Raw genomic sequence first — 113017 nt, 5'->3', positions numbered from 1 at the left:
CGTCACTGACCGGCGGCACGTCGGGGCTGGCTTGCGCGGTGGATGCGCAGCCCACCGGGGCGAGCCACACAGCCATGGTCAATCGCAGCACCCACGCGAGACGCATGCGGTCATTATCCCGTTCCGTCGGTCCGAATCGGGTTAGGTGCCAGCGGCAAGGTGGGTTCCAGAGAGCCAAAAACCAGTGGGCTGGTCCGAAGAACCGAACCAGCCCACCGTGACGTATGTCGATTTCCTAGACGGTACTGACTCCTACTGCCTGGGGTCCCTTGGCGCCTTGCTCAACATCGAACTGGACACGCTGATTTTCATCCAGCGAGCGATAGCCGTTTCCCTGGATCTCGGAGTAGTGGACGAAGAGGTCCTTCGTGCCGTCGTCAGGGGTGATGAAGCCGAAGCCCTTTTCACCGTTGAACCATTTCACAGTTCCCTGTGCCATTTACTTACTTCTCTCATTCAATGCGGATGTACCAAACACATCCATGCCGGCTCAGGGTAGCACGAGGCCGAACATATTTTGAAAACAGTTGCCCGGCTTGCTAATTCACTTGGCAGCGAATCTGCACACGTGGCCACGGCTGCAACCGGCGGAACCGGTGCGCCCAGCCTGTGCCGGGGCGGCCGTCTCGGATGCAAAAAGCGCGCTAAGGCAGCATCTCACCTGAGTACGGCAGGCACGGCGTTGGCTGCATGTAGGGTGGAGAGCAGCCGCGCTCTAGCGGTCCCCGCGAATCGCGAACGAAACACCAATGAGCCAGCCGTGCGACTCTCGTCCGCAGCCAACAACGCACATCGGCCGACTCTTCATTTCGGAAGGACTACCCGATGGACCAATCGAACCTGTTTTCCCATCCCGAGGCACCGAAGTATCTCGCTTCGGGCGAAACCTCTGCGAAGCCGGTTGAGCACCCGGCGTTCTCCGATCGGCCCGACACCGGGGCCGTCGGTTCTACCAATCAACGTCGCCGATAGGCATTGACGTGGACGTCAAGAAGCTTTGGCGTACCTGCGGACCAATTCGCCTTCTCCGAACGTACTGGTTCGCTGCTGACCGTTATCGTCTCGACTGAAAAATGTCCACTGCCCCGGACCGCTCTGCGGACCACTGATCATCTTGACCGTCAGACGCAGTTCTGTGGGATGCCGCGTGCCGATGATGTCACCGACCCGGATCTGCGATGGGTGGGTCTCGATCGCGTCGCACCAGTTCATTATTGCCATGTAATCCGTCCTCGCGGTTGCCCACCACCCTACCCGTCATCTTGCTCTCTGGCGCAGATGGCAACCGTCGTCTCTCATCCCTTGCACTACAAGGGATTTGTTGCGCTTGGCAATGACAATGCTCATCTGTTGGGCGAATTCTCCAGGACGCGATCGAGCAAGCCGCACCGAGCTTGCGCGCTTCGCTGGCAACCTGCCCGCACGGGTGGGCCGGTGGTGGCGTAGCGTCGAAGGTGAGCCGTTCGTTGTCAGCGGTGGTCGACCGCGCGACCGGCGCGGACGACACCCACGGGCAATGTGATTCCTCCGTTGGTCCCGCGTCCGCGGGCCCCACGACGCCGAGCGCGAAGGAAGCGCCCATGGGTTATGCAACCCCGGCCACTACACGACACCAAAAGATTTCGATGGCGTTTGCGAACGGCTGCGCCGCCGCGATCAGGCGCGCGGACCACGGGCTGGGGGATCTGCGATGAGCTTCGCGGTCAGGACCCGACGCCAATCCACTCCCATCCGCGTATCGGTGGCTCGCGAACTCGGCCGGGATATCGACGGCGCCTGGTGGCCGCGCGCAGATCGCATCACCAATGAATTGCCCGAGCTTGTTGCGGTCCTGACTCCTCTGCTCGGAGACGTCACATCCATCAACGTCAATTGGTCGTCGCTGCAACGACCACCCGATCTCAACTGGCCGGGATGGGAAGGCAAACGCCAGCACCTGATGACGGTCAGCGGCGCACAGGCTCGCGCTAACCTGCTCGTCGTCTCGTACGCGACCCACAGCGCGTTGGCCCTCATGGTGCTGCGCTGCGCTGCAAACCTGCCCATCGAGAGCGCCGACCGCGCCAAACCCGCATTCATACTCGCGGAGTCGATCCTGCGCGCCGCACAACAACAATGTGAACGTGCCTCCCGCTGCTAGCTGACGAAGATCGGCGCGCCTCATGAGGGGCCCAAGCCGCCGGTGGATCCCTCACGGCCAGTTGGGGCCTTGATATCGAGGCGTCCGGTGACCCGACATTGGCGACGCGACACGTGAATCGCCGGACGGCGCCGTTCCAACATCGTCTCTTCCTGCGGTGCACTCGCGCACGTGAGACGCTAGTGGTGCGGTACGGACTGGCGATGTGCTGCCTCGGCGTCGGAAATGCCGCTGAGCGAGCCGCTGGCCGCGATCGAGGCCTGATTACCTGGCGATCGGGAGGGGCAGATGAGACGAGAGGTCGCCGCTGAACTCGAGGTCGACATCACCGCGGCGACGACCTTGGAGTTCCAGATCGCGGTCGCACCGCATCCCAATGCCGAGGTATCCGAGTCGTTGTCATTCGTGTTAGACGGAATGCCACTGCAGCCGTTGGAGATCAGTGGTGTGCACGGTAACCGGATCCACAAGTTGGACGTTCCGGTAGGCAACCTCAGGGTCGACTACGCCGCGACGATCGTGGGCCAAACCGATCCCGCACCGGTGACCGAGTATGACCTGTCGATGTACCTTCGTCCGAGCCGCTACGCCGAGTCTGACAAGTTCTTCGGCTTCGCCGCAACCGAATTCGGGAACTACCTCGATTCGACGGCTCTGCTGGAGAGGGTTTCGCTTTGGGTCGGCAGCCGGCTGAACTATGTACCAGGCTCCAGTGATCCCATCGATGGAGCGGTGGATACATTGCTCGCCGGTGCCGGCGTCTGTCGAGACTTCGCGCATCTTGTGGTGGCGCTGTTACGGGCCGTCAATGTGCCCGCCCGTGTTGTTTCGGTGTATGCACCCGGCTTGTACCCAATGGACTTTCATGCGGTAGCCGAGGCGTTCGTCGAGGGGAACTGGCGAGTGGTCGACGGCACGCTGCTGGCGCCGAGACAAACCCTGGTGCGCATCGCCACCGGACGCGACGCCGCAGACACCGCTTTCCTCGACAACCACAACGGCGCGATCACACTGGACAAATTGGTGGTGACGGCGGTGGTCGACGGCGACCTGCCCAGGGACTCGATCGACCAGCTGGCATCGATCAGGTGAAGCCGGCCAGGCCCAACGGGTTTGACCTGACGGCCAAATCCGACCCATAGCCATAGGCAAAAAAGACCCAAAATCATTGGAATCATGGCGCCCTTGACAATTCGCGACCTACGACACGGCTGCGCAGCCGGGCCGAGGCTTCCGGCGCTGACCCCCGCTACGTTCCCAAAGCCACGCACTCCACGCCGGCTACGCCGCGAATCTTACAGCGATCTTTACTCCGGTGGGCTCGACTACGTCGCAACCGACCTTGACCGGCTCAACAGTGCTGTCACCGCGGCCGTGCGGATCCTTGGTGGCCAGGGGCGGGATCGAACCGCCGACCTTCCGCTTTTCAGGCGGAAAAAATGGCCGCTGACCTGTGGTTTAACAGCGCTCATGCGTCAAATGCGGCGAGCTGAGCGCGTCTGACGCAGGGTGCTCGTCCGACGATCGGACACAAACCGGACACGGTGACAGCACTCCCGACAGGGAACCCTTCATCGCCCGTCACTGAGTGATGCGCGCCTGGGCTCCCGGGGGAGCAGGTACCCGATGCCCAGCATCACAGGGTCGACTGCGCGTCCAACGACGACGGCCGCGGAGCGACCCACTTTTCAGCCAGATACAACTCGAACGGCCAGCCGGAACGCGGGCGGAGCCGCGGACGCCGGTAGACCGCGAGTGCCCGAGGCCGTCAAGGCCGCAGGGCGCGAGAGCGACAGCGATCGGTCGGACGGCGGGAGCGGCGGAGGCCGGGTTCCGGCTGGGACCAACGGGCTTGTTATATGTGCCAAAAGTGTCCGCGACACTGCCGAGAGCCGCAATGGTCCCGAACTGTCGGCCGCGGATATTCTGGGGTTGCGGTTCCCGAGCCCCGAGCTGGTCTCCTCGGCAGCAGCATTGTTCGAGCGGGCGGAGCCCTGGGCCGACGGGCGGGGCCGGCTCGGGATGGAACCGGAGTCGGGCCGATTCCGGATCACCGTTGGCCCTGGCGTGGTCCGCCTCGGTTGGACCAGTCCCGTTCGGGCGGAGAAGGCATCGGAGCGGGCGGTCAATCGCCATCGACTCGACGTTGCGACTGAGGCAGACCGCATCAAGTCCGGCCGCGATATGCCTAATCCGCATCGGCGCGCCATCACCGAATGGTCTCGCAAGTCTCGTGCCGCAATGTGCCGCACCTTCGCCGAGCTCGACTACACACCATTGGTGGAGTGCGGCCGCGTGCCTGCGATGGTGACCCTCACCTACCCCGGCTACTGGGAATGCGTCGCCCCCGACGGCGCCAGCGTGAAGCGGCACATGGTGCTGTGGCGCAAGCGCTTTCAGCGCGAGTGGGGCGAACCAGCCCGCTACATCTGGAAGCTGGAATTTCAACGCCGCGGCGCACCGCACATTCACGTGTGGATGGCTCCTCCGCACGGCATCGGGCGATCAGGACGCAAATTTCGGGACTGGCTGTCGGCGGAATGGGCTGATATCGTCGCCCATCCCGATCCTGAACAACGCGCACGCCACGTCCTCGCCGGCACGGCCGTGGACATCCTCAACGGATTGCGGGCATGCGACCCCAAACGCTTGGCGATCTACTTCACCAAACACTCGTCTCCGAATCAGTTGGGCGACAAGGAATACCAGCACATCGTCCCGGAATCCTGGCGTATCCCGGGCCGCGGACCGGGCCGCTTTTGGGGAGTCCACGGGTTAGAGCGTGCCACCGCAATCGTCGAGGTCGCCCGAGATGCGTACCTGACGGTCCGCAGGATCATCCGTCGCTGGTCTCGCTCACAAGCCATCTACGGCGATTGCACACATCGCTTCCCTACCGCGGTTGTTCCGCGAAAGGCGCATGTGACCGTTCGTCGAGTCGAACGTCAGACCGGCAAGGTACGAACTCGCCGAGTCCATCGACGAAGGCTGCTTTGCAACCAAGGCGGGCTTGCCGGTGGCTATGCACTTGTAAATGACGGACCGGCGTTCGCATCCCAACTTGCGACGGCGTTATCGGTAGAGAAAGGCTCATCGGGACCCAACCGCGACCTGCCGCTTCATGTCGTGCCTGAGGACCCTGGCTCGTGGTCGTCGGCTTTGAGCTGAGCATGAACGAGTCTATTGCGTGCAATGCCCATGCCCTTCAGCGCTTCGAGCAGCGCAGCAATGATGTCCGAGACGACGAGTTTGTCGTAGCCGTCTGGCAGCCCGTAGCCATAGAGTTGCCAACGGTATTTATGATCTTCCAAGCGTGGCCATAGGTCCGCCACAACAGGCACGAATTCATCTACTAACTCAGCCAATTCTGCGCGGAGATCTATGAAGTCGCCGGGTTTGCCGGCGTTACCCGGGATATCGGATGATTCGTTCACTCGGTGGACCTCTGCGTCGGTCGGCGATGGTGCCAACACATTTTGTGCGCAGACTATAGGACGGGTGCACTACCGCTGCACGATGGCGCGAACTCCTTACCTGCTAGCACACGTCTTACCTGCTAGCACACGTCTGCGGGGGCAGTTAGCGTGGCCGTAAGCCGATAAACACGACGTCGTGGATTGTTCGCGCGATTAGCTCTTCGTTGAGCGCATCGTCGGTGATGAGGTAGGTCAGCGCGCTGGTGGTGACCGCGCCGAATACGGCGATGGCGGCAGCTCTGGGCTTGTCGAGTGCCACGAGTGAGCCGTCGGCGGCGCCCGCGCGAAGCAAGGTTTCGACGGGTTCGAAGTAGGCAGTGCTGATCATGTCGGCGACGACGGGCATGCGGGCGGCGCGGCCCAGCTCTCCGATGAGGGCGCGACAGACCGCGGGCCGCTGGGCCATCACGCGCAGTTGGGCACTGATGACGGCGTGCAGGCGTTGGGCGGCGGCGCCGCCAGCCTCGACGATCGCGGTGACCTCGTGCGCGACGTGTTGTAGGACGTCTTCGAGCAGGAAGGCGAGTATTTCTTCTTTGCCGGCAAAGTAGTAGTAAAGCGTGGCCTTGGCGATGCCCGTGGTCGCGGCTACGTCTTCGATCTTGGTGTCGTTGAGCCCGCGCTCGGCAAAGAGTTCGGCCGCAGCCGGCAACCGCTCGGAAATCTGAGCGGGAATCTTGCGCATAAAGTCCTCCCCTCGGTTTAAACTCTGAGTCTAAACCGGTGTTCTGCAATGTGGCAGGAGACGATATGTCGACGGTACAACTTCGCTACGACCCCTTTGACCCGGAAATTCAGGACGACCCCTACCCCGTCTACCGGCAGCTACGAGACGAGGCACCCGTCTACCACGCCACTGACACCGACACGTGGGTACTGAGTCGCCACGCAGATGTCATCAGCGCGCTGCTGGACCATCACAGCTACTCGTCGGTCGACGGAGTATTTCCGACTCCGCCGGGCTCGACTTTTCGCGAATCGCTGCTGCCGATGATGATTTTGATGGATCCCCCGCGACACGATCAGCTGCGGGCATTGGTGAGCAAAGCCTTCACGCCGCGCCGAATCGCGGCGCTGACGTGCGCGATCGAGGACCTCGCTGATCACTTGACGGCCGGCCTGATCCAGGAAGCAGGTTCGGCCGATTTCGTCGCCGACTTCGCAGCTGTACTACCGGCGATGGTGATCGCTGATTTGCTCGGGGTGCCGCGCGAGGACCGCACACAATTTCGGCAATGGTCGAACGCGCTGGTGCAGTCCGATCCCACCCACGGCGAGACCGGCGAGGCTTTGGCGGCCGCGGCCGCGATCTATGGCTATTTCACCGATTTCCTCGCTGACCGCCGTAGCCAACCGCGCGACGATTTGATGTCAGCGTTGGTATGTGCCGAGATCAACGGAAAGCACCTTAGTGACGACGAATTGCTTGGCTTTTGCCTGCTGCTGCTGATCGCGGGTCATGAGACGACGTCGAATCTGCTGGCCAACGCCGCGGTGGTACTGGCCGACTATCGCGACACTCGCCGCCGGCTGGCTGGTGACGAGACCTCGCTCGGGCCAGCCGTTGAGGAGCTGCTCAGGTATGACTCACCGGCGCAAGGACTTTCACGAACGTTGACCGGCGACGTCACAGTGCACGGCATCACGATGTCCGCCGGTGATTCGGTGCTGTTGTTGTTCGGCTCGGCTAATCGTGACGAACGCGTGTTCGCTGATCCCGACGTGTTTGACATCGAGCGCAAACCCGAGAACCAAGTGGCATTCGGCCGAGGCATTCACTTCTGCCTCGGCGCGTCGTTAGCGCGGATGGAGGCCCGGATTGCGTTGCGTGCCTTGCTGGCCCACGTGCCCAACTGGGAGGTCGACCTAGGGCGCGCGCAACGCCTGCGGTCAGGCCCCATCCGCGGTTATCTGTCGTTGCCGATCTCGTGGTCGCCAAATTAGGCGTGCTGCAGGCTAGTCGGAGCCCCTGCGGCGCGTAACTGGTTTACGGTTGGCGGCCCGCTGTGCAGGTTTGTCTGCCTGTCGGCGGTGCGCGGCGAGGAAGTCATCGACGATGCGCTCACAGTCTTGACGATCGATAGCACGCAGCCCGGTGAGGCGGGCGAACGCCACAGGCCCGACGAGTTGACACAGGATCAGCTCCGGGTCGAAGCGGTCGAGGTCGGCGCGTGCTTCGGGGCTTTGCAAAAGAAGATCGAAGGGCTGGCGATATTGGTCGATGATCCGTGCGCGCAGCGCGTGTCGGTCCTGGGTTTCCTGGGTGCCGTCGGGTGTTGGACCAAGCGCGACCCAAGCCAGGGTGGTGACATGCAGCGGCGCATCCTGGAACAGCGTGGCCTGTCGGCTCAACAGTTCGATGAGTTGGTCGCGCAACGATCCCGTCTCCGGTGGAGGGTGGACCTGCGGCAGTAACCGCTCAAATGTGGCGGCCAGCAGTTGGGTGGAGCTGCTGAAGTGGCGGTACAGAGTCGTGCGCGCGACTTTGGAGGCCTTGGTGACGGCATCGATGGTGACGGCTTCGATGCCGCCGGCGCTGAGGAGTTTGGTGGCCGCATCCAATAGCCGGGTTCGTGAGCGCAGCCGGCGCGGGTCAACGTCGGCATCGTCGTCGACCGGGAATTCCAGGGTGTCACGCTCCACGTAGTCACCGTAAACCTCACGCGTACCCGGCCCGCACCAAATCGCACCTGCATCGGTCGATTGAGCCGGGCCCTAGGCAACTAACGATACCTATAGTATCGTAGCGATACTACTAGTACACTTTCTTACAGGGGTTGGCGCGGCGAGGGAGGAAGCATGATCGGGCAGTGGGTCGGACGATCCCTGGTTGAGCAGCTCCAGGGCGCGGCAACCACAGGCCGGTTCGTGTGGCGGACGGACGAACTCTGCCGGCGCGCGCGAGGGGGAATCGTGCAGTCGGGCGGGGCTGGTCGGCGATGAATGTGGCGCTTGCACTAACCAATACATATGTGTGGGCGCAGGGGGTTCGCGATTTCAGGCTGGCCCGCCGCGCGATCACCCGGCGCTTACGCCCAAGGCCGCCGGTCGACGACCAAGGCCGCGTTCGTCCCCGTCACTACCCCCCTCGCTCGTGCTCCTACTTGGACGACGAGTTGATGGACCGGGAAATGTATGACCACGTGCACGAGGAGCCGATCAGGTTGAGATCCAGGCTGGGATTTCGGCTGCGCCGCTCATGAAACTATCAGTATGTTGGGTGCATCGTTATTGCCAAATCGACTGTGCGCAAAGGGATCACGTGTCGTATTCCCGGACATGCTGGACGGTTGACGGCGCGTTGGTCACCTCCCGAAGCGGATGGTTGCGCGGCGGCGATCGGAGTGATTCGGTCACCGGTGGCAGTTTCGCCGGGCAGGCAGAAGGGTACTAGCAGTACTGTTGCGATACCGTTGGTTTCTTTCGAGGTAGCGGGGCGGGGAATGGCAGACAACGGGTGGGTTTCTTCGGGTGTGGCGACCTTGAGTCGCCCCGTTCGGGAGCGACTTCAAAAAGTGGCGGCCGGTGAGGGCGCATACAGCGATCGGCTGGCCCGCCTGGCGGGTTTCAGCATCCGGCATAAGGTGCTGGTCATCGGCGTGTGGGTGCTGATCGCCGCCGCCCTGGCGGTGCTGTTCCCGCAGCTGGAAACCGTTGTTAGACAACAGTCAGTGAATCTCATACCGCGCAATGCGCCATCGCTTCAGACGGTGGATCGCATGGGCGCGGCCTTCGGCGAGCAGGGATTCAAGACGACGATATTTGTCGCGATGGAGGATCCGGCGGGCCTGACTGCGCCGGTGCGCCAGCGCTACAACACCATGATTTCGCGGTTGCGTACCGATTCGGAGCACGTACGCCTGGTTCATGACTTGTTGGCCGACCCAGTCACCGCAGGCCAGGCAGTCAGCCAAGACCGTAAAGCCTGGTATGTGCCGGTGGGAGTGACCGGAACGCTGGGCGATCTCAAAGCTGCCGAATCGGTCCAGGCGGTCCGCGCGATCGCCGCCCAGGCATTCGCCGGCTCGCCGACCGATGTTCGCGTCACCGGACCCCCCGCCACCTTCCGCGATCAAATCGCCTCGGCCGAAGAGGATTTGGTTGTCATCTCAGTCGCGACAGCAGGCCTGATCGCGATGATCTTGCTGGTCGTGTATCGGTCGGTGTTTACCGCTGTGCTGCCGCTGCTGGTCATCGGCGTGAGCCTGGCGGTGGGGCGCGGAGTGCTATCGGCGTTGGGCGAATCGGGCATGCCTGTATCGCAGTTCACCATCGCCTTCATGACGGTGATCCTGCTGGGTGCCGGCACCGATTATTCGGTGTTCTTGATAAGTCGATATCACGAGCAGCGGCGCCAAAACGTTCCGCCGGATCTGTCGGTGATCAACGCGACCGCCACCATCGGACGCGTGATTTTGGCTTCGGCTGCCACCGTGGCGTTTGCGTTTCTGGCCATGGTATTCGCGAAGTTAAGCGTGTTCGCCGCGTTGGGTCCGGCGTGCGCAATCGCCGTCTTTGTCGGATTCGCGGCCACGGTGACTTTATTTCCCCCGGTGTTGGCGCTGGCGGCCAAACACGGCATCGGTGAACCCAAGGCAGATCGCACTCGCCGCTACTGGAACTGGATCGCCGTGGCGGTGGTCCGTCGACCCGTGCCGCTAATGGTCGCCAGTCTGGCGCTGGTGCTGGGCCTGGCGGCCGTCGCGCTGACTATGCATATCAGCTACGACGATCGCCAAGGACAGCCAGCGACCACGGCCAGCAATGAGGGGTATCACCTGCTGGACCGCCACTTTCGCAAGGACGTCATCATCACCGAATTCATGCTGGTCGAATCGCCTACCGATATGCGCACCAGCAAGGCCCTGGCCGACCTGGATGAAATGGCGTCTCGGGTCTCGCAACTGCCCGGCGTCACCAAGGTCTCCGGTGTCACCCGGCCGACGGGCGCGCGTCTGGAGCAGGCTCAACTGTCGTGGCAAAACGGCCAGATCGGCGACAAGATGGCCGGCGCGGTCGCCAAGGGAGACGCACATAAGGATGACCTGGCTAAACTCACCGGCGGCGCCGACCAACTCGCTGGCGGTCTCGCGCAACTGGACACCACCTTGCGCACTGCGTTGACCCCGTTGACCGGAATCCTGACTCAGGCCCAGTCCAGTGGATCCCAAGTCCAGCGGTTCCGTCCGCTGCTGCAGGAGCTCTCGGGTACCGCCCCGGCCGTCGACCAAGCCATCCGAACCGGTCCGGGGCTGCGTCAGCAAGCCGACCGGGCCCAAAACGCGATCGCCGCCATCGACCCGCTCGTCGGTGCGCTCAACAGCTCCCCGTGGTGTGCGACCACACCCGAATGCGCCCAACTCCGCGACCAGGTGCAGATCCTGGTGACCCTGCGCCATACCGGATTCTTCAACCAGCTCGCCAACCTCGGCGACCTGTACCAGCCCGGCAGCGATACCGCGGCCGGCACCGTGGCCGACGTCCAAAACGCAATCACGTCGCTGGACAAGGCTTTCGGAGCGCTCGGCGACCCTGCCGATCTGGGCGGCAACATCCGCCGGCTCCAAAGCGGCATCAGCCAACTCGCCTCCGGCGCACAGGCCCTCGCGACCGGCGTGCATACCCTCGCCGACAGCAACATCGAAATGCTGTCGGGCATGAGCCAAATCGCCACCCAACTGCAGAATTCCGCACGAACCACCGCCGGCTCCGACAATGCCAGCGGTTTCTACCTTCCCAACAAGGCCTTCGAGAACCGCCAATTCACCGATGTTGCAAAGCATTTCCTGTCACCCGACGGAAAAACGGCGCGTTTCGCCATCGAATCCAGTTACGACCCTTACAGCAGCGACGCGATGAACCTCGCCCACAAAATCACCGAGGTCGCCGATGCCGCACGGCCCAACACCTCGCTGGCCAACGCCACGGTGTCGATGGCCGGGTTCCCCGCCGTCAACTCCGACATCCAACGCCTGCTTTCCGCCGACTTTCATCAGCTGGCGTTAGCGACCCTCGTCATCGTCGGCATCATTTTGGTCGTATTGCTGCGCGCCCTGGTCGCCCCGCTCTACCTGTTGGGCACCGTCGTGCTCAACTACGGCGCCGCACTCGGACTGGGAACCCTCGTCTTTCAATATGGCCTTGGCAAGGAAATCGCCTGGCCCGTACCGCTTCTGGCGTTCATCATCCTGGTCGCCGTCGGCGCCGACTACAACATGCTGCTCATCTCGCGACTACGCGAAGAATCGGCCCACAATATTCGCGTCGGCGTGCTGCGAACCGTCGCAAACACCGGCTCAGTAATCACTTCGGCCGGGCTCATCTTTGCCGCCAGCATGTTCGGCCTGATCGTCGGCTCCATCGCGATCATGATCCAAGCCGGATTCATCATCGGCTGCGGCCTACTACTGGATACCTTCGTCGTTCGCACCCTCACCGTTCCCTCGATCGCCACACTGCTGCGCGAAGCGAGCTGGTGGCCGCAACGCAAACCCCTTCCTCGCAACGGCTGGCCACATCGGACCACATGACGATTAGCCAGGAGCGCATCCGCACCAGCGACGGGATCACCCTCGTGGCCGATTGCTACCGCCACGCCGCGACTCGCCCCGTCGTGTTGCTGCTCCATGGCGGCGGTCAGAATCGTCATGCATGGGCCACCTCCGCTCATCGACTCCATTCCCACGGCTACACGGTCGTCGCCTACGACACACGAGGTCACGGCGACAGCGACTGGGACCCCAGCGGACAATATGAGGTCGAACGGTTCGTATCCGATCTGATCTCGGTACGAGACCACGTCAGCCCCGATGGTCGCCCCGCCGTCGTCGGAGCGTCGCTGGGCGGGCTGATCATCCTCGCTACCCACCAGCTGGCCTCACCCGACCTCTGGGCAGCCGTTGTCCTGGTCGACATCACCCCGCGAATGGAATTCGATGGGGCCCATCGCATCGTGTCATTTATGGCCGCACACCCCGACGGATTCGGCACGCTCGGTGATGCCGCCGATGTCATCGCCGAATACAACCCACGCCGCGCGCGACCCGAAAATCTCGACGGCCTGCACAAGGTTCTGCGCCAACGGAGCGACGGCCGATGGATCTGGCGCTGGGACCCGGCCTTCATCAGCTCCAACTTCGATGTCCTGCAAGGCAATCTCATGACCGGCAGCGAGGAGTTCGACACCATCAGTGGATTTCTCGCCGAAGGGGCACGTCGAATCACGGCCCCAACGCTGCTAGTACGCGGCGCACTTTCAGACGTAGTTTCCCAGGACACCGTCAACGAATTCCTCCAGCTGGTCCCGCACGCCGAAACGACGGACGTCACCGGGACCGGTCACATGGTTGCCGGCGACAACAACGACGCGTTCACCGGCGCTGTCACCGACTTCCTCGACCGCACAATGGGGATGACATGAGGATCCAATCAATGGACACGGCCCGCCCTGCTAATGATCTCGTTGAATTCGACGAAGGCGATGTCATGCCCGCCGCAAACACTGGCTCGTTAAGGGACCGACGCCGCGCCGAGTTACTCTCGCAGATCCAGGGAACCGCATATCAACTTTTTGCCGAACGTGGATTTGCTGCGGTGACCACCGAGGACATCGCTGCCGCTTCCGGGATATCCATCAGTACTTACTTCCGCTACGCGCCTACGAAGGAAGATCTGCTGATCGCGCCCTTGCGGCAAACGGTCGCTGAAATCGTTGCCGCCTATGGCGCTCAGCCATCGGACCAATCAGCAGCCGACGCGCTGATCGCGTTATTCGCCGAAACCGCGTGGGACAAAACCAATCCGAAGCCGCACTACTGGCAACAAGCCATACTGACAGCCCCCCACCTACTGAGCAAATCGGCACTGATCAGCGATAACGATGGCCGCAAGTTCATCGAACTCGTCGCTGCACGGATGGGCGTCGATGCAGGGTCGGACATTCGTCCCTCGCTGCTAGTCCACACAGGCTTGGCCACCGCACAATTCATACTTCGACGCTGGCTGAGTGAAGACACTAAAACGAACCCACCGCTCCACGTTGAGTTGGAACGGGCCTTGAGGGTTACGTTGGCTGGATTTGACTGAGTGCAGACCGCTTTGGAAGTCCGGGCCATACGGTTGGCAAGCTGCCCGCAATCTGGTCCGTCAAAACCTTTAACCTGCAACGACATTTACTCCATCATGGGCGCGGGAGTGCGGATCTTCATCGAATGCATCTAGAACCCGCACTGCGAAGGCAGGGCTCATCTCACCCTCAACTTGTTCTTTCGTCATCCAACGTACTTCCCGCGCTTCGGCAGTAGGGTGCGTGTCGCCGGCGGCAGGACCGCACCGGTAAACCAGCGCGACAATCCCCTGAGTAAGGTTCTTGTAGACGCCGGTGAGACGTTGCACTGTGACCTTCAATCCAGTTTCTTCGAGCACTTCGCGTCGAACGCCGTCCTCGAACGATTCGTGCAGTTCGAGTACTCCGCCGGGAGCCTCCCAGCGCCCGTTGTCCTCTCGCCGGATGACGAGAACCCGACCGTCATCCCGTACAACGATCCCGGCAACACTGACCGAGTGCTTTGGCGTAGTTCCCATCGTTGGTCTCCATTGTTCGACGCCGGCAGACGTGACACCGGTTGACTGGCTCCCTAGACTAGTCGTCTAGACATGTAATGGAAGGCTGCCGGGTGCTGCAACTTGGACAAATCGATCGAGGCGATGACAAACCGCCATATAGGCAGATCGCCGGCATACTGCGAGAGGCGATCAGTTCCAGTCGGCTCCCGCCTGGGGAACGACTGCCATCCGAGGCGGAACTGATCGAGCATTTCGGTGTGGCCCGCATGACCGTAAGACAGGCCGTGCAGGAGCTTCGTTCCGACGGACTCGTCATCTCGCAACACGGCCGCGGAGTGTTCGTCCGGCCGACTCCACCAATCCGCAGGCTGGCATCGGATAGATTCGCACGACAGCATCGCGCCGAAGGAAAGGCGGCTTTTTCCGTCGAGGCAGAGAAATCCGGCTACTCGCCGCAAGTCGACAATATCGCCGTCAGCCGCGAGAAGCCGAATTCGTTTATAGCGGAACAACTTCGAATATCGGCCGACGATGACATCGTCGTGCGATCGAGGCGTTACCTGGCGAATGGGCGACCCGTTGAGACGGCCGTCTCGTACATTCCGGCGGCATTTGCCGAAGGCACGAGGATCGAGCAGGTGGATACCGGACCCGGTGGTATCTACGCGCGCTTAGAAGAGCACGGTCATGTGCTTGCTCGCTTCACTGAAGAAGTCGCCGCTCGGATGCCCACTCCTGATGAACGGCGGCAGCTGGAGCTTGACTCGGGAGTTCCGGTGCTGACGGTGCGGCGAACCGCTTACGACACCGATGACGTGGCGGTGGAGGTCTGCGACACCGTGAAGGTGGCCTCCGCCTACCTGCTCGAATACGAGTTCCCGGCCCGCTGAGCGCAAAGTCTCACACGAATCACGTGTCCGGCGTTGCACTCCTCTAGACGACTATGTAACCTCAACTTGTCTAGAGCAGTTCTACGAAAGGTCGACAAAATGTCTGTGCCGAAGTGGCTCAAGCTGTCTCACCAGCAGGTTTTCCCACACAAAGCGTTCGTGGTGTCCGACGTGACGCCGGTGATCGATTACGAGCGGTCAACGAAAGACAACAAGGTTCAGGCGACTGATCGAGAAACAGGCCTGCCGTTGTGGCAGGTGGAAGTCCTCGACGGCGATCCGGCCGCGAGTAAGCGGGCACGCACCCTGACCGTCAAGTTCGCAACGCCCAAGCAGCCTGTGTGCCCACCGAACACTGCCGGAGTGCCTTTCACACCAGTGATTTTCGAAGGGCTGTGCGTGTTGCCGTACGTAGACCGTTCGAGTGAATCCGGCCGCATTGCGTGGTCGTTTCGGGCCTCGGGCATGACCGCGGACACCGGCAAGGCGGGGTCCTCAGCGGCAGACCGGGCGTCAGCATGAGTCCGAACGACCTCGTAGTACCTGGCGATCCGTATTCGATTCCAGATACCGACGCCGGGATGGACCTCTTTGACCTCACGCACCTACTGACGGTCGGCGCCACGTGCCTCATCGCGGTGATCGGCGTGGTCACCCTTTCGTTCGTCGTTTGGAGACTGCGTTCACCCGCCACATTTGGGCGCTATGTTGCAACCCCTGCGCGACGGACCCGATGGCTGCTATGGGCGTTGATCTCCTGGCCGCGAGTTGCCAAGGCCTGCGGGTTGTCGACTTCCGAGCGCGTCGCAGGTACGGACTCGCAGGGCAAGACCACGACGAAGACAGTTTGGACCCACCCTCGCCTTCTCGGGGTGAGCATCTCCGATCACTGTCTGCACATGACCGTCCGCACACGAACGGGCCAGACGGTCGATGATCTCGAAAACGCGGTCCCCGCGATCCGCGACGCTGCCGGGGCACATTCCGCCCGTTTCACGGTGGTTGCACCCGGGACGGTTCGCATGGAATTGGTTATGCGACAACAGCTGTCGGCCATCGAGACAGCTACGCGGCCAAGCAGCACCGAGACGACGGCCGTTAAGATTGGTCGACGCGAGAACGGCTCGCCTTGGATTCTGCGTCTCGCTGGCCTCCACACCCTCACTGTTGGGTGCTCAGGGGCGGGCAAAGGCTCCGTTTTCTGGGGCATCGCAGGCGGATTGGGCCCAGCCGTCAAGTCAGGAACCGTCCGGCTGTTCGCCGTCGACCTCAAGTACGGGATCGAAGTGTCAGTCGGCTCCGCCCTATTCAGCAAGATTGCGACAACCGAGGTCGAGGCCGCGAGCCTGCTTAACAAGTTGGAGGAGCTGCTGGATAGCCGTGGCCGCAGGATGGCTGGCCGAGCACGTTCGCACACACCGAGCGCCGCCGAACCGCTCGTCGTGCTGCTTATAGATGAATTGGCGGGCTTGACCGCGTACATGACGGACGCCGCCCTGAGGAAGCAAGTTGCGGGCTCACTCTCACGCATCCTGACAAAGGGCAGGGCCGTAGGCATCGTGGTCGCCGCCTTCATGCAGGACCCTCGCAAGGAGATTCTGCCTATGCGCGGGTTGTTCACCCAGACCGTTGCATTGCGGCTGCGTTCACGCGACGAAGTCGCGATGGTTCTGGGTGATGGCCTCGCTGATGCCGCACCCGCGCACCGCATCAACCAGAGTGAACCTGGGACCGGATACGTCATCGCCGAAGACGGATCAACGATGCGAGTACGTGCCGACTACTGGCCAGATTCGTTAATCCGTTCTGTTGCACAAGAATACGGTCTCACTAGCCAAAGACCCACTGGTCCCGCACAGAACTGAGGACAGCGGCATGGCAACTCTTGGCATCAACGCCACCACCGCACTAGCGACCTTTCCAGAGCTTCTGACAGCGGAGCAGGTGGCGGAGCTGCTTGGCGTGTCCACTGCCACCGTGAGCCGATGGGGCGCGCTACGCGAACACGGCGCAGATGTGGGGCCGCCGTGCTACACGCTATCTGATCGCGTAAGACGTTGGGACGCAGCGGAAGTCCGCGCGTGGCTCAAGCAGGCGCGCCGCTAAGTGGCCGGATCAGTACCGCGCGGCATCCGAAAGCGGACGAATTCAGCCGGCCAGGCGCGCTACCAAGTGCGCTACCTGGTGCGCGATCCAAACTCCCCGTCAGGATGGGTCGAGACGTCATCGACGTTTGCCACCATGCGGGAAGCGCGCGCGTTCAAGGCCGATCGCGACGGCGAGGCGGCGATCGGCGCCCGACGATTCGACCCCAGACTTGGCCGCGCCAGCCTCTCCGCTATCTGGACGCAATACAGCGCATCGAAGCAGCCGGCCGTTTCCCCCAAGACGTGGAGCGGCTACGCGCAGCATTGGGAGCTGCGTATCAGCCCGCGCTTCGGCCATGTCCCGGTTGACGAGATCAGCCGGAAGGACGTGCAGCAGTTCATCGGCGGCCTCACCGTGGGCCCGTGGGCCAAACTCGCCACACTCCGGCTGCTGCGCTCGATTCTCGACATGGCTCGCGAGGACGGCCGAATTCACATCAACCCGGCCCAGGGTGTGTCATCCGGTCGGATTCCGGCGCGGGAACGTCACCGCTACCTCTCCGCTACGGAAGTCGCCGTCCTGGCAAACGCCTGCGGCGACCAAGGCGACATCGTCACAATCCTGGCCTTTACCGGTCTGCGCTGGTCCGAACTCGTCGGCCTGCGCGTCGGCGACATCGACCTCAAAGCACGCCGCCTCTACGTCCGCCAAGCCGCCCCGGACGTAGAGGGCCGAATCATCGTCGGGCCGCCGAAAACTCGCGCAGCCGTCCGAACCGTCCCACTCCCCCGAATCGTCATCGACGCGCTCAAGCCACGAATCGAAAACCGCTCGACTAAAGAGCAAGCGATCACATCACCAAATGGCGGCTTCCTGAGATCAAACAACTGGCGCAGACACACCCACTGGAACAAAGCGCTCAAGAAAACCGGCCTGGCGCCGCTGACGATCCACGACCTCCGCCACACGTACGCCAGCCTCGCCCGCAAATCCGGGGCCGACCTCCGCTACGTCCAGAAGACCATGGGGCACTCGACGCCGACCGTCACCGCCAACATCTACAGCGACCTCTACTCAGACGAACTCGACCACGTCGCTACGAATCTCGACCGGCTCAATGACGTCGCCAAAGACCAGGCGAACGGACAGGAACCGGACACACCGAAACATCCATAGAGTGCTGTCACCGCGTCCGTGCAGCTCAAGGTTGGTGGCCAGGGGCGGGATCGAACCGCCGACCTTCCGCTTTTCAGGCGGACGCTCGTACCGACTGAGCTACCTGGCCGGAGGGCAGCGAGTGCCTCGCCGCGCTTGGCGACCCTGACGGGACTCGAACCCGCGACCTCCGCCGTGACAGGGCGGCGCGCTAACCAACTGCGCCACAGGGCCTTGCTGCTGCTCCGCGTCACCGCGTCGCGTACCCCCAACGGGATTCGAACCCGTGCTACCGCCGTGAAAGGGCGGCGTCCTAGGCCACTAGACGATGGGGGCCAGAACCGAATCACTCCGGGGTACTCGCAACGTGGTTTCGTTGGGAGCCACGTCAGCTTAGGTCACCGTGTGCCCAATCCTCAAACGAGCCTCGTTTTGGGTCCAAGTATCCTGAATCTTCGCAGCCCCTATAGCTCAGTTGGTAGAGCTACGGACTTTTAATCCGCAGGTCCCAGGTTCGAGCCCTGGTGGGGGCACCGCAACGCGCCAGCCCCGCTCGGCGCACGGCTCATCGCCCGAGCACCGCCCTGCTGTAAGTGATGTCGGCGAAGGCCGCGGCGACGTCGTCGTCGGCGTAAACGAATCCATTGGCCGCGTGCAACTCCGCAAGGTGGTGGACGTAGTCTGCCAGCCACGCTGGCCCAGGTGGTCGACGATGTGGCTGCGCTGCCCGTGATAGACGAGGTCGTTGAAGTCGATCTCGAACCCTAGTTCGCTCATCCGGTCGTGATGCGCGCGCCAGCGCGGGTCGGCGAAAACGGCGGTGTCAGGGACGAATTCGAAGGCGAGACGGCTGCCGGGCGCACTCAGGGCCGAGATGTTGTCGAACAGCGCGTCCTGCGCTTCGTCCGGCAAGTAGACCAGCAGGCCTTCGGCGCTCCATGCCGAGGGGGCCTGTGGATCGAATCCGGCCGCCTGCAGGGCCGAGGCCCAATCGTCGCGCAGGTCGATGGCGACGGTGCGACGCTCGGCGGTCGGCTCGGCTCCCAGATCGCCCAGCGTCAGGGTCTTGAATTCGATCACCTCGGGCATGTCGACCTCGTAGACGACCGTCCCCGCCGGCCAGGGCAACCGGTAGGCGCGGGAATCGAGACCCGACGCGAGGATCACCACCTGGCCGATGCCGCTGCGGGTCGCCTCCATAAAGAACTGGTCGTAAAAGCGGGTTCGGCAGGCCATCCCCCGCGCCATTCGCTGCGGATCGAACTCCGTGTTCCCGCCGGCAGCGATTTCGCCGTTCACCAGTCTGACGTAGACGTCGATCCCGACCGCGCGCACCAGCGGAGCGGCATACGGGTCGTCGATCAGCTTCGCGTCGGAAGACAGTGCCCGCTGGGCGGCCACCATGGTCGCCGTCGCGCCGACACTCGTCGCGAGATCCCACCGATCACGTTCGGTGCGCGCCATGGTGCCCCCTCAAACCGGGTCCGGAAAACATAGACAGTCTAGTTAATATCACAAGGTCGCGTCCCGGCTCGCGGGACTACTCTCCGAGTTATCCGCCCCCCGCTCTACGCCTGAGGACCCGATGACCGATTTCGCGCAGCGGACGATCGACCTGGCTCGCCGCAACGTGACCGAGGGCGGTCGCCCGTTCGCGACGGTGATCGTCCAGGACGGCGCCGTGCTCGCCGAGAGCGCCAACAAGGTCGCCCAGACGAACGATCCCACCGCGCACGCGGAGATCCTGGCCATCCGCGAGGCCTGCATGAAGCTGGGCACCGAGCACCTCGTCGACGCCACCATCTATGTGCTGGCCCACCCGTGCCCGATGTGCCTGGGCTCGCTGTACTACTGCTCACCCAGGGAAGTCGTCTTCCTGACAACGCGGGACAGTTACGAGCGGTACTACCTGGATGACCGCAAGTACTTCGAGTTGTCCACCTTCTACGACGAATTCGCGAAGGAATGGGACCAGCGACGCCTGCCCATGCGCTACGAGCCCAGAGCCGACGCCGTGGAGGTCTACCGGCTCTGGAACGAGCGCAACGGCGGCCGCCGCTCGACGGTCGTCCCACCCTGCTGAATCGCGTCCTTGGCAGCGGGACCGGCTTTCGCTAGTATTTGCGTATGCATGCAGATAACAGCGAAGGCCGGCTGCCCGACGACCAGGCCAGTCTGGTGGTCGAGGTGTTCCGGATGCTGGCCGATGCCACGCGCGTGCAGGTGCTCTGGTCGTTGACGGACCGCGAGATGGCGGTCAACGAACTCGCCGAGCACGTGGGCAAACCGGCCCCGTCGGTTTCCCAGCACCTCGCGAAGTTGCGGATGGCGCGGCTGGTTCGCACCCGCCGGGAGGGCACGACGATCTTCTACAGCCTGGAGAACGATCACGTCCGCCAACTCGTCATCGACGCGGTCTTCAACGCCGAGCACGCCGGGCCCGGTGTGCCCGGTCACCATCGCGGGGACAGCGGGCTCAAGGCCGTCGGCCAGTCATCCGGCCCGCCGAAGCGGCAGCGCGACGCGCTGAGCGAGCAATAGCCACAAGGCATTTCAAAGGAGAACACAGCAATGAGCGAAGAGCACACCCACGACGCGCCACACGCGCACGAACACCAGCACGGCGACGTGACGCATGCCCACGCGCACACGACCCACGAGCACGACCATGTTGAGCACGAGCACTCCCATGCCCACGAGGACGGAACCGAACACAACCATCAGCACGTGCACCAGGCGGGCCTGGAAGAAGTTCACGGTCACCCGCACGCATAGCGCGAGCGGACCCTCGAGGGCTTAGGAGACCATCGGGCAGTAGTGCTTGGGGTTGCCGCGCTCCTCTTCGGGCGGAAGGTTGCGCGCCGGGGTTTGCACCAGTGGCGTATCGAGTGGGATCCGCCCGCTGGCGCGGTCCAAGCCGGCCCGGGCCCGAGGGTGCTTACGGAATCTGGGGGGCAGCAGGGCAAAGACACCACGGACGAGGTCGCCGAAGCGCCGGTGCAGCCACTCGTCGCGGCGTGACCAGCGGTAGCCCATCAGCTCCCGCACCGGTGGGTCGTACAGGCCTACCGTCACCCAGACAAAGAACGGTGCCAACAGTTTGCGTTGCGCGGCCCACAACCATTCCGGAATCCACTGCGCGAATGGAGGTTTCGGCAGCTCGGTCAGATCGAGCACGGCGCGGGCCGCCCAGTTGTTCTCCAGCACGTTGCGGCACATGTGGTCCCAGTAGGCCTGGAATTCCTCCCAGGATCCCGGCACCGGGCGCATGCTCATGCCGTACATCCGGTACCACTCGACGTGTTCGTCGAACAACTGCCGCTTCTGCTCCTCGGTGATCCCGCCGCAGAATCGTTCGGCCACGTGAATGGTGCCCATGAAGAAGGTGGAATGCGCCCAGTAGAAGACGTCGGGGTTCAAGGCGTGGTAGCGCCGGCCCTGTTCGTCGACCCCCTTGATGTCGGTGTGGTAATCGCGGACCTCGGCACCGGTGCTCGGGGCGCGATCCCCGTCGAACACGACCCCCCCGATGGGGTACAACGAGCGCAGCAGACGCGGCCAGCGCTCGCGGAAGAACGTGGAGTGATCGATGACCGCCGCGCCCAGCTGAGGGTGCATGTTCTGCATCGAACCCGCCCAGGGACCCTGCAGCATGCCCCGCCAATCCCCGAAGTACCGCCAGGTCAGCGAATCGGGCCCCAACGGTGCGGGCGGTGCGTCGTATCCCGTCGCCGAGACCGGACAGCCACCGGCGAGACCGTCGGATGCGTCGGCCGACGCGGCCGAAACCGACTGCTCAGCGGCGCAGGCGACATCGCTACCTGCGACGTCGCTGGTCACGGAGGGCGATGCGGACGTATCTTGAGTCACTATCAGGTCCCTACAGGTATCGTGGAATTTTGACTACAACCGTTGTCAATCTAGAGCTTAGGAGCGATGTGCAGACGGGTCAACGACGGGGGCGCTGGACCGGCGTCCCCTTGGAGAGTCGACTCGCGCTCCGCCGGGACAACCTCATCAGCGCCGGCGTGCAGTTGCTCGGCAGTGCCGGGGGGCCCGCGCTGACCGTGCGCGCGGTCTGCCGTGAGGCCGCGCTGACCGAACGCTACTTCTACGAAAGCTTCGCCGACCGTGACGAATTCGTGCGCGCGGTCTACGACGATGTCTGCACGCGCGCCATGAACGCGCTGACGTCGGCGACGACGCCGCGCGAGGCGGTCGAGCGATTCGTCGAGCTGATGGTCGACGACCCGGTCCGCGGAAGGGTGCTGTTGCTGGCGCCGGCGGTGGAGCCCGTTCTGATCCGCTCGGGCGTGGAGTGGATGCCCAATTTCATCGATCTGCTGCAACACAAGCTGTCCCGGATCGGCGATGCGGTACTGCAGAAGATGATCGCCACCAGCCTGATCGGCGGGTTGTCGAGCCTATTCACCGCCTACCTGCACGGGCAGCTCGGCGCGACTCGCAAACAATTCATCGATTACTGCATCAACATGCTGCACATCACGGCCGCGCCGTACGTGCCGGCCGGCGAGCTCGGCAAGTCGCAGTAACGCGCGTTTTCAATCGCGCTTCATCCGCAAGCCGTGCAGGTGGACAACCGGTGCAAAAACGTCACCTGGCGCGCCGACGAGGAACTTGATGCTACCCGGGTACACAGATATATTGACTGCTACCCATCGACACAGATAACTGGAGGACCGATGTCAGCTGAGCTGACTAACCTACAGCTGCTGCACGAGCTCGAGCCGTCAGTCGAGAAGTACCTGAATCGGCACGAGAGCATGCACAAGAACTGGAACCCGCACGACTACATCCCCTGGTCGGACGGCAAGAACTTCTACGCGCTCGGTGGGCAGGATTGGGAGCCCGGTCAGTCCCAGCTCTCGGACGTCGCCCAGGTGGCGATGGTGCAGAACCTGATGACCGAGGACAACCTGCCGTCCTATCACCGCGAGATCGCGATGAACTTCGGCCTGGATGACGCGTGGGGGCAGTGGGTCAACCGCTGGACCGCTGAGGAGAACCGGCACGGTATCGCGCTGCGCGATTACCTGGTGGTGACCCGCGCGGTCGACCCTGTCGAATTGGAGAAACTGCGCATCGAGGTGGTGAACCGCGGCTTCAGCCCGGGCCAGAACCGTCAGGTTCGAGCCGATCTGTTCGCCGAGAGCCTGTTCGACTCGGTCATCTATGTGACGTTCCAGGAACTGGCGACCCGGATTTCGCACCGCAACACCGGCAAGGCCTGCAACGAGACGATCGCCGACCAGTTACTGGCCAAGATCTCGGCCGACGAGAACCTGCACATGATTTTCTACCGGGATGTCAGCGATGCCGGGTTCGCGATCGCGCCCAACCAGGCGATGAAGTCGCTGCACAAGGTCCTGCGCAACTTCCAGATGCCGGGCTACCAGGTGCCCGAGTTCCGCCGGAAGGCCGTCGTCATCGCCGTGGGCGGCGTGTACGACCCGCGCATCCACCTCGACGATGTGGTCATGCCGGTGCTGAAGAAATGGCGCATCTTCGAGCGTGAGGACTTCACCGGTGAGGCGGCTGCCATGCGCGACGACCTCGCGCTGCTGATCAAGGAACTCGAGCAAACTTGCGAGAAGTTCGAGATTTCCAAGCAGCGTCAGCTCGAGCGGGAAGCCCGCACGGGCAAAAGGACCACCGCGCTCGAGCTACACCAGACCGCGGGCACGCTGACCATGAGCCGGCGGTAGCCAAGCGGTGCGCATCGGTTCCATCGCGCTCGCCAGCCCGGTGGTCCTGGCACCGATGGCGGGTGTGACAAACGTCGCATTCCGGACGCTGTGCCGCGAGCTTGAGCAAGCCAGGGTAGGCACCGTCAGCGGGCTCTATGTCTGCGAAATGGTCACGGCGCGTGCGCTTGTCGAGCGTCATCCGGCCACTCTGCACATGACGACGTTCGCCTCCGACGAGTCACCCCGCTCGCTGCAGCTCTACACCGTCGACCCCGCGACCACCTATGCGGCCGTGAAGATGATCGCCGACGAAGGCCTGGCCGATCACATCGACATGAATTTCGGCTGCCCAGTGCCCAAGGTGACCAAGCGCGGCGGCGGTTCGGCGCTGCCGTACAAACGGCGACTGTTCGGTCAGATCGTCGCCGCGGCGGTGCGGGGCACCGAGGGCACTCAGATCCCGGTGACCGTTAAGTTCCGGGTCGGGATCGACGACGAGCACCACACTCACCTCGACGCCGGCCGCATCGCCGAAGCCGAAGGGGCCGCTGCCGTCGCGCTGCATGCCCGGACGGCCGCGCAGCGCTACTCCGGCACCGCCGACTGGGACCAGATCGCTCGGCTCAAACAGCAGGTGCAGACGATCCCGGTGCTGGGCAACGGCGACATCTATGACGCCAGCGACGCGCTGACGATGATGGCCAGCACCGGATGCGACGGCGTCGTCATCGGCCGCGGCTGCCTGGGCCGGCCCTGGTTGTTCGCCGAGCTGTCGGCCGCCTTCACCGGCACCCCGCCGCCCACGCCCCCGACGCTCGGCGAGGTCGCCGACGTCGTCCGGCGCCACGGGCAGCTGCTGGCCGCGCACTTCGGCGAGGACAAGGGCATGCGCGACATCCGCAAACACATCGGCTGGTACCTGCACGGCTTTCCGGCCGGCTCCGAGCTGCGCCGCGCGCTGGCGATGGTCAAGACGCTCGATGAGCTGGACTTTCTGCTCGACCGGTTGGACGGCTCCGTGCCGTTCCCCGACGAGGCGACGGGCCCGCGCGGCAGGCAGGGTTCACCGGCCCGGGTGATCCTGCCGGAAGGCTGGCTGATCGACCCGGACGATTGCACCGTGCCTGCAGGCGCCGACGTCATGCACTCCGGGGGATGAGCCGACCGCGAGGAATCGCGTCCGGGCCGATAACTCAGTACGATGTGGGCTTTGTTGCATGCGCCTGGGTGGCGGATCGGTTCCGTGGCCCCCAGGCCAGGGTGACGAAACTGGTTGGCACCAGCCGTAGCGGCCGCAACGCGGCACTGCGCTGACATTACGCACGGACACGCTGACGTCTGCATCAGAGCTTCGGAGGCCGGTACGACATGAGTGACGCCGAGAACGACGCCACTCGCAACGGTCGGCATGGACCGGGCTGGGCGCATACGTATCCACTTACCGCGCACCAGGCGCCGTCGGGCGCGGCTCCCTGGGAGCGATTCTTCCGACCCCCGGCCGACGACAACCTGCACCGCTGGCAGCCGGAGGCCACGATCGAACCCGTCGAGGCGCGCGAGGACGACGTCGAACGGGGCGGATCCCACGCCGGCGGCGGCGTCAGCGTCGCCGATCTGATCGCCAAGATCGGTGTCCCCAGCCGGCCGGTCCATCATCGTGCCGTTCCGGAGGACCCGGAGATCGAGCCGACCCGCGCCGAGCCGGCCCTGCCGATCGAGCTGCAGAAAACGCAGGTGATCGACGACCTCGCCTACTCATCGGACGCCGCCGCCGAGCTTCGGGCCCTCGAGGCCGCCGATTACCCGAACGACGACGACCTGGAAGACCCAGCTCCGCAGGTCAGCGACGAGGAACCCAAACGCCGGCGCCGACCATTGCTGGTGGCCGCGCGTTCGACAGCGGCCCTGGCCGCCGTACTGGCCCTGGCCATGACCGGCGGGGCCTGGCAATGGAGCACGTCGAAAAACGCCCGGCTGAATACGATCAGCGCGCTCGATCAGAATTCCAGCGACATCCGCGACCCGGGTGGACAGTACGGCGACGAGGACTTCCTGATCGTCGGCCTCGATTCGCGCCTGGGCGACAACGCCAACATGGGTGCCGGAACCACCGACGACGCCGACGGAGAGCGCTCGGACACGGTCATGCTGGTCAACATTCCGGCCAACCGTAAGCGCGTAGTGGCGGTGTCGTTCCCCCGCGACCTGGCGATCACCCCGATGCAATGCGAAGCGTGGAACCCGGAAACGGGTAAGTACGGGCCCCTCTACGACCCGAAGACCAAGACCTATGGCCCGAAGATGATCTACACCGAGACCAAACTGAACTCGGCGTTCGCCTTCGGCGGTCCGAAGTGTCTGGTGAAGGAAATCCAGAAGCTGTCCGGCTTGAGCATCAACCGCTTCATCGCCGTCGACTTCTCCGGCTTCGCGAAAATGGTCGACGCCCTCGGCGGCGTTGAGGTCTGCTCGAGCACGCCGCTGCACGACTACGAGTTAGGCACCGTCCTCGAACACGGTGGGCGACAGGTCCTCGACGGCTCCACCGCCCTGAACTACGTGCGGGCACGCCAGGTCACCACCGAGGTCAACGGCGATTACGGCAGGATCAAGCGCCAGCAACTGTTCTTGTCGTCGCTGCTGCGCTCGTTGATCTCCGCAGACACACTCCTGGACCTCAACAAGCTCAACAACGTCGTCAACATGTTCATCAGCGACACGGTCGTCGACAACGTGCGGTCCAAAGACCTGGTCCAACTCGGTCAGTCGTTGCAGGGCATGGTGGCCGGACACGTCACATTCGTCACCGTGCCGACCGGCGTGACCGATCAGAACGGCGACGAGCCGCCACGGATGGACGACATGCGGGCGCTGTTCGACGCCGTGATCAACGACGATCCGCTGCCCGAGGAAAACGACCACAACGCGCAGAATTTGAGTACTTCTGGAACGAAGGGCCCGTCCAAGGCGCCCACCACCAAGAAATCACCGGCACCGGCGCCGGAGGCGCAACCCGAGCAGATCACCACGACCTCGCCAAGCGGTGTGACGGTGCGGGTTTCCAACGCGACCACGCAAAGCGGTCTGGCGGCCACCGCGAGCACCCAGCTCAAGCACGACGGCTTCAACGTGATGTCACCCGACGATTATCCGAGCTCGGTCAACGCGACGACGGTGCTGTTCTCGCCGGGCAACGAAGAGGCCGCCGCCACCGTCGCATCCTCGTTCGCCAACGCGAAAGTCCAGCGGGTTTCCGGCTACGGACAGGTCGTTCAGGTTGTTTTGGGTCCCGACTTCAAGTCGGTATCCGCACCCTCGCCGAGCGGCTCTTCGATGAGCCTGCAAATCGAACGCGGCTCGAGCAACGCGCCGGCCAAGCTCCCCGAAGACCTATCCGTCACCAACGCGGCCGACACCACCTGCGAGTGAGCGCTTTTGACGGCGCTCCGCCGCCCGTTTCGGGCGGCGAGACCGTACCCTGGTGATATGCGGACCGCCTACCACGAGCAACTCTCGGAGTTGTCCGAGCGCCTCGGCGAGATGTGCGGCTTGGCAGGAATCGCTATGGAGCGGGCCACCCAGGCTCTGTTGCAAGCCGACTTGGTGCTAGCCGAACAAGTCATCTCCGATCACGAAGCCATCGCCGTGCTGAGCGCGCGCGCCGAGGAAAGCGCCTTCGTACTACTGGCTTTACAGGCCCCGGTGGCCGGCGATCTGAGGGCGATTGTGAGCGCGATCCAGATGGTGGCGGACATCGACCGGATGGGTGCGTTGGCACTGCACGTCGCCAAGATCGCCCGTCGACGGCATCCCCAGCACGCCTTACCCGAAGAGGTCAATGGCTATTTCGCCGAAATGGGCAGCATCGCGGTCGAATTGGGCAACAGCGCCCAGGAGGTGGTGCTGTCGCGAGACCCGGAGAAGGCCGCCCGGATTCGCGAAGAAGATGACGCGATGGACGATCTGCACCGGCATTTGTTCTCGGTGCTGATGGACCGTGAATGGAAGCACGGCGTCGCGGCGGCCGTCGACGTGACGTTGCTGGGCCGGTTCTACGAGCGTTTTGCCGACCACGCCGTCGAAGTGGCCCGGCGAGTCATCTTCCAGGCGACCGGCAGACTTCCCGAGGAAGAGGCGAAACCCCCGTCGCGGTAAGCGAAACGGCGTCGGACTAGTTCAATTGCCCGACTCCTCACACCTCGGTACACGAGCTGCTTCGTCGTCGGGCTAGCCGAATCGGCCGGAGATGTAGTCTTCGGTCGCCTTCTGGTTCGGGTTGGAAAAGATCTTCTCGGTGTCGTCGACTTCGATCAGCCGCCCCGGTTTTCCGACGGCTTCCAGGTTGAAGAACGCCGTGTAGTCGCTGACCCGCGCCGCCTGCTGCATGTTGTGGGTGACGATGACGATGGTGTAGTCCTGCTTCAATTCGCTGATCAGCTCCTCGATCGCCATCGTCGAGATCGGGTCGAGCGCCGAACACGGTTCGTCCATCAGCAGCACATCGGGTTGCACCGCGATGGCGCGCGCGATGCACAGGCGCTGCTGCTGGCCGCCGGACAATCCGCCGCCGGGCCGGTCCAACCGGTTCTTGACCTCATCCCACAGGTTCGCCCCGCGCAGCGAATACTCGGCCGTCTCATCGAGCACTTTGCGGTTGCGCACCCCCTGCAGTCTCAGGCCGGCCACCACGTTGTCGCGAATCGACATGGCGGGGAACGGGTTCGGCCGCTGGAACACCATCCCGATGGCCCGGCGGACGCCGACCGGGTCGACTCCGGGGCCATAGATGTCTTCGTCGTCGAGGAGCACGCTGCCCTCGACTCGTCCGCCCGGCACCACCTCGTGCATCCGGTTGAGCGTGCGCAGCACCGTCGTTTTGCCGCAGCCCGACGGCCCGATGAACGCTGTCACGCTGCGGGGCAGAACCGACAGCGTCACATCCGAGACCGCGTGAAACGATCCGTAGTAGATGTTGACGCTCTTGAGGTCCAACCGTTTGGCCACTTAGTGCTCCTGCCTATGACTTCCTGGTGCCCAGAAACCTTGCCATCGCTCGGGCCGCGATGTTGATGATGGCGATCACCAGGATGAGGGTCAACGCGGCACCCCACAGCCGATCCGTGGGGATGGGGTTGAGGCTCGCGCCGGCTGTCGTCTGGTTGAACATCATGCCGGGCAACGTCCCCATGAACCCGCTGAAGATATCGAAGTTTATCGATTGTTCGTAACCGACCAGGATCAGCAGCGGCGCCGTCTCGCCCATCACTCTGGCCATCGCCAGCAGTATCCCGGTGACGATGCCGGACAGTCCGGTTGGAATGACCACCCGGGCAATGGTTTTCCACTTGGTGATGCCCAGCGCGTAACTGGCCTCGCGAAGGTCCACCGGGACGATTCGCAGCATCTCCTCGGTGGCGCGCACGATCACCGGAAGCATCAGCAAGACCAGCGCCAGCGACACCGCGAACTGCGAGCGGGGAAGTCCCAGCATGGCAACGCACAACGCGTAGATGAACAGTGCCGCAACGATCGACGGCACACCGGTCAGGATGTCCACCATGAACGACGCCAATCTCCCCAGCGCGGTGCCGCCGCCGTACTCGACCAGATAGATCGCGACCATCAGCCCCAGTGGGACGGAGATGAGGGCACACACCAATCCCTGCAGCACGGTGCCGATCAACGCGTGGTAGGCGCCGCCCCCGGTCACGAACGCCGTCATTCCCGCTTGCGAGTGCGTCCACCACACTGTTGACGCGACCGCCTTGAAACCCTTGACGGCCACCGACCACAAAACCATCACCAGTGGGGTCACCGCGACCAGTAGCGACAGTGAAACCAGCAGGGCCGCAATGAAGTTCGAGGTACGACGGCGCCAACTAACCGGCGAGAACGTCCGCGGCTTGAGCGGCCGGTCCAACATCGAGGTCATCGGGCCCCCTTTCGCGCCGCCCCGGCGACGGTGCCCCGTGCCAGAGCGTCGACCAGGAACGTGAGCACGAAGAGCGTCAGGCCCGCGGCGATGTACGCGCCGGCCTTGTATCGGTCATCGAATTCGGCCGCGGCGCCGGCGATCTTGGTCGCAAAGGTGGAGCCGCCATCGAACAGTGACCACCCGAACGCTGCCTGGGTGCCCCGCAGAATGATCAACAGCGCCACCGTCTCGCCCAGGGCGCGGCCCAGCCCCAACATCGATCCGCTGATATAACCGGACCGCCCGAACGGCAGCGTGACCGTCTTGACCACTTCCCACCGCGTGGCACCGAGCGCCAGCAAGGCCTCGATCTGGTCTTGCGGTGTCTGGACGAACACTTCGCGCGTTACTGCGGTGATGATCGGCAGGATCATCACCGCCAAGACGACCCCACCGGTGAAGATGGTTCCCCCGCCCGCCGGTGAGGCATTGCCGTTGGCGAACAGAAAACACCAGCCCAGTGAGCGATTGAGCCATGTGGCGACCGGGCGCAGTTGCGGCGCCAACACGTACAGACCCCACGCTCCATAGATGATCGAGGGCACCGCGGCCAGCAGGTCGACCGAGTACGCCAGCGGCGTGGCGACCCGTCGCGGCGCGTATTGAGTGATGAAGATGGCCACCCCCAGCGCGACCGGCATGGCCAAGACGAGCGCGAACAGCGATACGAACAGGGTGACCGGCACCAGGCTGGCGATACCGAAGTGCATCGCCGAGGTGTCCGTGGTGACCCAAACACCGCCGTAGCTGAAAAAGTTCTCCCGATTCCGGTGCAGCGCCGGTATCGCGCGTCCGAGCAGGAACGCCGCGATCGCGGCGATGACCACGATGATGAGCACGCCCGAGGACTGTGCGAGCCAGCGGAAAATTCGGTCCGCCACGTGGGGACGCCCCTGTCCCCAAGGGCTGATGGGTGCGGCCTGCCTCTCCGGAAACGGCGCGGCGACAACCGCGCCCGAACCCGCGTCGATGGGATTCGGCGTTGTCACTGTGATCCCGTCACAGGTCTGCTGTCACTCCTTGACACCCGGCGCACTTGATTACTGCAGCGCATTGATGGCCGTAATCAGTCGTTCCCTGACCTTATCGGGCAGCGGTACGTACCCGGCCTTTCCAAGTTCGCCCTGCGCGCTGCTGGCGGAGACGGCGAGGAACGATTTGACGGCCGCGGAGGTCTGGGGGTCGTACCCCTTTGAGCACACGATCTCATAGGTGACCAGCAACAACGGGTAAACGTGCGCTTCCTCGGAGCCGTACATGGCGTTGAGGTCGAGCACCAGGTCATTGCCTTCGCCCAAAAATTTGGCCGCGTTGACGGCGTTCCCGGCCGTTTCGCTGGTCAGCGGGATGACGCCACCGCGGGTCGCGATCTTCGCGTACGGCATGCGGGCCTGGTCGGCGAAGCCCTTCTCGACGTATCCGATGGAGCCCGGGGTGGCGCGCACCGCCTGGATGACGCCGGCCGACTTCGCGGCTCCCTCACCGACACCGCCCTGGAACTCGGTGCCGACTCCTTTGGACCAGCTCTGGGGCGCGGCCGCGGTGAGGTATTTCTGGACGTTATCGGTGGTTCCCGACGAGTCGGTCCGGTAGATCGGCGCGATCTTGGAGTCGGGCAGCGGCGTACCCGGGTTCAGCGCCGCCAGGATCGGGTCGTTCCAGGTGGTGATCCTGCCGGTGAAAATCTTGGCCAGCGCGTCACTGTTGATCACCAGGGACGGGTTTCCGGGCAGGTTGTAGACGATCCCGATGGGGCCGAAGACCAGGGGCAGGTCCCACGCCGGGTTCCCGTCACAGCGTTTGGCGGCGGGCCCGATCTGGTCGGCGACCAGAGGAGAGTCCGCACCCGCGAAATCGACGTGCCCGGCGATGAACTGCTCACGGCCGGCGCCGGATCCGGTCGGGTTGTAAGCCAGGCCCTTTCCCGGGCAGTACTGGCCCCACACCTGGTTGAACACCGTGATCGCGTTCTCTTGCGCGGTCGAGCCCTCCGCCGTCAGCTTGTCCTTGCCCCCGCACCCGGCAGTTCCGGCGACGCCGGAGCTGGGCCCTGCGGTCCCGCGGCCGTTCTCATCGCTTCCGCAGGCGGTCAGTGCTCCGGCAACGAGCGCCGTAACCAGCGCCGCGGCGGCCAGCGCCCTGCCCTGCCTATCGAGCCTCACCGATCTCGCTTTCCTGACACGTTCCGGACGCATGTGGTAGCCGCTGCCATCCCTCGTGAGGTTGCCAAGTGCCGGCGAAAATATGCGCCGCGGCAACGTCTCGGTGGCCAGGACCAGATTAACGATCTGGATAGGTGCCCCTCGTACCCGCGGTCAGTTGGCCCCGGGAACGACCGCGTATGCGGTGTCGACGCTGTAAGTGGTGAACCCGAGGCGCTGGTAGGTGCGCACCGCGGCGACGTTGTCCGATTCCACGTAGAGCATCACGGTGGGTTCGGGGGCGTCGGCCAGGCGACGCCCCAACCAGTCGATGCCGACGGAGGTCAGCGCCTGCCCGAGGCCGCGGCCCTGCGCCGAAGGATCGACACCCAGCACGTACACCTCGCCCAGGCCTGGCCGATCCAGATGCACCTTGGTCCAGTGGAACCCCAGCAGGGTGCCGGCCTGGTCGCTGCCCGAGTCGCCGAAAGCCAGGAACAGCCCCGCCGGGTCGAACCACGGTTCGTTGCGGCGCTCCCCCAGCTCGACGTCCGTCCAGCCGCCCTGTTCGGGGTGGTAGGCGAACGCGGCATTGTTGACCCGCAGCAGCTCGGCGTCGTCGTCGGCACCCGAGTAGGTGCGGATCTGCACCCCGGGCACCTCCGGCACGGTGTCGGGCAGATCGCGCAGCGAGCGTCGCATCTGCATCAGTTCCCGCACTGGGGTCAGGCCCAGCGCGGACGCGGTCGCACGGGCCGGTTCAAGCGTGCCATGCGCCCAAAACCGATTGCCCGCACCGGTTTTCATCAACGCGGCCCGTGCCAGTGTCGACCCGATGCCGCGCCGCCGCGCCTGCGGATGCACCACGAGCTCGGCCATCGAAGTCTCGCCGTCGCGCGGCGGACTCAGATTGAGGTAACCGACGATCGCGCCACCGGCCGTCGTGGCCCCCGACGCGGCACTCGTGATCAGCAGATGCTCGGTGCGGTCGTGCCCGAGCTCCCGCAGCACCTGCTCTCCAACTGGGGCGACCCCGTCGGATTCGGTTGCCGCACTGACAAGTTCGCGTACGCCCCGCTGCTCCTCGACGGTCAGGCTGCGGCGCCAGTCAGGCGACGTCACTGCGTGTGCAACGGATCGACCAACGGATCTTGGACGTCCTGCGATTCGGATCCGGCGCCGTCGGCGTCATCGGTCTCGGCGGTCGGCGTACGGCCGCGCGCGGGACGGACGGCCTTATAACCCACGTTGCGTACGGTACCGATCAGCGCCTCGTACTCGGGACCGAGTTTGGCCCGCAGCCGACGCACGTGCACGTCGACGGTGCGGGTGCCGCCGAAGAAGTCATAACCCCATACCTCGTGCAGCAGCTGCGCGCGCGTGAATACCCGCCCGGCGTGCTGGGCCAGATATTTGAGCAACTCGAATTCCTTGTAGGTGAGGTCCAGGGGGCGGCCCCGCAGCCGGGCGGTGTAGGTGCCTTCATCGATCACCAACTCGCCCAGGCTGACCTTGCCGGCGCTCTCCTGGTCCGCGAGTCCGCCGCGGCGGCCGATCACCAACCGCAGCCGCGCGTCGACCTCGGCGGGCCCCGTCGTGGGCAACAAAATCTCGTCCAGACCCCAGTCCGAGCTGACGGCCACCAGCCCACCCTCGCTCACCACGGCGAGCACGGGGCCCGACCGGCCCGCGGTGCTCAACAGGCGGCATAGTCCGCGGGCCGACGACAAATCGGTCCGCGCGTCAACGATCACCGCATCCGCGGTCCCGGCCTCGAGCAACGAAGCGGGTTCTGGCGGCGCCGTCCGGACCGTATGCGGAAGCAGGGACAACGACGGCAAGACCGGGTCGGGATGAAGCTCCGAGGTCAGCAGCAGTAGTTCCAACTAGCCCCTCCAGCTCGGGGGAACGGCTTCTCCCAAATTGACAACGCCGTTAAGCGTTAGTTACCAGGTCATCTAACGATAACGTGTCACCTGGTTTTTTCGCGTGGCAGGACGAGGCACTGTGATCCCCACCACCAGTGATCCGGCGGCGAGGGATTCTGAGGCGTTGCGCCACAATATGCGGGTGCGCAAGGTGCTGATTGCTGTGACCGCGACCGCGATCCTGGTTGCGGTGGTAGCCCTGGGCGCCATCAGCTTCGATTACGGGACCAGCATTTATGCCGAATACCGACTGTCGTCCAGCGTTCGTAAAGCGACCAAGCTGGGCACCGACCCCTTCGTGGCCATCGTGGCGTTTCCCTTCCTCCCGCAAGCGATGCGCGGTAACTACAGCCAGGTGGAGATCAAGGCCAACGCCGTCGACCACGCGATGACCGGCAAGGCCACCCTGGAAGCCACGATGTACTCGGTGGACCTGGCCCAGGCGTCGTGGCTGATCAGCCCGGACGCGAAGCTCGGGGTGGGCAAACTGGAGAGCCGGATCATTGTCGATTCGACGCATCTGGGCCGGTTCCTGGGCATCAGCGACCTGATGGTCGAGGCGCCGCCCAAGGAAACGAACACCTCGACCGGCGGTGTCACCGCATCGGGTATCTCGGATAACCACGGGCTGGTGTTCACCGGGACCCCCAAATCGGCGGGCTTCGATCGAAGAGTCAGCGTCTCGGTCGACCTGTCCATCGCCCCGGATGACCCAGCGACGTTGGTGTTCACCCCGACCGGCGTGCTCACCGGGTCCGACACCGCCGACCAGACGGTGCCGGCGGACAAATACGACGCGGTGCTGCACGCCTTCAGCGGAAGGCTGCCCAACCAGCGCCTGCCCTTCGGTGTCGCGCCAACCACCGAGGGAGCCCGGGGATCCGACGTCATCATCGAGGGCATCACCCATGGACTAACCGTGACCCTCGAGGGGTTTAAGCAATCATGACTCGCGCCGACAACAATGCAGAGCGAAGCGATGGGGAGCAGTGGCGCTGATGACCGTAGTCGTCGTGACCGTTGCGGTGCTCGCCGTGGCAACCCTCGCCGGGTGGTTGTTGACGCGGCGATCCGGACGAATCCGGGAAATCTCATCCGCGCCGCAGGAGGACGCCGGCGCCGACATCGCGGCCCTGGGGCTTTCCCGGACCGGACCGACGGTGGTGCATTTCAGCGCGCCGTGGTGTGGGCCTTGCGATCGGGTCCGCCGGGTCGTCGAGCAGGTCTGCGACGACCTGAGGGAGGTGGCTCACGTCGAGGTCGATCTGGACGCAAATCCGCAGACCGCACGCCGGTATTCGGTGCTGTCCCTGCCCACCACGTTGATCTTCGACGTCGACGGCCGGCAGCGATACCGCGCCTCCGGGGTGCCCAACGTGGCCGACCTGCGCTCCGCACTGAAACCGCTGTTGGCTTGACCGCGGTGTCATTGGGTAAGCTGACCGTCGTGTCAGCCCGCCTCGAGCCCATGCTCACCCAGCGTCGCGCAGTTGAACTGTGCCGCACCGCGGGCTGTTGTTGTTGCTGTTGCTGCTGAGTAGCCGCGCTTTCGCGTAGCACTCGGAGCGGCCCGGGATCCAGACCGTGGCACGTCTCCATTCGTCGTTTCCGCCGGCAACACAGGTATCCAGGAGCAGTTCCTTGCCAAGCAACACCACCACCACGCAGCCCGACCTGGTCGACGTGCGCGGACCGCGATTCGCTGCCTGGGTCACCACCGCAGTCTTGGTACTGGCGCTGGTCGTGTCCGCGACCAGTCCCCTGATTGCCGCGGTGATCCTGGCCGCCCAGGCCGTCATCTTCGCGATCGGCGCGGTCGGCGGACCGCGTAATCATCCGTACGGCCGGATCTTCGCCACGCTCGTCGCACCGCGGCTGGGCCCGGTGCAGGATCGCGAGCCGACCGCACCGCTGAAGTTCGCTCAACTCGTCGGCCTGATCTTCGCGGCGCTGGGAACCGTCGGATTCGCGACCGGCGCGGTCGTGGTCGGCGTCGTCGCCACCGCGGCGGCCCTGGCGGCCGCGTTTCTCAACGCAGCCTTCGCCATCTGCCTGGGCTGCCAGCTCTATCCGCTGGTGGCCCGTTTCCGACGCCGCACGCGTCCGACCTGACCTGCTGTAACAAAAGCGATTGAAAGGATCCACTCCATGGCACGCTCCGACGTCCTGGTCTCCACCGACTGGGCTGAGAGCAATCTCGACGCCTCTGGCGTCGTCTTCGTCGAAGTAGACGAAGACACCAGCGCTTACGACGCCGGCCACATCCCCGGCGCGATCAGGCTGGACTGGCGCTCCGATTTGCAGGACCCGGTCAAACGCGACTTCGTCGACGCCCAGCAGTTCTCCAAACTGCTCAGCGAGCGGGGCATTTCCAACGACGACACCGTGATCCTCTACGGCGGGAACAACAACTGGTTCGCCGCGTACGCCTACTGGTACTTCAAGCTGTACGGCCATGACGACGTCAAGCTGCTCGACGGCGGCCGCAAGAAATGGGAGCTGGACGGGCGCGCGCTGTCCAGCGAGACCGTCACCAGACCGGCGACGTCGTACACCGCCGCCGCGCCGGACAACAGCATCCGGGCATTTCGCGACGAAGTCATTTCGGCCATCAACGTCAAGAACCTGGTTGACGTGCGCTCCCCCGATGAGTTCTCGGGCAAGATCCTGGCGCCCGCGCACCTCCCGCAGGAGCAAAGCCAGCGGCCCGGTCACATCCCCGGCGCCATCAACGTGCCGTGGAGCAAGGCCGCGAACGAGGACGGCACCTTCAAGTCCGACGAAGAGCTGGCCAAGCTCTACGCCGGTGCCGGCCTGGACGGCAGTAAGGAAACGATCGCGTACTGCCGCATCGGTGAGCGGTCGTCGCACACCTGGTTCGTTCTTTATGAATTACTCGGGCATCGGAATGTGAAGAACTACGACGGCAGTTGGACGGAATACGGCTCCCTGGTGGGTGCCCCGATCGAGTTGGGAAGCTGATATGTGCTCTGCACCGAAACAAGGACTGACGTTGCCCGCCAGCGTCGACCTGGAGAAGGAAACGGTGATCACCGGTCGGGTGGTGGACGGCGAGGGCCAGGCGGTGGGCGGCGCATTCGTCCGCTTGCTGGACTCCTCCGACGAATTCACCGCCGAGGTGGTGGCGTCGGCCACCGGTGACTTCCGGTTCTTCGCCGCGCCGGGCTCCTGGACGCTGCGCGCCCTGTCGAAGGCCGGCAACGGCGATGCTGTGGTGGCGCCGTCCGGTGCGGGCATCCACGAGGTCGACGTCAAGATCGCCTGACCCGCCAGCCGTGCCCCACGGGGATACCGCGGGACGAATAGACTTGTCCCCGTGGTGCTGTTCTTCGAGATCATGCTGGTTGTGGCGGTCGTGGTGATTTCATGGTTCGCCCTGTACACCCTCTATCGGCTCATTACCGACGAGTCGTGACCCGCGCCGGCGACGATCCAGAGCGCAGCGATGGGGAGGAGCACGTGACCCCCGACGAACCGATTAGTTCTGCCGGGTCCGGCGACCGGGCGGTGGCCGCCGCGGCTGAGCGCGCGAAGCTGACCGCCGGACGCAACATCCCGTCGTACGATGACCTGCCTCTGCCCGCCGACACCGCGAACCTGCGCGAGGGCGCCAACCTGAGCGATGCGTTGCTGGCGCTGCTGCCGCTGGTCGGCGTGTGGCGCGGCGAAGGCGAAGGCCGTGGACACGACGGCGACTACCGGTTCGGCCAGCAGATCGTGGTGTCGCACGACGGCGGCGACTATCTGAACTGGGAAGCCCGCTCCTGGCGCCTCAGCGAGACGGGGGGCTACCAAGAACGCGGCCTGCGCGAGACCGGGTTCTGGCGCTTTGTCGCCGATCCGGACGATCCGGGCGAATCCAACGCGATCGAACTGCTGTTGGCCCATTCGGTTGGCTACGTCGAGCTGTTCTACGGCCGCCCGCTGACCCAGTCGTCGTGGGAGCTGGTCACCGACGCGCTGGCCCGCAGCAGGTCGGGAGTGCTGGTCGGCGGCGCGAAACGCCTCTACGGCATCATCGAAGGCGGCGACCTGGCCTACGTCGAAGAGCGGGTGGACGCCGACGGCGGTCTGGTGCCGCATCTCTCGGCACGGCTGTCCCGGTTCGTCGGTTAGTAACGGCCTTTAGATATGGAGCGGCCCCCGAGCCGTATTCCTGGTCGGACAAAAACCGGAAGCTCGGGGGCCGGGTGACTGCGGGGAATTCGCTAGCGCGAGTGTGGCGCCAGTTCTTCCAAGCCACAGCTGCTAGCTCGCAGCCACCTCACATGTCCATGAAGCTATCAATTTCGCGGACCACCTCCCTTCTTGTGTACGACCGACCGTACCGGCGAATCGGCCAGCCGACAACAGAATTCAGCGTTCAGCGATCGCTGACGATTGCGGCGTCAACCAGTTCGGCGAACTCCGTCGCCATCGGTGAGGGCCGCAGCGGGCGGCCATCGAGGGTATGCACGCGGGCGGCCAAGGTCATGCTCGAGATCAGCCAAACGCCTTGGGCGGCATCCAGATCCGCGACGCGCAACGCCCGGTAGTCGCAGTCGTAGCCCTTGTCCCTGGCCACCTCGAACAGGGCCTGTTGGGTGGTGCCACGCAGGATCGGGTACCACGGCGGCGGGGTCAGCAAGCACGGATCACCGTCCGGGCTCTCAGAGGCGGCGGCGATGACCACCGTCGAGCGTGGGCCTTCCAGGATGTAGCCGTCCGTGCTGACGAAGATCACATCACCGGCGTCCTGACGGGCGGCATGGCGCAGGGCCGCCATATTGATCGCGTAGGACAGGGTCTTGGCGCCGGCCAGCAACCACGGCATCGCGTCGACCCCGCTGGCCGGCAGCCCGCGGTCGAGCGTGATCGCCGCAAGTCCGCCACGCCGGACCGCCGTCACGCGTTCGGGAACGGCGTTGACCATGACGTAGGCCGTCGGCACCGAACCGCCCTCTCGACCGCGGCTGTAGATCAACCGCATCGCCGCGTCGTCGGCGTTCGCCGAGCACCAGTGCCGGGTGGCTACCTCGATTGCGCTTCGCCACCGCGGCAGATCAGGCTGGGGCAGGTCGGTCAACGCAGCCGACTGGGTCAGCCGCTGCAGATGCGGCTCGATCAAACAGGCCCTGGCGTCGCGGACCATTAGCGTCTCGAAGACACCGTCACCGCGGACCGCCGCCAGGTCGTCGGCGTACAGCAGGGGCGCCTCCGGCGAATGAATTTCGCCGTCCAGCGTGACAATCACACCCGTCTGACCGGCCATGGTCGAGAAGCCTATCCAATGCGATCCGCGAGCGCGGCGCACGACGGTCCCTGCGAATGTGAAGCTGGCCGCACATTCGGCGGCCAATGTGAAGCCAGCTTCACACTCGTGAGGAGCGTCTGGCGGTCCGTAGAGTTGAGTCGTGACCCATGCTGTTCCCGCACCCGAGACCGGACCCGACGCCGGTGCCGTCTGGCATTACGGCGATCCGTTGGGCGAGCAGCGCGCGGCCGGCACCGACGCGATATTCGTCGACCGCTCGCACCGCGGAGTGCTCACCCTGACCGGCAACGACCGGCAGACCTGGTTGCACAGCATTTCGACGCAATTCGTCAGCGATCTTCCCGACGGCGCGAGCACACACAATCTCAGCCTCGACGGCCAGGGCCGCGTCGAGGATCACTGGGTCCAGACCGAGCTGGCCGGCACCACCTATCTCGACACCGAACCGTGGCGGGCGGAGCCGCTGCTCGGTTACCTGCGCAAGATGGTGTTCTGGTCCGAGGTCACCCCGGCCGCAGCCGATCTGGCCGTGCTGTCGTTGCTGGGCCCGAAGCTGGCTGACCAGGCGGTTCTGGACGCGCTCGGGGTGGACGCGCTGCCCGCCGAGCTGACCGCGATTCGTGCGGGCGACGGCTTCGTGCGGCGAATGCCCGGCGTCCCGGACGGTCAGATCGAGCTGGACCTGCTGGTTGCGCGTGCCTCAGTGGACGACTGGCGAAATCGCCTGATGCAGGCCGGGGTCCGGCCCAGCGGTGTGTGGGCCTACGAAGCCCACCGGGTCGCGGCCGTGCGGCCCCGCCTCGGCGTCGATACCGACGAGCGCACGATTCCCCACGAGGTGGGATGGATCGGTGGTCCCGGCGCCGGAGCCGTCCATCTGGACAAGGGTTGTTACCGCGGCCAGGAGACCGTCGCGCGGGTGCACAACCTGGGCAGGCCGCCCCGGATGCTGGTGCTGCTGCACCTCGACGGGTCGGTGGACCGGCCGTCGACGGGTGATCCGGTGCTGGCCGGCGGCCGCACGGTCGGCCGCCTTGGCACGGTCGTCGACCATGTGGATCTCGGACCCATCGCGCTGGCGCTGGTCAAGCGCGGGCTGCGCGGCGACACCGAATTGGCGACTGGACCAGACGCCTCGGTGGCCGCGGTGATCGATGTCGATTCCCTGCCCGAAGCCGAACAGATCGGCGCCGGACGGTTAGCTGTTGAACGCTTGCGGGGCGGTGCGGGATAATGAACGGTAACGTCCGCCACAGCGAGAAGGGCGCACCAACGCCCGGTGGCGGGGCACGGTAAAGTGTTGGCAGGACAATACGACACCAGGAGATCGGAGCCGCCTACTCGTTAGGCCGCTCCGTTATTGCGCGAGGGGGTTCCCCCATGGGCCGCGGCCGGGCTAAGGCAAAGCAGACCAAGGTTGCTCGAGAACTCAAATACAGTTCTCCGCAGACCGACTTTCAGCGGCTTCAGCGCGAGCTGTCAGGGACGGATTCGGATGAGTCCGACGAACTGGACAGCGAAGGATCCGACGAATCCTGGGACGACCAGGACAGCTGGCGGCGATAGCTCCAACGCCCCGCGCAGCGCCAGTCGGGCCGGGGGTCGAGCTTCCTAGAATCTCGGGTGTTGACCGACCATCTTGGCCCGCGGACCCTCTTTGCCCCCTTTGCCGATGGTGCCCAGCACCCAGCAGTCCAAATGCCGTGCGGTCAGGATGGCCAAGGCGCGGTCGGTGTCTTCTGGAGCCACCACGGCGATCATGCCGACGCCCATGTTGAACGTCTTCTCCATCTCCTCGCGTGTCACCCGGCCGCGCTGGGCGATCATGGCGAACACCGGCGCGGGGGTCCAGGTGCCGCGGTCCATCTCGGCGACCAGCCCATGGGGGATGACGCGCTGCAGATTGCCGGCCAGCCCACCGCCGGTGACGTGGCAGAAGGTGCGGACGTGGGTTTCGGCCGTGAGCGCCAGGCAGTCCTTGGCGTAGATACGCGTGGGTTCGAGCAGTTCCTCGCCCAGGGTGCGGCCGAACTCCTCCACATAGCCCTCGAGGTTCATCCGATCGATCTCGAGAAGCACCGAGCGCGCGAGCGAATACCCGTTGGAGTGCAGACCGGATGAACCCATCGCGATGATGACGTCACCGGGTTTGACCCGGTCGGGGCCCAGCACGTCGTCGGCCTCGACGACACCGATTCCGGTGGCCGAGATGTCGTAGTGGTCCGGTTCCATCAGACCGGGGTGTTCGGCCGTCTCGCCGCCCAGCAGCGCGCAGCCGGCCCGCACACACCCCTCGGCGATGCCACTGACGATGGCGCTCAATCGTTGCGGGACCGTGCGGCCGACCGCGATGTAGTCCTGCAGGAACAGCGGCTCGGCGCCGCACACCACCAGGTCGTCGACGACCATCGCGACCAGGTCCAGCCCGACGGTGTCGTGCTTGTCCATCGCCTGGGCTACCGCCAGCTTGGTGCCGACGCCATCGGTGGACGCCGCGAGCAGCGGCTCGCGGTAATCGCCGCGGAGCGCGAACAGGCCGGCGAATCCGCCCAGGCCGCCAAGAACCTCGGGACGGGTGGCTTTTGTCGCCAGCGGCTTGAACAGTTCGACGGCACGATCGCCGGCTTCAATGTCCACCCCGGCCGACGCGTACGTGATGCCTTGACTGCCTTCGTGGCGTCCGGGGCTCTTTCCGGGATCCGTCATCGCGATAAAGGCTACCGGGCGGCGCTGACGGCCGGGATCAAACGTCGGCGATGGGGCGCCACCGAGTTCCCTCAGTGCACCACCGGCACTTCATCGGCCGCGAGATCGTCGAGGCCGGCGCCGCGGGCGGCATTGGCCAGCATGTGCTCGATGACGTTCTTGCCCAACGCGGATTCCCCGGGCAGTTCGATCGGATACTGGCCGTCGAAGCAGGCGGTGCACAGCCGCGAAGCCGGCTGCTCGGAGGCCGCGACGAGGCCGCGCAGCGAGATGTAGCCCAGTGAGTCGGCGCCGATGGCATGGCGCACCGCCTCGAGCATCTCCTTCTGGTCTTCGACCGCATTGGCGATCAGTTCCGCCGGTGACGGGAAGTCGATGCCGTAGAAGCAGGGCCATTTGACCGGGGGTGAGGCGATCCGCACGTGCACTTCGACGGCGCCGGCCTCGCGCAGCATCCGCAGCAGTGCGCGCTGCGTGTTCCCGCGCACGATCGAGTCGTCGACGACGATGAGCCGCTTACCCCGGATCACCTCGCGAAGTGGGTTGAGCTTCAGCCGGATACCGAGCTGGCGGATGGTCTGCGACGGCTGGATGAAGGTGCGCCCGACGTAGGCGTTCTTCATCAGCCCCTGACCGTAGGGAATGCCGGACTCCTGCGCGTATCCGACGGCGGCGGGCGTGCCCGACTCGGGCACGCCGATGACCAGGTCGGCCTCGACGGGACGCTCACGCGCCAGCCGGCGACCGATCTCCACCCGGGTGGCGTGGACCGACCGGCCGGCGATCGTGCTGTCCGGGCGTGCCAGATAGACGTACTCGAAAACACAGCCTTTGGGGGTGGGATTGGCGAACCGGGTGGAGCGGACGCCGTCGGCGTCGATCGCCAGCAATTCGCCCGGTTCGATGTCGCGCACGAACGACGCGCCGACGATGTCGAGGGCCGCCGTTTCGGACGCCACCACCCAGCCGCGGTCCAGCCGTCCGAGCGAAAGTGGCCGCACGCCATGCGGATCCCGGCACGCGTACAGGGTGTTCTCGTCCATGAAGGTCAGGCAGAACGCGCCGCGCACGGTCGGCAGCAGATCCAGCGCCGCCTGCTCCAGGGTGGCGTCCGCCGCCCCGTGCGCCAGCAGTGCGCCCAAGATGTCGGAGTCCGTCGTCGCCGGTGCCGGTGCACGCTTGGCGATCAGCCCCTCGTCGCGGGCGCGGGCGGCAAGCTCGGCCGTGTTGACCAGGTTGCCGTTGTGCCCCAACGCAACCCCGGTGCCGGCCGCGGTGTTGCGGAAGACCGGCTGCGCGTTTTCCCACGTCGTGTCGCCGGTGGTCGAGTAGCGGCAGTGGCCGATGGCGACGTGGCCCGGCATGGCACCCAGCGTCTGCTCGTCGAACACCTGGCTGACCAGGCCGAGGTCCTTGAAGACCAGCACCTGGGATCCGTCGGCGACCGCCATGCCGGCGGCCTCCTGGCCGCGATGCTGCAGCGCGTACAAGCCGTAATAGGTGAGTTTGGCGACGTCCTCGCCCGGGGCCCAAACCCCGAATACACCGCATTCTTCACGGGGTGCGCTGAAATCCTCTTCGGGCTCGTGGACGGTCACGATTAGGCAGCTCCCCGGGGAACGGTTGGTGACTTAACGGAGTCTACGGGCACCGTCGTCGCGCCGACGAACCCGCCGGGCGTGTCGAGCGACGAATTCCCACCATAAATACCTAAACCTGCAGTTCAGGGTTATGTTCAGCCCACATCGAACAGGGGCAGGAAGTGTTCAATCTCACCGGCCCGTGAGCCGGAAAGGCGCAGCGCACCGGTGGGCCGCGCCTCGCCGAAAGACAACTTTCCGGTGGCCAGCAGCAGCCAGGTCCGCGGGTCGGTTTCCACTACGTTGGGCGGCGTGCCCCGGGTGTGCGTGGGTCCGGCGATGCACTGAATCGCAACGAACGGCGGGATGCGCAGTTCCACGCTTCGCCCGGGTGCCACCGCGGCCAGCGTGCGCGCGGTCAGCCGCACGGCCGTCGCCAATTCCTGTCGGTCGGGCGCCGGACGGGATTCGTCGCGAAGCCAGTCCGCGACGCCCAACAATGCCCGCCGGGTCGTCGCCGGATCGGCTTTGTCGCGGGTGGCCATACCCTAGGGTCTCAAAATCCTGGAGCCCGCGGTCGCCGGCGCGGTGACTACACCGTCTGACGACTGGACGACCGCACGGCCAGCACGGCAATCGCCCCGGCTTCGTTGAGGGCCAGGTGCGCCAGCATGGGTGCGGCCAGGCTTCCGGAACGGTCGGCCAGCCAACCGAAGAGCCAGCCCGCGATTCCGGTGACCAGCACGGTGGCGGCGACCGGCTCACCCGTTGCGCGCGCATCGGCGATGTGCGAGAGGCCAAATGCGCTGGCCTGCAACAAACGTCCACCGCATGCACCGAAAGCAGCGGAGCCCGCGGTGGTCAGCGCCCCCCGAAACGCGGATTCCTCCGACCACACGGTGCCCACCGGTATCCGCAGCAGCAGCCAATCCGGCAGCCTCGCCGGTGGCTGGCGCTCGGCCATGGATCGGCGCACGGGAGCCAGCTGGGTGGTCGCGGCGACCGTACCCGCCACCAAGAACGCGACCGCTGATCCCAACCGCAAGCCGGCCCAGAGCCGGGGCGGGCCCAAACCCAAGGGCGCACGCGTTGCACACACCAGCAGGCCGCCCACGCCGGCCTGCAGCACCGTCCGCCACGAGGGCGGCAGCCGCGGACTGACTAAACTCCAGCCGACGAGCGCGGCGGCCAAAGACAACGCCCCGGTTCGGCGCAAAATCCTGTCGGACATCAGGATTCGCTGCGGACACTCATCCGAAGAGTCGCGGCAGCACCGCCTCGGAAGTCTCGCGCAGTTCGGACAACGGAACCGTGAACAATCCCTGGACCTCGACCGCGTCGGAGGCCTGGTCGACGACGCCGATGCGCACCGCCGGCAGCCCGCGCGCCTCGCACATCGAACGGAACCGGCTTTCCTCGGTGCGCGGCACCGCCACCAGCACGCGTCCCGCCGACTCGGAGAACAACGTCACGAATGGATCGGCATCCTCGGGAAGCACGATGCGACAACCGGTTTCACCGGCCAGGGCGGCTTCGACGACGGCCTGCGCGAGGCCACCTTCGGACAGGTCGTGGGCCGCGGATACCAGGCCGTCGCGCGATGCCGACCGCAGCACCTCGCCCAGCAACTTCTCACGGGCCAGGTCGACCTCGGGTGGTAGCCCACCCAAATGGTCGGCGGTAACCTGCGCCCAGATCGAACCGTCGAACTCGTCGCGCGTATCGCCAAGCAGCATCAGGGTTTCCCCCGGTTCGGTGCCCAGGCCGGTGGGGATGCGCCGGCAGACGTCATCGATGACACCCAGCACCCCTACCACCGGGGTCGGCAGGATCGCCGTCGAACCCGTCTGATTGTAGAAGCTGACGTTGCCGCCCGTCACCGGAATCCCAAGGGCCACACAGCCATCGGCCAGGCCCCGCACCGCCTCCGCGAACTGCCACATCACCCCGGGGTCTTCGGGCGAGCCGAAATTGAGGCAGTTGGTCACCGCGACCGGGGCGGCTCCGGTGACGGCGACGTTGCGGTAGGCCTCGGCCAGGGCGAGCTGGGCGCCGGCGTACGGATCCAGCTTCGTATAACGGCCGGACGCATCGGTGGACAAGGCGATACCCCGACCGGTTGATTCGTCAACGCGCAGCACACCGCCGTCGGCGTGCTCGGCCAGCACCGTATTGCCGCGCACGTACCGGTCGTACTGCTCGGTGATGTAGGCGCGGCTGCACAGGTGCGGACTACCCAGCAGCGCAAGCAAAGTGGCGCGCAGTTCGTCCCCGGTGGCCGGTCGTGGCAGGCGCGCCGAGCTATCGGCATTCAGCGCGTCCTGCGTGTCGGGACGGGCGACCGGGCGGTGGTAGACCGGGCCCTCGTGGGCGACGGTGCGCGGCGGCACATCGACGACCGTCTGGCCGTGCCAGGTGATCCGCAACCGGTCACCGTCGGTGACCTCGCCGATCACCGTGGCCAGCACGTCCCACTTGCGGCACACCGCAAGGAAGGCGTCGACGTTTTCCGGGGTGACCACGGCGCACATCCGCTCCTGTGACTCGCTGCAGAGGATCTCCGCGGGCGTCATCTGGGTGGTGCGCAGCGGCACGGTCTCGAGCTGGATCGCCATCCCGCCGTCGCCGGCCGAGGCCAGTTCCGAAGTGGCGCAGGATAATCCGGCGCCACCCAGGTCCTGGATGCCGACCACCAGATGACCGGCGTACAGCTCCAAGCAGCACTCGATGAGCACCTTCTCCATGAATGGGTCGCCCACCTGAACCGAGGGCAGCTTCTTGCGCGAGTTCTCGGCGTCGAAGGTGTCCGACGCCAGCACCGACACTCCGCCGATGCCGTCCAGGCCGGTGCGGGCCCCGAACAGGATGATTTTGTTGCCGGCGCCCGAGGCGAAGGCCAGATGCAGGTCCTCCTGGCGCAAGACGCCGACGCACATGGCGTTTACCAACGGGTTGCCCGCGTAGCAGTCATCGAAGACCGTCTCGCCGCCGATGTTGGGCAGGCCCAAGGAGTTGCCGTAGCCGCCGATACCGCGCACCACGCCGTCGACCACGCGGCGGGTGTCCGGCGCGTCGACCGCACCGAACCGCAGCTGGTCCATCACCGCGACCGGTCGTGCGCCCATCGCCATGATGTCGCGGACGATGCCGCCGACGCCGGTGGCCGCGCCCTGGTATGGCTCGACGTAGGACGGGTGGTTGTGCGATTCGACCTTGAAGGTGACCGCCCAGCCGTCGCCGATGTCGACGACGCCGGCGTTCTCGCCGATGCCGGCCAGCATGCCGGTGCGCATCTCGTCGGTGGTGGTCTCGCCGAAGTACCGCAGGTGCACCTTGGACGACTTGTAGGAGCAGTGCTCGCTCCACATCACCGAGTACATCGCCAATTCGGTGTCGGTGGGACGGCGGCCCAAGATGTCGCGAATGCGCTGATATTCGTCGTCTTTGAGGCCGAGCTCGGCATATGGTTGCGGCTCGTCGGGAGTGGTGGCGGCGTGCTCGACGGTGTCGATGACCTCGGTGCGGGCGCTCGTCCCGGAGACTGTCACGCCAGACAGTCTAGGGCGGTGCCGCCGCTACCGTCGGGCCGCCGTGGCGACTATTGCCCGACGACGCAGAACACGTTTCCCTCGGGGTCGGCCAGCACCACCCAGCGAAAATTGTCACCGAACGTGTGCCGACCGACCTCGGTGGCCCCGGCGGCCGTCAGCCGAGACGCCTCGGCGTCGACGTCGGCGGCACCGAAGTCGAGGTGGAGGCGGTTTTTCCCAGGGGTGGGATCGGGCACCTTCTGGAATCCGAGCCGCGGTCCCTCCGGCAAACTCACCGCGGTGAACTCGTCGGCCAGCAACTCCTGCGCCGTGCCACCGAACTGCTCGGCCCACCAGCCGGCCAGCCGGGCGGGATCGCTGCAGTCGAAGGTGATCATCTCCACGTTGAGCGCCATACCGCCAGACCTTAGGCCTGATGGGGTCGGGGCGGAAGGAACTCCGCCATCGCCGCCAGTGGGTGCCCGATGTCGGCGACGGGACACCAGGTCAGAGTCGAGGCGAGCCTGCGCCCTCGTCGGGGTGGCTAATCCGCGCTACGAGCTATCGCTGTCATCAAACCTTCTCGTCGTCGGGATTCCATATTCAAGGAATGAGGACGAGACGGCACGGCGAGAAGCGCGCGGGTAACTTTTCGCGCCGCCGATCCGTCCTTGGAGATATGAGTTGCCGGTGGCGGCCGGTTACTCCGGCGGAACCGGGTCACCCGATTCCGGGCCCACCGCAACGGGATACGCAAAAGGAGAAGTGATGTCGCGCCCGAGTCCCCCTCGCTGGCTAAAGCCGATGAACAAGTTGATGATCGCGATGCAAAGGCTCGGCATCCCGACGGGACCACCTATGGTTCTGACCGTGCCGGGCCGGACCACGGGCCGGCCGCGCAGCACGCCGATGACACCTTTCACACTGGATGGACAGCTCTATGCCGTGGCGGGATTCCCGGGCGCCGATTGGCACGCAATGCGCGCGCTGCCGGCGCGGGTCAGCTGCGGAAGGGCCGAAAGCTGCGGCGAGTCAGGATAACTGAGTTGACCGCCGAGCAGGCCCGCCCGGTACTGCGGCAATACCCGATCAAAGTGCCGGTCGGTGTTGGCTTTCTGAAGCGCTCGGGCCTGGTGCGTGCGGGCAGCCCCGACGAGGTCGAGGCGCTGGCCGGCCGGATCGCGGTGTTCCGATTAGATCCAATCCCGGCGAGCTGACACCAGACGACTCCCCTCGTTCGACCATCCACGGAAGACCCCAACATGCGCACCGCATACCTCGTCGTGACGACAATCGCCATAGCCTTCGACGGCTTCTCGGGCGTGAGCGCACTGCTCCACTTCGCGCCCATCATTGCGCCCATGCGCCGGGCCGGGGTGCCGCTGTCCTGGCTGAGATTCCCCATCGGTACCCTGAAAACCCTAGGCGCCCTTGGGCTTATCGTAGGCCTGTGGATTCCGGCAATCGGCATCGCCGCGGCAGCCGGGCTGACTATCTTCTTCATCTGCGCGATGTACACCCACGTACTCGCCAACGATATTTCCGGTCAGTTCGCTCTCGCCGGGTTCCTGCTCGCCCTCAACGCCGCGACCTTCGCACTCACCCTGGTCGTTTTCGGCTAGCTTCAAAAGCTCAGCGCGACTCGGGTGAAAAGAACGCCTGCATCGCAGACGAGTACGCGGCCACGTCGTGCGCGCCCATCAGCTCGCGCGCGGAGTGCATCGCCAGTTGCGCGGCGCCGACGTCGACGGTCGGGATGCCGGTCCGGGCGGAGGCGAGTGGTCCTATCGTCGACCCGCAGGGCAGGTCGGCGCGGTGCTCGTAGCGCTGCAGGCCGACCCCGGCCTGCCGGCAGGCCAGCGCGAAGGCCGCGGCCGTGCGTCCGTCGGTGGCATAACGCAGGTTGGGATGCACCTTCAGCACCGGTCCGGCGTTGGCCTCTATCGGGTGGCCGGGCTCGTGCCGATCCGGATAGTTGGGATGGGTGGCGTGCGCCATGTCGGCAGAGGCCAGCAGTGAGTCGGGCAGGCGGCGCAGGAAGTCCTCTCGGGTACCGCCGGCCGCGAGCACGATTCGCTCCAGGACGGTGCCCAGCAGGTCGGACTGGGCACCGTGGTCGGAGGACGAACCGACCTCCTCGTGGTCGAAGAGCACCAGCACGGGCACGAACGCGCGGGGTGTGGTCGCCAACAAAGCCTCCATGCCCGCATAGCAACTGGCCTGGTTGTCCAGCCGGGGAGCGCTGAGCAGGTCGGCGTCGGCTCCGATCACGGTTGCGGGGGTCAGGTCGTGGGTCATCAGATCGGCGGCCAGCACGCGGGTCGGCGCGACCTCCGCGCGTTCGGCGACGAAGTCGATGAATGACCTCGCTTCTGCGCCGACACCCCAGACGGCGTTGACGTGGCGCTGCGGGTCCAGTGTCAGCGATTTGCGGTCCTCGGCCAGGTGAATGGCCAGCTGCGGCACCCGCAGGATCGGGTCGTCGATCCGGACCAGCCGGTGCCCGATCCCGCTGCCGTCATGCACCGACAACCGTCCGCTGATGCCCAGATCGCGGTCCAGCCAGGAGTTGAGCCACGCGCCGCCGTAGGGCTCCAGGGCGAGCACCCGCCAACCGGCGACCACCCGGTCGGGATGTTGCTTGACCCGCAGGTTCGGGCTGTCGGTGTGTGCGCCGACGATCCGGAACGGGCCGTCGGTGCCGCCGGAATCCCAGGCGACCAACGAGCCGGCCCGCACCACGAAGTAGCGGCCCGGTTCTTGCGGCCACCGTTGAGCCTCGTTCAGTTCGGTGAACCCGGCGGCGGTCAGCCGCGCGCCGACCGTGGCGCATACGTGAAATGGCGAGGGAGAAGCGTCGATGAAATCGCAGAGGCCTGCGGCGCTGGCCGACATGTTGATCATCATGACTTCCTGCGCTCGCCGTCGCCACGCTAGGTCCGATTGCGCGGCTCGGCCCCCGCAAGCCGGGGACCCCCGGCCGCGCACTTCCTGCGCTCGCCGTCGCCACGCTAGGGTCAGCCACGCTAGGGTCAGCAGAGTGCCCCCCGTCCAGCCGCAACCGATCCTCGCGCCGTTGACGCCGGCGGCCATCTTCCTGGTGGTGAGCATCGATGAGGGCGGAGAGGCGACGGTGCACGACGCGCTGCCCGACATTCCCGGCCTGGTGCGCGCGATCGGCTTCCGCGAACCGCAGAAGCGGCTGTCGGCAATCGCCTCGATCGGCTCCGACGCCTGGGATCGCTTGTTCTCCGGACCGCGCCCCGCCGAACTGCATCGGTTCACCGAGCTCAACGGACCGCGCCACGCCGCCCCCGCCACGCCCGGGGACATGCTGTTCCACATCAGGGCCGAGAGCCTGGATGTCTGCTTCGAGCTGGCCGACCGGATCCTCAAAGCGATGGCCGGCGCGGTCACCGTGGTCGACGAGGTGCATGGCTTCCGCTACTTTGACAACCGCGACTTGCTCGGATTCGTTGATGGCACCGAGAATCCGGACGGTGCGCTGGCCGTCAGCGCCACCGCCATCGGCGACGAGGACCCCGACTTCGCCGGCTCCTGCTATGTGCACGTGCAGAAGTATGTGCACGACATGTCGTCGTGGAATTCGATTCCGGTAACCGAGCAGGAACGGGTGATCGGCCGCACCAAACTGGACGACATCGAACTCGACGACGACGCCAAGCCCGGCAACGCCCACATCGCGCTCAACGTGATCACCGACGACGACGGCACGGAACTGAAAATCGTCCGGCACAACATGCCGTTCGGCGAGCTCGGCAAGGGCGAATACGGCACGTATTTCATCGGCTATTCGCGGACACCGCAAGTGACCGAACGAATGCTGCGCAACATGTTTCTCGGCGATCCCCCCGGCAACACCGACCGCATCCTCGACTTCTCCACGGCGGTCACCGGCGGATTGTTCTTCTCCCCCACCCTCGACTTTCTCGATGACCCGCCGCCGCTGCCAGCAGCGCCGGCAGCGGAAACGCTTGTGGCACAGAACGGCTCACTTTCGATCGGCAGCCTGAAAGGAACCTCTTGATGAACAACCTCTACCGCGACCTGGCACCGGTCACCGACGCCGCCTGGGACGAGATCGAAACGGAGGCGACCCGCACCTTCAAACGCCACATCGCCGGGCGCCGGGTCGTCGACGTCAGCGAGCCGGGCGGACCGGTCACCGCCGCCGTCAGCACCGGTCGGCTCGCCAACGTGGCGTCGCCGACCGACGGCGTGGAGGCCCACCTCCGGGAGAGCAAACCGCTTATCCGACTGCGGGTTCCATTCACCCTATCGCGTTACGAGATCGACAACGTCGAGCGCGGCGCCTACGACTCCGACTGGGACCCGGTCAAAGAGGCGGCCAAGAAGCTGGCGTTCGTGGAAGACCGGGCCATCTTCGAGGGCTACGCCGCGGCATCGATCGAAGGCATCCGCTCGGCCAGCTCGAACAAGTCGCTGACCCTGCCGGCCGATCCCCGCGAGATTCCCGACGTCATCACCCAGGCGATCTCCGAACTCCGGCTGGCCGGCGTCGACGGCCCGTACTCGGTGCTGCTGTCCGCCGACGTCTACACGAGGGTCAGCGAGACCACCGAACACGGATATCCGATCCTCGAACACATCGACCGGTTGGTTCCCGGAGACATCATCTGGGCACCGGCGATCGACGGCGCCTTCGTGCTGACCACCCGCGGCGGCGATTTCGACTTGCAACTGGGCACTGACGTGTCGATCGGATACACCAGCCATGACGCGGACACCGTGCAGCTGTATCTGCAGGAGACGCTGACCTTCCTGTGCTACACCGCCGAGGCGTCCGTGCCGCTGAGCCCCTAGGAATAAACGCCGACCAACCGCTGCTTATCCGGAGAGCATTTGAACTTCTCTCCTGGAGGCAGGGTTTCGATGGCAATGACATTGGCCGGCTCGACCGCTTTGGTGACCGGTGCTACATCGGGTATCGGTCGGGAAGTCGCATTGCAGCTTGCAAGCCGCGGCGCCGAGGTCGTGGTGCAGGGCCGCGACGCCGAACGCGGCGCCAAAGCCGTCCGCGATATTGAAAATAATGGCGGCAGAGCGCGTTTTGTCGCCGCAGATCTCAACGATGCCGACGATGTGCGGCGATTGGCCGCCGAGGCGGGACCGGTGGACATCCTGATCAACAACGCCGGCATCTATGAGTTCGGCCCCACTGCGGACACCGACAACGCGACCTTCGATCAACACGTGAACGTCAACTTGCGTGCGCCATACCTACTCGTTCAGCAATTGGTGCCGGCCATGGCCGCTCGGGGCAACGGCGCCGTGGTCAACGTGAGCACTCTCGCCGCGTCGGTGGCAACGCGCGGGGCGGGGATCTACGGGGCCACCAAAGCGGGCTTGGAACAGCTGACGCGTGTGTGGGCCGATGAATTCGGCGAGTCGGGCGTGCGGGTGAACGCGGTGGCCGATGCGAGTGAAATCGCCAGTGCGGTGGTCTTTCTCGCCTCCCCAGAGGCCAGCTATGTCAGCGGTGCTATCTTGCACGCCACAGGAGGCCAGCAGGCAATCGTCGCCTGAGGACTACAGATCGAGCACCACGTCGGTTTCCGGGGCCGCCGAGCAGATGAGGACTGACCCGGCACCGGGCGGCTCCAACGGCTGCTGGACGTAACTCGTGGTACCGGCGACGATTCCGGTGACGCACAGGTGACACACACCGCTTCGGCAGGAGAAGCGTGTTGGAACGTCGCAGGCTTCGGCGAGATCGAGGATGCTTCGGTACGCGGGTGACCAGTTGACCGTCAATCCGCTGCGGGTAAAGGTGATCTCGGGACCGGTCCCCGGCGTTCCGGCCGGTTGGTGGGGCGGTTTTCGCGCGCCAGTCTCGACGACACCCGGGTTGATCGCGGGAAGCGCGCCGAACAACTCGCTGTGAATGCGGGACGGGTCGAATCCCACGGCGGTCAAGGCTTCGCGCATATCCGTCATGAATTGCGTTGGGCCGCAGAGGTAAACGGTCGCGTCGGTGGGCAGGCCCAATTTCACGATGGATTCCCGGCGCAGCCGACCCTGCGTTTGGGTGTAAAAAACCTGTTGTCTTGCATGCGGTAATGATTTGATGAGTGTCTCGACTTCAGCTGCGAACACTTGGGTTTCGCGGTTACGGGTGGTGTGTAACCACCAGATGTCGCGCCGACTACCGGCCGCGGACAGTGCATGCAGCATCGCGAGGACCGGCGTCGCGCCGATTCCGGCGGAGAACAGGATGACCGGACGGCTGTCTTCGGTCAAGCAGAAGTCGCCGCGGGGCGCGGCCGCCGCGATCACCGATCCCGGCTGGATGTGGCTGTGCAGCCACCGGCTCACCACACCGTGGTCCTCGCGCTTGACACTGATGCGGTAATAGCCGGCGGAGGAATCATCGGATAGGGAGTAGCTGCGCAGCGGGGCGGGGTCGCCGGCGCCGGCGATCCTGACCGTCAAGTACTGGCCCGGCAGCGCCGGTGGCAGCGAGCCGTGATCGTCGGCCTCGAGTGTGATCGACAGCACCTGCGAACTCTCCCTACGGGTTTCGGTGACCCGCAGACAACGGAAGCCCTTCCACCCGGGTGCCACTGCGATCGGTGGTGCCAGCGCGGTCGTCGCGTCTTCGTGCGCGGCCAGCAACTCATGAAACGACTGCTGCCAACCTGGGCTCAGCGCCGGAATGTCGATGGCCTTGCGCAGCGTCTCGACGTTGCGGTCGGGCAAGTACAGCAGCGCGTCCACGTCGGCGACGCTCAGTTCGTGCCGGCCCCGACGCGTCCGCACAATGTCGTCGCCCGCTTGCACGCGACCCTCGGTGATAACGCGGAAGTAAAAGCCCGGGCGATGCTGGGAGACCAGAAGATTGGGCATGTCCGGTTCGCCGAGGCGAAGGCCGACCCGAAAACAGGTGACGCGTGGCTGGGTGACCTCGAACTCGGCGTCGCCGATGCGATAGCGGTCGCCGATGCAGACGTCGTCATCAGCGAGCCCGGTGACGGTGAAGTTTTCACCGAAGTGGCCGGCTCGCAGATCGTCGCGCCCCAGGTGGCTTTTCCAGAACTCGTAAGACTCGCTCTGGTACACCATCACCGCACGCTGTTCGCCGCCGTGACCGGCGAGGTCACCCTGACCGTCACCATCGATGTTCAGTCGGCGCACCATCACCGGCCCCTCGATCGGGGCCTTCCATATGCCGGTGTACACGGTTTTGTCACGCCATTCGACGTTCTTGGGCATGCCCACGTTCACCGAAACAAGCCTGCCCACCATGTCACCTCGAACCAGCTCGCATCGTACCGAGCCCAACTGGGATGGTTCGCCCAGAATATGGCAGCCCGGTCCGCACGGCAACACGTCGGCTGCACGGGGTGTTGCACGCCGCCGGCATGGTGCATAATGGGTCGCATAACCCATAATGTTGAGTGGGTTTCGCCGATTCTCCCTCGGACGCCGCCGCGACGCTCGCTGGTGAATCACGTTGATTCGAAAGGGATGTCATGCCTGCTGTCCATCATCGCTACACCACCGTCGGCGGCCATCGACTCTTTTACCGTGAAGCCGGCGACCCGACCGCTCCGGTGGTGGTGCTCCTGCACGGGTTTCCCACCAGCTCGTACATGTTTCGCCACCTGATCCCGGCCCTGGCCGACCGCTACCGCGTCATCGCTCCCGACCATCTGGGCTTCGGGCTGTCCGATGCCCCACCGGTCGATGAGTTCGACTACACCTTCGACGCGCTGACCGACCTCACCGCGGACCTGCTGCGAACCCTCGGCGTAGACCGGTACGCCATCTACGTCCAGGACTATGGCGCACCGATCGGCTGGCGACTTGCGCTGCGAAACCCGGTGGCGATTACCGCGATCATCAGCCAGAACGGCAATGGATACGACGCGGGATTCGTCGAGAGCTTCTGGAAGGTCGTGCAGGCTTACCAACAGGAGCAGACGGCAGACACCGAGGCGACGGTGCGGCGGTTCCTCACGCTGGACGCCACCCGTTGGCAGTACGTGACCGGCGTGGCCGACGAGACACTGGTCGATCCCGAATCCTGGCATCATGACTACGCGCTGATCTCCCGTCCCGGCAATGACCTGGTGCAGCTCAAGCTGTTTCGCGACTACGCAACCAACGCGCCCCTCTACCCGCGCTTGCACGACTACTTCCGGGCCAGCCGGGTGCCGCTACTGGCGGTCTGGGGCCGCGGCGACGAAATCTTCGGCCCGGCCGGCGCCGAAGCGTTCGCCGAGGACCTGCCCGACGCCGAGATCCACCTGCTCGACGGCGGACACTTTCTGTTGGAGTCCGCGCTCGACGAAGTCGTCCCGCTGATCCGGAACTTCCTCGGACGGCGGGCCGCGGCCTGATCTGTTGTTTGGGCTGGATATCCCATAAATGGGAGCGCTCCCGGGTTAGCCTGACGCGATGGCCCATCCCGATGTTCGTGACGAACAACGGTTGACCGCCAAGGGGCGTGCCACCCGCGACCGGATCGTGCAGGCCGCCGCCCAGCTGATCGTCACCGAGGGGTTAACCGCGTCCAACATGGACAGCGTGCGCCGGGCGGCTTGGGTCAGCGGCTCACAGCTTGCTCACTATTTCGCCGACAAGGCGGCGCTCATTCGCGCGGTGATCAGGCGGCAGATCGACGTGGTCTTGGACTTTCACCGCCAGCCCACACTTCGGGGCCTGGGGTCGTTTGACGACTTCGAGCGGTGGATCGACCTCAACATGCGCTACCTGCGGCGCATCGGCTATTTCGGCACCCCCACCTACCACGCGCTGACCGCCCAGTTGGCGAAGTCCGACGACGCTACGCGCGACGCGTTGGCCGCTGGTTACCGACAGTGGATCGCGTTACTGGAGCAGGCAATTGCGCGAATGAAAGACGATGGGCTGCTAATTCGCGATGCCGATCCACACCAGCTGGCGCTGGTGATCGTCACCGCGCACCAGGGCGGTGGGGTGTTGACCTTCACCTATCACGAGCAGTGGCCGCACGCCGATGCGATTCGCTTCGCGGTGAACTACCTACGTCTGTTCGCCACCGACACCGCCGAACGAGCACCCCGTCCGCCGCGCCGGTCCCGTGGGCGTCGCACGGCACGACAGGTCGGCTGACCGATTGGTGGCTAAGGCGGCGAAGTGACCGAACGCAACTCAACGCGCTTCACCCGCAAGGGACTGGCGACGCGCGCGCGCATCATCGAGGTCGCCGCCCGGCTGATGTTCGAGCACGGCGTGGCCAACACCAGCATTGACCGGGTCCGGCGCGCGGCCGGGGTGAGTGGATCGCAGATCTCGCACTACTTCGAGGACAAACGCGACCTGACCCGTCATGTCATCGGCGCGCGCCGCAATGACGTGCAGGCCTTCCACACTCGGGCGCAGCTCGCCGGACTCGACAGCCTCGATGCCCTGCAGGCGTGGGCCGATGCCTGCGTGGCCGACATCGACGCCGTATACCGCGTCGGCGGTTGTGTCTACGGATCCCTGGCCGGTGAGCTGATCGAGGCCGACCGCGAAATACACGATGATTTGGCGGCGGGATACGACCAATGGATCGAGCTGTTCCGGGCCGGCCTGGAGTCGATGCGCGAGCGCGGCTACCTGCGTCCGGAGGCCGACGCGCGGCACCTGGCCGTAGCGCTGGTCGCCGCGCACCAGGGGGGCGCGATGCTCACCCACGTCACCGGCGATCCGCAACCACTGCGGGCCGCCGTCAATGCCGCCGTCGGATACGTGCGTTCCTTTGCTTCCCACACCCAGCCGGGCAGGGAGCGGTCCACGTTGTCTCGCAGTCGGATGACATCTTGAGCGGTGACATCCGCTGGACATAGTGAGTACGGTCGAACATAATAATGGGTCAGTTGGCCCATTATTTGCGGCGGCTACCCATCGTCGGCGCCGGCCAACACTTTGAAAGAGGCGTCAATGTCCATGCTCGAGTCACCTCAGCCACCGACCGCGCCGGCGGTCGTACGAGAGCAACCGGGCGGACAAACCATGCGGGCGATCATCTTGGAGAAGTTCGGCGGGCTGGACAGCCTGGTCTACAGCGACATCCCCAAGCCGCTGCCGAAGGGCGGCGAAGTCGTCATTGCGATAAAGGGTTTCGGTGTCAATCACGCCGAGATGCACATGCGTCGGGGTGAATGGGCCGAAGCCGCGGAAGTGAGCGGCATCGAATGCGTCGGGCTCGTCGACTCGTGCCCGGGTGGTGAGTTCCCGGTCGGGGCCAAGGTGGCCGCGCTCATGGGAGGCCTGGGCCGAACCATCAACGGCAGCTATGCCGAATACACCCGTGTGCGCGCGGCCAACGTCGCGCTCATCGAATCCGACTTGCCGTGGTGGCAGCTGGCCGCGCTCCCGGAAACCTATGCGGTGGCCTGGACATGCCTCTTCCGCAATCTGGACCTCAAAGCCGGTCAGACCTTGGTGGTGCGGGGCGCGACGTCGTCTCTCGGCCAGGCTGCGCTCAAGATGGCGGTCGCCGCCGGCGCCCGGGTCATCGCAACCACACGCAGTAGCGCCCGGTTTGCCATGCTCGAGAAGCTGGGCGCCTCGCGTATCGAGTTGGAGCGCGGTGACCTGGCGACGCATATCGCCGAGAGCAAGCGGGTCGACGCCGTCCTCGATCTCGTGGGCAACAGCACCATCCTGGACTCCCTGGACATGCTGCGCCGTGGCGGCACGGCCTGCCTGGCGGGTTGGCTGGGCGGGCTGGATCCGCTCGGGGATTTCAACCCTTTGCTGCGCATGGCCTCAGGTGTGAACTGGAACTTCTTCGGCAGCTTTGTGTTTGGCACACCAGGCTTCCCGCTGTCCGATGTCCCCCTACAGCGCATCGCCCAGCAGGTCGCCGAAGGCGCGCTGGAGGCGAAACCATCTCGAGTCTTTTCTTTTGACCAGATTCATGAGGCACACCGGGTGATGGAGGCCGGAGAATCCGGCGGCAAGATGGTCGTTGCGATGGAGTGATTCCGCGTGAAACCGTCTGTCGGAGAACACGAGGAAGGACACGAAATGGGTCTGGCATGGCAGCAGGGCCCGCTGGCGGCGGGATCGCTAGGACACTTTTTGACCGAACAGCCCATGCCACCACGGCTGCTGTTCGCCGAGCCGCTGCGCCGCCGGATGCGGGTGCGTTTCGCGGATCGGTGGATCGCCGACAGCGAGGATGTGATCCTCCTGCACGAACCGGGTCGCTACCCGGTCGCCTACTTCCCCCGAGCTGATATCGAAGAGGAAACGCTGCTCGCCGAGGACCGGGTGACGCAGCACCGCGACCTTGGGGCCACACACTGGTTCACCGTCTCCGCCGCAGGACGCGAAACAAACCACAGCGCTTGGGAACACACCGGGCTGCCCGCCCACGCGGCCGTGCTCGCCGGCCGGGTGGCGTTTGCCTGGCGTGGCATGGACGCCTTCTACGAAGAAGAGGAACGGATCGTCGGACACGCGGCAGACGCCTACCATCGCATCGACATCCGTTCCACCGCAAGGCATCTCGTCGTCCGAGATGGCGACCAAGTGATCGCCGACACCCATCGCCCGCTGGCGCTGTATGAGTCCGGTTTTGCCCCCCGATGGTACGTGCCGCGCGAAGATACCGACGAATCCGCTCTGAAACTCATTGATATCCAAACTTTTTGCCCGTACAAGGGGATCTGTAGCTATTACGACATCGGTGACCATCAGCGGGCCGCATGGTCTTACGTCGACGCCTGGACGGAGGTCGCACGGGTGCGCAATCTGGTGTCCTTCGAACCCGACAAGATCGAAGTGCACCTCGACGGCAGGCAACTTCAGCTGGAACCCGGCCAGACCGTTATCCCGCATGGTGTCGACCGCGGGCTCGACACCGACGAGGTGTTGGAGAAGAAGCCGGCGCGGGGCACCTCATGAGGGCGTCCATCGAAGTCGTCATTCTGCCGGTCGCGGATCCCGATCGCTCGTTACGGTTCTACCGTGACCAGGTTGGCTTCAACCTCGACGTCGATTACGCGCCCACCCCCCATTTCCGGGTCATCCAGTTGACGCCCGAGGGCTCGGGCACCTCAATCCAGTTCGGCGTGGGCCTTACCGATGCGCCGAGTGGGTCGGTGCGGGGCCTGTATCTCGTGGTCTCCGACATCGAGGCCTGTCGCGCAGAGTTGACCGGTCGCGGCATAACCGTCAGCGAGATACGTCATAAGGACACCGACGGCGGCTGGAGCGGCAGGTTCCTCCCGGGTACCGATCCCGGTCGCGGTGACTATGCGAGCGTCGCTGACTTCCACGATCCCGACGGCAATGCTTGGGTGGTGCAGGAGCGGAACCATCAGCCGGCCTGACGGCGGCTCAGGCACAAAGCGGCAGATCGGAAGGTAGCGGTGGCGGAACGAGACACCACTCCTGAGCGGGTGCGCGGGTTCTCCGATGGCGTCTTCGCGGTGCTCATCACCATCCTGGTGTTAGAGCTCAGGCCGCCGAGCGACCACGGTTTCCGCGCCCTGCTTCCGCTGTGGCCCACCGGGCTGAGCTACGTGGTGAGCTATTTGTTCATCGCGATCGTCTGGGTCAATCATCATCACCTGTTCAACTACGCTCAGGTCGCGACGCCACGATTGGTGTGGTCGAACTTCGCGCACCTGTTTTCGGCGTCGCTGATCCCGTTCACCACCGAGTGGATCGCCGACAGTAGGCTGGCCCCGGCGCCGGTATCCCTGTACGCCGCAGTCTTCGTCCTGGTCAACATCACCTACCTGGCGCTGTGTTGGGAAGCGGTGGATCGGCCGTCGCACCAAGGTGTTTCGGCGCGGATGCGCCGCATGCTGCAAATGAGATCGTTCATCACCCTCGGGGTTTTCGTGACGGCAGCGCTGATCGCCCTATGGTGGCCGGTGGCGGCGATGGCACTGATTGTGCTGTGCCTCGTGGGGTACCTGAGACCGGATGTTCCGCAACGAAAGAATGTTGAGCACTAACCATGGCGCCAGCACCCGCACCGTCCGTCCTCGTCTTCGACGTGAACGAGACGCTACTCGACATCGAGTCCCTCGCACCACTTTTCGGTGGGCTATTCGGTGACGAACGGATGGTGCGCGAATGGTTCGCGCAGCTGGTCATGTACTCGATGACCATCACGCTGGCCGAGCGCTATGTGACGTTTCCCGTGTTGGGTCAGGGGGTGCTGCGCATGCTGGGCGGCATCCACCGGGTGGGCGTCACGGACGACGACCTGGACCGCCTGAAGACCGCGCTGCTCACCATGCCGGCACACCCCGATGCCGCCGACGGCCTCGCCGTCCTGCGTGACAACGGTTTTCGGCTGGTCACGTTGAGTAACTCCCCGCCGAATCCGGATGGCCCGACGGCACTGCAAAGATCCGGGCTGGCAGACTTTTTCGAACACCAACTCAGTGTCGATGCTCGCAGCGTGTTCAAACCCTCGCCCGCCGTATATCGGTACGTGTGCGAGACGCTCGGGGTGGCTCCCCCGGATTGCATGATGGTGGCCGCGCACGTCTGGGACATCATCGGTGCGCAGAACGTCGGCTTCAGTGGAGCTCTGCTCACCCGCCGCGGCAACACACCGCTACCGGTCGACGGACTACCGCAGCCGAATATCGTCGCCAATGATCTGCGTGAGCTCGCCGAGCTACTCGGGCCCCGCGATAATTGACCCATGGCCACTTCAGACGGATTTCATCCAGACTTCGACGACACGGCAAGGCCGGTCGCGCTGAACCGGATACGTCACATCAAGGCGTCGGAGATCAGCTCCGACACAGCACAATCGGAGGGGCTACGACGCTTCGCCGCCCTGTCCGGCAGCTCGGTCGGCGCGGAGAAGCTCTGGATGGGCGAGACGCACGCGTCGCCGCAATCGGCCTCGGACAACCACCATCACGGTGACTCCGAGACCGCCATCTACGTGCGAACCGGCAACCCGGAATTCGTCTTTCATGACGGCACCGGCGAGGTCCGCATCGCCGCCGCGCCTGGTGACTATGTTTTCATTCCGCCGTATCTGCCGCACCGGGAGGAAAACCCCGACCCCAACACCACTGCCGAGGTCGTGATCGCCCGCAGCAGCCAGGAAGCCATCGTGATCAATCTCCCGGCCCTGTATCCGCTGACCGACCCTCAGTAGACGGCGATCTCGATCAGGTTGCCGTCGACGTCACGGCAGTAGTGCGAGGTCATCTCCCCGAGCGCACCCACCTTGGTCACCGGTCCGCGGATCACTTCCACTCCACACGCGGCGAGATGGGCACGAACGTCCTGCGCGCCTGCACGGGTGACGAAACACAGGTCTTCGGAACCGGCGGCCTCCACCGACCCGGTGAACCAATTCGGATCGTCGGCCAGCGCCCCGACGGGTCGCAGATTGATCTTCTGATCCCCGAAGCGCAGGGCCGTCCTCTGCGACGGGCCGAACGTCTCGCGCCGCATGCCCAGCACCCGCTCGTACCACGCGGCGGTCGCCTCGACGTCGCGGCAATTCAAGACAATGTGGTCGAACCGCTCCACGGCGATCGGCACCTTCAACCCTCCCGACCCGCGCAAGGCCCGTACCCACCTGTGGTCGGCTGACCACGCGCGAAAACCATTCGCTACCAGAGTAATCCGTTCAACTGCCGCTTGCGCCACGGAGCCTCCCTTCACCCCCGGGCGGACAGAACGTTTTAATACATCTTGTGGCTTTTGATCAGTTGGACCTCGACATTGCCGACCTTCGGATATCCCGTGGCAGCGTGCCGGCCAGCACTCAACTCGCCGAAGGGCTCAAGGCGGCCATCGTCAAACAGCGTCTGCCCCGCGGCGCGCGATTGCCCACCGAGCGAGAACTCATCGATCGCACCCGCCTGAGCAGGGTGACCGTGCGCGCCGCCGTCGGGCTGCTCGAACGCCAGGGGTGGCTGGTACGAAAGCAAGGCCTGGGCACGTTTGTAGCCAACCCGGTGAAGCAAGAACTCGGGCCCGGCGTGCGCACCATCACCGAGGTGCTGGCGGGCTCCGGGATCACGCCGAACGTCGACGTCTTGTCGCATCGTGTCGAGGACGCGCCACAACGCGTTGCCGAGGCATTGGGCCTGTCCAAAGTCCTGTGTGTGCACCGGCGTTTTCGCGATGGTGAGCATCCCCTTGCCCTGATGATCGCCTACCTGCCACCGGGTGTGGGCAAGGCCGCGGAGCCACTTCTGAAGAGCGCGACCGACGAGCAGACCGCGCAGGCGATGGAAAGCACCTACACCATGTGGGAGCGGCGACTGGACGTTCCCATCTCCCGAGCCAACTACGAGATTCACGCGGCCGGTGCCTCGCTGGAAGTGGCCGGCGCTCTGAATCTGCCGTTGGGGTCTCCCGTGCTGGTGCTCGAGCGCACCAGCTACGGCCACGACGACAAGCCGCTCGAGGTGGTGGAGTTCCATTACCGTCCCGAGCGGTACAGATTTTCGGTCACGTTGCCGCGCTCGGTGCCCAGCCCCGGCGCCGGAATCGTGGAACGGCGCGAGTCGACCTGAGCGTGGGCCGAAACTCCCGCGAGGACGCGCTCACTCAGCGAATTCTCAACCGATTCTTCGGTGCCGCTTGGCTTGGCTCCAAGCATTCCCAAAGTCACGGGCCGGACCATCGAACTCATGACGAATGAGCAGCTGTGCGCGAACCTGGTCGAGCGTTACCTGCGCACCCGCGGGCGCCGATATTTTCGCGGCCACCACGACGGCGAATACTTCTTCGTCAGCAACGCTCCGCGGCGCCTGCATGTTCACTTCGAGATCTCTCCCGCGCACGACGACGTGTTGGTCATCCGCATCAGTCCCGCGTGCTACTTCCCGGCGGTCGATCGACCGTGGGTGACGTACTTCTGCGACCGATGGAACCGGCTTGACCGCCAGGTCACCGCGATCGTGCACGGCTCGTCGGATCCGCAGCGCGTTGGCGTAATGGCCCGCAAGTCGCAATGGATCCGAGACGACGTCACCTTCAACGATTTCGCTTCGTTCCTAGACCAGACCATCGCGGACGCCACCGAGCTTTTCGAGGAGCTGAACCCCCCGGTCGAATCGCCGCCCATGGAACGGCCGTTGCTGCGCGACGTCGGCTGACGTCAGCCTACCCCTTTTCCAGCAAACGGATATGGCATTCTCTCAAATGGAGAGGATGATATGCCAACCGGACGCTGAGGTTTGAGAGCGGCGTCGCATCGGCAACAACTAGCACGAGCCGGAACAGACAGCGAGGGGCCATGACGGGCAACGGTGTTGACGCGGCGGACAACTACGAAACCGCCAAATGGGATCCCGCTTTCACCGAGCAGGTGGCAAAGATGCTCGGACCGGCCATCAAGCGGTACTACCGGGCCGAGGTGCGAAACCTGGACAACATCCCATCCTCGGGCGGAGTCCTCTTGGTCTCCAATCACTCGGGCGGCATGCTGACCCCGGACGTGCTGATCTTCTCGCCGGCCTTCTACGACAGGTTCGGCTATGACCGCCCCGTCTACACGCTGGGCCACTACGGGCTGTTCATGGGGCCGTTGGACGGCTGGTTGCGCCGCCTCGGAGTGATCGAGGCCAGCCGCGAAAACGCCGCCACCGCCCTGCACTCCGGCGCGGTAGTGCTGGTATTCCCCGGCGGCGACTACGACTCCTACCGGCCGACCTTCAGTGCGAACACCATCGACTTCAATGGCCGCACCGGCTACGTGCGGACCGCCATCGAGGCCGGGGTGCCGATCGTGCCGACCGTATCCATCGGCGCCCAGGAGACTCAGCTGTTCCTGACCCGGGGCAACTGGCTGGCCCGCAAGCTGGGGCTGACCAAAGCGCGAATGGACATTCTGCCGATCAGCTTCGGGTTCCCCTTCGGCTTGAGCGTCATCTTCCCGCCCAACGTGCCCCTGCCGGCGAAGGTTGTCACCGAGGTTCTCGAGCCGATCGACATCACTGCCCAATTCGGCCGTGACCCCGACGTCGACGAGGTCGACGCCCACGTCCGTGCCGTCATGGAAGCCGCGCTCAAGCGGCTCGCCGGTGAGCGCCGGTTCCCGATCCTGGGCTGACCGTGAACGGGCCACGGGAGGTGGCGTGTGAAAAGACTCGACGGCGTGGACCCGAAGCCGCCCTACAGCCAGACGCCCAACCTACACACGCACTGAAGGTGGCAGTCATCGACCGGTCAACATCACGGTGTGGAGTTACGTGGACCGGCTCGGCGTCGCGGTGCTCACCGACGACCGGACCTTCAACGACCCGCACGAGGCGACGGATGCCATTGCCGCGTCATTCGCCGAATTGCGCGATGCCGCAGGCATTTCCGCTCAGCCGGCCAGCACGCCGTCCAGCACCGAATAGAACAGGCCCAGGCCGTCATCGGAGGGTCCGGTCAGCGCCTCGATGGCGTGCTCGGGATGCGGCATCAAACCTACCACGCGGCCGTTGGCCGAACTGACCCCAGCGATGTCATGCAGCGAGCCGTTGGCGTTCTCGTGGTATCGGAACACCACCCGCCCCTCGCCCTCGAGTTCCTCGATCACGTCGGCAGGCGCTACGTAGCGTCCCTCTCCCGATTTCAGCGGGACCAACAGGTCGGCGTCGGGCTCGAAGCGCGACGTCCAGGCCGTCGAAGTCGACGCCACCCGCAGCCACACGTCGCGGCAGATAAAGTGCAGACCCACATTTCGGGTCAGTGCCCCCGGCAACAGTCCTGCCTCGCAGAGCACCTGAAATCCGTTGCAAATGCCCAACACCGGCATGCCCCGCCGCGCGGCCGCCACCACCTCGGTCATCACCGGGGCGAACCGGGCGATCGCACCGGCCCGCAGATAGTCGCCGTAGGAGAACCCGCCGGGCACCACCACGGCATCCACGTTCTTCAGATCGGCGTCTGCATGCCACAGATTGACGGCCTCGGCACCGACCCGCCGCGCCGCGCGTGCAGCGTCCACGTCGTCGAGCGTGCCGGGAAACGTGATGATCCCAATGCGTGCCGTCACTGCTTCTCCCGGCTGATCGTCCAGTCTTCGATCACGGTGTTCGCCAACAGCGATTCCGCGATCTCGGCGAGCGCCGAATCGTCGACACTGTCGTCCACTTCGAGCTCAAATCGCTTGCCCTGCCGCACATCTGAGATTCCCGGATGTCCGAGGCGACCCAGTGCGCCTACAATCGCTTGACCTTGCGGATCGAGAATCTCCGCTTTGGGCATCACGCTTACGATCACCCGGGCCACCGGCGCTCCTCCTCAGTTGGCGTTCCGGCGTCACTCTACCGGCGAAAGCGCAGCTCGGGGGTCACGGGCACGAGGCAATGTAGGCCTCGCACAGGGGTGCGCCCATGCCATTGAGCACCGGATCGTCGGCCATCGACGGCCAGGCCACCTGCGGCGGCGCCGTGGACCAGAGCGTGACCTCGCTGATCGTGCTGCTGGCCGGGTGGGCGAACAGGTAGGTGTGCATCACCACCGGGCCGCTGATCACGGCGGCCATCCGGTTCGCTTCGTCGCTGGTCAGCGACGGTGACTCCTGCGGTGCGCGCTGTTGGCAGGCCCGCAGGGCGGCGACGGCACTGCTGAAGGCCGTGGTCGCGATGGCCCCACCTCGGGCGGTGTCACCCCGCCAGTGCAAGACCTGGGCCTGCAGTTGCCACTGTCCGTCGGGATGCTGAACCGTCGCGCGAGCCGAGACGGCCGAGTCTCGAGGATCCCGGGGTATCGCCGGCGCCGCGCACAACTCCTCGAACCGGAACCGGGGGCCGGGCGCCAAACCGGTCGTCTGCGCGGCCTGGTCGGCGAGCGCTGGCCAGTGGTACACGGCGTCAAGTGGCACGGCATGCTGATCGATCCACGCGGTGTTCGGGATCCGATCGCACACGCTCGGGCAAGTCTCCGGGTCTGCGTGTGCAGGGATGGCGACGATCAGAGCAACGGCAAAAGTGCCGGCGACCAGCATCGTGGCCAGGATCACGCGCATCGGCAGCTTGTCCATCAAGGCACAATCGTAGATATGCAACTGACGCATTTCGGCCATTCGTGCCTACTTGCCGAGTTCGACCACACCCGCGTGCTCTTTGACCCCGGCACCTTCGCGCACGGTTTCGAGGGAATCACCGGCTTGACCGCCATCTTGATCACCCATCAGCACCCCGACCATGTCGACGCCAACCGGCTGCCGGCCTTGCTCGACGGCAACCCGGATGCCGCGCTGTATGCGGATCCGCAAACCACCGCGCAACTGGGCGCGCCCTGCCGCGAGGTCCGTGTCGGCGACGAGCTGCACATCGGTGAACTGACCGTTCGCGCCGTCGGCGGCAAACACGCGGTCATCCACCCGGAAATCCCTGTGATAGAGAACATCTCGTTTTTGGTCGGCGATGCCGACCACCGCGCCCGGTTGATGCACCCCGGTGACGCGCTGTTTGTGCCCGACGAGCCGGTGGACGTCTTGGCCACCCCGGCGGCCGCGCCCTGGATGAAGGTGTCCGAGGCGGTCGATTACCTGCGTGCGGTGGCTCCGGAGCGCGCCGTTCCCATTCACCAGGGGATCATCGCCCCGGACGCGCGGGGGATCTATTACGGCCGGCTCACCGAGATGACCAGCACCGACTTCCAGGTGCTGCCCGAAGAAGACGCCGTCACGTTCTAGCGCGGGGTAGCTCGGCCGTCGAGTGTGGGCCCCATGGACGAGTTGCGACGGGTAAACATACCTGTCCCCTACAGTTGGCGCCGGCTCGCCCCGTATCCGGCTACGTGATGTCGTCGGCGGCGCCGCGCCCGGCGGCGCGGCCCGAGAAGATGCAGCCACCCAGAAACGTGCCCTCCAAAGCGCGGTAGCCGTGCACGCCGCCGCCACCGAACCCGGCCACCTCGCCGGCGGCATACAGGCCGGTCAGCGGCGTGCCGTCGGACTTCAACACCCGCGAGGCGAGGTCGGTCTCGATGCCGCCCAACGTTTTTCTGGTCAGGATGTGCAGCTTGACCGCGATCATCGGTCCCGCCTTCGGATCGGTCAGCCGGTGCGGCGCCACCACCCGGCCCAGCCGATCGCCCAGATAGCTTCGCGCGGCATGGATCGCCGTGATCTGCCCGTCCTTGCTGAACTTGTTCGCCACCTCGCGATCCCGGGCGGTGACCTCGGCCTCCACCGTGGCGTAGTCCAGTGGCTGCACATCGGGCAGCTTGTTCATCGCGCTCACCAAGTCGCGCAACGAGTTTGCGCTGACGAAGTCCACACCCCGATCGACAAACGCCTGAACCGGTCCCGGCGGCCCGGAACGAGCCCGGTTTCGCAGCAGTTCGCGGATGCTCTGTCCGGTCAGGTCCGGATTCTGTTCCTGCCCGGAGAGCGCGAACTCCTTCTCAATGATCTTGGCGTTCAACACAAACCAGGTGTAGTCGAACCCTGATTTGGTGATGTACTCCAACGTGCCCAGCGTATCGAAACCGGGGTAGAGCGGGACCGGCAACCGCTTGCCACTCGCATCCAGCCACAGCGACGACGGACCCGGAATGATCCGGATCCCGTGCAGCGGCCAGATCGGGTCGTAGTTGGTGATGCCCTCGGTGTAGTGCCACATCCGGTCGGGATTGATAACCCGCGCGCCGGCCTGCTGCGCGATGGCGATCATCCGGCCGTCGACATGGGCGGGCACCCCGCTCAGGAGTTGCTCGGGGACGCGACCCATGCGTTTGGGCCAGTTCTTTCGCACCAGTTCGTGATTGGCACCGATGCCGCCACTGGTCACGATCACCGCGTCGGCACGGAATTCGAACTGCCCTACCGGTTTCCGCGATGACGCGACTCCCCTCGGCGTGGCCGTGGGCTCCAGCACCGTGCCCCGCACGCCGACCACCGCTTCGCCCTCGACGATCAACTCATCGACTTGGTGGCGGTGCGCAAAGCGCACCGATGAGCGGTCGCGCAGTTGACGAGCGAAAACCTCGACCAGCGCGGGTCCGGTGCCCCAGGTGATGTGGAAGCGGGGAACCGAATTGCCATGCCCCTGTGCGTCATACCCCCCGCGCTCGGCCCAGCCCACCAACGGGAAAAGCTTGAGTCCCCGCGTCCGCAGCCAACTGCGCTTCTCCCCGGCAGCGAAATCGACGTAGGCGTGTGCCCATTGGCGTGGCCAGTAGTCCTCGGGACGATCGAAGGCCGCGGTACCCAGCCAGTCCTGCAGCGCGAGTTCATGGCTGTCGCGGATACCAAGCCGACGTTGCTCGGGGCTGTCGACGAAGAACAGGCCGCCGAACGACCAAAACGCCTGCCCGCCCAGGTTGGCGCTGTTCTCCTGATCGACGATGAGCACCCGCAAGCCGCGGTCGACCAGTTCGCAGGCGGCGACCAAGCCGGCCAGGCCCGCCCCGACGACGATGGCATCAGCGTCGAAGCCGGCTACCGAAGAATCGCTCATGTCGGACCAGGGTAATGCCCCGACGACCAGGTAAGACAGTCGCTTGGTCAGGCGGCGTGAAGCGCCGCTCTGGCCGGCTGCCAGCGGTACACGGTGGGCGTGCAGCCGTGCATCAACGCCAAGTCGACCGCGTCCACCATGGCCTGCAGCGGCCCGGGTTTGCGGAGGTGGCGTGCCGCGACCGCAACCCGCACGACGCCGCCGCGCCGGGCGATCCGCTCGGCGGACAGCACCATCATCCGGCACCACCACGGTTCGGTGAGGAAGCCCTCGCCGATGCCGAGCACGCGGGCGCGGACGGTGGTGTGGCGCACCAGATCGGTGATCCCATGCAGATCGGCCAGCAAGCGGAATCCGTTGTCCGGCAATGCTTTGACAACACCGGGCGACACCACCCAGCCGGGCGCCGCGAACAGGCGGGTCCGCAGCCCGAGGTGCTCGAGCACCCGGTCGGCGGCCATCAGTCGCAGGTTGGCCTCGTGCGCCCGCAGGATCGCGAATTCGCCGCGGCGCTTCTTGGTGGCCGCGTCGTCATAGCCGTGCAGCACAATGGCGTCGCCGCCGGCGCGGCGGTTGGTCAGCCAGTCGACGGTTCCCGGGTCCTGGTCGAGCCGGTAGTCACCGGACAGCCGCGGAGCCACGAGTAACGACACCGGTACGTCGCGGGCCTCCATCTGCGCGCAGAACGCCTCCACGTCGGGCAGGGTGCGCTCCCCAATCCCCGAGACCGAGACGATCAATTTTCCAGACACACCAGCAGTTTGCCGATCCCAGGTGTCGCAACGGTGAAGGACACGCAGACAGCAGGCGTATATGCACCCGCGCGCACACTAAGGTTTCGGCGCCCGCCGGGCCCGCGCCGACCACAACCGCCGCGCATCAGGGCCAACGCGATCAGTTCGATATGCTAACCAACGCCATGGATGAGGCCTCGTACGCGGCGGCCGGAACGCCGCCGCCCCACGCGCCGGCGGGGCAGCCGGGCGTCGAGGAACGGGAATATCCCGACAAGCTCGATGCCGCGCTGTTGCGGATCTCGGGTGTGTGCATCTTGGCCACGGTGATGGCGATCCTCGACGTCACGGTCGTCAGCGTCGCGCAACGGACCTTCATCGACCAATTCGCGTCCTCGCAGGCCGTCGTCGCCTGGACGATGACGGGCTACACGCTCGCGTTGGCAACCGTGATCCCGATAACCGGCTGGGCGGCCGACCGGTTCGGCACCAAACGGCTCTTCATGGGCTCCGTGGTGGCCTTCGTACTGGGCTCGCTGCTATGCGCGATTGCGGCAAACATCGTGCAGCTCATCGCCTTTCGTGTGGTGCAGGGCATCGGCGGTGGTATGTTGCTGCCGTTGGGTTTCATGATCATGACTCGCGAAGCGGGCCCGGGCCGGCTCGGGCGCCTGATGTCGATACTGAGCATCCCGATGCTGCTCGCCCCGATCGCGGGACCCATCCTGGGCGGTTGGCTGATCGACACCTCGAGCTGGCGGTGGATCTTCCTGATCAATGTGCCGATCGGGTTTCTCACCATCGCCCTGGCCGCCGTCATCTTCCCGCGGGATCACCCGGCGCGGTCGGAGACCTTCGACGCCGTCGGTGTGCTGCTGCTCTCGCCGGGACTGGCGACGTTTTTGTTCGCGGTGTCCTCCATCCCGGGCCGCGGTACCGTGGCAGATCGCCACGTGGTGATACCGGCGATGATTGGGCTGGCATTGATCGCGGGTTTTGTCACGCACGCGTGGCGTTACGCCGATCATCCCCTGATTGACCTGCGGCTATTCCGCAATCCCGTGCTCACGCACGCCAACGTGACGATGCTGGTCTTCGCCGGCGCATTCTTCGGCGCCGGCCTGCTGCTGCCGAGCTATTTCCAGCAGGTGGCCCACCAAACGCCGATGCAGGCGGGAGTGCACATGATCCCTCAGGGGCTGGGCGCCATGCTGACCATGCGGCTGACCGGACCGCTGGTGGACAGGCAGGGGCCGGGAAAGATCGTGCTGGTCGGGATCGCCTTGATCACCACCGGTCTCGGCGCCTTCGCCTTCGGGACGGCCACCCAGGCGCACTATCTACCCACGCTGCTGGTCGGGCTGGCGATCATGGGCCTGGGCCTGGGCTGCACGATGATGCCGCTGTCGGTCGCCTCGGTGCAGGCACTGGCGCCCCATCAGATCGCCCGGGGAACGACGCTGATGAGCGTCAGTCACCAAGTGGGTGGCTCGATCGGGACCGCGCTGATGTCGATGATCCTGACAAACCAGTTCAATCGGAGCCCTGACATCCTCGCGGCTAACAAGCTCGCCGCACTGCGTCAGAGGGCGGCCGTCGACGGGGTGCCGGTCGACCAGTCCGCGATACCCGCGCAGTCGCTCGCCCCCGGGTTTTCGAGCAATGTGCTACACGACCTTTCGCACGCCTACACCGCGGTGTTCGTGATCGCCGTCGTCCTGGTGGTGTGCACCCTCATTCCGGCGTGGTTCCTGCCGAAGAAGCCGGCAAGCGAAACGGCCGGGGAATAGCGCAGCTCCCCCGGTCCGTGGCCCGCATCGAGTGGCCTACGTCGACGGCTGGACCCCGGCGGCGGCCAACACCCAGGCGTATTGGAACGCGGTTTCCTCCCAGCCCTTGTAGCGACCGCTGACGCCGCCGTGCCCAGCGTTCATCTGGGTCTTCAACAGGACCGGATTACCGTCGCCGTTGGCGTGGCGCAGCGCCGCGACCCACTTGGCCGGCTCCACGTAGTAAACCCGCGTATCGTTCAGCGACGTCATCGCCAGAATCGCCGGATATCGCTTGGCCTCGACATTCTCATACGGTGAATAAGACTTCATGTAGGAGTAAACCTCCTTGTCCGCCAACGGGTTTCCCCATTCATCCCACTCGGTGACCGTCAGCGGCAACGAGGGATCCAGGATAGTGGTCAGCGGGTCGACGAACGGGACCAGCGCGAGAATGCCGGCGAAAAGCTCCGGCGCCAGATTGGCCACCGCTCCCATCAACAAACCGCCGGCGCTACCCCCCAGTGCCACAAGCTGATGCGCCCGGGTGACGCCAGCATCCACCAAATGCCGTGCGACCGCTACGAAGTCAGTGAAGGTGTTTTTCTTCTCCAAGAGCTTGCCGTGCTCGTACCACAGCCGGCCCATCTCGCCGCCGCCACGCACGTGGGCGATGGCGAACACCATGCCGCGGTCCAGCAGCGACAGCCGAGCAATGGAGAAGCTCGGATCGGTGCACAGCTCATAAGCGCCGTAACCGTATAGCAAAGCGGGAGATGGGAATTGGATGTCGGCGCGGTGCACGATGGACACCGGGATGCGGGTGTCGTCGTCGGCAACCGCCCAGTCACGCCGTTCTACGTAGTCGTCGGTTCGGTAATCGCCGAGTACGGGTTGCTCGCGCAGCAAGGTGCGTTCACCGGTGGCGAGGTCGATGTCGTAGACCCGTGCCGGGGTGACGAGTGATCCCACCCTGATCCGCAGCTTGGGTGCCGCCCAGTTGGGGTTGCCGGCCATTCCGGCGGTCATCAGCTCGGAATCAAACGAAATCTCTTCGGGCTCTGCGTATGTGCCATCTGCGTTGATGGGCCACAGCTGCATCCGGGGCAGTGCCTCGCGCCGATAGCTGACGACCAGGAGGCCGGCGAAAGCATCCACCCCATCGAGCCGGACATCGTCGCGGTGCGGGATGAGGGTGCGCTGCTGTGCCGGATCACTGACTGGCGCCTCGGTGAGGGTGAAGTTGACCGCACCGTCGTTGTGCAGGATCAAGAACCGGTCCTGCCCTCCGATGACGGCATGCTCGACCGAATACTCGACGCCCTCGCGGCGCGGCAGCACGACGGTGAACTCGGCCTGCGGATCGGCGGCGTCGGCGTAGCGATATTCGGAGGTGATCGAGGATCCCGAGGCGATGAAGACGTAGGCCTCGCTGCGGGTGAGCCCCACGCCAAGCCAATACTTTTCGTCCGTTTCGTGATACACCAGCTCCGAGTCCGCACCGGAGCCCACCCGATACCGCCACACCTTGTCGGGACGGTGAGCGTCATCCAGGGTCGAGTAATACACGGTGCGGTTGTCGGCGGCCCACGTCGCGCCGGCCCCGATGTCGGCGATCTCGTCGGGGAACAGCTGGCCGGTGCGTAAGTCCTTGAACCGCAACGTGTAACGCTCATCACCGAGGGTGTCTACCGAGTACGCCAGCAGGTTGCCATCCAGACTCACCGTTGCGGCACCCAGGGAGAAGAACTCGTGGCCCTCGGCTTCGGCATTGGAATCGAGCAGGATCTGCTCGCCCGGGATCTCGGTGTCCTCGTCCAGGATCGGCGGATCCCAGTCGTCAGATCCGCTTATCGGACAACGGCATTGGACGCGATACTGCTTGCCCTCGTAGGTGCGCGCGTAGTACCACCAGTCGCCCTGCCGGGTCGGTACCGACAGATCCGTCTCTTTGGTGCGCGCCTTGATCTCGCCGAAAATCTGCTGCCGCAGCGGTTCGAGGTGGGCGGTCAGCTGATCGACGTAGGCGTTTTCGGCCTCGAGGTGGGCAATGACTTCCGGGTTGGTCTTTTCGCGCAGCCACTCATACGGGTCGATGAAGACGTCGCCGTGATGCTCACGCTGACTGTTTACTCGCTTGGCGACAGGGGGTACCGTCCCCTCCAGGTGCGCTTCGGTCATGCGCTGGGGCCGATCCAGTCTGCGAAGCTCAAGCTGGAAATGCGTTCGTAGGCTTCGATGTACCGATCCCGGGTGGCGTCGATGATGTGTTCGGGCAGTGGCGGCGGGGGTTGTGAGCCGTGACGGTCCCAACCCGAGTCGGGGCCGGTCAGCCAGTTGCGGACGAACTGTTTGTCGAAGCTCTTCTGGACGACGCCGACCTGGTACTCGTCGGCCGGCCAGTACCGCGACGAATCGGGCGTGAAGATCTCGTCGGCCAGCAGCAGGTTGCCTTCACGGTCGGTGCCGAACTCGAACTTGGTGTCGGCGATGATGATTCCCTTTCGGAGAGCGTGATCGGCGGCCTGAATATAGGTCTGTATCGTGCGGTCGCGCAGCTGGTTGGCGGGCACGGCACCGACCATCTCGATCACCCGCGCGAAGGGTATGTTTTCGTCGTGGTCGCCCAGTGCGGCTTTGGTCGCGGGGGTGAACAGTGGTTCGGCGAACCTGCTGGCTTCGACCAGTCCCGGGGGCAGCGCGATGCCGCAGACCGTTCCGGTCGCCTGGTAATCCAGCAATCCCGATCCGGTCAGGTAGCCGCGCGCCACGCATTCCACGGGAAGCATTTCCAGCCGGCGCACCACCAGCGCGCGGCCCAGGACCTCGTCGGGGATGCGCGGATCATCAGGCGGGCCGGCCAGATGGTTGGGTGCATCGACGAGTCCGAAGAAGAAGACGCTCATCGCGGTGAGGATGCGGCCCTTGTCCGGGATGGTGCTGTCCAGGACGAAGTCATACGCCGAGATCCGGTCGGTGGCGACGAGCAGCAGGTGATCGTCATCGACGCGATACAGCTCGCGGACCTTGCCGCTGGCCAGATGCTGGTAGTCGGACAGTGCAGGCATCCGGTCAGCCTATCGGGCACCCTTAGATAGCCTTTGTGCTGGGATCGGGGCTATGACACCGCGGTTTCTGCCCTATTCCACCAGGCCCGGCCGGTTGGCTGTCCAGCTGTTCAGCGACTTCGTCGTCGTCGTGTGGACGGCGCTCTGGCTGCTCGTCGGCCTGGCCGTCTACGACGCCATCGCTACCATCGCCGACGCCGGCCGCCAGGTCGAGAGCGGCGCGAACGGGATCGCCGGCGACCTCGCGTCCGCCGGGCACGGCGCCCAGCACATTCCGGTGGTGGGTGACACGGTCAGCAAGCCGCTCAACTCCGCCAGCCACGCCGCGCTGGACATCGCCGGCGCAGGCCATGATCTGGACAGCGCGGCGAGCTGGCTCGCGGTGCTGCTCGCCATGGCCGTCGTGGCGGTCCCAATCCTCATCGCGGTGCTCCCGTGGTTGTTTCTGCGGCTGCGCTTCTTTCGGCGCAAGTTGGCCGTGACCGCACTGGCCGCAACACCGGCCGGTGCGCAATTGCTTGCGCTGCGCGCGTTGACCAACCGTCCGCCGCGGAAGTTGATCGCCGTGAGCGCGGATCCGGTCGGCGGTTGGCGGCGCGAGGATCCGGCCACCATCGGGGCGCTCGCCGCGCTCGAACTACGGTCGGCCGGAATCGCGATCCGCGGGAGTCAGCAGCACCCGCCGAGATAAAAGCAGCAGCCCCGCGACCACCAAAGTGAGCCACGCGGCCAGCCCATCCCAGAAAAACACCAGCGAAACGGTGAACAGCGAGGGCTGATTGATCTCGCGTGCCATGGCAAAACTTGCCGCGGAGTACATGCCCAACGGAAAGACAAAGGCCCACCACACACCGGCGAAACGCAGCACGTTGGGATACCGCCTGATGCGGTGCAGCGCGAAATAAATCAGCGGCGGTATCCACAACGTGGCCGCCACCCAGGTCACGATGGTGACCGCACGGACCGGCCCGGCCAGCCAGGCGGGAGCCACGGCGTCGATGTTGTCGCCGGCCAGCGTCGCAATCGCCATGCCCCCCATCAGGATCCAGGTATCGGGTTCGAAGCCGTCGCGGTCCTGCCGTTCGTTCACCACACGCCACATGGTCAGCCACGTCATCAGGCCGTAGATGCCCAGCGCCGCCACCCATCCGGTCACGGCCACCGCGAGCCACCAGTGATGACCGGTGTGACGAGCCGCCCGGGCGATGACGATCGCCAGACCTGAGGTTCCGACGCTGCCCAGTTGCCAGGCCCCGTGTGCGCGGTCACGCAGGTCTGTCCACCGCTGCGCCAACATGTTTCGCGCGCTGAACAGGATCAGTATCAGCCAGGACGCCAGGCCGACCCCGCCCAGTATCCGCGCCACCCAGACGTTGGACGACAGACGGGTGTCGATCACCGCACAGGCCGCCACGAAAGTGATCAGTCGCAGGGTGACGTCGGGATCGGTCAGGTCCCAGCACAACTTCTGGCCGGGGATGGCGGCCTTCGCGACGACCAGCGCAACCAGAAAAAGCAACCCGACGGTGGCGATGACACCCATCGTGTCGCTGATCAACCGGTAACCGTGATTGCGCGCGCCGATCGACAAGATCCCCGTCGCCATCACCGCGGCGAACACATCGGGCGAGGGCTCGACATCAGCGAACCGGATCGTCACGGTTGTCCGCGGAGCTCCACGACGAGGTGCCGGATGCCGGTGTGCCGATTGCTGCGGGTCCATTCGACCGGCCGGACGACTTGCACCCCGCCGAACCGAGACAGCAGCTCTTCGAACAACACCCGCAGCTCCAGCCGGGCCAGATTGGCACCCAGGCAGTAGTGCACTCCCTGGCCGAATCCCAGGTGTGGGTTCGGCTTTCGGGAAAAATCGAATTGGTCGGCGTTCGCGAACACGCCGGCATCGCGATTCGCCGAGCCTTCCCAGATCTGTATCTTCTGGCCGGCCTGGATCGACTGCCCGCCCAGCGTCACGTCGCGCGTGGCGGTGCGGCGTTTGGAGGGCGATGGCGATGTCCACCGCACCATCTCCTCGACGGCCGTGGGCAGCGCGTCGAGATCGGCGCGCAGCGACCGCAATTGGTCCGGATGGTGGGCCAACGCCAGCAGGCCACCCCCGACCGCGTTGCGCGTGGTCTCCGCGCCGGCGCTGAACAACAAGCTGAAGAACAGGTACAGCTCGAGGTCGGACAGGGCCGATCCGGCGCCGCCGTCGGAGTCATCCAGCATCGCGTTCGCCACGACCGACAGCATGTCGTCGGTCGGGTTCTCGCGCTTGGACGCGATCAGCTGCTGGCCGTACTCATACATCCGCGATCCGGCCGCTGCGTCCCGTTCGGTGACCGACAGCTGCGATAGTGCGGCCTTGCGCGAGCCGCCGAAATCGAATTGCGGCTCGATGGCCTCGAACAGCCAATGTCGTTCGGATTCAGGGACTCCCAGCAGGATGCAGATCATCTGCATCGGCAATTCGGCGGCGATGTCCACCAGGAAGTCGAACGGCTCGCCCGGCACCACCGCGTCCAGCAGCCGCCGTGCCCTGGTCCGCAGGTCGTCTTCGACCAGCCGAATCATCCGCGGTGTCAGCCCCGAGCTGACCAGCCGCCGAATCTGCGAATGCCGCGGATCGTCCATCATGTTGAGCACCTGGCCCGCGATTGCCAGGTCCTGCAACAGCGTGCCGCCGTACGGCCGCGTGCCACCGGTGACCGATGAATACGTCACCGGATCTTTCAGCACCTCAAGCGTTTCCGCGTAGGTGGCCACCGACCAGAAGCCTTCGCCGTCCGGGGTGTTGTCGGTCGGTGCGTGCCAGTACACCGGCGCCTCACGGCGATGGATCGCGAACAGATCGTGCGGGAATCCGTTCGCAAAGTTGTCCAGATCGGTGAAGTCGATCTGGGCGAGCGCGTCGGCCAGCGTCACAGGATCGCGCCCGGGGCGTACTTGGCCGCGTCCGGATAGCGGCTTACCAGCGCGTCCACCTGCGCCGCTACCTCGTCCACCTGGTCACCTGCGGCGCCGGTGAACGCCTTCTTGTCTTCCAGCGCGGCATCCAGCGCGGCCCGGTCCAGCGGCAGCCGCTCGTCGGCGGCCAGGCGCTCGAGCAGGTCGGGCTCGGCTCCGCGTTCGCGCATGGCCAGCGCGGTGGCGACCGCGTGTTCGCGGATCACGTGATGTGCGGTCTCGCGCCCCACGCCGGCGCGCACCGCGGCGATCAACACCTTGGTGGTGGCCAAAAACGGCAGGTAGCGATCCAGCTCGCGACCGATCACCGCCGGATAGGCGCCGAATTCGTCGAGCACCGTCAAAAACGTCTCGATCTGGCCGTCGATCGCAAAGAAGCTGTCCGGCAACGCCACTCGTCGCACCACCGAGCAGAACACGTCGCCCTCGTTCCACTGCGCACCCGCCAGCTCGGCGGCCATCGAGGCGTAGCCACGCAGCACCACCTGCAGCCCGTTGACGCGTTCGCAGCTGCGTGTGTTCATCTTGTGCGGCATCGCCGAGGAGCCGACCTGCCCGGGCGCGAATCCCTCGGTGACCAGTTCGTGCCCGGCCATCAGCCGGATGGTGTGAGCCATCGACGACGGCCCCGCACCCAGCTGCACCAGCGCCGAGAGCACGTCGTGGTCCAGCGAGCGCGGATACACCTGCCCGATGCTGGTCAATACCGTTGCGAAGCCCAAGAACTCGGCTACGCGACGTTCGAGCTCGGCCAGCTTGGCCGCGTCCCCTCCGAGCAAATCGAGCATGTCCTGCGAGGTGCCCATCGGGCCCTTGATGCCGCGCAGCGGGTAGCGGTCGATCAATTCGCGCAGCCTGGTCAAGGCGATCAGTGTTTCCTGGGCCGCCGAGGCGAACCTCTTGCCCAACGTGGTGGCCTGCGCGGCGACGTTGTGGCTGCGTCCGGCCATCACCAGGTCGCGGTAGGCCACGGCCCGCTCCGCCAGCCTGGCGGCGACCGCCACGCCGTGGGCGAAGACCAACTCGAGCGAACGCCGAATCTGCAGTTGCTCCACATTCTCGGTCAGATCGCGACTGGTCATGCCCTTGTGCACGTGCTCGTGACCGGCCAGCGCATTGAACTCCTCGATGCGGGCCTTGACGTCGTGGCGCAGCACCCGCTCGCGGTCCGCGATCGACGCCAGGTCGACGTCCTCGATCACCCGCTCGTAGTCGGCGATGGCTTCGGCAGGTACCGAAACGCCCAGTTCCGCCTGCGCGCGCAGCACCGCCAGCCACAGTCGCCGCTCGGCGATCACCTTGGCCTCCGGCGACCAGATCGCGACCATCTCGGCACTGGCGTACCGGTTGGCCAGCACATTCGGAATGCTCACTTGGTCCTCACGAACACACAGCTTACGGTCGCGCTGGTAGCGGCGGTCCGGCACCGCGAGAGTGCGATCGGCGACGTATCGCCCGAGCGAAGCGGTGGGTGGTTGCACTTTCGCGGCACAATGTGGCGGGTGTACTTCGTCGGCGTCGACCTCGCGTGGGCGGGCCGCAACCCGACCGGCGTCGCCGTCGTAGACTCCGGCGGCGATCTGGTGAGCGTGTGTGCGGTCCGCGACGACGAAGAGATCCTCTCCGCGCTGCACCCCTACGTACGCGGCGATTGCCTTATTGCCTTCGATGCGCCGCTCGTGGTGAACAACCCGACTGGCCAGCGTCCCGCCGAGACCGCGCTCAACCGCGATTTCCGCAGGTACGAGGCCGGTGCCCATCCCTGCAACACGAGAAAACCCGAATTCGCCGACGGCCCCCGCGCGGGCCGGTTGGCCGTGGCACTGGGTCTGGATCTCGATCCGCGCTCGCCGGCCGCCCGGCGCGCCATCGAGGTCTATCCGCATGCGGCGACCGTCGCGCTTTTCCGCCTGGAGCGCACACTGAAGTACAAGGCAAGGCCCGGCCGCACCGTCGACCGGCTCAAATCCGAGCTATTGCTGCTGATGGACGGCGTCGAGCGGCTGGCTCATGCTCCCGCCCCGCTTCGCGTCGACGGGCATGAGGGATGGGTCGCGCTGCGCCGGGCCGTGACGGCCGCGCAGCGCAAAAGCGAGCTGCGCCGCGCGGAGGATCCGATCGACGCCGTCGTGTGCGCCTACGTGGCACTGTATGCGCAGCGCAAACCGAGGGATGTGACGATCTACGGCGACCTCGACACCGGGTACATCGTGACGCCGTCGCTGCCGGCAAGTCCGGTCCGCGCGTAGGGGTGGCTCAGATCTGCACGGGCCGCTGATCGATGGGCGCGAGCACCTCGATGAGGTCGACCACCGCACCCTGCGCCGCCGCGCGCGGATCGCGCCCCTCCACCAGGGCCGACACCACAGAACCGTCGACTGCGCAGATCAGCGTGCACACCAGTTCGATGTGCACCGAGCGGCCGGAGCGCTCGATGGCCTCGGCCACCGCCTCGGCTCGCTGGCGAAGGCTGCGCCGCATGGTCTCGCGCAGGGCGGGCAGGCGGATGCAGGCGACGTGCCGCTCATAGCGCGAGATCAGCTGTTCGGTAAGGCCCGGACCGGACACGTCACCCACGAGCAGATCGGCCAACACCTCCGCGATGGTCTCCGGCCCCCGGCGCCGCCGCGACAATGTGCTGACCCGCGACCGCAACTGCGCCACCTCGATCATGGCGATGTGTTCGACGGCGCGCGCGATCAGATCATCGAGCGAGGAGAAGTAATAAGTGGTCGATGCCAACGGCAATCCGGCCCGCCGCGCGACCGCCCGGTGTCGCACCGCTTCGAACCCGCCCTCGGCCAGCAGCTCGGCGGCGGCGCTCACGAGCGCATACCGCCGACGTTCTCCTTTTGGAGTAACCGCTGCAGTCACGAGTAGCCATCGTGCCAGCCAAAGTGGTACTGCATTGCCATTTCGGCCAAACGGCCAGGGCATAATGGCCCGCATGCCCGACTTGACCCGACGCGCCCTGCTCGGCCTCGGCGCCAGCGCGGCCATGGGGGCGGTGGGTGCCTACGGGTTCGACATCCTGTTAAGGCCCCGCACATCTCACGCCATGCCGGTAGCGACGGCCGGCACCCAGGTGCCGTTGGCACCGGCGCCGAACCCACCTCGCGATCCGGCTCCCCCGGCGGCGCCCGCACCGACCATGGTGACCGGTTCCTTCGTCTCAGCCGCGCGTGGCGGGGCGAACACGAATTGGGCGATCGCACGTCCGCCGGGTCAGACGAGGCCGCTGCGGCCCGTGATCGCGCTGCACGGCAAGGGCAGTGACGCCTCCACCGTGATGGCGGGCGGGGTCGAACACGGTCTGGCACAGGCCGTCGATGCCGGACTACCGCCGTTCGCGGTCGTTGCCGTCGACGGCGGTGGCGGGTATTGGCACAAGCGGTCTTCCGGTGAGGACAGCGGCGCCATGGTGCTCGACGAGCTCATCCCAATGCTGGGCAACCATAATCTGGACACCTCGCGGGTGGCGTTCTTGGGGTGGTCGATGGGCGGCTACGGCGCGTTGCTGCTGGGCGGCCGGTTTGGACCGGCGCGTACCGCGGCGATCTGCGCAGTCAGCCCGGCGCTGTGGCTGTCTTCGGGTGCCGCCGCACCGGGAGCCTTCGACGGCCCGGACGACTTCGCGGCGAACTCGGTGTTCGGCATGCCCGCCCTGGCCTCCATCCCCATCCGGATCGACTGCGGCGACGGCGATCCGTTCTACGCCGCGACAAAGCAGTTCATTGCGCAACTGCCCAATCCGCCGGCCGGCGGGTTCTCGCCCGGCGGACACGACGGGGCATTCTGGAGTTCGCAGTTGCCTGCCGAGCTGACCTGGATGGCACCGCTGCTGGCGGCGTAACGCTCAGACCGCGGGCTGGGCACTGCCCCGCAAACGGCGCGCCGCGATAGCACGCCGAGAGTCGCAGTGGCGTTACGCTCGCGAAGGTGACCACACCTTTCGACTGGACCTTCCCGTACGCCTGGCCACGCAAGCCCATCCTGGCGGAAAACGTTGTGTGCACATCGCAACCGCTTGCGGCTCAGGCTGGCCTGCGGATGCTCGCGCAGGGCGGCAGTGCGGTGGATGCGGCCATCGCCACGGCCGTCGCCCTGACGATCGTGGAGCCGGTATCCAATGGGATCGGTTCGGACGCGTTCGCCATCGTGTGGGATGGCAAGAAGCTGCACGGACTGAACGCCTCGGGTCGTTCGCCCGCGGCGTGGACGCCGCAATACTTCGGCGGCAAGGGTGTTCCGATTTTTGGTTGGAATGCGGTGACCGTGCCCGGCGCGGTGTCTGCGTGGACCGAACTCCATACGAAGTTCGGCAAGCTCCCGTTCCAGCGGCTCTTCGAACCCGCAATAGACTACGGCCGCAACGGCTTTCTGGTCTCCCCGACGGTTGCCGAGCAATGGGCGGCGCAGCAGCCGGTATTTGAGAACCACCCCGGTTTCGCCCAGGCGTTTCTGCCGGGCGGACGAGCGCCGAAACCCGGTGAGCGATTCAGCTTGCCCGATCATGCCACCACGCTCGAAGCGATCGCCACGACCAACGGCGAGGCGTTCTACCGCGGGGAACTGGCCACCAAACTCGAGGCGCACGCGCTGGACAACGACGGCGCCATGCGGGCCAGCGACCTGGCGGCTCACCGTGCCGACTGGGTCGGCACGGTCGACGGCGACTACCGCGGGTACACGGTGCACGAGATCCCACCCAACGGGCAGGGAATCGTCGCGCTGATCGCCCTGGGTATCCTGGAGCATTTCGACATGGGTTCGCTGCCAGCGGATTCCGCCGACAGCGTGCACCTGCAGATCGAAGCGGTGAAGCTGGCGTTCGCCGACGCGCAGGCCTACGTCGCCGACATCGAGCACATGCCACTGGGGCCGGAACGGCTGTTGGACAAGGAATATCTGAGGCAGCGCGCGGCGCTGATCGAGCGCGGTCGAGCCAAGCCCGCATCCGCCGGAGCGCCGGTGGGTGGAACCGTCTATCTGACCGCGGCCGACGCCGCCGGAATGATGGTGTCGATGATCCAGTCGAACTACATGGGGTTCGGTTCGGGCGTGGTGGTGCCACGCACCGGAATATCGCTGCAGAATCGGGGTGCGAATTTCGTTGCGACCCCCGGCCATCCGAACACCGTGGGCCCGAACAAGCGTCCTTACCACACCATCATCCCGGGGTTTGTGACCAAAGGCGGCGCCCCGGTCATGAGTTTCGGGGTGATGGGCGGAATGATGCAGCCCCAGGGTCATGTGCAAGTGCTGGTGCGCATCGCCGACCACGGGCAGAACCCGCAGGCGGCATGCGATGCCCCGAGGTTCCGCTGGGTGGAGGGTATGCAGGTCAGCTGCGAAACGGGTTTCCGGGGTGCGACGCTGGACGAGTTGCGCCGGCGCGGACACGATTTGGTTGCCGTCGACGACTACAACCAATTCGGCAGCTGTCAGGCGATCTGGCGTCTCGAGGGCGGCTACTTGGCGGCCAGCGATCCGCGTCGGGACGGTCAGGCCGCCGCGTTTTAGACGTGGATCTTCCCGCCGGCCGCCAGTAGGGCGATGTCGCTGCGGAAATGGCTGCCCGGCAGTCGAATTGAACGCACGACCTCGTAGGCTTTGGCCCGCGCGGTCGTCAGGTCGGCGCCCATGCCCACCACCGACAGCACCCGCCCGCCCGACGAGACGATCTCGCCATCGTCGCGCCGCGCCGTTCCGGCGTGCAGCACCCCGTCGGCTTCCGAGCCGACGATGACGTCACCCACCCGGGGGCGTCCGGGGTAGCTCTCCGCCGCCACCACCACCGTCACGGCGGCACCGCCGTGCCAGCGCAGCTCACCGAAGTCCGCCAATGTGCCACTGCCCGCGGCATACAACAGCTGCCCGAGCGGCGATTCCAGCAGCGCCAGCACGGCCTGTGTCTCAGGATCGCCGAAACGACAATTGAATTCAACGACCGCAGGTCCGTTCGCCGTGATGGCGAGTCCGGCATACAGCAGGCCGCAAAACGGGCTGCCGCGCGCAACCATCTCGGCCGCAACGGGTTCGACGATGTTGCTGACCACATCGCGATACATCTCATCGGGAAGCCACGGAACCGGCGCGTAGGCACCCATACCACCGGTGTTGGGCCCGCTGTCGCCGTCACCGACACGCTTGAAATCCTGCGCCGGCAGCAAGGGGACCACGGTTGCGCCGTCGACCACGCAGAACAGTGATACCTCGGGGCCGTCCAGGTAGGACTCCAGCAGTACCGGGTGTCCAGCCTCGAGGAGCCCGGCGGCGTGCGCGCGTGCGACACCGCGATCCGCGGTCACCACCACGCCCTTCCCCGCCGCCAGGCGGTCGTCCTTCACCACCCAGGCGGCATCCCCCACCGGGGGGCCGAACCGGTTTAGCGCCGCATCCAAATGCGCGGGGGTATCGACGATTTCAGTGGTCGCGGTGCGCACCCCCGCTGCGGCCATCACCTCTTTGGCGAATGCCTTTGAGCCTTCGATGCGAGCGGCGTCCTTGCTGGGGCCGAAGCAGACGATGCCGGCGGCTCGCACCGCGTCGGCCACCCCGAGGACAAGCGGCACTTCGGGACCGATGACCACGAGGTCGGCGCGGACCTCGCGAGCCAGGGCAACGACGTCTTCGGCCGAGGTGACATCGACCTCATGCTGGTCGGCGAGCCGGGCCGTTCCGGCGTTGCCCGGAGCGATGGCGAGCCCCGTGACCTGGGGGTCTTTGCGAAGCGCCAAGAGCAACGCATGCTCACGGGCACCGGAGCCGATCACCAGGACGCGCACGACACGTCAGACTAGCCCGGTCAAATGTCTCACGCCCACACTCCCCGGATTCAGAGGATTTTTTCGAGCAGCGTCTTGAGGTCGTTGCGCTGCGAGGCGGTGAGGCGGCCGAGGCGCTTGTCGAACTCGTCGGAGAGCACGGTCAGGCCTTTTTTCGCGGCCTGACGCCCGGCCGGGGTGCGTAGCAGCCGATGGCGACGCAAATCGGACGGGTCGATCTCGCGACGCACGAACCCGGCGGCCTCGAGCCGCTTCAGGTAGAGGGTCACCGTCGCCTTGGGCATGCTCAATGTCGCGGCCAGTTCAGCCGGATAGGAATGCTCGTCGATCTCTGCGAGCACAAACAGCTCCTTGGACTCGAGGCCCAGCGCGCGGATGTCGGCCTCGGCGCCCGAGATGACCGAGAGCAGCACCCGGTAGTTCAGTGACCAGATCTTGGCCGCATCGACTGCAGTCATCGACTTGCCATATTGTTCAGCTGTGAACTAGTTTAGTAATGAACAACCCCATGGTCGAACAATCTACCAGGAAGTGGGCCCCATGCCGCTGGATCAATATGTGACACTCGGGCGATCCGGTTTGCGCGTCAGCCCCCTGTGTCTGGGCGCGATGACGTTCGGCGAAGACCTCGGCTGGGGCACCAGTGTGGAAGAGTCCCACCAGATCATCGATCGATACTTCGAGCTCGGCGGCAACTTCATCGACACCGCCAACTTCTACACCCGAAGCCACTCCGAAAAGATCATCGGCGACCACATCGGTCGCCACCCCGCCCGTCGCGATCGGGTGGCGATCGCGACCAAATTCAGCGGCAACCTGTATCCCGGTGATCCCAACGGCGGCGGCTCGGGCCGCAAGTCGCTGATCAACGCGTGCGAAAACTCGTTGCGGCGCTTGCAAACCGACTACATCGACCTGTACTGGCTGCACATCTGGGATGCGAACACCCCCATCGAGGAGACCATGGCGGCACTCGAGGACCTCGTTCGCGCCGGCAAGGTGCGTTACATCGGCGTTTCGGACACCCCGGCGTGGAAGATCGCCCAGGCCAACCTCATCGCCCTTTTCCGCGGCTGGTCGGCGTTCGTCGGATTGCAGGTCGAATACTCGTTGCTCGAGCGCGCCATCGAACAGGAACTCGTGCCGATGGCGTCCGAATTCGGTCTGGGTATCACGCCGTGGTCGCCGTTGAAGGGCGGCGTCCTCAGCGGAAAGTACACCCGCGCCAACGCCGGCCAGCACAACGCCGACCGCGGCGCCATGGTCGACTCCTTTCTCAACGAGAAGACCTACGCCGTCATCGACGAACTCGAGGCCATTGCGAAGGCGCACCAGACGAACGTCGCCAGCGTGGCACTGGCCTGGGTGCGCGCGCAGCGGGCCGTCTCATCGGTCATCATCGGGGCGCGCCGGCTCTCCCAGCTCGAGGACAACGTCCGAGCCGCCGACGTGAATCTCGGCGCCGAGGACCTGGCGCGGCTCGATGCGCTGACCAAACCGAGGTTCGGGTTCCCGCACAACATGCTGCAACTTGCCCCCGGCATCATCAACGGTGGAACGACGATCAACGGCGTCACCGCGCCGATCTCGGAGTATGTGATGCCCGAAGGCGTTCAGCCGTATTGATAGCTTCCTCAGCCGAGGCTTTGATAGATCAGCCGCGCGTATTTGCGGGTTCGATCGGTCCCGGATGGGGTGACCTGTCCCATCTTGTTCATCACATAAGCGAAGGTGGTGTGGCAGTACGGATTCATGACCACCATGGAGCCGCCCCATCCGCCCCAGAAGCAGACCTTCTCGTCCGGGATGTCCGGCACTGCCTCGGGTTGAGGTAACGCGAAGCCGATGCCCCATCGTGCGGGCATTGCCAGCACCAGGTCGGTGCCGTTGGCTTGCTCCTGGAAGATCAGGTCTATCGTGTCGGGGCTCAGCAGCCTTGCCCCATTGGCACTGCCACCCAAGGAGATCGGCGACAAAGCACGGACGAGCGAGCGCGCGTGCCCGTGACCGTTGCCCGAACCGATATCTGCGCGCCGCCATGCGGACGTCTCAGCCGCCAGCGCCATTTCCGAAGTCGGCGGCGTTGCGGCGAACGTCTTGTACATCGGATGGTCGTGAGGCACCGTGCCCAGCGGCACATCCAGCGGCGGGGGTGGCACGAGCTCGGCGATGCGGGCATCGTCTTTCGGCCCGGCACCGATCTGGAAGTCGGCTTCCAGCGGTTCGGCGATCTCCTGTCGCACAAACTCTTTCAGTGATTTGCCGGTGATCCGACGCACGACCTCCCCAATGAGGTGGCCGCTGGTCAACGCGTGATAGCCCGACGCGGTGCCGGGTTCCCACCACGGCGCCTGGGCCGCGAGTTGGGACGTGGACTTCTCCCAGTCGTAGATGTCCTCCAGCGTGAACGGCATCTCCCAGCCGGACACCCCCGAGGTGTGGCTGAGCACGTGGCGTACCTCCACATGGTCCTTACCGTTGGCGGCGAACTCGGGCCAGTACTTGGCAACGGGGGCGAACGGGTCGAGCAGGCCACGGTCGATCAGGATCAATGCCGCGAGCGCGGTCACGTTCTTGGTGCTGGAGAAGACGTTGACTATGGTGTCTTTTGACCATTCCCGGGTTTTCGCCCGATCGGCATGCCCGCCCCAGATGTCGACGACCAGCTCGCCGCCGACATCGACAGCGATGGCGGCGCCTAGCTCACCACCCGTGGTGACCTCGTCAGCCAGCGCGGCGACGAGATCCTCGAAGCGGCTGTCGTAGTGCCCGTGCAGGACACCCGTCGTGAAGTGGGCGTCGATCGAAGCGCGGTTGCCGGCAAGACCGGTTCTGGTGTTCATGTGTGACCTCCTAAACGTCCGACCAGCTCACTATGGGACAGATGAAGACGAAGAACATTCGCCAAAAGGCCTAGATCCGAGCGAATGCGGCAGAAGCCGCATCTAGGCATTTCTGCCGATGTTTGCTGTGTGCGACTACCGCATGCTGGCTAACATGACTGAGACCACCGGCCGACGCGCGGAAACGCCGCCGCTTGAGACTCTGAATTGGAGCGACTTGGGCGTAAGCGAGCTCCCGACTGGAACGGTGACGTTGCTGCTCGCAGACGTCGAGGGCTCGACGCGGCTATGGCAACACCACCCCGACGAGATGAGCGCCGCAGTTGCGCGCCTGGACCGGGCGGTGTCGGACCTCGTGGCCCAGCACGGCGGGGTGCGCCCGGTAGAGCAGGGCGAGGGCGACAGCTTCGTGGTCGCCTTCGCTCGCGCCAGCGACGCCGCCGCATTTGCACTGCAGTTGCAGCGCACTCCGCTGTCGCCGATCAGCTTGCGGATCGGCCTGCACACCGGCGAGGTGCAACTGCGCGACGAAGCGAACTACGTTGGGCCGGCCATCAACCGCGCCGCGCGGCTGCGCGATCTGGCGCACGGGGGCCAGACTGTCCTGTCGGCCACGACGAGTGACCTGCTCGCCGACGGACTCCCCTCTGACGTGTGGATGCTTGACCTCGGCACTCATCCATTGCGGGACCTGCCCCGGCCCGAACGGGTGACGCAGCTGTGTCACGCGGGCCTTCGCAACGACTTCCCGCCGCTTCGCGGTTCGAAAACCACTGGCAAGCAACATCTTCCACCGCAGTTTACGAGTTTCGTCGGCCGCGGCAGCGAAATCGCCATCCTGCGTGGGTTGCTCTTTGAACACCGGCTCGTGACGCTGACCGGCGCGGGTGGCGTCGGCAAGACGCGGCTGGCGGTGCAGCTGGCGAACGAGGTTGATGAAGATTTCGGGGACGGGATGTGGTACGTCGATCTGGCGCCGATCACGGACCCCGACGTCGTGCCGGTCGCGGTGACGCGCGCGCTGGGATTGCCCGATCAAGCCGGTCGTTCGACGATGGACACGCTGACCCGTGTCATCGGTGATCGGCACCTGCTCGTCCTGTTGGACAACTGTGAGCACCTGATCGACGCGTGCGCGTCGCTGACCGTTGCGCTGTTGGCGGCCTGCCCGCGGGTGACCATTCTGGCGACGAGCCGCGAGCCGATCCGGGTGGCGGGCGAGGTCGCATGGGCGGTGCCGTCCTTGTCACTGGCCGACGAGGCGATGGCGTTGTTCACCGACCGCGCCCGGCATGTCCGCCCCGATTTCAGCGTGGCCGACGGTGATTCGGCTACGGTGACGGAGATCTGTCGGCGCCTCGATGGCATACCCCTGGCGATAGAGCTTGCGGCCGCACGGGTTCGCGCGCTGTCGTTGACGCAGATCCTTGATAGCCTGCACAACCGCTTCCGGCTGTTGACCGGCGGCGCGCGAACGGCCGTGCGCCGCCAGCAGACTCTGCGGGCATCTGTCGACTGGTCGCACGAGCTGCTGACCGAGCCCGAGCGTGTCCTGTTCCGTCGGGCCGGCGTGTTCATGGGCGGATTCGACCTCGATGCGGCGCAGGCCGTATGCGGTGGCAGCGACATCGAGCGTTATCAGACACTCGATCAGCTCACGCTGCTGATCGAGAAATCCCTTGTCGTAACCGAAGATACGCAGTTCGGTGGCGCGCGATACCGGATGCTGGAGACCGTCCGCCAATACGCGCAGGAGAAGCTCGGTGAGTCCGGCGAGGCCGGCGCGGTGCGCTCCCGACACCGCGACCACTACACCGCACTCGCCAGCCTGCTCAACACACCAGTACGCTCCGGTCATCAGCGCCGGCTCGAGCAGGCCGAAACCGAGATGGACAATCTGCGGGCGGCGTTCGCGTGGTCGCTCGAAAACGCCGAATTCGCAACCGCATTGCAACTTGCGTCGGCCTTAGAGCCGCTGTGGGTGACTCGCGGCCGCGTGCAGGAAGGAACGGCCTGGTTCGACGCCGCGCTCGCCGATGCCACCGCCTGCGGCATGGAGCCGCCGCCCGCGGTTCGTGCCCGCGCACTCGCCGATCGGGCCATACTCGACGGCGGGCAAAACATCCATGACAACCTGGATAAGGCTTTAGAAGCGCTGGCCATCGCCCGTGAACTCGACGACCCAGCCTTGCTGGTCCGAGCGCTCACCGGTTGCGCCGGTCTGACCGCCTACGACGCCGACGCCGCCGGTTTGTACATCGACGAGGCGCTGGGGCTCGCCCGCGCGCTGGGCGACGACTGGAGTCTGAGCCAGATCCTGGAAGTTCAGGCGTTTGCGGCGATCACCGGGAAGGGCGACGCGATCGCCGCGCGTGCGGCCGGTGAGGAAGGACGCGACCTCGCCGACGCGATCGGGGACGGATTCAACTCGCGTATGTGTCGCTGGTGTATTGCCCTGGCGCAGTGGTTTGAAGGCGATGTCACCGGAGCCCTCGCGCAGTTCCGCGATCTGGTCGCCGAGTCGGAGGTGGCCCACGACGAGATGTCCCGGATGTCCAGCCTTATCAGCTTGAGCCACCTGCTCGCCTATGCGGGCGACACGAGCGAGGCACGGGCGGCCGCGAACGCGGCTGTCGAAGTCGCGGCGGATTTCGGCGCATTCAACCAGGGCTTCGCCTACGCGGCGTTGGCGGTCGCGACTCTGGCTGCAGGCGACCTCCCCGCGTCGGCCAGCGCCGTCGAGGCGGCCTGTCAACTAATGAACATCCAGCCCGAGCTGGCGGTCGTCAACGTCATCCCGCTTGCCCAAGTTGCGCTCGCTCAGGGGGATTTGACCGCGGCCCGCCACCGGGCCGACAATGCCGTCTCGGTGGCTCCAGGCGTGCATTTGATCCAGGCGCTGGCGACGCGTGCGCGCGTAGCGATCGCGCAGAACGAACCGGATCAAGCTGCGTGCGACGCGCACGACGCGCTCACGCGCGCAGCGGACCTCAAGAAGTACTTGGCCATTCCCGACGCGCTCGAATGCCTCGCCATACTTGCGGTCTGGGCGGGCGCTCACCGAGACGCCGCTCGGCTATTCGGAGCCGCACGGGGCGTTCGCATCCGCACCGGCTACGTGCGCTTCAAGATCTACGACGCGGCCCATGACGCGTCGGTGGCTGTGCTGCGCGAGGCGACGGCCGACAACGAATTCGAAGTCGCCTGGTCCGAGGGCGAGGCGCTGTCCATGGAAGAAGCGCTCGCCTATGCGCAACGCGGCCGCGGCGAACGCAAGCGACCGTCAACCGGGTGGGCATCGCTGACACCCGCCGAACTCAATGTGGTGAAACTCGTCAGCGAAGGGCTGCCGAACAAAGACATCGCCGCGCGCCTGTTTATATCCGCACGCACCGTGCAAGCACACCTGAGCAACGTCTACTCCAAGTTGGGTATCAGCTCGAGAGTGCAACTTGCGCAAGAGGCTTCACGCCACGCTTAGTCGCCCTTGTTGCCCCGGTGCATTTTGACCGCTCCCTCCACGTTGGCCTTCTTGTCCTCTCCGGAACCCTTCGCTGCGGCCTTCTTGCGTTTGGCGACGACGGCGTCGACCGCGCCGTTGAGCGCCGAACCCAACGGGAAGCCCAGGTAGTGGGTGAGGAAGACGGCCATCTCCTTCAGTTCGGTCTCGGTGAGCTCGCCGTTGAGAAGCGCTGCGTTTATTTGGATCTCGGCCAAGTCGCGGTTTCCGATCGCGGTAACCGCCGTCAGCGTCATGATGCGCTTGTCGCGCATCGACAATCCCGGTCGCGTCCAGATGCTGCCGAACAGGTGGTCGACGGTCAGGTCGAAGTACGCGTCGCCTTCGATGTTTGGCATTTCCCAGCCGTAGACCTCGTTCATCTTCGCGAGGCCCTTGCTGCGCAGCTCGTCCATTACGCCTCTTTCTCTGTGTGCGGAACCCCGAGGTCCGCAGCCAACCGCTGAAAGGCCAACTGGGCAAACGGCAGGTCGACCGAGACCGCCTCGCCGAGAGCCAGCGCCAGGCTCAGGTCCTTCTCCCCCAGCCCGCGGGCGTGCACAAAAGACTGGTACAGGAAGTTATCCGGTTCAATGTCTTTCATGTTGTCGCGCACCATGATCGCCCCAGGACCACTTGTGAGGGCATCGGTGTGACGGACTACCCGGCCGAGGGCCTGCAGATCGAGCCCGGCCGCCTCCGCGAGTCTCATGGCCTCACACGCCACGGCATACGAGGTGAAGGTCAACATGTTGCGGGCCAACTTCATTCGCGTACCCGCCCCCGGCTCCCCGGCGTGGACGACGATCGCGGCCCAGTGTTTGAACGCCGGCTTGATCCGCTCATACACCTCACGCTCGGCGCCCACCATCGTGGCGAGCTCACCTTGCGCCGCCGCGGCCACCCCACCACTGACCGGCGCGTCGACGATATGGATGTCTCGCGGCTTGTGCTCGGCCGCGAGCCCGACCGCCGTGGTATCGCTGATGGTCGAGTGGATCGCGATGACGGTGCCGGGTTTCGCGTGGGTCGCCAACTCGCCGACCACCTCACGCACCTGGGCGTCGTTGAGTACGGTGATGTGAATGATGTCGGCGGCGGCGACGTCGGCGACGCTGTCGGCCAGGCTGGCACCCTTTTCGGCCAGGGGCGCCATCGCCTCGGTCCGGATGTCGTAAACCGTTACCCCGCCCGGCCATTCGGCCATCTTCGTGGCCATCGGCGCGCCCATGTTGCCCAGGCCGATGTAGCCGAGCTTCACCTCGTCACTCATGGCGCCGCTTCTCCTCATCGCTTCGCTCTGCATCGTCGCCGGCGCGACTCATGATCGGATTATCTGTCCGCCGTCAACGTTGAAGATCTGTCCGGTGATCCACGATGCCTCGTCGGAGAGCAGGAACAGACACATGCCGACCAGATCCGCGGGCGTGCCCATCCGCGACAGCGGCAGGCCCTTGACGATGTCGTCGACCATCTCTTTGGGGGTCGTGGTCCGGTTGGCCTCGGTGTCGATGGGCCCCGGAGCAATTGCGTTGATCCGGATCTTCTGGCCACCCAGTTCGCGGGAGAGCTGCTGGGTCAGACCGTTGAGCCCCACCTTGGCCAGGCCGTAGTAGTTCGCGTAAAGCCAGGCAGCGGTGGATGACTGGTTGACGATCGCGCCCCCGCCGCGTTTGGCCATCTTCTTGTATACCGCGCGGGTGCACCACAGCGCCCCGTCCAAATTCACGCTCATGAACTTCCGGTAGTACTCCGGATCGATGGTGAGCAAGAAGTCCAGCTTCATGCCGCCAAAGATCGCGGCGTTGTTCACCAGGTAGTCGATGCCGCCGAATTCGGCCAGCGTGCGGTCGGCCATCTCCTTGGCGGACGCGGGGTCGGACACGTCGACCGGAATGCTGATGGCGGTTCCGCCGTCGCCGACGATCTGCTTGGCGACCGCGTCGGCGGCTTCGACGTTGACGTCGGCGACCACCACCGCCGCGCCCTCGTGGGCCAGCGCCTCGGCGTACGCCTGCCCGATGCCACCACCGGATCCGGTGACGATGCCGACCTTATTCTCGAATCGCATGTATTCCTCTCGGTCGCCGAGTTGGCGCGGTCACTGCACCGCTGTGGCAATGGTTTTGATTTCCAGGTACTCCTCGAAGCCGGCCAGGCCCATTTCTCGTCCGTTCCCGGACTGCTTGTAACCGCCGAACGGCGCGTCGGCGGAGTACCAGACGCCGCCGTTGACATTGACTGTGCCCACCCGCATCCGCGAGGCGAAGTTGGCCGCACGTTCGGGGTCGGCACTGAACACCGTGCCCGACAAGCCATATGGCGAGTCGTTGGCGATGCGCAGTGCGTCGTCGTCGCCGTCGTGGGCGATCACGGTGAGCACCGGCCCGAAGATCTCCTCACGGGCGGGCCGCGCGTCGTTGGTCAGGCCCGCGATCACGGTGGGCTCGATGAAGAACCCGCGATCCTTGTCTGCCGGGCGGCCACCGCCACAGGCGAACGTCCCGCCCTCGGCGACCGCCAGATCGAGATAGCCCTGCACTCGCTCCCGTTGGCGGGCGGAAATCACCGGCCCACACACGGTTCCCGGGTCGTCGGGGTTGCCGGGCTTGATCGAGCCCATGGTGCCCGCCGCGATCGCGACGGCCTCGTCGTAACGGGCTCGCGGCACCACCAGCCGGGTCGTGATGGCGCAGCCCTGCCCGGCGTGCATGGCCGCGGTGAACGCAGACATCGAGCACGCCCCGCCCAGGTCGGCGTCATCGAGAACGACGAACGCCGACTTGCCGCCCAGCTCCAGGAACACCCGCTTGATGGTCGCGGCGGCATCACCCATGACGCTGCGGCCGGTCGCGGTCGATCCGGTGAACGAAACCATGTCCACCCGAGGGTCTTTCGAGAGCAACGCCCCCATTCGGTGGTCGTTCGACGTGATGATGTTGACGACACCGGGCGGGAAGTCGGTGTGCTCGGCGATGATTTCGCCGAGCACCGCCGCACACCAGGGGGTGTCCGGTGCGGGCTTCAACACCACGGTATTGCCGGCGGCCAGCGCGGGTCCCAACTTGGCGAGATTGATCTGGTGTGGGAAGTTCCACGGGGTGATCGCGCCAACGACACCGACGGCCTCCCGCGCGATCGTGCGCCGGGTCGGGATGCCCATCGGCGATGCCTGTCCGAGGTCAGCGTTCCACTCGTAGGACTCGGCGGTGTCGGCCGCGAAGCTCAGGTCACCGACCGGTCCCTCCAATTGGGCGGCCGAAGTGAGCATCCGCGGGGCGCCGACCTCGGCGATGGTGATGTCGCGCAGTTCCTCGATGTGGTCGCGCATCGCGTCGCGCAGCTGCCGAATGCAACGCACCCGCAATTCGGTGTTGCGGGACCAGTCCGTCTCGTCGAAGGCGCGCCGCGCGGCGTCGATGGCGCGGTCCATGTCGGTGGCGTCGCCGTTTGCGGCAACGCCCAGCACCTCCTCGGTCGCCGGGTTCACCGTGGGGAAGTTGCCGGCGCTTCCGGCCGACAGCTTGCCGTCGATGAACAGTTCACTTACGCCGTCGGCCAACAAGGCCATGTCCCGCTCCCGTCTGTGCGCGGCGACCGCCCCGCCATTCTAATGGACAGTTGTCCGATATTGCCCGATCGAACCATAGTCGCCCGGTCATCGAAGGTGCAAGGGCCGATCCCGAAAGTCGTCCGCAAAACCGTAATACTCAGGTACTGAGCAGCGCATATCCGGATTAGGCTTGCTTCTCGCCGTTTCCTTCCACTAGCTTGGACATGTGTCCAGCGACGCACTGGTGACCATTACTTCCGACGGCGACTGCCAGACCGGTCAGCCGGCGCGTAACCGCCGCCAGGAGGAGACCTTCCGCAAGGTGTTGGCGGCCGGCATCGAAACCCTGCGGGAGAAGTCGTACGCCGGCCTGACGGTGCGTGCGGTCGCCGCCCGCGCCAAAGTCGCGCCGGCCACCGCCTATACCTACTTCTCGTCGAAGAACCACCTGATCGCCGAGGTCTATCTGGACCTGGTGCGGCAGGTTCCTTTCTTCACCGACGTCAACGAGCCGATGCCGGTCCGAGTGGACAAGGTGCTGCGTCACCTGGCGCTGGTGGTCGCCGACGAACCCGAGGTCGGTGCCGCGTGCACGACGGCACTGCTCGGTGGCGGCACAGATCCGGCGGTGGGTGCGGTGCGCGACCGCATCGGCGCGGAAATCCACCGGCGCATCGCGACGGCCATTGGGCCCGGAGCCGACCCGAATACGGTGGCCGCCCTCGAGATGGCTTTCTTCGGCGCGCTGGTACAGGCCGCCAGTGGCCAGTTCACCTATCACCAAATCGCCGACCGGTTGGCGTATGTGGTGAGTCTGATTCTGCCCGGGAAGACAAGCCAGGAGACAAGAACCTAAATGACCGTCCATGTGGGCGACCACGAGTTGGTCCTCGATCCCTATGATTACGACTTCCACGAAGATCCGTACCCCTACTACAAGCGCCTGCGCGACGAAGCCCCGCTGTATCGCAATGACGAGCTGAAGTTCTGGGCGCTGTCGAGGCACCAAGACGTGCTGCAGGGATTCCGCAACAGCACAACGCTTTCCAACAAGTACGGCGTCTCGCTCGACCCCGCGTCGCGAGGCCCGCATGCCAGCAAGACGATGTCGTTCCTGGCGATGGACGATCCCGCCCATCTGCGGCTGCGGACGCTCGTCTCAAAAGGCTTCACCCCGCGCCGGATTCGCGAACTCGAGCCGCGCGTCACCGAGATCGCGAGCAAGCATCTCAACACCATGCTGGACAAGGGCAGGGACGGTGCGGTCGACTACATCGACGAGTTCGCCGGCAAGCTGCCCATGGACGTCATCTCCGAGTTGATGGGAGTACCCGAGCCGGATCGCGATCAGGTTCGGACCTGGGCCGACGGGGTCATGCACCGCGAGGCAGGAGTCACCGACGTGCCACCGGAGGCCGTCGAGGCCTCCCTTAACCTGATCGTCTACTACCAGGGGATGGTGGCCGAGCGGCGCGAGCAGCCGACCGGGGATCTGACCTCGGCGCTGCTGGAAGCCGAGATCGACGGTGACCGGCTCACCGATGACGAAGTGCTCGGCTTCATGTTCCTGATGGTGATCGCCGGCAACGAGACCACCACCAAACTGCTTGCCAATGCCGCCTTTTGGGGTCACAAGAACCCTGACCAGCTGACGCCGATCTACCAGGATCTGTCACGGGTGCCGCTGTGGGTCGAGGAGACCCTGCGCTACGACACCTCCAGCCAGATCCTGGCTCGTACCGTGTCGGGCAAGCTCACCCTTTACGACACCACCATTCCCGAGGGTGACGTTCTGCTGCTGTTGCCCGGTTCCGGGCACCGCGACGAGCGGGTCTTCGACAATCCCGACCACTACTTGATCGGGCGCGAAATCGGGCCCAAACTGTTGAGTTTCGGTAGCGGCGCGCACTTCTGCCTGGGCGCGCATCTGGCGCGAATGGAAGCCCGGGTCGCGCTCACCGAGTTGTTCAAGCGAATCCGCGGGTACGAGGTGGACGAGGCCAACGCCGTCCGCGTCCACTCGAGCAATGTCCGCGGATTCGCTCACCTACCCATGAACGTGGAGGTCCGCTGAATGCCCCGGTTTGAACCCTTGCCCGAACGCCGGCCCGCCATCGTGGCCGGCGCTTCCTCCGGCATCGGTGAGGCAACCGCCATCGAGCTCGCGGCGCACGGCTTCCCCGTCGCCCTCGGTGCACGCCGGGTCGAGAAGCTCGACGACATCGTCGGCAAGATCAACGCCAACGGCGGGGAGGCTGTCGGGTTTCACCTCGATGTGACTGATCCGAATTCGGTGAAATCCTTTGTCGCACAGTCGGTCGACGCGTTGGGCGACATCGAGGTATTGGTGGCCGGCGCCGGCGACACCTACTTCGGGAAGCTCGCCGAGATCACCACCGAGGAGTTCGAGTCGCAGCTGCAGATCCACCTGGTCGGCGCCAACCGGCTGGCCACCGCCGTGCTACCGGGCATGCTGGAACGCCGGCGCGGCGACCTGATCTTCGTCGGCTCCGACGTGGCCCTGCGCCAACGGCCGCACATGGGCGCCTACGGCGCTGCGAAGGCCGCGCTGGTCGCCATGGTCACCAACTTCCAGATGGAACTCGAGGGCACCGGCGTGCGGGCCTCGATCGTGCATCCCGGCCCGACGAAGACGTCGATGGGCTGGAGTCTGCCGGCCGAGAAGATCGGTCCCGCACTACACGACTGGGCTAAGTGGGGCCAGGCCCGCCACGACTACTTTCTGCGCGCCGCGGATTTGGCACGCGCCATCACGTTCGTCGCCGAGACGCCGCGTGGTGGCTTCATCGCGAACATGGAGCTTCAGCCCGAGGCCCCGTTGGCCGACGATAAAGATCGCCAGAAACTCGCGCTCGGTGAAGAGGGGATGCCGTCATGACGACTTCGCGAAGCGACGATGCGCCGGGCACCGCGCACCCAGGGAGAGTGCACAAATGACGACATCTGCCACCGTGCCGCGGGTTTCCGGCGGCGAGGAACAGCATGGCCACCTCGAGGAGTTCCGCACCGACCCAATTGGTTTGATGCAGCGCGTCCGAGACGAGTGCGGAGACGTCGGCTGGTTCCAGTTGGTCGACAAACACGTCATCTTGCTGTCCGGCGCGGGTGCCAACGAGTTCTTCTTTCGGTCGGCGGACGAGGATCTCGACCAGGCTGCGGCGTACCCATTCATGGCGCCTATCTTCGGCAAGGGCGTGGTGTTCGACGCCAGCCCGGAGCGGCGCAAGGAGATGCTGCACAACTCGGCGCTGCGTGGCGAGCAGATGAAGGGCCACGCCGCGACCATCGAGGCTCAAGTCAAGGGGATGATTGGCGACTGGGGCGAGGAGGGCGAGATCGAGCTGCTCGACTTCTTCTCGGAGTTGACCATTTACACCTCGACGGCCTGCCTGATCGGCGTGAAATTCCGCAACCAGCTTGACCACCGGTTCGCGGAGTACTACCACGAGCTGGAACGCGGCACCGACCCGTTGTGCTACGTCGATCCGTACCTGCCGATCGAGAGCTTTCGGCGCCGCGACGAGGCTCGCGTCAAACTCGTTGCGCTGGTGCAGGAAATCATGAACCAGCGGCTATCCGACCCACCCCAGGACAAGAGCGACCGCGACATGCTCGACGTTCTCGTCTCGATCAAAGACGAAGAGGGCAACTCCCGCTTCTCCGCCGACGAGGTCACCGGCATGTTCATCTCGTTGATGTTCGCCGGGCACCACACCAGTTCGGGGACCTCGGCGTGGACGCTGATCGAGTTGATTCGCCACCCCGACGTCTACGCCGAGGTGCTGGCCGAACTCGAGGAGCTCTATGCCGACGGCCAAGAGGTGAGTTTCCATGCGCTGCGGTCGATTCCGAAACTGGACAACGTGGTCAAGGAGACGCTGCGACTGCACCCGCCGCTGATCATCCTGATGCGGGTGGCCAAGGGCGAGTTCGAAGTCGAGGGCTTTCCGATTCACGACGGCGACTACGTCGCGGCGTCCCCGGCGATCTCGAACCGGATTCCCGAAGACTTTCCCGACCCCGACGCGTTCAAGCCCGATCGCTACAACAAGCCCGAGCAGGCCGACATCGTCAACCGGTGGACCTGGATCCCGTTCGGCGCGGGCCGGCACCGCTGCGTCGGCGCCGCGTTCGCCCAGATGCAGATCAAGGCGATCTTCTCGGTTCTGCTGCGCGAGTACGAATTCGAGATGGCACAGCCGGCGGACAGCTATCACAACGACCATTCCAAGATGGTGGTGCAGCTTGCCCGGCCGGCCAAGGTGCGATACCGCAAGCGCGGCACGTAGGGAGTCTGTCCGATGAGCGGTTTCAGGATCGAAGTGGATCTCGATTTGTGTCAGGGCCACGCCATGTGCGAACTGGAGGCGCCGGATTACTTCCGGGTGCCTAAGCGGGGCAAGGTGCAGGTCGTCGACCCCGAACCGCCCGAAGACGCCCGCGAGGATGTGCAGCGCGCGGTCGATATGTGTCCAACGCAAGCACTATTCATCAAAGAAGATCCGGAAGGCTGACTTATGACATCACAAGCGTCACACCCGCGTGCGGACCTCGAGGCATGGGTCGACCGCTGGCTGCAGGCCAACAAGGATTGCGAAAAAGCGGGGGACTGGCGGCCATTGGCCGACTTCTACGCCCAGGACGCCACATACGGCTGGAACATCGGCCCCAAGGAAGACGTGATGTGCGTGGGCGTCGACGAGATCCGCGATGTCGCCCTGGGCTTGGAGATGCAGGGCTTGGAAAACTGGGTGTACGAGTACCAGAAGGTGCTCATCGACGACAAGCAGGGCGAGATCGTCGGGTTCTGGAAACAGATAGTCAACAAGACCGACGGCACCCAGGACGAGATTTACGGCATCGGCGGCAGCTGGTTTCGCTTGAACAGCGAGTTGCTCATCGAGTGGCAGCGCGACTTCTTCGACTTCGGTCACGTCGCGTACATGTTCGGCAAGCTCATCGAGTCCGGGGACCTAAGTGAGGGCATGCAGAAGCGCATCGAGCGCAGCATCGCCGGCGAGAAGCTGCCCGGCTACTACCCGCTTGGCGAGGCACCCGTCCCCATTTGGTGACGGACGGCGGCGACCCGCCGCACCCGGCCACGCCGCGCTTGCGATCGCCGCTGGGCTCCACGGCGGCGACCCGCCGCGCCCGGCCACGCCGCGCTTGCGATCGCCGCTGGGCTCCACGGCGGCGACCCGCCGCGCCCGGCCACACCGCGCTTGCGATCGCCGCTGGGCTCCACGGCGGCGACCCGCCGCGCCCGGCCACCCCGCGCTTGCGATCGCCGCTGGGCTCCACGGCGGCGACCCGCCGCGCCCGGCCACGCCGCGCTTGCGATCGCCGCTGGAGCCAACCAAGCATTTGATTTGTTGCGCGCGCTATGCTGACGCGACAAGGGTGCCTGTGGCACTCGTCACCTGGTTGACCGGCATGAAGGGGCCGGTCAGCTCTGATCGATTCAAAGGCGAAATGGGGTCAGGACCATCGTGAAGACAAAAGGCGCACTGATCTGGGAGTTCAACCAGCCCTGGTCTATCGAGGAAATCGAGATCGGCGACCCGCAAGCGCATGAGGTCAAGATCCAGATGGAAGCGGCGGGCATGTGCCACTCCGACCATCACCTGGTCACCGGGGGTATCCCGATGGCCGGTTTCCCAGTGCTGGGGGGCCACGAGGGCGCGGGTGTCGTGACGGAGGTCGGTCCGGGCGTTGAAGACATCGAGCCCGGCGACCACGTGGTGCTGTCATTCATCCCATCGTGTGGGCAATGTCCGACCTGTCAGGCGGGCATGCGCAACCTCTGCGACCTGGGCGCCGGCCTGCTGGGCGGCGCCGCGGTATCCGACGGCACCTTCCGCATCCAGGCCCGCGGCCAGAACGTCTACCCGATGACGCTGCTGGGCACGTTCTCCCCCTACATGGTCGTGCACCGCAGCTCGGTGGTGAAGATCGACCCGTCCGTCCCGTTCGAGGTCGCCGCGCTGGTCGGCTGCGGCGTCACCACCGGCTATGGTTCGTCGGTCCGCACCGCGGACATCCGCCCGGGGCAAGACGTTGCCATCGTCGGCGTCGGCGGCGTCGGCATGGCCGCACTGCAGGGAGCCGTCAACGCCGGCGCCCGCTACATCTTCGCGATCGACCCGGTCGAGTGGAAGCGCGACCAGGCGCTGAAGTTCGGCGCCACCCATGTCTACCCCGACGTCATGGCCGCGATGGCGGGCATGGCCGAGGTCACCTACGGCCTGATGGCCCACAAGGTCGTCGTCACGGTCGGTGAGCTGCAAGGCGCCGACATCGACAACTACCTGAACATCACCCAGAAGGGCGGCACCTGCGTGCTGACCGCGATCGGTAGCCTGCTGGACACCAATGTCAATCTGAACCTGGCGATGCTGACCCTGATGCAGAAGAACCTGCAGGGCACCATCTTTGGGGGCGGCAACCCGCAGTACGACATCCCGCAGCTGCTGTCGATGTATAAGGCCGGCAAGCTGAACCTAGACGACATGATCACTCGCCAGTACAAGCTGGAGCAGATCAACGACGGCTACCAGGACATGCTGGACGGCAAGAACATTCGCGGCGTCATCCGGTTCACCGACGCCGACCGGTAAACACCCATCAGCCGCGTCCGCTCAGTGACCGGCTTCGGCCACCTCATGGCGCCGGGACGAATCGGCGCCATGAGCGTGCGCAACCGCCTGGTCATGTCTCCGATGGAGACGATGTACGGCACGCCGGACGGGCTGCCCTCCGAGCGCACCCGCGACTACTTCGCGGCACGCGCCCGCGGTGGGGTCGGGCTGATCACGTTGGGCGCCACCGGGGTTGACCACCACCACCCGGAGACTCCCGGTGGCTTGCATTTGGCCACCGATGACGCCGTTGCCGCGCACCGGGCCCTCGTGGAGGCGGTGCACGAGCACGGCGCGAAGATCCAGCCCCAGATCGTGCACGCCGGACCCGACGGCCTGGGGCCGGAGCTGTTCGGTGTCGACTCATTGGGACCCTCGGTGATTCCGTCCTACCTCACCGGACGCCCGTGCGCCGAGATCAGCACGCGGCAGCTGACCGAGGTTTTCGATCTGTTCAAGGCCGCGGCCCGCCGTGCGGTCGAGGCGGGCTACGACGGCATCGAGCTGCACGCCGCGCACGGCTATATGCTGCTGGGCTCCTTCCTTGCCCCGCAACGCAATCGGCGCACCGACGCCTATCGAGGCGACTCGGCGCACGGCCGGGCGCGGGCGGTGCTCCAGGCGCTGGCCGCGATTCGCTCCGAGATCGGCGATGCCCTGCCCATCACGTTGCGCATTTCCGGGTATGAACGTGTCGCCGGCGGCCGGGCTATCTACGAAACCGCCCGACTGGCACCCGAACTCGTCGCCGCCGGCGTCGACGCGTTCCACGTCAGCGGCGGTGTGATCGACCGGCTGGTCACCGGCATGGTCAACGCCGCCGATGAGGGCGACGAACTCAACGTCGGCGCCGCTGCCGCCGTCAAGCAGGTGGTCGACGTTCCGGTGATCGCCGTCGGCCGCATCCACGACCCTTTCCGCGCCGAACGGATCCTGGCCGATGGCCGTGCGGACTTCATCGCCATGGGGCGCCCGCTGCTGGCCGATCCGGACCTGCCCCGCAAGATTTCGTCCGGCCAGGCCCACCGGGTCCGCAAGTGCATCTCATGCGAGAACTGTATCGACGCAATGGAACAGCGCTTCTCCGTCGACTGTGCGGTCAATCCGCGCACCGGCAAGGAACGACAGCTGTCCGCGCCCCGCGCCGACCGGGCCAAACGGGTGGTGGTGGTCGGCGGCGGACCAGCCGGGCTGGAGGCCGCGCGCGTGGCTGCCGAACGCGGCCACCACGTCACACTCTTCGAGCGCAGCGCACAGCTGGGCGGGGCGTTGCGCTGGGCCTCGGTGCTGCACCCGGAAAACCAGGCGTTTCTGCGATATCTCTGCGACGAGCTCAGGGTCAGCTCCACCGAGGTCCGCCTGGGCCGCCCGGCTTCGGTGCACGACGTCGTCGCGGCCGCCCCGGACGCGGTCGTGGTGGCCACCGGCGGCCGCGTCGTCGTGCCCCCGATTCCCGGCGCCGAGGCCGCGCACGTGCACACCGGCTCCGGTCTGCGTGAATTGCTCTGTGGCCGTGTGCAATCCGGTGCTCCGCCCTGGCAGCGCGTCGGTGCTGTGGCGTTGTCCGGCTGGCGGCAACTTCTGCTGCGACCCGCCACCATTCGGTTCGCCAGCCGGGCCTGGATGCCGCTGGGACGCCGCGTCGTGATCGTCGGCGGTGATCTGGTCGCACTGGAGTTGGCCGAATTCCTTGCCAGCCGGGGCAGGTTGGTGGCCATACTCGAAGCCGGCAAGGACATCGCTCCCGAAGTGGGCAACAAGCGCAAGACCGAACACATGGACCGTCTCGACCGGCTGGGCGTCACCGTGCACGTCCGCGCAGCCACCGAACGCATCACCTCCGATGCAGTGGAATTCACCCCTGCCGGAGGTGCCACCCGACAGTTGGCCGCCGACAACGTCGTGCTGGCCGGCACGGTCGAGCCCGACACCGCACTGTTCGATGCCGTCGTCGACGCCCTGCCCGGCGCCGAGGTGCATGCCGCCGGCGACTGCACCGGACTTGGCCTGATCCGCAAAGCCACCGAGGACGGCGCGCGCGCCGCGTGCGCTATTTAGTGACAGGAGAAGAGAAATGACCGAAACCGAAGAGGCTGAGGCGTCCCCGGCCCTCGCCGCGTCGCAGTCGTCGTGGCGGTGCGTTCAGGCCCACGACCGGGAAGGCTGGCTGGCACTGATGTCCGACGACGTCGTCATCGAAGATCCCATTGGCAAGTCCGTCACCAACCCGGACGGCAAGGGAATCCGCGGCAAGGAGGCGGTCGGCACGTTCTTCGACACCAACATCGCCGCCAACCAGCTCTCCATCACATGCGAGGAGACCTTCCCGTCGAGTTCGCCCGACGAGATCGCCCACATCCTGGTGCTCAACAGCAAGTTCGACGGCGGCTTCACCAGCTCGGTGCGTGGCGTGTTCACCTATAAAGTCGATGAGTCGGGGCTGATCACCAACATGCGCGGCTACTGGAATCTCGACATGATGCAGTTCGGCAAAGAGGGCTGAGCCGACCAGCGCAGCACGCACGCCCCGGCAATGCGGCGGCCGCCCCCGACCACAAATTTGCCGCACCTATGCTGGGGCCCATGGCGTCGATCTTCACCAAGATCATCAACCGTGAACTTCCCGGCCGCTTCGTCTACGAGGACGACGATGTCGTCGCGTTCCTGACGATTGAGCCGATGACCCAGGGGCACACGCTCGTCGTGCCGCGCGCCGAGATCGACAACTGGCAAGACGTCGACGGACCGGCCTTCGCCCGGGTCATGTCCGTGAGCCAGTTGATCGGCAAGGCGGTGTGCAAGGCCTTCAGGACGGAGCGGTCCGGCTTGATCATCGCCGGGCTAGAGGTGCCGCATCTGCACGTGCACGTCTTCCCGACCCGCAGCCTGAGCGACTTCGGCTTCGCCCACGTCGACCGCAACCCGTCGGCGCAATCGCTGGACGAGGCCCAAGCCCGGATCAAGGCGGCACTGGCTCAGTTGGCGTGAGCCGGCTCGTGCGACGGCACGTCACTGATGCGGGGCAGCGTTACCCGGAAGCTGCAGCCTTCCCCGGGCCCGGTGGTCACGCTGACCACACCGCCGTGCGCGCGCACCAACGACTCGACGATGGATAGCCCCAGACCGGTGCCGCCGCTGGACCGGGCCCGCGACGAATCGGTCCGATAGAACCGCTCGAAGACGCGCGATGCATCCTCCTCGTTCATGCCGGGGCCCCGGTCCGCCACTTCGAGCACCGCGTTGTCGCCATCGGTGCCCACCCGCACGGTGACGTCGGCGCTTTCCGGGGTGTGTTGCAAGGCGTTGGCGACAAGGTTGCTCAGCACCTGGCGGATCCGTGCTTCATCACCGAGCACCTCCGGGGTGCCGGGACCGTCGAGGACCTCCATGGTGATGGTTCGCCCGGGGTCCATCGCCTGCCCATCGTGCACGGCATCGCTGGCCAGCGCCAGCAGATCCACCCGATTGCGTTCGAGAGGCCGTTGCACATCGAGGCGGGCCAACAGCAGCAAGTCGTCGACCAGCAGGCCCATTCGGGAGGCCTCGCTTTCGATTCGCGACAACAGCATCGCAACGTCGCGGGCGGCCCCCTGGCGGTACAACTCGGCGAAGCCGCGGATGGTGGTCAGCGGGGTGCGCAGTTCGTGGCTGGCGTCGGTGATGAACCGTCGCATCCGGTCCTCGGATCCACGGGCCTTCTCCGCCGAAGACTCCGAGGACGCCAGCGCTTGCTGAATCTGCGCGAGCATCCCGTTGAGCGCTTGGGATAGCCGGCCCACCTCGGTCCGCGGATCTCGTTCTGGCACACGGCGATCCAACTGGCCCGAAGCGATCGCAGCGGCCGTCTGCTCGACCTCGACCAGCGGCCGCAGGCTGCGCTGCACCACCGCGAAGCTGGCGATTCCGACAACGGCCAGCACCGCGACTCCGATACCTATCTGCAACCAGACCAGCGAGGTGAGCGTGTGCTGCACGTCGGACAGGTCAATCGCAACCGTCGTGAGCCCGTGCGGACCGTGCACCGAGACGGCCCGCCACTGAATGTCCGAGCCGTTGACCGACGGCAGCGTCGTCGGGTTAGGGCCAACGTCGTTGTCCGGCGGTAGCGCCGGTTCGGCGTTGCGGTCGTTGATCGCGGTGAACGGGGTGCCGTCGGTGCTGACGCCGCGCACATAAAACTTCGACGGCGGCCGCCCCGGATCGGGACCGTTGAATGCCGGTGGCGATTGCCGCCGCGGGGCCTGCGCCCAGCCGCGGGACGCGTCGAGCAGTGTGGAGTCGATGCGGCCGACCAGGCTGTGCCGCAGGATGGACGTCACCGCGATGCCGGAAACGGCGAGGCCACAGGCGACCAGTGCCAGGGTGGCGGCGACGAGCCCTATCCGGAGGGGCAATCCACGTCGGGGCTTGGTGACCATCTAATTACTTCTTCACTACCGCTGCTCACCGCGGGCCGGCTCACCGCGGCTCCCGCAATACATAACCCACCCCGCGCAGGGTATGCAGCAGCCGCTTTTCGCCGGTATCGATCTTGCGACGCAGATACGACACGTAGGACTCGACGACATTGACGTCACCTCCGAAGTCGTAGCGCCACACGTGGTCGAGGATCTTCGGTTTGCTCAACACCGTGCCGGCATTGATCACAAAGTAACGCAGCAGCGTGAATTCGGTCGGCGACAGCGATACCGGCTGACCGGCCTTCCAGACCTCGTGGGTTTCCTCATCGAGTTCGATGTCGGCGAAACTGAGGCGCGCGCTGCGCGGTTCGGCCCCGGCCTTGCCGGCGCGACGAAGAATGACCCGCAACCGGGCCACCACCTCTTCGAGACTGAAAGGCTTCGTCACGTAATCGTCGCCGCCCAGCGTCAGGCCGGCGATCTTGTCCTGCAGGGAATCCCGGGCGGTCAAAAACAATGCGGGGGCGTCGATTCCGTCGGCGCGTAACCGCCGCAGCACCCCGAACCCGTCCATGCCCGGCATCATCACGTCGAGGATCACCGCGTCGGGACGCGCCTCGCGCGCCCGATCCAGGGCCTGGGCGCCGTTGGTTGCCGTATAGACCTCGAATCCCTGAAATTTCAGACTCACCGAGAGCAACTCGACGATGTTGGCCTCATCGTCGACCACGAGGACGCGTGCCTCCGATTTGGTGTCACTGGGGGTCGCCGATGTCATCAGATGCCCATGCCCTTACTTGAACGTTTGCTATGTGACCGTTGTGCGCTTCCTGAAAGCTCAGTGCCAACGAACTGATAGTAGTCTGCCAGAAATCATCGTATTGCCTTGGGACGTAAAGCCCTGCCCGGTCGGGCCTCGCGAATAGACTCTTGGAATGAACCTCACCAGAAGCATCGTGTCGGCTGCGACCGCGCCCGCCCGGGTGGGACTGGCCGCCGCGGACGCGGGTTTGAACGTCGCGAGCGCGGCCGTTGGCGTGGCCAAGCGGGCTGTGGGTGAGAGCGGGACCGCCGGCACCAGCGCGATGACGTCCATGCTGGGGATTGACGACGCGATTGTCCGGGCCAATCGACTGGCCAGGCTGCTCGACGACGACGCCCCGCTGGGCCGGGCCGTGGCCCCGGACGGCCCGATCGATCGCTTGCTGCGCCCGGGCGGGGTGGTCGACATGCTGACGTCGGAGGGCGGCCTGCTCGACCGCCTGACCGCCGACGGTGGCGCGCTGCAGCGCACGCTGCAGCCCGGCGGGCTGGCCGATCAACTGGTCGCCGAAGACGGTCTGATCGAGCGGCTGCTGGCCGAGGACGGCCTGGCCGACCGGCTGCTCAGCGAGGGCGGGCTCATCGACAAGCTGACGGCCAAAAATGGGCCGCTGGATCAACTCGCCGACGTCGCCGACACCCTGGCTCGACTGACGCCCGGGATGGAGGCGCTCGAGCCCGCGATCGCCACCTTGCAAGAAGCCGTTATCGCGCTCACCATGGTGGTCAACCCGCTGAGCAACATTGCCGATCGGATTCCGCTGCCGGGCCGGCGGCGTCCCTCGTCGCGGACGGTCCGCTCGACAGGCGTGATCGACAGCAATGGGTGACGCATTAGGCTGGGTCCGGTTTTACCCCGCCTCCTTAGCTCAGTGGTAGAGCACTCGCCTTGTAAGCGAGCGGTCGTCAGTTCAATCCTGACAGGGGGCTCCGCGCCTTTGGTATGGCCTCGGGTGGCTTCAGGTCCGCGTTTGGCCGCGCTACTCGTCGAACCCCTGCGCGAGTTGGTTTGAGCTACAGTTCCCCTAAGTCGTAAGCCTTCTTGACTTCCGCCGCATGCGCCACCTGCTGCGCACTGTAGCCGATGAGCAGCGCTACCCCACAGACCAGCAAGGCCACCCCGGCCAGCCACTGCAGGCCATAGGTGTAGCCGTGGTCCAGTGCATGCAACTGGGCGGCGTTCATGGACTTCACTGGCCCGGTGGTGCCGCCGAGTTGCATTGTGCGCCAGGTGATGACGCCCTGGATAACCGCCAGCACCATCGGCCCGCCGAGACGGGACAGCATGAGCGAGATTGCCGATATAGGCCCAATCTGGTCCAAACCGACGCTGGCGATCAGCGAAAGCGCGAGCGGCACGTTCATCACGCCGATTCCGATACCGGAGATGACGAGGGGCAGCACCAGATTCGGGAAGTACGGTACGCCCCGGTGAAGCATCGAGGCGTACAGCACCGCGCCCAGCACGACTAAGCCGCCGATGATCACCACCACCCGCGGCGGCAACGACATCACCAACCGCGACGAGACGCCCGCCCCGACGCCCACCGCGACGGCGAACGGGATGAACGCCACGCCCGCGCGCAGCGTGCTGTAGCCGAGGATGTCCTGCACGTACACGCCGATCAGCAGCGTCAGGGTGAACATAACCCCACCGGCCAGAAACATGGCCGCGAACATAGCCAACCGGTTGCGGTCGAGGAACAAGCCAAACGGCACGACCGGGTTCTCTGCCCTGCGCTCCACCACCACGAACGCCACGAAAGCGCCCAGCGCCACCACACCCGATCCGATCGGGACGGGCGACAGCCAGCCTTGCTCCGGACCCATCGAGAACCCGAGCACTGCGGCGGTAAAGACCAACGTCGCTAACCCGGCCCCTGCCGCGTCGAGCTTTGTCCGCTCCTTCTCCGTTTCCCGCAGCGCCGTGCAGGCCAGATAAAGCACCAGCAGCCCGATCGGCACGTTCACCAAAAACACCAGCCGCCACGACACCTCGGTGAGCAAGCCGCCCACCACCAGACCCAGAACGGAGCTGAGACCGCCGACCGCGCCCAACACCGCCATCGCAGCGTTGCGCAACGGCCCTTTCGCGAAAGTGGTTGCCACCAGCGCCATACCGGTTGGCGCGATGATCGCGGCGGACACGCCCTGCAGTAGCCGCGCTAAAACGAGGATGCCCCCGTTCCAGGCGATTCCGCAGATCGCCGAGACGATCGTGAACAGCGCGACGCCGACGATGAAGGCGCGCTTGCGCCCGATGGTGTCACCGAGGCGGCCGCCCAGCAGCACCAGCCCACCGAAGGTCAGCACGTACCCGGTGATCACCCAGCTTCGCCCGGCATCAGACAGGCCCAGCTCATTCTGAATCCTGGGTAGGGCGACGACCGCGATCATGCCGTCCATCGTGGCCATCAACTGCATGCCGCCGATCGCGATAACCGCGGCGACGAACCACCGAGGTGGCAGCCTGGTCGCGAAGTCTCTGGTGGTACGGCCTGGCGTGGTCGGTTTGACGGGCATCGGGCTCGCTCCGCGCGTTGTGTCGTCCAGTGATGTAGTGCCCCTCTCGCCGTGAGAGTCGGCATTGCGGCAACCCTACGGAATTTCAGCGGTCGTTAACCGCAAAACTGACCACATAAACATGATGGGTCACTGGCTAGCGCAACGAAACGCCCCTTATTTGAACGCTCGCACCGACGTTCAAGACGGTTGGGGAGTGAACCCAGCTCGCAGAGCCCGCATTGCTGCCGGACGGTCGGTGGCGCCGAGCAGATCGTGGTCTTCGAGCTCCTCCGGCGCACTCACCCCGCCGGCGCGCGGCCGAAATCCTCTTACCGCTTTTCCGCGGGGTCTGCGTTGACTGGCCCGGAGCTCGGAGAAACTCGGCGAACATGGCAAAGACAGGCGTTCGATCGTGACACAGCAGGCTTGGGAACCGGCCGGGCCGCTTCCGCTTGGCATCGCCGAGCTCACGCAGTAGTGGTGGTAGCGGCACAGCAGCTCGCTGTGCTCAGGGCTCGCGCCCGGAGCTGGTGTGTCTTTCGCGCCGACGTTCTACCGACCCTCCTGATGGAGGCGGGGCGACGGTGCACACGCTGAAGAAGTCGTCGCACGCCGAGTCGAACCGCGTTCTTTGCAATCGAATGGCTTACTCAACCGGGGTGAACTCCAGGTGCAATTCCTTGAGGCGCCTGAACAAGAAGGTGCGGTCCCATTCGAGCCGACGATCGCCTGACGGACCGTGCTCTGCCTCTGACAGCCGAATGTCGGCCATCCGATCAAGGATTCGTTCCAAACTCACCCGCACTTCGGCGCGTGCAATCGGGGCGCCCGGACAAGTGTGGATACCGCGGCCGAATGCGATGTGTTGCAATATATTTGGGCGTTCAAGGCGGAATTCGCTGGGTTGGTCGAACCGTTGTGGATCGCGGTTTGCCGCACCATTCATTACAAGTACGCTGGTACCGGCCTGCACATCAACGTTCCCTATTTTGGTGGTGCGCCGAGCCATGCGGAAGTTTGATTTGATCGGACTTTCGAAGCGCAGCATTTCCTCGATGAAGGCGGGGATCTTTGAGCGGTCCTCGCGCAGCTGCTCTTGCAAGTCCGGGCGCTCCGCCAGCATTAGCATCGCGAGACTCAGCAGATCGATCGTGGTGCCATGGCCGGCGGCGAACATGAACGTGGCAACGCGGGCGACGTCAATCGCGGCGGGTGTCGTTCCGTCGGGAAACTTTGCCAGCGCAAGCTCGGTGAGCACATCCCCGCGCGGCGTGCGCCGCCGATCCTCGATGTAGTCGACGAACCACTCCTCTTTTACGCCGACGAAGCCGCTGCGTTCACCTTCGATCCGGCTGGCGGTGGCAGCGCGCCGGAATCTCTCATGGTCGGCCTCGGGCACCCCCAGCAGATTGGTGATGGCGACCAGCGTGAACGGAAAGTTGTAGTCGATGACGATCTCGCACTTACCCTCCGCGACGAAGCGGTCGAGTTGCTCGTCCGCCAAACGCCACAGGAAATCCTCGTTCTTCTTTAGCTGCTTCGGCGTAAATAATCTGTTCAACAGCGAGCGGTGCGCGGTGTGTCTCGGAGGATCAAACGTTATGAAGTAGTCGCCGAACGTAACCCTGTGGCGGTGTTGTTCAATCAGATCCGAAATGTCGTCACTGTCGGTTACCCTCGGGATCCCCGACCATGGTCCGCTGACTATGTTGCATACCGAGAAGTTCTGTTCGGCGTCGCGTTGCACGGCGACAGCCTCGTCATACCCCGACACCATCACCACCCCATGCGCTGGCTCACGCTGTACTGGGCAACGACGAATCGCGTCGTAATAGCGGTACGGGTCATCGACCACCGACTTGTCAGTGAAGAAATCGAGGTTCTCGAGTCCGTTCAATCCGCCTCCATCGGCTGGCAATAGACAATAGGAATGTTAAGCGCCTCGGCACCGAAATAGCCGCCGAATCCACAAGCGAAGAGGCGTAACCCGAGTCGGGCTAGACCATCGGCCAGCCTGGTCACCGACCGTCGCGGCGGCGCACCACTTCGCGGGCCGTACATCGATGATCGCCTCGCGCCGGCTCAGCTCGCTCACGGCGCCGCAGATCTTCAGCGTGCCAGGGATACTGCAGCGAGAGAATCTCTAAGGCGTATTAGATCGCGAATGTTCGGAAGTGCTTCTACCCACCGGATATGGCCGAGCTACCAGCCGGCAGATTGCCAGAACCGTGGTGGGGAAGCGCAACCGGCACAATCCGGCGCGGCATCGGATCGGAGAACTCTCGAATCTAATTAGGAACTTTGACGAAACGCCGGACCGTCTCGTTGGCAGCAGTTAAAGTCGCATTTCTAGTCACTCGGGTCTGCGGGCGGGCGGGACGACGCAGAGCGGGGGAGCGACTTGTCACTTCGGGGTGGAGTAGACGGATGCAACTCGACAGCCGAGCGCTTCCGCTCACGCGTGGACAGTTAGACATTTGGCTTGCGCAGGAAACTGGCCGCTTTGCTGCGCGGTGGCAAATGGGCGAGCTTGTGCGAATCGAGGGCAGAGTAGACCCTGGTTTGCTTCAGAGCGCGATCGTTCAAGTGGTGCGCGAGGCCGAACCGCTTCGAGCTTCTTTTTTCGAAGTGGACGGGCAGGTTTTTCAGAAGGCGGTCGATTACCCGGATGTTGAGCTTGCTTGCTACGACCTAACGGGCGCGCAGGATCCGATCCAGGACGCCTACCGGCTGATGTCCTCGATTCAGTGCACGCTGATGCCGCTTACCGGGCCGCTGTTCAAATTTGCGTTGTTGCAGACGCGGGAAGATCAATTCTTTTGGTTCGTGTGCTGGCATCATATAGTGGCGGACGGGGTCGGCCTCGCTCTTATTTGTCATCGGATAGCAGATGTCTATTCTGCAATGGCTTCGGGGGCGTCGATTCCGCCTGCTTTTTTTGGGCCACTGAATGATCTGATTGCATGCGAGTTAGAATACAATAAGTCCACCGATTACCTCGATGATCAGGCTTATTGGACGAGGAACCTGCCGCCGGCAAGCGAACCGAGCTATAGGTTGACGCGCGCTGCGAATGAGCGTGATCCCTATGAGTCTTCTGTACCAGTTGAATTGGACCCTGTCGCCGTCGCAGGGATGCAGGAGTTGTCGCGGGCGTTGGGACTGCGTCGCTCGTCGGTGATTACTGCGGCCTGCGCGCTGCTGGTGCATGGGTTCGACGCCGAGAGTTCAGACGTGGTGCTCGAATTTGCGGTAAGCAGGCGTGTGCGTCCGGAAATACAGATGGTTCCAGGCATGGTTTCCGGGGATGTCCCACTGGTGTTGAAAGCATCGCCGGGGACTGCAGTTGCTGACTTTTGCGAACATGTCGACACGCGACTGCGGGAAGCGCTACAGCATCAGCGGTTCCCAGTGCGCCTTATTGAGAATGAGGTGCGTCTCCGCGGCTCCGGGCGAGCGCCGAATCGGGTAGTTGTTAATTACATTCCGACTACACATCTGTTGGATTTTGCTGGCGCTCCGGCATCGGGGACCCTGACACACACAAATCTCGTCGATCAAGTTGGATTGTTCTTTTATAGAGACGATGATCGGGTTTTTCTCAGCACCGCTGGCGCTGGGCAATTATTTTCGGATTGTGATATCCGCGACTTAGTCAAGCGGTTGGATCGGGTGCTGGCGACGATGACCACCGACCCGACCCGGGCGCTGTCGTCGATCGATGTGCTGGATGAGTCTGAGCGTGCCCGTCTGGATGGGTTCGGTAATCGGGCGGTGTTGAGCAAGCCGGTGACCGCGCCGGTGTCGATTCCGGCGTTGTTCTCCGCGCGGGTGACCGAGACACCGGATGCGGTGGCGGTGACCTACGAGGGCCGCTCAATGACCTACCGCGAGCTGGATCTGGCCTCTAATCGGTTGGCGCACTTGCTGACCGGCCAGGGTGTGGGCCCGGGACGGTGCGTGGCGCTGCTGGTGGAGCGTTCGGACGCGGCGGTCACGGCGATTGTGGCGGTGCTCAAGACCGGGGCGGCGTATCTACCGATCGACCCGGCGGTGCCGGTGAATCGGATCGGATTCGTGCTCAAGGACGCCGCACCGACGGCCGTTCTTACGAGCACCGGTCTGGCCAGCCGGCTCGACGGCACCGATCTGCCCGTCATCGATCTCAACGAACCCCGCATTGAGACTCAGCTCAGCACCGCGTTGCCAGCGCCGAACCCGGATGACATCGCCTACCTGATTTACACCTCCGGCACCAGCGGCGTCCCCAAAGGTGTCGCCATCACTCACCACAACGTGACCCAGCTGCTGGGGTCGTTAGATGCTGGCTTGCCGGCCGCCGGGGTTTGGCCGCTGTGTCACTCGTTGGCCTTCGACGTGTCGGTGTGGGAGATCTTTGGTGCGCTGCTGCGGGGCGGGCGGCTGGTGGTGGTGCCCGAAGAGGTCACGGGCTCACCGGAAGACTTCCGCGAGGTGCTGGTCGCCGGACAGGTCAGCGTGCTGACCCAGACGCCGTCGGCCGTGGCGATGCTTTCGGGTGAGGGCTTGGAGTCGGCGACATTGGTGATGGCGGGTGAAGCCTGCCCATCCGAAGTGGTGGATCGGTGGGCGCCGGGGCGCGTGATGGTCAATGCCTATGGCCCGACTGAGACCACGATGTGCGTGGCGACCAGTGCGCCGTTGACGGCGGGGTCGGGGGCCCCGCCGATCGGGTCGCCGGTGGCGGGGGCGGCGTTGTTTGTGCTGGATGGGTGGTTGCGTGCGGTGCCGGTGGGGGTGGTCGGGGAGTTGTATGTGGCCGGCGCCACCGTGGGTGTGGGTTATGTGGGCCGGGC

Annotated in this window: 110 protein-coding genes, 5 tRNA genes and 4 pseudogenes (1 of these 119 cut by a window edge); 69 read left to right on the top strand and 50 right to left on the bottom strand. The window is 65.2% G+C overall.

The window, feature by feature from the left end:
• The 3 genes from AC5Y4F_RS23185 to AC5Y4F_RS23175 form a co-directional block, all read right to left on the bottom strand.
• A protein-coding gene (locus tag AC5Y4F_RS23185; RefSeq protein ID WP_067929831.1) for a M15 family metallopeptidase crosses the window boundary here: on the bottom strand, positions 1 to 106 show its 5' portion. The gene continues 593 nt to the left of window position 1, outside the view; only the first 106 of its 699 coding nucleotides appear in the window; the start codon lies at positions 104 to 106; the stop codon falls past the left edge of the window.
• Positions 107 to 235: 129 nt separating this feature from the next.
• Positions 236 to 439, bottom strand: a complete 204-nt coding sequence (locus AC5Y4F_RS23180; protein ID WP_067929832.1) for a cold-shock protein — start codon at positions 437 to 439, stop codon at positions 236 to 238.
• A gap of 548 nt (positions 440 to 987) precedes the next feature.
• Positions 988 to 1221: a hypothetical protein gene (locus tag AC5Y4F_RS23175; RefSeq protein WP_067929833.1), complete on the bottom strand. Its 234-nt coding sequence runs from the start codon at positions 1219 to 1221 to the stop codon at positions 988 to 990.
• 469 nt (positions 1222 to 1690) lie between these two features.
• On the opposite strand from AC5Y4F_RS23175, the gene AC5Y4F_RS23170 reads away from it, so the two are divergent.
• The 3 genes from AC5Y4F_RS23170 (at position 1691) to AC5Y4F_RS23160 (ending at position 5308) form a co-directional block, all read left to right on the top strand.
• On the top strand, positions 1691 to 2140 hold the full coding sequence (locus AC5Y4F_RS23170; protein ID WP_067929834.1) for a DUF5994 family protein: 450 nt from the start codon (positions 1691 to 1693) through the stop codon (positions 2138 to 2140).
• 288 nt (positions 2141 to 2428) lie between these two features.
• On the top strand, positions 2429 to 3232 hold the full coding sequence (locus tag AC5Y4F_RS23165) for a transglutaminase-like domain-containing protein (protein ID WP_067929835.1): 804 nt from the start codon (positions 2429 to 2431) through the stop codon (positions 3230 to 3232).
• Positions 3233 to 3766: 534 nt separating this feature from the next.
• A complete protein-coding gene (locus AC5Y4F_RS23160) occupies positions 3767 to 5308 on the top strand; it encodes a rolling circle replication-associated protein (protein ID WP_473123860.1) in 1542 nt (513 codons plus the stop codon).
• Here AC5Y4F_RS23160 and AC5Y4F_RS23155 read toward each other — a convergent pair.
• Positions 5260 to 5574 carry a hypothetical protein gene (locus tag AC5Y4F_RS23155; protein WP_473123859.1) on the bottom strand — a complete coding sequence of 105 codons (315 nt, stop codon included), beginning with the start codon at positions 5572 to 5574 and terminating at the stop codon, positions 5260 to 5262. The two genes, AC5Y4F_RS23160 and AC5Y4F_RS23155, sit on opposite strands and share 49 nt — an antisense overlap.
• A gap of 145 nt (positions 5575 to 5719) precedes the next feature.
• Positions 5720 to 6301 (bottom strand): TetR/AcrR family transcriptional regulator, encoded by a 582-nt coding sequence (locus AC5Y4F_RS23150; protein ID WP_473123858.1) that lies wholly within the window; start codon positions 6299 to 6301, stop codon positions 5720 to 5722.
• Positions 6302 to 6366: 65 nt separating this feature from the next.
• Here AC5Y4F_RS23150 and AC5Y4F_RS23145 point away from each other — a divergent pair, with 65 nt between their 5' ends.
• Positions 6367 to 7560, top strand: a complete 1194-nt coding sequence (locus tag AC5Y4F_RS23145) for a cytochrome P450 (protein ID WP_473123875.1) — start codon at positions 6367 to 6369, stop codon at positions 7558 to 7560.
• A 12-nt stretch (positions 7561 to 7572) separates the two neighbouring features.
• Here AC5Y4F_RS23145 and AC5Y4F_RS23140 read toward each other — a convergent pair whose 3' ends face one another.
• A complete protein-coding gene (locus tag AC5Y4F_RS23140) occupies positions 7573 to 8259 on the bottom strand; it encodes a TetR/AcrR family transcriptional regulator (protein WP_473123857.1) in 687 nt (228 codons plus the stop codon).
• Positions 8260 to 9059: 800 nt separating this feature from the next.
• Here AC5Y4F_RS23140 and AC5Y4F_RS23135 point away from each other — a divergent pair.
• The 3 genes from AC5Y4F_RS23135 to AC5Y4F_RS23125 all read left to right on the top strand — a co-directional run bounded on the left by AC5Y4F_RS23135 (position 9060) and on the right by AC5Y4F_RS23125 (position 13701).
• Complete coding sequence (locus AC5Y4F_RS23135) at positions 9060 to 12146, top strand: MMPL/RND family transporter (protein ID WP_473123856.1); 3087 nt, start codon at positions 9060 to 9062, stop codon at positions 12144 to 12146.
• Complete coding sequence (locus AC5Y4F_RS23130) at positions 12143 to 13036, top strand: alpha/beta fold hydrolase (protein WP_473123855.1); 894 nt, start codon at positions 12143 to 12145, stop codon at positions 13034 to 13036. The genes AC5Y4F_RS23135 and AC5Y4F_RS23130 overlap by 4 nt, the downstream gene beginning before the upstream one ends.
• 65 nt (positions 13037 to 13101) lie before the next feature.
• On the top strand, positions 13102 to 13701 hold the full coding sequence (locus tag AC5Y4F_RS23125) for a TetR family transcriptional regulator (protein ID WP_473123874.1): 600 nt from the start codon (positions 13102 to 13104) through the stop codon (positions 13699 to 13701).
• A gap of 69 nt (positions 13702 to 13770) precedes the next feature.
• Here AC5Y4F_RS23125 and AC5Y4F_RS23120 read toward each other — a convergent pair whose 3' ends face one another.
• Entirely contained in the window at positions 13771 to 14199 is a 429-nt protein-coding gene (locus AC5Y4F_RS23120; RefSeq protein ID WP_473123854.1) for an NUDIX hydrolase, read from the bottom strand.
• 77 nt (positions 14200 to 14276) lie between these two features.
• On the opposite strand from AC5Y4F_RS23120, the gene AC5Y4F_RS23115 reads away from it, so the two are divergent.
• The 5 genes from AC5Y4F_RS23115 (at position 14277) to AC5Y4F_RS23095 (ending at position 18335) form a co-directional block, all read left to right on the top strand.
• Positions 14277 to 15071, top strand: coding sequence for a GntR family transcriptional regulator (locus AC5Y4F_RS23115; RefSeq protein WP_473123853.1), 795 nt, complete (start codon positions 14277 to 14279; stop codon positions 15069 to 15071).
• A gap of 99 nt (positions 15072 to 15170) precedes the next feature.
• Entirely contained in the window at positions 15171 to 15593 is a 423-nt protein-coding gene (locus AC5Y4F_RS23110) for a plasmid replication, integration and excision activator (protein WP_473123852.1), read from the top strand.
• The gene (locus tag AC5Y4F_RS23105; protein ID WP_473123851.1) at positions 15590 to 16936 is read left to right on the top strand and encodes a cell division protein FtsK; all 1347 of its coding nucleotides are present in this window, start codon (positions 15590 to 15592) and stop codon (positions 16934 to 16936) included. The genes AC5Y4F_RS23110 and AC5Y4F_RS23105 overlap by 4 nt, the downstream gene beginning before the upstream one ends.
• A gap of 10 nt (positions 16937 to 16946) precedes the next feature.
• Positions 16947 to 17177 (top strand): helix-turn-helix transcriptional regulator, encoded by a 231-nt coding sequence (locus AC5Y4F_RS23100; protein ID WP_473123850.1) that lies wholly within the window; start codon positions 16947 to 16949, stop codon positions 17175 to 17177.
• Complete coding sequence (locus tag AC5Y4F_RS23095; protein WP_473123849.1) at positions 17178 to 18335, top strand: site-specific integrase; 1158 nt, start codon at positions 17178 to 17180, stop codon at positions 18333 to 18335. It abuts the gene before it with no gap.
• Between the two features lie 32 nt (positions 18336 to 18367).
• On the opposite strand, the gene AC5Y4F_RS23090 is transcribed toward AC5Y4F_RS23095, so the two are convergent.
• The 3 genes from AC5Y4F_RS23090 to AC5Y4F_RS23080 all read right to left on the bottom strand — a co-directional run bounded on the left by AC5Y4F_RS23090 (position 18368) and on the right by AC5Y4F_RS23080 (position 18650).
• Positions 18368 to 18444: transfer RNA gene (locus tag AC5Y4F_RS23090), tRNA-Phe, on the bottom strand.
• Positions 18445 to 18471: 27 nt separating this feature from the next.
• Positions 18472 to 18548, bottom strand: a tRNA-Asp gene (locus tag AC5Y4F_RS23085).
• Between the two features lie 29 nt (positions 18549 to 18577).
• Positions 18578 to 18650 (bottom strand) — tRNA-Glu (locus AC5Y4F_RS23080).
• Between the two features lie 124 nt (positions 18651 to 18774).
• Here AC5Y4F_RS23080 and AC5Y4F_RS23075 point away from each other — a divergent pair.
• A tRNA-Lys gene (locus AC5Y4F_RS23075) sits at positions 18775 to 18847 on the top strand.
• Positions 18848 to 18879: 32 nt separating this feature from the next.
• Here AC5Y4F_RS23075 and AC5Y4F_RS23070 read toward each other — a convergent pair.
• A pseudogene (locus AC5Y4F_RS23070) lies at positions 18880 to 19778 on the bottom strand (class I SAM-dependent methyltransferase).
• Between the two features lie 121 nt (positions 19779 to 19899).
• Between AC5Y4F_RS23070 and AC5Y4F_RS23065 the strand changes: the two are divergent.
• Genes AC5Y4F_RS23065 through AC5Y4F_RS23055 form a run of 3 tightly spaced genes read left to right on the top strand, consistent with a single transcriptional unit; the run spans position 19900 to position 21089 of the window.
• On the top strand, positions 19900 to 20397 hold the full coding sequence (locus AC5Y4F_RS23065) for a nucleoside deaminase (RefSeq protein WP_499998901.1): 498 nt from the start codon (positions 19900 to 19902) through the stop codon (positions 20395 to 20397).
• A 44-nt stretch (positions 20398 to 20441) separates the two neighbouring features.
• Entirely contained in the window at positions 20442 to 20855 is a 414-nt protein-coding gene (locus AC5Y4F_RS23060) for an ArsR/SmtB family transcription factor (RefSeq protein WP_156749879.1), read from the top strand.
• A 30-nt stretch (positions 20856 to 20885) separates the two neighbouring features.
• Positions 20886 to 21089, top strand: coding sequence for a zinc transporter Slc39a7 (locus AC5Y4F_RS23055; RefSeq protein ID WP_082947399.1), 204 nt, complete (start codon positions 20886 to 20888; stop codon positions 21087 to 21089).
• A gap of 21 nt (positions 21090 to 21110) precedes the next feature.
• On the opposite strand, the gene AC5Y4F_RS23050 is transcribed toward AC5Y4F_RS23055, so the two are convergent.
• A complete protein-coding gene (locus AC5Y4F_RS23050) occupies positions 21111 to 22184 on the bottom strand; it encodes an oxygenase MpaB family protein (protein WP_499998895.1) in 1074 nt (357 codons plus the stop codon).
• Between the two features lie 68 nt (positions 22185 to 22252).
• Here AC5Y4F_RS23050 and AC5Y4F_RS23045 point away from each other — a divergent pair, with 68 nt between their 5' ends.
• The 5 genes from AC5Y4F_RS23045 to phoU all read left to right on the top strand — a co-directional run bounded on the left by AC5Y4F_RS23045 (position 22253) and on the right by phoU (position 28177).
• Positions 22253 to 22867, top strand: a complete 615-nt coding sequence (locus tag AC5Y4F_RS23045; protein ID WP_156749880.1) for a TetR/AcrR family transcriptional regulator — start codon at positions 22253 to 22255, stop codon at positions 22865 to 22867.
• Between the two features lie 150 nt (positions 22868 to 23017).
• Positions 23018 to 24040, top strand: coding sequence for an acyl-ACP desaturase (locus tag AC5Y4F_RS23040; protein WP_067929838.1), 1023 nt, complete (start codon positions 23018 to 23020; stop codon positions 24038 to 24040).
• Between the two features lie 7 nt (positions 24041 to 24047).
• Positions 24048 to 25181: a tRNA dihydrouridine synthase DusB gene (gene dusB, locus AC5Y4F_RS23035; protein WP_499998891.1), complete on the top strand. Its 1134-nt coding sequence runs from the start codon at positions 24048 to 24050 to the stop codon at positions 25179 to 25181.
• Between the two features lie 209 nt (positions 25182 to 25390).
• Entirely contained in the window at positions 25391 to 27451 is a 2061-nt protein-coding gene (locus AC5Y4F_RS23030) for an LCP family protein (RefSeq protein WP_499998889.1), read from the top strand.
• Between the two features lie 57 nt (positions 27452 to 27508).
• Positions 27509 to 28177, top strand: coding sequence for a phosphate signaling complex protein PhoU (gene phoU, locus AC5Y4F_RS23025; RefSeq protein WP_067929841.1), 669 nt, complete (start codon positions 27509 to 27511; stop codon positions 28175 to 28177).
• Between the two features lie 72 nt (positions 28178 to 28249).
• On the opposite strand, the gene pstB is transcribed toward phoU, so the two are convergent.
• From pstB to AC5Y4F_RS22995, 6 genes are all read right to left on the bottom strand, one after another.
• Positions 28250 to 29026, bottom strand: coding sequence for a phosphate ABC transporter ATP-binding protein PstB (pstB, locus tag AC5Y4F_RS23020; RefSeq protein WP_067929842.1), 777 nt, complete (start codon positions 29024 to 29026; stop codon positions 28250 to 28252).
• A 13-nt stretch (positions 29027 to 29039) separates the two neighbouring features.
• Positions 29040 to 29954, bottom strand: a complete 915-nt coding sequence (gene pstA / locus AC5Y4F_RS23015; protein ID WP_067929843.1) for a phosphate ABC transporter permease PstA — start codon at positions 29952 to 29954, stop codon at positions 29040 to 29042.
• Positions 29951 to 30985: a phosphate ABC transporter permease subunit PstC gene (pstC, locus tag AC5Y4F_RS23010; RefSeq protein WP_369829659.1), complete on the bottom strand. Its 1035-nt coding sequence runs from the start codon at positions 30983 to 30985 to the stop codon at positions 29951 to 29953. Before pstC ends, pstA begins: the two co-directional genes overlap by 4 nt.
• Before the next feature lie 51 nt (positions 30986 to 31036).
• Positions 31037 to 32158 carry a phosphate ABC transporter substrate-binding protein PstS gene (gene pstS, locus AC5Y4F_RS23005; protein ID WP_067929845.1) on the bottom strand — a complete coding sequence of 374 codons (1122 nt, stop codon included), beginning with the start codon at positions 32156 to 32158 and terminating at the stop codon, positions 31037 to 31039.
• A 153-nt stretch (positions 32159 to 32311) separates the two neighbouring features.
• Positions 32312 to 33259 (bottom strand): mycothiol synthase, encoded by a 948-nt coding sequence (mshD, locus tag AC5Y4F_RS23000; RefSeq protein WP_067929846.1) that lies wholly within the window; start codon positions 33257 to 33259, stop codon positions 32312 to 32314.
• Complete coding sequence (locus AC5Y4F_RS22995; RefSeq protein ID WP_067929847.1) at positions 33256 to 34023, bottom strand: winged helix-turn-helix transcriptional regulator; 768 nt, start codon at positions 34021 to 34023, stop codon at positions 33256 to 33258. The genes mshD and AC5Y4F_RS22995 overlap by 4 nt, the downstream gene beginning before the upstream one ends.
• A gap of 178 nt (positions 34024 to 34201) precedes the next feature.
• Here AC5Y4F_RS22995 and lmeA point away from each other — a divergent pair, with 178 nt between their 5' ends.
• The 7 genes from lmeA (at position 34202) to AC5Y4F_RS22960 (ending at position 38202) form a co-directional block, all read left to right on the top strand.
• Complete coding sequence (gene lmeA, locus AC5Y4F_RS22990; protein WP_067929848.1) at positions 34202 to 35014, top strand: mannan chain length control protein LmeA; 813 nt, start codon at positions 34202 to 34204, stop codon at positions 35012 to 35014.
• A 49-nt stretch (positions 35015 to 35063) separates the two neighbouring features.
• A complete protein-coding gene (locus AC5Y4F_RS22985; RefSeq protein ID WP_082947402.1) occupies positions 35064 to 35483 on the top strand; it encodes a thioredoxin family protein in 420 nt (139 codons plus the stop codon).
• Between the two features lie 5 nt (positions 35484 to 35488).
• Complete coding sequence (locus tag AC5Y4F_RS22980; RefSeq protein ID WP_499998884.1) at positions 35489 to 35602, top strand: putative leader peptide; 114 nt, start codon at positions 35489 to 35491, stop codon at positions 35600 to 35602.
• 104 nt (positions 35603 to 35706) lie between these two features.
• Complete coding sequence (locus AC5Y4F_RS22975; RefSeq protein ID WP_067929849.1) at positions 35707 to 36177, top strand: DUF4395 domain-containing protein; 471 nt, start codon at positions 35707 to 35709, stop codon at positions 36175 to 36177.
• 36 nt (positions 36178 to 36213) lie between these two features.
• Positions 36214 to 37047 carry a sulfurtransferase gene (locus AC5Y4F_RS22970; protein WP_067929850.1) on the top strand — a complete coding sequence of 278 codons (834 nt, stop codon included), beginning with the start codon at positions 36214 to 36216 and terminating at the stop codon, positions 37045 to 37047.
• A gap of 1 nt (position 37048) precedes the next feature.
• On the top strand, positions 37049 to 37351 hold the full coding sequence (locus tag AC5Y4F_RS22965; protein WP_007777644.1) for a DUF1416 domain-containing protein: 303 nt from the start codon (positions 37049 to 37051) through the stop codon (positions 37349 to 37351).
• Positions 37352 to 37497: 146 nt separating this feature from the next.
• A complete protein-coding gene (locus tag AC5Y4F_RS22960) occupies positions 37498 to 38202 on the top strand; it encodes a heme-binding beta-barrel domain-containing protein (protein ID WP_369829660.1) in 705 nt (234 codons plus the stop codon).
• 247 nt (positions 38203 to 38449) lie between these two features.
• On the opposite strand, the gene AC5Y4F_RS22955 is transcribed toward AC5Y4F_RS22960, so the two are convergent.
• A complete protein-coding gene (locus tag AC5Y4F_RS22955; protein WP_499998937.1) occupies positions 38450 to 39319 on the bottom strand; it encodes an aminodeoxychorismate lyase in 870 nt (289 codons plus the stop codon).
• Positions 39320 to 39479: 160 nt separating this feature from the next.
• On the opposite strand from AC5Y4F_RS22955, the gene ygfZ reads away from it, so the two are divergent.
• Together ygfZ and AC5Y4F_RS22945 are read left to right on the top strand one after the other, a co-directional pair.
• Complete coding sequence (ygfZ, locus tag AC5Y4F_RS22950) at positions 39480 to 40574, top strand: CAF17-like 4Fe-4S cluster assembly/insertion protein YgfZ (RefSeq protein ID WP_067929852.1); 1095 nt, start codon at positions 39480 to 39482, stop codon at positions 40572 to 40574.
• A gap of 146 nt (positions 40575 to 40720) precedes the next feature.
• Positions 40721 to 40906 carry a DUF3073 domain-containing protein gene (locus AC5Y4F_RS22945; protein WP_067929853.1) on the top strand — a complete coding sequence of 62 codons (186 nt, stop codon included), beginning with the start codon at positions 40721 to 40723 and terminating at the stop codon, positions 40904 to 40906.
• A gap of 45 nt (positions 40907 to 40951) precedes the next feature.
• Here AC5Y4F_RS22945 and purM read toward each other — a convergent pair whose 3' ends face one another.
• From purM to AC5Y4F_RS22915, 6 genes are all read right to left on the bottom strand, one after another.
• Positions 40952 to 42046: a phosphoribosylformylglycinamidine cyclo-ligase gene (purM, locus tag AC5Y4F_RS22940; protein WP_499998880.1), complete on the bottom strand. Its 1095-nt coding sequence runs from the start codon at positions 42044 to 42046 to the stop codon at positions 40952 to 40954.
• Positions 42047 to 42117: 71 nt separating this feature from the next.
• On the bottom strand, positions 42118 to 43644 hold the full coding sequence (purF, locus tag AC5Y4F_RS22935) for an amidophosphoribosyltransferase (protein ID WP_067929855.1): 1527 nt from the start codon (positions 43642 to 43644) through the stop codon (positions 42118 to 42120).
• A 137-nt stretch (positions 43645 to 43781) separates the two neighbouring features.
• A complete protein-coding gene (locus AC5Y4F_RS22930) occupies positions 43782 to 44171 on the bottom strand; it encodes a sterol carrier family protein (protein ID WP_499998877.1) in 390 nt (129 codons plus the stop codon).
• Positions 44172 to 44218: 47 nt separating this feature from the next.
• Entirely contained in the window at positions 44219 to 44842 is a 624-nt protein-coding gene (locus AC5Y4F_RS22925; RefSeq protein WP_231986246.1) for an Rv0804 family intramembrane glutamic endopeptidase, read from the bottom strand.
• Between the two features lie 34 nt (positions 44843 to 44876).
• Complete coding sequence (purL, locus tag AC5Y4F_RS22920; RefSeq protein WP_499998875.1) at positions 44877 to 47174, bottom strand: phosphoribosylformylglycinamidine synthase subunit PurL; 2298 nt, start codon at positions 47172 to 47174, stop codon at positions 44877 to 44879.
• A gap of 50 nt (positions 47175 to 47224) precedes the next feature.
• Entirely contained in the window at positions 47225 to 47572 is a 348-nt protein-coding gene (locus AC5Y4F_RS22915) for a VOC family protein (protein ID WP_499998873.1), read from the bottom strand.
• Between the two features lie 352 nt (positions 47573 to 47924).
• Between AC5Y4F_RS22915 and AC5Y4F_RS22910 the strand changes: the two are divergent.
• Together AC5Y4F_RS22910 and AC5Y4F_RS22905 are read left to right on the top strand one after the other, a co-directional pair.
• Positions 47925 to 48373, top strand: a pseudogene (locus tag AC5Y4F_RS22910) (nitroreductase/quinone reductase family protein).
• 45 nt (positions 48374 to 48418) lie between these two features.
• Positions 48419 to 48778, top strand: coding sequence for a DoxX family protein (locus AC5Y4F_RS22905; protein ID WP_067929860.1), 360 nt, complete (start codon positions 48419 to 48421; stop codon positions 48776 to 48778).
• Between the two features lie 10 nt (positions 48779 to 48788).
• Here the strand turns inward: AC5Y4F_RS22905 and AC5Y4F_RS22900 are convergent, their stop codons facing one another.
• Positions 48789 to 50051 carry a M18 family aminopeptidase gene (locus AC5Y4F_RS22900; RefSeq protein ID WP_067929903.1) on the bottom strand — a complete coding sequence of 421 codons (1263 nt, stop codon included), beginning with the start codon at positions 50049 to 50051 and terminating at the stop codon, positions 48789 to 48791.
• 145 nt (positions 50052 to 50196) lie between these two features.
• Here AC5Y4F_RS22900 and AC5Y4F_RS22895 point away from each other — a divergent pair, with 145 nt between their 5' ends.
• The 3 genes from AC5Y4F_RS22895 to AC5Y4F_RS22885 all read left to right on the top strand — a co-directional run bounded on the left by AC5Y4F_RS22895 (position 50197) and on the right by AC5Y4F_RS22885 (position 52724).
• On the top strand, positions 50197 to 51204 hold the full coding sequence (locus AC5Y4F_RS22895; protein ID WP_067929861.1) for a Dyp-type peroxidase: 1008 nt from the start codon (positions 50197 to 50199) through the stop codon (positions 51202 to 51204).
• Entirely contained in the window at positions 51204 to 52001 is a 798-nt protein-coding gene (locus AC5Y4F_RS22890) for a family 1 encapsulin nanocompartment shell protein (protein ID WP_067929862.1), read from the top strand. Before AC5Y4F_RS22895 ends, AC5Y4F_RS22890 begins: the two co-directional genes overlap by 1 nt.
• A 69-nt stretch (positions 52002 to 52070) precedes the next feature.
• Positions 52071 to 52724 carry an SDR family NAD(P)-dependent oxidoreductase gene (locus AC5Y4F_RS22885; protein ID WP_499998869.1) on the top strand — a complete coding sequence of 218 codons (654 nt, stop codon included), beginning with the start codon at positions 52071 to 52073 and terminating at the stop codon, positions 52722 to 52724.
• Positions 52725 to 52727: 3 nt separating this feature from the next.
• On the opposite strand, the gene AC5Y4F_RS22880 is transcribed toward AC5Y4F_RS22885, so the two are convergent.
• Positions 52728 to 54440: an MOSC domain-containing protein gene (locus tag AC5Y4F_RS22880; protein ID WP_499998933.1), complete on the bottom strand. Its 1713-nt coding sequence runs from the start codon at positions 54438 to 54440 to the stop codon at positions 52728 to 52730.
• A gap of 230 nt (positions 54441 to 54670) precedes the next feature.
• On the opposite strand from AC5Y4F_RS22880, the gene AC5Y4F_RS22875 reads away from it, so the two are divergent.
• From AC5Y4F_RS22875 to AC5Y4F_RS22835, 9 genes are all read left to right on the top strand, one after another.
• Positions 54671 to 55540, top strand: coding sequence for an alpha/beta fold hydrolase (locus AC5Y4F_RS22875; protein WP_499998867.1), 870 nt, complete (start codon positions 54671 to 54673; stop codon positions 55538 to 55540).
• Between the two features lie 58 nt (positions 55541 to 55598).
• The gene (locus AC5Y4F_RS22870; protein ID WP_067929865.1) at positions 55599 to 56294 is read left to right on the top strand and encodes a TetR/AcrR family transcriptional regulator; all 696 of its coding nucleotides are present in this window, start codon (positions 55599 to 55601) and stop codon (positions 56292 to 56294) included.
• Positions 56295 to 56318: 24 nt separating this feature from the next.
• Complete coding sequence (locus tag AC5Y4F_RS22865) at positions 56319 to 56990, top strand: TetR/AcrR family transcriptional regulator (RefSeq protein WP_067929866.1); 672 nt, start codon at positions 56319 to 56321, stop codon at positions 56988 to 56990.
• 117 nt (positions 56991 to 57107) lie between these two features.
• On the top strand, positions 57108 to 58154 hold the full coding sequence (locus AC5Y4F_RS22860; protein ID WP_499998864.1) for a zinc-binding alcohol dehydrogenase family protein: 1047 nt from the start codon (positions 57108 to 57110) through the stop codon (positions 58152 to 58154).
• 45 nt (positions 58155 to 58199) lie between these two features.
• Complete coding sequence (locus AC5Y4F_RS22855; protein ID WP_067929868.1) at positions 58200 to 59081, top strand: DUF427 domain-containing protein; 882 nt, start codon at positions 58200 to 58202, stop codon at positions 59079 to 59081.
• Positions 59078 to 59509, top strand: coding sequence for a VOC family protein (locus AC5Y4F_RS22850; RefSeq protein WP_499998861.1), 432 nt, complete (start codon positions 59078 to 59080; stop codon positions 59507 to 59509). The genes AC5Y4F_RS22855 and AC5Y4F_RS22850 overlap by 4 nt, the downstream gene beginning before the upstream one ends.
• Before the next feature lie 39 nt (positions 59510 to 59548).
• Positions 59549 to 60142: a TMEM175 family protein gene (locus tag AC5Y4F_RS22845; RefSeq protein WP_231986240.1), complete on the top strand. Its 594-nt coding sequence runs from the start codon at positions 59549 to 59551 to the stop codon at positions 60140 to 60142.
• A 2-nt stretch (positions 60143 to 60144) separates the two neighbouring features.
• Entirely contained in the window at positions 60145 to 60840 is a 696-nt protein-coding gene (locus AC5Y4F_RS22840) for a haloacid dehalogenase type II (protein WP_067929870.1), read from the top strand.
• A gap of 3 nt (positions 60841 to 60843) precedes the next feature.
• Positions 60844 to 61311, top strand: coding sequence for a cupin domain-containing protein (locus AC5Y4F_RS22835; protein WP_067929871.1), 468 nt, complete (start codon positions 60844 to 60846; stop codon positions 61309 to 61311).
• Here AC5Y4F_RS22835 and AC5Y4F_RS22830 read toward each other — a convergent pair.
• Positions 61305 to 61703, bottom strand: coding sequence for a VOC family protein (locus AC5Y4F_RS22830; RefSeq protein ID WP_067929872.1), 399 nt, complete (start codon positions 61701 to 61703; stop codon positions 61305 to 61307). The two genes, AC5Y4F_RS22835 and AC5Y4F_RS22830, sit on opposite strands and share 7 nt — an antisense overlap.
• 155 nt (positions 61704 to 61858) lie before the next feature.
• Here AC5Y4F_RS22830 and AC5Y4F_RS22825 point away from each other — a divergent pair, with 155 nt between their 5' ends.
• From AC5Y4F_RS22825 to AC5Y4F_RS22810, 4 genes and pseudogenes are all read left to right on the top strand, one after another.
• A complete protein-coding gene (locus tag AC5Y4F_RS22825; protein ID WP_067929873.1) occupies positions 61859 to 62686 on the top strand; it encodes an Rv0792c family HTH-type transcriptional regulator in 828 nt (275 codons plus the stop codon).
• Positions 62687 to 62803: 117 nt separating this feature from the next.
• Entirely contained in the window at positions 62804 to 63271 is a 468-nt protein-coding gene (locus AC5Y4F_RS22820; protein WP_067929874.1) for a YbjN domain-containing protein, read from the top strand.
• 140 nt (positions 63272 to 63411) lie between these two features.
• Positions 63412 to 64227, top strand: a complete 816-nt coding sequence (locus AC5Y4F_RS22815) for a lysophospholipid acyltransferase family protein (protein WP_067929875.1) — start codon at positions 63412 to 63414, stop codon at positions 64225 to 64227.
• Between the two features lie 112 nt (positions 64228 to 64339).
• Positions 64340 to 64519: pseudogene (locus AC5Y4F_RS22810) on the top strand (WS/DGAT domain-containing protein); the annotation flags it as partial.
• Here the strand turns inward: AC5Y4F_RS22810 and purQ are convergent.
• The 3 genes from purQ to AC5Y4F_RS22795 all read right to left on the bottom strand — a co-directional run bounded on the left by purQ (position 64486) and on the right by AC5Y4F_RS22795 (position 66192).
• Positions 64486 to 65160 (bottom strand): phosphoribosylformylglycinamidine synthase subunit PurQ, encoded by a 675-nt coding sequence (purQ, locus tag AC5Y4F_RS22805; protein ID WP_067929876.1) that lies wholly within the window; start codon positions 65158 to 65160, stop codon positions 64486 to 64488. The pseudogene AC5Y4F_RS22810 and the gene purQ sit on opposite strands and share 34 nt — an antisense overlap.
• Positions 65157 to 65396: a phosphoribosylformylglycinamidine synthase subunit PurS gene (purS, locus tag AC5Y4F_RS22800; protein WP_067929877.1), complete on the bottom strand. Its 240-nt coding sequence runs from the start codon at positions 65394 to 65396 to the stop codon at positions 65157 to 65159. Before purS ends, purQ begins: the two co-directional genes overlap by 4 nt.
• Positions 65397 to 65457: 61 nt before the next feature.
• Positions 65458 to 66192, bottom strand: coding sequence for an ATPase (locus AC5Y4F_RS22795; RefSeq protein WP_499998855.1), 735 nt, complete (start codon positions 66190 to 66192; stop codon positions 65458 to 65460).
• On the opposite strand from AC5Y4F_RS22795, the gene AC5Y4F_RS22790 reads away from it, so the two are divergent.
• Positions 66169 to 66807, top strand: a complete 639-nt coding sequence (locus AC5Y4F_RS22790; protein WP_067929878.1) for an MBL fold metallo-hydrolase — start codon at positions 66169 to 66171, stop codon at positions 66805 to 66807. The genes AC5Y4F_RS22795 and AC5Y4F_RS22790 overlap by 24 nt on opposite strands.
• 100 nt (positions 66808 to 66907) lie before the next feature.
• Here the strand turns inward: AC5Y4F_RS22790 and AC5Y4F_RS22785 are convergent, their stop codons facing one another.
• Together AC5Y4F_RS22785 and AC5Y4F_RS22780 are read right to left on the bottom strand one after the other, a co-directional pair.
• The gene (locus AC5Y4F_RS22785) at positions 66908 to 68575 is read right to left on the bottom strand and encodes an FAD-binding dehydrogenase (protein WP_067929879.1); all 1668 of its coding nucleotides are present in this window, start codon (positions 68573 to 68575) and stop codon (positions 66908 to 66910) included.
• Between the two features lie 47 nt (positions 68576 to 68622).
• Entirely contained in the window at positions 68623 to 69327 is a 705-nt protein-coding gene (locus AC5Y4F_RS22780) for a DUF2334 domain-containing protein (RefSeq protein WP_067929880.1), read from the bottom strand.
• Positions 69328 to 69479: 152 nt separating this feature from the next.
• Between AC5Y4F_RS22780 and AC5Y4F_RS22775 the strand changes: the two genes are divergently transcribed.
• Positions 69480 to 71099 (top strand): DHA2 family efflux MFS transporter permease subunit, encoded by a 1620-nt coding sequence (locus AC5Y4F_RS22775; RefSeq protein ID WP_499998852.1) that lies wholly within the window; start codon positions 69480 to 69482, stop codon positions 71097 to 71099.
• A gap of 36 nt (positions 71100 to 71135) precedes the next feature.
• On the opposite strand, the gene AC5Y4F_RS22770 is transcribed toward AC5Y4F_RS22775, so the two are convergent.
• Together AC5Y4F_RS22770 and AC5Y4F_RS22765 are read right to left on the bottom strand one after the other, a co-directional pair.
• On the bottom strand, positions 71136 to 73259 hold the full coding sequence (locus tag AC5Y4F_RS22770; protein WP_499998850.1) for a S9 family peptidase: 2124 nt from the start codon (positions 73257 to 73259) through the stop codon (positions 71136 to 71138).
• The gene (locus AC5Y4F_RS22765; RefSeq protein ID WP_067929882.1) at positions 73256 to 74146 is read right to left on the bottom strand and encodes a phosphoribosylaminoimidazolesuccinocarboxamide synthase; all 891 of its coding nucleotides are present in this window, start codon (positions 74144 to 74146) and stop codon (positions 73256 to 73258) included. Before AC5Y4F_RS22765 ends, AC5Y4F_RS22770 begins: the two co-directional genes overlap by 4 nt.
• A 52-nt stretch (positions 74147 to 74198) precedes the next feature.
• On the opposite strand from AC5Y4F_RS22765, the gene AC5Y4F_RS22760 reads away from it, so the two are divergent.
• Positions 74199 to 74837, top strand: a complete 639-nt coding sequence (locus tag AC5Y4F_RS22760; protein ID WP_067929883.1) for a hypothetical protein — start codon at positions 74199 to 74201, stop codon at positions 74835 to 74837.
• On the opposite strand, the gene AC5Y4F_RS22755 is transcribed toward AC5Y4F_RS22760, so the two are convergent.
• The 3 genes from AC5Y4F_RS22755 to purB are packed head-to-tail and all read right to left on the bottom strand — an operon-like array spanning position 74784 to position 78486.
• Positions 74784 to 75806, bottom strand: a complete 1023-nt coding sequence (locus AC5Y4F_RS22755) for a tellurite resistance/C4-dicarboxylate transporter family protein (RefSeq protein WP_067929884.1) — start codon at positions 75804 to 75806, stop codon at positions 74784 to 74786. The genes AC5Y4F_RS22760 and AC5Y4F_RS22755 overlap by 54 nt on opposite strands.
• Positions 75803 to 77071, bottom strand: a complete 1269-nt coding sequence (locus AC5Y4F_RS22750) for a cytochrome P450 (RefSeq protein WP_499998843.1) — start codon at positions 77069 to 77071, stop codon at positions 75803 to 75805. The genes AC5Y4F_RS22755 and AC5Y4F_RS22750 overlap by 4 nt, the downstream gene beginning before the upstream one ends.
• Positions 77068 to 78486 (bottom strand): adenylosuccinate lyase, encoded by a 1419-nt coding sequence (gene purB, locus AC5Y4F_RS22745; protein WP_499998840.1) that lies wholly within the window; start codon positions 78484 to 78486, stop codon positions 77068 to 77070. The genes AC5Y4F_RS22750 and purB overlap by 4 nt, the downstream gene beginning before the upstream one ends.
• 129 nt (positions 78487 to 78615) lie before the next feature.
• Between purB and AC5Y4F_RS22740 the strand changes: the two genes are divergently transcribed.
• The gene (locus AC5Y4F_RS22740; RefSeq protein WP_499998838.1) at positions 78616 to 79362 is read left to right on the top strand and encodes a DUF429 domain-containing protein; all 747 of its coding nucleotides are present in this window, start codon (positions 78616 to 78618) and stop codon (positions 79360 to 79362) included.
• 7 nt (positions 79363 to 79369) lie between these two features.
• Here the strand turns inward: AC5Y4F_RS22740 and AC5Y4F_RS22735 are convergent, their stop codons facing one another.
• Positions 79370 to 79987, bottom strand: a complete 618-nt coding sequence (locus tag AC5Y4F_RS22735) for a TetR/AcrR family transcriptional regulator (RefSeq protein WP_067929886.1) — start codon at positions 79985 to 79987, stop codon at positions 79370 to 79372.
• Between the two features lie 61 nt (positions 79988 to 80048).
• On the opposite strand from AC5Y4F_RS22735, the gene AC5Y4F_RS22730 reads away from it, so the two are divergent.
• Positions 80049 to 80966 carry an alpha/beta hydrolase-fold protein gene (locus AC5Y4F_RS22730; protein WP_499998931.1) on the top strand — a complete coding sequence of 306 codons (918 nt, stop codon included), beginning with the start codon at positions 80049 to 80051 and terminating at the stop codon, positions 80964 to 80966.
• Between the two features lie 86 nt (positions 80967 to 81052).
• Entirely contained in the window at positions 81053 to 82636 is a 1584-nt protein-coding gene (locus AC5Y4F_RS22725) for a gamma-glutamyltransferase family protein (protein ID WP_499998836.1), read from the top strand.
• Here AC5Y4F_RS22725 and purD read toward each other — a convergent pair.
• Together purD and AC5Y4F_RS22715 are read right to left on the bottom strand one after the other, a co-directional pair.
• Positions 82633 to 83901, bottom strand: coding sequence for a phosphoribosylamine--glycine ligase (gene purD, locus AC5Y4F_RS22720; protein ID WP_499998834.1), 1269 nt, complete (start codon positions 83899 to 83901; stop codon positions 82633 to 82635). The two genes, AC5Y4F_RS22725 and purD, sit on opposite strands and share 4 nt — an antisense overlap.
• 50 nt (positions 83902 to 83951) lie before the next feature.
• Positions 83952 to 84359, bottom strand: coding sequence for a MarR family winged helix-turn-helix transcriptional regulator (locus AC5Y4F_RS22715; protein WP_499998833.1), 408 nt, complete (start codon positions 84357 to 84359; stop codon positions 83952 to 83954).
• Between the two features lie 73 nt (positions 84360 to 84432).
• Here AC5Y4F_RS22715 and AC5Y4F_RS22710 point away from each other — a divergent pair, with 73 nt between their 5' ends.
• Positions 84433 to 85527, top strand: coding sequence for an aldo/keto reductase (locus tag AC5Y4F_RS22710; protein ID WP_499998831.1), 1095 nt, complete (start codon positions 84433 to 84435; stop codon positions 85525 to 85527).
• Positions 85528 to 85535: 8 nt separating this feature from the next.
• Here AC5Y4F_RS22710 and AC5Y4F_RS22705 read toward each other — a convergent pair whose 3' ends face one another.
• A complete protein-coding gene (locus tag AC5Y4F_RS22705; protein ID WP_499998829.1) occupies positions 85536 to 86744 on the bottom strand; it encodes a serine hydrolase domain-containing protein in 1209 nt (402 codons plus the stop codon).
• Positions 86745 to 86886: 142 nt separating this feature from the next.
• Here AC5Y4F_RS22705 and AC5Y4F_RS22700 point away from each other — a divergent pair, with 142 nt between their 5' ends.
• Positions 86887 to 90225, top strand: a complete 3339-nt coding sequence (locus AC5Y4F_RS22700) for a helix-turn-helix transcriptional regulator (protein WP_067929912.1) — start codon at positions 86887 to 86889, stop codon at positions 90223 to 90225.
• On the opposite strand, the gene AC5Y4F_RS22695 is transcribed toward AC5Y4F_RS22700, so the two are convergent.
• Genes AC5Y4F_RS22695 through AC5Y4F_RS22680 form a run of 4 tightly spaced genes read right to left on the bottom strand, consistent with a single transcriptional unit; the run spans position 90222 to position 93814 of the window.
• Positions 90222 to 90659 carry a carboxymuconolactone decarboxylase family protein gene (locus AC5Y4F_RS22695; protein ID WP_067929891.1) on the bottom strand — a complete coding sequence of 146 codons (438 nt, stop codon included), beginning with the start codon at positions 90657 to 90659 and terminating at the stop codon, positions 90222 to 90224. The genes AC5Y4F_RS22700 and AC5Y4F_RS22695 overlap by 4 nt on opposite strands.
• A complete protein-coding gene (locus AC5Y4F_RS22690; RefSeq protein ID WP_499998826.1) occupies positions 90659 to 91516 on the bottom strand; it encodes an NAD(P)-dependent oxidoreductase in 858 nt (285 codons plus the stop codon). The genes AC5Y4F_RS22695 and AC5Y4F_RS22690 overlap by 1 nt, the downstream gene beginning before the upstream one ends.
• A gap of 48 nt (positions 91517 to 91564) precedes the next feature.
• A complete protein-coding gene (locus AC5Y4F_RS22685; RefSeq protein ID WP_499998824.1) occupies positions 91565 to 92314 on the bottom strand; it encodes an SDR family oxidoreductase in 750 nt (249 codons plus the stop codon).
• A gap of 30 nt (positions 92315 to 92344) precedes the next feature.
• The gene (locus AC5Y4F_RS22680; RefSeq protein ID WP_499998822.1) at positions 92345 to 93814 is read right to left on the bottom strand and encodes an aldehyde dehydrogenase; all 1470 of its coding nucleotides are present in this window, start codon (positions 93812 to 93814) and stop codon (positions 92345 to 92347) included.
• A gap of 208 nt (positions 93815 to 94022) precedes the next feature.
• Here AC5Y4F_RS22680 and AC5Y4F_RS22675 point away from each other — a divergent pair, with 208 nt between their 5' ends.
• From AC5Y4F_RS22675 to AC5Y4F_RS22630, 10 genes are all read left to right on the top strand, one after another.
• The gene (locus AC5Y4F_RS22675; protein ID WP_067929895.1) at positions 94023 to 94652 is read left to right on the top strand and encodes a TetR/AcrR family transcriptional regulator; all 630 of its coding nucleotides are present in this window, start codon (positions 94023 to 94025) and stop codon (positions 94650 to 94652) included.
• Positions 94653 to 95870, top strand: coding sequence for a cytochrome P450 (locus AC5Y4F_RS22670; protein WP_499998819.1), 1218 nt, complete (start codon positions 94653 to 94655; stop codon positions 95868 to 95870). It abuts the gene before it with no gap.
• Entirely contained in the window at positions 95871 to 96695 is an 825-nt protein-coding gene (locus AC5Y4F_RS22665; protein ID WP_067931353.1) for an SDR family oxidoreductase, read from the top strand. It abuts the gene before it with no gap.
• Positions 96696 to 96750: 55 nt separating this feature from the next.
• Positions 96751 to 98106 (top strand): lanosterol 14-alpha demethylase, encoded by a 1356-nt coding sequence (gene cyp51 / locus AC5Y4F_RS22660; RefSeq protein ID WP_067931351.1) that lies wholly within the window; start codon positions 96751 to 96753, stop codon positions 98104 to 98106.
• A gap of 12 nt (positions 98107 to 98118) precedes the next feature.
• Complete coding sequence (locus AC5Y4F_RS22655; RefSeq protein WP_067931349.1) at positions 98119 to 98331, top strand: ferredoxin; 213 nt, start codon at positions 98119 to 98121, stop codon at positions 98329 to 98331.
• 3 nt (positions 98332 to 98334) lie between these two features.
• Positions 98335 to 98889 carry a nuclear transport factor 2-like protein gene (locus AC5Y4F_RS22650; protein ID WP_067931347.1) on the top strand — a complete coding sequence of 185 codons (555 nt, stop codon included), beginning with the start codon at positions 98335 to 98337 and terminating at the stop codon, positions 98887 to 98889.
• A gap of 417 nt (positions 98890 to 99306) precedes the next feature.
• On the top strand, positions 99307 to 100434 hold the full coding sequence (locus tag AC5Y4F_RS22645) for an NDMA-dependent alcohol dehydrogenase (RefSeq protein WP_067937962.1): 1128 nt from the start codon (positions 99307 to 99309) through the stop codon (positions 100432 to 100434).
• 45 nt (positions 100435 to 100479) lie between these two features.
• Positions 100480 to 102513, top strand: a complete 2034-nt coding sequence (locus AC5Y4F_RS22640; RefSeq protein WP_255405046.1) for an oxidoreductase — start codon at positions 100480 to 100482, stop codon at positions 102511 to 102513.
• Between the two features lie 16 nt (positions 102514 to 102529).
• The gene (locus AC5Y4F_RS22635; RefSeq protein WP_067937966.1) at positions 102530 to 102958 is read left to right on the top strand and encodes a ketosteroid isomerase family protein; all 429 of its coding nucleotides are present in this window, start codon (positions 102530 to 102532) and stop codon (positions 102956 to 102958) included.
• A gap of 80 nt (positions 102959 to 103038) precedes the next feature.
• Positions 103039 to 103443, top strand: a complete 405-nt coding sequence (locus tag AC5Y4F_RS22630) for an HIT family protein (protein ID WP_067937969.1) — start codon at positions 103039 to 103041, stop codon at positions 103441 to 103443.
• Here the strand turns inward: AC5Y4F_RS22630 and AC5Y4F_RS22625 are convergent.
• Positions 103415 to 104873, bottom strand: a pseudogene (locus AC5Y4F_RS22625) (sensor histidine kinase). The gene AC5Y4F_RS22630 and the pseudogene AC5Y4F_RS22625 sit on opposite strands and share 29 nt — an antisense overlap.
• A 40-nt stretch (positions 104874 to 104913) precedes the next feature.
• On the bottom strand, positions 104914 to 105633 hold the full coding sequence (locus tag AC5Y4F_RS22620; protein WP_499998813.1) for a response regulator transcription factor: 720 nt from the start codon (positions 105631 to 105633) through the stop codon (positions 104914 to 104916).
• 157 nt (positions 105634 to 105790) lie between these two features.
• Between AC5Y4F_RS22620 and AC5Y4F_RS22615 the strand changes: the two genes are divergently transcribed.
• Together AC5Y4F_RS22615 and AC5Y4F_RS22610 are read left to right on the top strand one after the other, a co-directional pair.
• On the top strand, positions 105791 to 106507 hold the full coding sequence (locus AC5Y4F_RS22615; protein WP_067937976.1) for a hypothetical protein: 717 nt from the start codon (positions 105791 to 105793) through the stop codon (positions 106505 to 106507).
• Positions 106508 to 106535: 28 nt separating this feature from the next.
• A tRNA-Thr gene (locus tag AC5Y4F_RS22610) sits at positions 106536 to 106607 on the top strand.
• A gap of 84 nt (positions 106608 to 106691) precedes the next feature.
• Here the strand turns inward: AC5Y4F_RS22610 and AC5Y4F_RS22605 are convergent.
• Together AC5Y4F_RS22605 and AC5Y4F_RS22600 are read right to left on the bottom strand one after the other, a co-directional pair.
• Positions 106692 to 108200: an MFS transporter gene (locus AC5Y4F_RS22605; RefSeq protein ID WP_067937979.1), complete on the bottom strand. Its 1509-nt coding sequence runs from the start codon at positions 108198 to 108200 to the stop codon at positions 106692 to 106694.
• A 628-nt stretch (positions 108201 to 108828) separates the two neighbouring features.
• The gene (locus AC5Y4F_RS22600) at positions 108829 to 110079 is read right to left on the bottom strand and encodes a cytochrome P450 (RefSeq protein ID WP_499998809.1); all 1251 of its coding nucleotides are present in this window, start codon (positions 110077 to 110079) and stop codon (positions 108829 to 108831) included.
• A gap of 530 nt (positions 110080 to 110609) precedes the next feature.
• Here AC5Y4F_RS22600 and AC5Y4F_RS22595 point away from each other — a divergent pair.
• The coding region (locus AC5Y4F_RS22595; RefSeq protein WP_499998807.1) for a non-ribosomal peptide synthetase at positions 110610 to 113017 on the top strand (2408 nt) is incomplete at its 3' end.

It is taken from the genome of Mycobacterium sp. NGS56 (genome assembly GCF_059812425.1).
The sequence above is the reverse complement of the archived record's forward strand: the minus strand, read 5'-3'. Positions and strand labels throughout refer to the sequence as shown.

What these genes read in the sequence shown, in the direction of transcription:
- AC5Y4F_RS23180 (WP_067929832.1), bottom strand. Translation starts at nt 439, where the DNA reads ATGGCACAGGGAACTGTGAAATGGTTCAACGGTGAAAAGGGCTTCGGC.
- AC5Y4F_RS23175 (WP_067929833.1), bottom strand. Translation starts at nt 1,221, where the DNA reads ATGGCAATAATGAACTGGTGCGACGCGATCGAGACCCACCCATCGCAG.
- AC5Y4F_RS23170 (WP_067929834.1), top strand. Translation starts at nt 1,691, where the DNA reads ATGAGCTTCGCGGTCAGGACCCGACGCCAATCCACTCCCATCCGCGTA.
- AC5Y4F_RS23165 (WP_067929835.1), top strand. Translation starts at nt 2,429, where the DNA reads ATGAGACGAGAGGTCGCCGCTGAACTCGAGGTCGACATCACCGCGGCG.
- AC5Y4F_RS23160 (WP_473123860.1), top strand. Translation starts at nt 3,767, where the DNA reads ATGCCCAGCATCACAGGGTCGACTGCGCGTCCAACGACGACGGCCGCG.
- AC5Y4F_RS23150 (WP_473123858.1), bottom strand. Translation starts at nt 6,301, where the DNA reads ATGCGCAAGATTCCCGCTCAGATTTCCGAGCGGTTGCCGGCTGCGGCC.
- AC5Y4F_RS23145 (WP_473123875.1), top strand. Translation starts at nt 6,367, where the DNA reads ATGTCGACGGTACAACTTCGCTACGACCCCTTTGACCCGGAAATTCAG.
- AC5Y4F_RS23135 (WP_473123856.1), top strand. Translation starts at nt 9,060, where the DNA reads ATGGCAGACAACGGGTGGGTTTCTTCGGGTGTGGCGACCTTGAGTCGC.
- AC5Y4F_RS23130 (WP_473123855.1), top strand. Translation starts at nt 12,143, where the DNA reads ATGACGATTAGCCAGGAGCGCATCCGCACCAGCGACGGGATCACCCTC.
- AC5Y4F_RS23125 (WP_473123874.1), top strand. Translation starts at nt 13,102, where the DNA reads ATGCCCGCCGCAAACACTGGCTCGTTAAGGGACCGACGCCGCGCCGAG.
- AC5Y4F_RS23120 (WP_473123854.1), bottom strand. Translation starts at nt 14,199, where the DNA reads ATGGGAACTACGCCAAAGCACTCGGTCAGTGTTGCCGGGATCGTTGTA.
- AC5Y4F_RS23115 (WP_473123853.1), top strand. Translation starts at nt 14,277, where the DNA reads ATGGAAGGCTGCCGGGTGCTGCAACTTGGACAAATCGATCGAGGCGAT.
- AC5Y4F_RS23110 (WP_473123852.1), top strand. Translation starts at nt 15,171, where the DNA reads ATGTCTGTGCCGAAGTGGCTCAAGCTGTCTCACCAGCAGGTTTTCCCA.
- AC5Y4F_RS23105 (WP_473123851.1), top strand. Translation starts at nt 15,590, where the DNA reads ATGAGTCCGAACGACCTCGTAGTACCTGGCGATCCGTATTCGATTCCA.
- AC5Y4F_RS23100 (WP_473123850.1), top strand. Translation starts at nt 16,947, where the DNA reads ATGGCAACTCTTGGCATCAACGCCACCACCGCACTAGCGACCTTTCCA.
- AC5Y4F_RS23065 (WP_499998901.1), top strand. Translation starts at nt 19,900, where the DNA reads ATGACCGATTTCGCGCAGCGGACGATCGACCTGGCTCGCCGCAACGTG.
- AC5Y4F_RS23060 (WP_156749879.1), top strand. Translation starts at nt 20,442, where the DNA reads ATGCATGCAGATAACAGCGAAGGCCGGCTGCCCGACGACCAGGCCAGT.
- AC5Y4F_RS23055 (WP_082947399.1), top strand. Translation starts at nt 20,886, where the DNA reads ATGAGCGAAGAGCACACCCACGACGCGCCACACGCGCACGAACACCAG.
- AC5Y4F_RS23040 (WP_067929838.1), top strand. Translation starts at nt 23,018, where the DNA reads ATGTCAGCTGAGCTGACTAACCTACAGCTGCTGCACGAGCTCGAGCCG.
- AC5Y4F_RS23030 (WP_499998889.1), top strand. Translation starts at nt 25,391, where the DNA reads ATGAGTGACGCCGAGAACGACGCCACTCGCAACGGTCGGCATGGACCG.
- phoU (WP_067929841.1), top strand. Translation starts at nt 27,509, where the DNA reads ATGCGGACCGCCTACCACGAGCAACTCTCGGAGTTGTCCGAGCGCCTC.
- pstA (WP_067929843.1), bottom strand. Translation starts at nt 29,954, where the DNA reads ATGACCTCGATGTTGGACCGGCCGCTCAAGCCGCGGACGTTCTCGCCG.
- lmeA (WP_067929848.1), top strand. Translation starts at nt 34,202, where the DNA reads ATGCGGGTGCGCAAGGTGCTGATTGCTGTGACCGCGACCGCGATCCTG.
- AC5Y4F_RS22985 (WP_082947402.1), top strand. Translation starts at nt 35,064, where the DNA reads ATGACCGTAGTCGTCGTGACCGTTGCGGTGCTCGCCGTGGCAACCCTC.
- AC5Y4F_RS22970 (WP_067929850.1), top strand. Translation starts at nt 36,214, where the DNA reads ATGGCACGCTCCGACGTCCTGGTCTCCACCGACTGGGCTGAGAGCAAT.
- AC5Y4F_RS22965 (WP_007777644.1), top strand. Translation starts at nt 37,049, where the DNA reads ATGTGCTCTGCACCGAAACAAGGACTGACGTTGCCCGCCAGCGTCGAC.
- AC5Y4F_RS22945 (WP_067929853.1), top strand. Translation starts at nt 40,721, where the DNA reads ATGGGCCGCGGCCGGGCTAAGGCAAAGCAGACCAAGGTTGCTCGAGAA.
- purM (WP_499998880.1), bottom strand. Translation starts at nt 42,046, where the DNA reads ATGACGGATCCCGGAAAGAGCCCCGGACGCCACGAAGGCAGTCAAGGC.
- AC5Y4F_RS22930 (WP_499998877.1), bottom strand. Translation starts at nt 44,171, where the DNA reads ATGGCCACCCGCGACAAAGCCGATCCGGCGACGACCCGGCGGGCATTG.
- AC5Y4F_RS22915 (WP_499998873.1), bottom strand. Translation starts at nt 47,572, where the DNA reads ATGGCGCTCAACGTGGAGATGATCACCTTCGACTGCAGCGATCCCGCC.
- AC5Y4F_RS22905 (WP_067929860.1), top strand. Translation starts at nt 48,419, where the DNA reads ATGCGCACCGCATACCTCGTCGTGACGACAATCGCCATAGCCTTCGAC.
- AC5Y4F_RS22900 (WP_067929903.1), bottom strand. Translation starts at nt 50,051, where the DNA reads ATGTCGGCCAGCGCCGCAGGCCTCTGCGATTTCATCGACGCTTCTCCC.
- AC5Y4F_RS22890 (WP_067929862.1), top strand. Translation starts at nt 51,204, where the DNA reads ATGAACAACCTCTACCGCGACCTGGCACCGGTCACCGACGCCGCCTGG.
- AC5Y4F_RS22885 (WP_499998869.1), top strand. Translation starts at nt 52,071, where the DNA reads ATGGCAATGACATTGGCCGGCTCGACCGCTTTGGTGACCGGTGCTACA.
- AC5Y4F_RS22875 (WP_499998867.1), top strand. Translation starts at nt 54,671, where the DNA reads ATGCCTGCTGTCCATCATCGCTACACCACCGTCGGCGGCCATCGACTC.
- AC5Y4F_RS22870 (WP_067929865.1), top strand. Translation starts at nt 55,599, where the DNA reads ATGGCCCATCCCGATGTTCGTGACGAACAACGGTTGACCGCCAAGGGG.
- AC5Y4F_RS22860 (WP_499998864.1), top strand. Translation starts at nt 57,108, where the DNA reads ATGTCCATGCTCGAGTCACCTCAGCCACCGACCGCGCCGGCGGTCGTA.
- AC5Y4F_RS22855 (WP_067929868.1), top strand. Translation starts at nt 58,200, where the DNA reads ATGGGTCTGGCATGGCAGCAGGGCCCGCTGGCGGCGGGATCGCTAGGA.
- AC5Y4F_RS22850 (WP_499998861.1), top strand. Translation starts at nt 59,078, where the DNA reads ATGAGGGCGTCCATCGAAGTCGTCATTCTGCCGGTCGCGGATCCCGAT.
- AC5Y4F_RS22840 (WP_067929870.1), top strand. Translation starts at nt 60,145, where the DNA reads ATGGCGCCAGCACCCGCACCGTCCGTCCTCGTCTTCGACGTGAACGAG.
- AC5Y4F_RS22835 (WP_067929871.1), top strand. Translation starts at nt 60,844, where the DNA reads ATGGCCACTTCAGACGGATTTCATCCAGACTTCGACGACACGGCAAGG.
- AC5Y4F_RS22820 (WP_067929874.1), top strand. Translation starts at nt 62,804, where the DNA reads ATGACGAATGAGCAGCTGTGCGCGAACCTGGTCGAGCGTTACCTGCGC.
- AC5Y4F_RS22815 (WP_067929875.1), top strand. Translation starts at nt 63,412, where the DNA reads ATGACGGGCAACGGTGTTGACGCGGCGGACAACTACGAAACCGCCAAA.
- AC5Y4F_RS22790 (WP_067929878.1), top strand. Translation starts at nt 66,169, where the DNA reads ATGCAACTGACGCATTTCGGCCATTCGTGCCTACTTGCCGAGTTCGAC.
- AC5Y4F_RS22795 (WP_499998855.1), bottom strand. Translation starts at nt 66,192, where the DNA reads ATGGCCGAAATGCGTCAGTTGCATATCTACGATTGTGCCTTGATGGAC.
- AC5Y4F_RS22785 (WP_067929879.1), bottom strand. Translation starts at nt 68,575, where the DNA reads ATGAGCGATTCTTCGGTAGCCGGCTTCGACGCTGATGCCATCGTCGTC.
- AC5Y4F_RS22775 (WP_499998852.1), top strand. Translation starts at nt 69,480, where the DNA reads ATGCTAACCAACGCCATGGATGAGGCCTCGTACGCGGCGGCCGGAACG.
- AC5Y4F_RS22770 (WP_499998850.1), bottom strand. Translation starts at nt 73,259, where the DNA reads ATGACCGAAGCGCACCTGGAGGGGACGGTACCCCCTGTCGCCAAGCGA.
- AC5Y4F_RS22765 (WP_067929882.1), bottom strand. Translation starts at nt 74,146, where the DNA reads ATGCCTGCACTGTCCGACTACCAGCATCTGGCCAGCGGCAAGGTCCGC.
- AC5Y4F_RS22760 (WP_067929883.1), top strand. Translation starts at nt 74,199, where the DNA reads ATGACACCGCGGTTTCTGCCCTATTCCACCAGGCCCGGCCGGTTGGCT.
- AC5Y4F_RS22715 (WP_499998833.1), bottom strand. Translation starts at nt 84,359, where the DNA reads ATGACTGCAGTCGATGCGGCCAAGATCTGGTCACTGAACTACCGGGTG.
- AC5Y4F_RS22705 (WP_499998829.1), bottom strand. Translation starts at nt 86,744, where the DNA reads ATGAACACCAGAACCGGTCTTGCCGGCAACCGCGCTTCGATCGACGCC.
- AC5Y4F_RS22700 (WP_067929912.1), top strand. Translation starts at nt 86,887, where the DNA reads ATGCTGGCTAACATGACTGAGACCACCGGCCGACGCGCGGAAACGCCG.
- AC5Y4F_RS22695 (WP_067929891.1), bottom strand. Translation starts at nt 90,659, where the DNA reads ATGGACGAGCTGCGCAGCAAGGGCCTCGCGAAGATGAACGAGGTCTAC.
- AC5Y4F_RS22690 (WP_499998826.1), bottom strand. Translation starts at nt 91,516, where the DNA reads ATGAGTGACGAGGTGAAGCTCGGCTACATCGGCCTGGGCAACATGGGC.
- AC5Y4F_RS22685 (WP_499998824.1), bottom strand. Translation starts at nt 92,314, where the DNA reads ATGCGATTCGAGAATAAGGTCGGCATCGTCACCGGATCCGGTGGTGGC.
- AC5Y4F_RS22680 (WP_499998822.1), bottom strand. Translation starts at nt 93,814, where the DNA reads ATGGCCTTGTTGGCCGACGGCGTAAGTGAACTGTTCATCGACGGCAAG.
- AC5Y4F_RS22670 (WP_499998819.1), top strand. Translation starts at nt 94,653, where the DNA reads ATGACCGTCCATGTGGGCGACCACGAGTTGGTCCTCGATCCCTATGAT.
- AC5Y4F_RS22665 (WP_067931353.1), top strand. Translation starts at nt 95,871, where the DNA reads ATGCCCCGGTTTGAACCCTTGCCCGAACGCCGGCCCGCCATCGTGGCC.
- cyp51 (WP_067931351.1), top strand. Translation starts at nt 96,751, where the DNA reads ATGACGACATCTGCCACCGTGCCGCGGGTTTCCGGCGGCGAGGAACAG.
- AC5Y4F_RS22655 (WP_067931349.1), top strand. Translation starts at nt 98,119, where the DNA reads ATGAGCGGTTTCAGGATCGAAGTGGATCTCGATTTGTGTCAGGGCCAC.
- AC5Y4F_RS22650 (WP_067931347.1), top strand. Translation starts at nt 98,335, where the DNA reads ATGACATCACAAGCGTCACACCCGCGTGCGGACCTCGAGGCATGGGTC.
- AC5Y4F_RS22640 (WP_255405046.1), top strand. Translation starts at nt 100,480, where the DNA reads ATGGCGCCGGGACGAATCGGCGCCATGAGCGTGCGCAACCGCCTGGTC.
- AC5Y4F_RS22635 (WP_067937966.1), top strand. Translation starts at nt 102,530, where the DNA reads ATGACCGAAACCGAAGAGGCTGAGGCGTCCCCGGCCCTCGCCGCGTCG.
- AC5Y4F_RS22630 (WP_067937969.1), top strand. Translation starts at nt 103,039, where the DNA reads ATGGCGTCGATCTTCACCAAGATCATCAACCGTGAACTTCCCGGCCGC.
- AC5Y4F_RS22620 (WP_499998813.1), bottom strand. Translation starts at nt 105,633, where the DNA reads ATGACATCGGCGACCCCCAGTGACACCAAATCGGAGGCACGCGTCCTC.
- AC5Y4F_RS22615 (WP_067937976.1), top strand. Translation starts at nt 105,791, where the DNA reads ATGAACCTCACCAGAAGCATCGTGTCGGCTGCGACCGCGCCCGCCCGG.
- AC5Y4F_RS22605 (WP_067937979.1), bottom strand. Translation starts at nt 108,200, where the DNA reads ATGCCCGTCAAACCGACCACGCCAGGCCGTACCACCAGAGACTTCGCG.